The organism is Aeromonas sp. TECH754, assembly GCF_056279295.1.
Genome location: NZ_JBWBRA010000001.1, coordinates 2,969,155 through 3,084,497, shown reverse-complemented (window position 1 = coordinate 3,084,497; position 115,343 = coordinate 2,969,155). Strand labels below are relative to the sequence as shown.

Genomic DNA, 115,343 nt, shown 5'->3' with positions numbered 1-115,343 from the left:
TGGGCCAGGCGACGGTTGTCCTGGTGAAAGTGCGTAGGCGGTATCTCTAGGCAAATCCGGAGATACAACGCTGAGACACGAGACGAAGCCACTACGGTGGTGAAGCCATTGATGCCCTGCTTCCAGGAAAAGCCTCTAAGCTTCAGATTACAAGTCATCGTACCCCAAACCGACACAGGTGGTCGGGTAGAGAATACCAAGGCGCTTGAGAGAACTCGGGTGAAGGAACTAGGCAAAATAGAACCGTAACTTCGGGAGAAGGTTCGCTCTTGACAGTGAAGTCCCTTGCGGATGGAGCAGTTGGGAGTCGCAGTGACCAGATGGCTGGGACTGTTTATCAAAAACACAGCACTCTGCAAACACGAAAGTGGACGTATAGGGTGTGACACCTGCCCGGTGCCGGAAGGTTAATTGATGGGGTTAGCGCAAGCGAAGCTCTTGATCGAAGCCCCGGTAAACGGCGGCCGTAACTATAACGGTCCTAAGGTAGCGAAATTCCTTGTCGGGTAAGTTCCGACCTGCACGAATGGTGTAACCATGGCCATGCTGTCTCCACCCGAGACTCAGTGAAATCGAATTCGCCGTGAAGATGCGGTGTACCCGCGGCTAGACGGAAAGACCCCGTGAACCTTTACTACAGCTTGGCACTGAACATTGAACCTACATGTGTAGGATAGGTGGGAGGCTTTGAAGGCGTGACGCTAGTTGCGCTGGAGCCGTCCTTGAAATACCACCCTTGTATGTTTGATGTTCTAACGCAGGGCCCTGAATCGGGCTCGCGGACAGTGCCTGGTGGGTAGTTTGACTGGGGCGGTCTCCTCCCAAAGAGTAACGGAGGAGCACGAAGGTTGGCTAATCCTGGTCGGACATCAGGAGGTTAGTGCAATGGCATAAGCCAGCTTAACTGCGAGACGGACAGGTCGAGCAGGTACGAAAGTAGGTCATAGTGATCCGGTGGTTCTGAATGGAAGGGCCATCGCTCAACGGATAAAAGGTACTCCGGGGATAACAGGCTGATACCGCCCAAGAGTTCATATCGACGGCGGTGTTTGGCACCTCGATGTCGGCTCATCACATCCTGGGGCTGAAGTCGGTCCCAAGGGTATGGCTGTTCGCCATTTAAAGTGGTACGCGAGCTGGGTTCAGAACGTCGTGAGACAGTTCGGTCCCTATCTGCCGTGGGCGTTGGATGATTGAAGGGAGTTGCTCCTAGTACGAGAGGACCGGAGTGAACGAACCTCTGGTGTTCGGGTTGTCACGCCAGTGGCACTGCCCGGTAGCTAAGTTCGGAATCGATAACCGCTGAAAGCATCTAAGCGGGAAGCGAGCCCTGAGATGAGTCATCCCTGACCCCTTGAGGGTCCTAAAGGGCCGTTGGAGACCACAACGTTGATAGGTGGGGTGTGTAAGCGCGGCGACGTGTTGAGCTAACCCATACTAATTACCCGTGAGGCTTAACCATACAACACCCAAGAAGTGTTCTGGGCCTTGTAGCAAGTGAACGAACTACTTATCTAATTCAGTGATAGTGACAAGGCAAACGCCTAAGTCGTTATTCACGTCAGCTTTCCAGATGAAGTTTTTTGCCTGGCGGCCATAGCGCCGTGGAACCACCTGATCCCATGCCGAACTCAGAAGTGAAACGCGGTAGCGCCGATGGTAGTGTGGCATTCGCCATGCGAGAGTAGGACACTGCCAGGCACCCAATTAGAAGAAGCCCGCTCAATCGAGCGGGCTTTTTTGTTGCCTGAAATTCGTGATTCAATCATTCTCTCTCCGTTATTTATGACTGCTTTATTAGCTTAATACTCCGTTAAATAAGATATTTCTGGTCATAATAGCTGCCTTATATCCTCCATATTTTCAGCCTCCTGCCCCGTTGTTGCCGTCTTTTGCCGCTTTTCGAGCGGCTATGCCTTCCGTTGATGTTCACTATTGCCCGAAACGGGAGTGACAAGACGGGCTGGATCCATAGACTGTGAGTTTCATCGACAAGGGAGTTGTGTATGTTGGGGATCCACGATTTGGCGTTGTTTATCGTCTCGGGGCTGTTGTTGAATATGATGCCGGGGCCGGACTCTCTGCTCATCATGCTGCGCAGCGGCTCACAGGGCTGGCGGGCAGGCTCGGTGGCGGCGCTGGGGATAGGGGCGGGTACCATGGTGCATGTGCTGGCGGCAGCCCTGGGACTGTCTGCCCTGCTGAGTGCCTCGGTCGAGTTGTTCGCCGTCATCAAGCTGATGGGGGCACTCTACCTGGTCTATCTGGGCATCTCGTTGCTCAGACAGGGGGCTAGCGCCTCCACAGTCCCCGAGCTCGCCGTGACGCTGCCTGCGCTCTCCTATGGCCGCATCTTCCGGCAGGGACTGCTGACCAATGTGCTCAATCCCAAGGTGGCGCTGTTCTTCCTCGCCTTCGTGCCCCAGTTTATCGCCCCCGATGCGCCCCAGAAGGCACTGGCCTTCATCGTGCTGGGCTGCATCTTCAACTTCAATGGCATGATCTGGTGTCATCTGCTGGCCTTCTCGACCGCCTATGCGAGCCGCAAGGTCCGTCTGCCTGTCTGGGCGGCATGCTGGCTCAATCGGCTGATGGGTGGGCTCTTTGTCGGGCTGGGGATCAAGTTGGCCGCGGAGTGACGCCCGAGCATGGTGAACGTCGGCCATAGAAAAAGGCGTACCCCATCGCTGGGATACGCCTTCGTCTGCACTGCCGCAGGATGACTGAAATCAGTTCATGCCGTAGCGTTTGAGCTTTTTACGCAGGGTACCACGGTTGATGCCCATCATCACGGCGGCGCGAGTCTGGTTACCACGGGTGTACTGCATGATCACGTCCAGCATGGGGGCTTCGACTTCGGAGAGAACCATATCGTACAGATCAATCACTTCCTGACCGTTCAACTGGGCCAGGTAGTTACGCAAGGCCTGTTGCACAGAGTCACGCAGGGGGCGCTGGGTCGGCTCGGCAGCGTGATTGTGAGTAGTTGTTACCAATGCATCAGAAGTCAGGGTTTGTTCGAACATATTCGGTCGGCTCTTTAGTTATGCGAGTTATGCGTTAACCTAATCCATCGAAATACACTTCAAGTGCTTCCAGTTGTGCATCTGCACAATCCAGAGCATTGAAATGTTTACGGAATTCTCGGCCCGTCTCTTCTTCATCCAGATACCAGCCCACGTGTTTACGGGCAATGCGCGCTCCCAGATATGCACCATAAAACTGGTGCAGGTTGGTAACATGCTCGTTCATCAGGGTGCGAACCTCTTCCCTGTCGGGAGGCGGCAGCTTGGTGCCCGTCTCAAGAAAATGACGGATTTCCCGGAAAATCCAGGGTCGTCCTTGCGCAGCACGGCCGATCATCACGGCGTCGACGCCGGTATAGTCGAGGACATACCGGGCCTTCTCCGGGCTGTCTATGTCGCCATTGGCGACCACAGGAATCGATACGGCCTGCTTAATCGCCCTGATAGTGTCGTACTCCGCTTCCCCCCGATAGAGGTCGGTGCGGGTACGACCATGCACGGCAAGGGCCGCGATACCGCAATCTTCGGCGATTCGGGCGATCTCCTCGCCATTGCGGTTATCCGGATCCCATCCTGTGCGGATCTTCAAGGTGACAGGCACCTCCACTGCATTCACCACGGCCTGGCAGATAGTTCTGACCAGCTCGGGTTGACGCAGCAGGGCAGAGCCCGCCAACTTCTTATTCACTTTTTTTGCAGGACAACCCATGTTGATGTCGACGATCTGAGCGCCCTGCTGCACGTTGTAGCGGGCGGCAAACGCCATCATCTCCGGGTCGGCTCCGGCAATCTGGACCGATCGCAATCCGCTTTCGGCAGAGTGATCCATTCTCATCCTGGTTTTCTGGGTATCCCAGACATCCGGGTTGGCCAGCAGCATCTCTGAAACGGCCATGCCTGCTCCCAAACGTAAACAAAGTTCACGAAATGGTCGGTCTGTTACACCGGCCATGGGGGCCACGATCAAGGGAGTTTCAAGCGTGTGGGGACCTATCTGCATTCCACGGTTACCATCGGCTTAGGGCGGCGTATATTACGCATTTTTTAGTCAGGAGAAAAGGTTAGTATTTGAGCGTCAGCCAATTTTTTCTGAAAAAAACGTCGCGCCAAGGCTTGCAAATTCAGGAGTGCTTGAAAATCAGGCATATTGTCTGAGACCATGATCGGGGTCAAATGAGTGAGGTACTCAGTGATTTGTCAGTCTCCCTCCGCCGCGGGTTTACGTTATGATAGCGAGCCTGAATCGAGCAAAGGCTCCACACAATTTTATTACAAACAGAAGTTGGGGATGTATGACGTCAAGGTTCATCAAATCGCTCTGGCCGTGCCTGTTGGGAGCCATGCTGGGCTCTGCCCAGGCGCAGACGGTGAGCTTCACCGAGGCCTGGAGCCGGGTCATCCAGCAGGATGATGGATTGGCGGCGGAGCAGGCCGGGGTGGCGCGGGCAGAGCAGCTGCGCGAGGCGGCCAAGGCCATGTACCTGCCCAAGGTGGATGTCGGGGCCAGTTATACTCACCTCGATCAGCCGATGGAACTCGACATGCTGGATCTCAACCCCATCGCCAATCACCCGGAGTTTGGCAAGGTGCTGGGGCCCGTCATGCAGGCGCTCAACCTCAGCCCCAGCGACTTCGTCACCCCCCTGACCAAGCAGAACGTGGTCACCAGCTCGGTCAAGATGCTGTGGCCGCTGTTCGTGGGCGGCCGTATCGATGCGGCGCAGGATATCCGCCAGGCCCAGGTGAGCGAGGCGCAGCAGTTGCTGGTGCTCAAGCAGCAAGCCACCTTCGAGAGCCTCTCCCAAACCTATTTCGGGGTGGTGCTGGCAGCTCAGGTGGTGCAGACCAAGCAGGAGATCGAGCAGGGGCTGGCCCATCATCTGGATCATGCCCGGAAGCTGGAGGCGCAGGGTCAGATCGCCAAGGTCGAGCGACTCTCCGCCCAGTCGGCCTATGACAGGGCGCGCATCGATACCCAGAAGGCGCGGCGCAGCCTGGAGATCGCCCAGCTGGCCCTCGGCCATCTGCTCAAACTCAAGCAGGCCGAGCCTAATACCCGGCTCTTCATCAACCAGGGGATGCCAGAGCTCGATCCCTTCGTGCAGGAGACCCTGGCGGTGCATCCCGGCCTCAAGCTGCTGGCGGCCAAGAAGGAGCAGGCGCAGGGGATGATCAAGCTGGAGAAGGGCAAATATGCTCCCGAGCTGTTCCTGTTCGGCAACTACAACCTCTATGAGGATGACTCCATCGTCTCCAAGACCACGCCGGACTGGCTGGTCGGGGTGGGCGTCAGCATGCCGCTGGTGAGCCGCGATGGCCGCTCCGAGACGGTGCAGGCCGCCAAGAGTGCCGAGTTGCAGGTCAACCTGCTGCAGGCCAAGACCCGCCAGGATCTGGAGTTGCTGGTCGAGAAGACGTGGCGCGAGGCGGCACAGGGGCTGGAGGAGTATCAATCCCTCTCCTCGACCCAGGCGCTGGCCGAGGAGAACGTGCGACTGCGGGACAAGGCGTTCGGCCAGGGGCTCTCCACCTCGCTGGATGTGGTGGATGCGCGCAACCAGCTGGCGGGGGTCAAGACCCAGCGCGCCGCCGCCGCCTATCAATATGTGATCTCCCTGGCTCGCCTGTTGGCGCTCTCCGGCCAGATGACCAGCTTCAATCAATATCAGCATGGGCAGGCGATCGAGGTGAACTCATGATCGCCGCCTTGTCTGCCCCTCTTTCCATGTCTGTTTCGACCGCCAAGGGTCGCCCGTTTGTCGAGGTGAATGCATGAGTCATCCCCCCATCAAGAAGAAGATGAGCCAGGGCAAGCCATTGCTGCTGCCACTGGCGTTGATCGTGCTGGTCATCTGGCTGGGCTGGCGTTTCTGGCTGGCTTACCAGCCGGAGCCGGTACGGTTGCAGGGCCAGATCGAGGCGCAGCAGTATTCGGTCTCCTCCAAGGTGGCGGGGCGCATTGCCGAGGTGTTGGTGAAGAAGGGCGATCAGCTGGCCAAGGGTCAGCTGGCATTCACTCTGGCGAGCCCCGAGATCGAGGCCAAGCTGAGCCAGGCCAAGGCGGGGCAGGCGGCGGCCGGCGCCCTGGCACAGGAGGCGGAGAAGGGGGCGCGGGCCCAGCAGATCGCGGCGGCCAAGGATCAGTGGCAACAGGCCAAGACGGCGGCCCAGCTCCATGGCAAGACCTATGAGCGCATCGCCAACCTGCACCGGGAGGGGGTGATGCCGCTGCAAAAGCGCGATGAGGCCTGGACCGCCTGGCAGGCGGCCAGATACAGCGAAGGCATGGCCTGGCAGCAGTATCAAATGACCCTGGAAGGGGCGCGGGAAGAGACCAAGGTCGCGGCCCGTGAGCAGGCCAAGATGGCGGCGGGCTCGGTGGCCGAGGTGGAGGCCTATCTGGCCGATACCCGCATCGTCACGCCCCATGCCGGTGAGGTGGCACAGGTGCTGCTGCGCAGCGGTGAGCTGGCGCCGCAAGGTTTCCCGGTGGTGACCCTGCTTGACATGGAGGATGCCTGGGCCCAGTTCCATGTGCGCGAAGATCTGTTGCCCCGCTTCCCGATCGGCACCGAGTTCGATGCCACCATTCCGGGCCTGGGCGACCAAACGGTCCGCTTCAAGGTCACCCACGTGGCGGTGATGGGGGACTATGCCACCTGGCGTGCCACCGACAGCCGACAGGGGTTCGACATGAAGAGCTTCCAGCTGGAGGCGCGCCCCTTGCAGCCGGTTGAAGGCTTGCGGGTTGGCATGAGCGTGCTGGTCGAACTCTGATGGCACGTGAATGGCGGCTGCTGTGGCAGGACCCGTTCAACCGGGCGCTGGTGAGCTGGATCCCGCTGCTGCTGATCGGGATCCTGTGCTGGGTCTTCTCGGCCGGGCTGGCGCGGGATCTCAAGATCGGCCTGGTGGACCTGGATCGCAGCGCGCTCTCCCGCCAGCTGGCATTCTCGCTGGATGGCTCAAGCGGGCTCAAGCTGAGCAATCAGTTTGATGCCATCGACGAGGGCGCACGCGCCCTGCGCGGCGGCGACATCTACGCCCTGGTGGTGATCCCCGCCCATCTGGAGCGGGATGCCCGCGAGGGTACCCAGCCCAAGATCACCGTGTTCAACAACGGCCAGTTCATTCTGATCGCCAAGCTGGTCAACTCGGCGCTGGCCCAGGTGGTCGGTACCCTCAACGGCCAGGTCGGCGTGCTGGCGGCCATGGCCGATGGCAAGGCGCTGCCCGGTGCCCTGGGGCAGTCGGTGCCCATCGCCAATCAGGTGACGGCGCTCTACAACATCAACTCCAGCTATGCCCAGTTTCTGCTGAGTGCCCTGCTGCCCGCGGTCTGGCAGATCCTGGTGGTGCTCTACGGTCTCAATGCGTTGGCTCGAACCGACAGACTCGGACTGGACTGGACCACCAGAGGGGTCTGGTTCGGCCTCTGGCGCACGCTGATGCCGCATGTGCTCATCGGGTGGGGTTGGGGGCTGGGATGGAGCCTGCTGCTGTTCAAGGCGCTTGGCTACCCCATGCAGGGCAGCTGGCTGATATTGATCCTGGGGTTGGGACTTGCCTCGGCCGCCTGCGTCAGCATGGGGGCTTTCTTTTACGCTGTCATCCGGGATCCGGCCCGTGCCTTGTCGCTGGCGGGGGCTTATACGGCGCCGGGCTTCGCCTTCATGGGGGTGACCTTCCCGGTCAGTGCCATGGGGGACTTCGCCCAGTTCTGGCGCAGCCTGTTGCCCATCTCCCACTACGTCGAGCTGCAGATAGGGCAGACCAACTACGGTCTGCCGCTCGGTGCGGCGCTACCCCAGTTTGGAGCCTTGCTGTTGTTCCTGTTGCCCCTGTTGGTGGTGATGCGCCGCTATCAACCGCAGGCGCAAGCCGCCCGCGAGCTGGTCAGCAAGGAGCCGGAATCATGATGGGTTTCTGGGATCTGGTGCGGCTCGAGCTGCGTACCCTGCTGGCGGACAGGGCCATCATGCTGACCCTGTTTGGCGGCGTCTTCTTCTACTCCTTCCTCTACCCGCAGCCCTATCTGCACCAGTTGCCACGGGAAGAGGCGGTGGTGGTGGTCAACGACGACGGCAGTCAGTTCTCCCGCCAGCTGGAGTTCATGGCCGATGCGACGTCCCAGGTAAAACTGGTGGCGCGAGTCGGCAGCCTGGAGGAGGCGCGTGAATGGTTGCTGAGCGGCAAGGCGAGCGGCATTTTGCATATTCCCCGCCACTTCTACCGGGATCTGATGTTGGGCAGGAGCGTGACCCTGAGCTATGCCGGTGACGCCTCCTATTTCCTGGTCTATGGCACCATCGCCGAGGGGCTTGCCCAGGCGGGCGGCACCCTGGCGGCTCAGGTCAAGGTGGCGCGCCTGCTCAGCCAGGGCGAGGCGTTGCCTCAGGCGGCCATGGGCTGGAGCGCGGTGGGGCTCAACGTGCTGCCGGTGTTCAATCCCAGCATGGGCTATGTGAACTACGTGGTGCCGGCGGTGTTCGTGCTGATCCTGCATCAGGTGTTGCTGATGGGGGCCGGCATCCTGGGGGCAACCCAGAACCAGCGCAGCGGGCGTGGCGAGCAGGGTTACTGGCAGAAGGTGCCGGTACTGCCCCTGCTGCTGGCGCGCACCCTGGTACTGGGCGGGCTCTTCGTGCTGCCGGTCACCTACTTCTTCGGCTTCTGTTTCGACCATTACGACATAGCGCGCAGCGCACAGCCTGCCGAGTTGTGGCTGTTCACCCTGCCGTTCCTGCTGGCGACCACCTGGCTTGGCATAGTGCTGGGTGCGCTCTTTACCCGACGGGATCTGCCCACTCAGGTGGTGCTGGTTTCGTCACTGCCGCTGGTCTTTCTCGCCGGCTTCATCTGGCCGCTGGAGCTCATTCCGGCGCCCCTCAACTGGCTGGCCCAGTGGGTGCCAAGCACCCCGGCCATCGAGGGCTTCCTGCGGCTGAACCAGATGGGGGCCGACTTTACTCAAGTGTCCCGCTACTGGTGGCAGCTGTGGGGCTTGGCGCTGCTCAATGGCACGCTCGCCTGCTGGCTGCTGGGGTGGCGCCAGCGGCAGTTGCCGGAGCCAGCAATGAAAACGGTCAGCCCAGGCTGACCGTTGTTTGGTGGCTGGATCAGCCGCGCTGCAGATCCGGATCGCCGATGGCGTAGATATGGCCGAGGGCCTGCTCGTTGGTGAGCAGTTGCAAACCCTGCATGGCCACGTCCTGGCGACGTACCAGGCCATGTACCTCTTCCCCCTGACTCAATACCGCCCGGCCGGTGGCCTCGCCATCCTGCAAGCCGGCTGGCCGCAAGATGGTCCAGGCCAGCGTGCTGCTCTGCAACCAACTCTCCGCCAGGCTCTTGAGCCGCACCTCGTGACCGAATGCTTCCCGTGCCCGTACGGGCAGATATTGCCAGCTGTCACCGCAGCCGAGGGAGGTCACCAGCAGCAGGCGCTTGAGCCCGGCCTGCTCCATGGCGTCTATCACATGGCGGTTGCCCTGGTAATCCACCGGCTGCGGCTGGCGAAAGCTCCCCAAGGTGGAAACAACCTGGGCTTCGCTGCCCGCCAGCAGGCAAGCCTGCGCGACTGCGGCCCCGTCCAGAGCATCCCCCTGGACGACCTCCACCCCCAATGCGTGCAGTTCGGCCGCCATTTCTGGGCTGCGGACCAGGGCCAGGACCCTGTGGCCCTGGCGCAGGGCCTGTTCGGTGAAGGCGCGGCCCAGCCCGCGGCTGGCTCCGAAGATGAGTGTGGTTGGCATGAGAGGCTCCCTTGAACAAAAAGGCTAGCCTAGGGGCTTGCTGATGCTATGTAAATGAGAGTTGTTTTTATTTGCGAGGGGAGAAGAAACAAAGGGCCAGCCGCTGATGACGCTGGCCCGGGTGATCAGCCGTTGTAGTGGCCGATGCTGGGGCGACGGCTGGGGCCGCTCAGGTGGATATCCACCGGGTTGAACGCCTTGATCGCCTCGAAACTGAAGTCACCGATGGCCTGATGCAGGCTCTGGGGGCTGTGGTTGGTGATGATGATGACGCTCTTGGAGAGGTTGCGACGGCGGCGCAGCAGGTGGCCGAGGAAGCTGGACTGGCTCTCCGCCATCTTGGCGCGGTTGGCCGCCACCTCGTCGATGATCAGCAGATCCACCTCTTCCAGGGCGCGGCGGTACTGATTGCGCTCTTCCTGATCCTGGATGACGTTGAAGAACAGCCGATCCACCACCGAGGCCCACTGCTGGAAGATCACCGATTTCTGATGCAGCTCGATCAGCTCGTGGGCCACGGCGCCCGCCAGGGTCGACTTGCCGGTGCCGTAGTCGCCGTAGATGAGCATGCAGCCGCCGCCACTCTTCTCCCAGTGCTCGAAGCCGCTGATGAAGTAACGGGCGGTTTCGATAGGGTATTGCAGCACGGGATCGGTGGCATCCATCTTCTCGAATACCCAGTCCGAATTGAGGTCGGCCTGAGCGATCAGCTTCTGGATCCGCTCCTGACGGGCGGCCTTCTGCAGCTCGCGCACCTCGGCGTTGGCCTTGGCGTCATACTCCTTGCGCAGGGTCTCGTAGTCGTACTGGCCACCGCCGGTCTGGGCTTGCAGGCGACGAATGCGCTCAAGCAGGCCACCCACGTGCTGGCTCAGTTCGGGATCGTGAATGCGGTGATCTTGTTTGGCTTTGGCGATCTTCCGGCGCTTGGCCTCGATCTCCTCCAGCTCCTGGCGCAGTGGATCGTGCGGGTCTGTCATGGAATGCTCCTTCTGCTGGGGCCGAGATGGCAAGGGCCTAGTCGTGGAGATACGAACAATGCTGCTAATAGTGCCTGCTGCGAAGCGTGGGGATCAATCATTATCCGGCCCCTGAGTCAGGCGTTTGGCCGTTTCGATCATCTCCTGTGCCCGTTTGCTCGGCCCTGCGTCGGCGGGGGCGGGGGTGACCTGCTGGTAACCCGTCACCACCGTCGGCTGGCGACGGGCATAGCGGCGGCTCTTGAGGGTACGGATAAACTTGAGCATCCACTGGTGCTGGGAGTCGAATACTTCGGGGCGGCCGAGCCAGTAAGCAATGAACTCCCCGAGATCCTCTTCGTTGTAGCTGGCATCGATCACCCCGCACAGACGGGCGAGGGCGGGCAACTCCTCATCCGGTCGCCACTGCAGGTGCATCTGGAACGGCCGCTCCGGCAGCGGGCTACGCACCCGCTGACTCAGCAGCGGCAACTGGAACGAGCACTGATGGTAGTGCTCACTGTCAGGCAGCGCCTCCACCTGCAACAATTCTGCTTCCATCAACTCATCGAGCAGTTCGGTCAGCTGACGGGCGTTGACCTGATAGCAGAAGCCGCTGGGATCGCCGGGATCCACCACCGCCAGGGCCCGTCCCAGCTCGGGATAATTGAGCCTGGCTTGCCGATTTTCCAGCACCAGCCTGCGCAACTGCAGGGTATAGAGGCTGCGAGCCGGATGGGACAATCTGGGATGAGCGAGGGCGCTGTATTCGGCTGGGGTCATGGTGTTCTTCAGGATCTGGAATGGGGGCATTATCCCTCATGGCGGGGTCTCATACAATTCACGGCTCACACACAAGCCAACGCGGCGATGGCTGGGCTCTCGCCAGCCGGATATGCCCGGTCGTGTACTGAGTCACCGGCTGGCCAGAAAATCTCGATAAAATAATCCGCCCATTTCAAATGGTTGGGCGCGGTCATGACAGTTTTAAGAGGGGGGGCGACAATATTGAGTGGCGAGATAGACCCCACATGTTCTAGGCTTAATACTCAAATAACCGTTTGACTAATAAGAGTTTTATTAAGATGTCAATGGCTGGACTACGGATCCTGGTGGTAGAAGATGAAGCAGTTTTTCGCCACTCGCTGGTAACTTATCTCGAGCATGATGGGGCCTGTGTGTTTCAGGCCGAAGACGGCATAGAAGGACTCTCCGCTGCGGCCCTCTATCACCCCGATATCGTGTTATGTGACCTCAACATGCCGAACATGGATGGGCATGAGGTCATCGCCTGCCTCGCGGCCCGCTACCCCGAGGTGCCGGTCATCGTCATCTCGGGCCAGGACAAGATGGCCTCGGTCGAGCGGGCGCTGCGGGCCGGGGCCAGGGACTTCTTCATCAAGCCGGTGTCGGACTACAGCCAGATCCGGCGCAGCATCGATCAGTGTCTGGCGGGCGGCGTGCAGCAGACCCAGCAGCTGGAGCTGATGGATCACATCGATTTTTTTCGGGGACACGACAGAGCCTCCAGTCGCCTGCTGGCCTGGCTGACGCCGCCTGGCTTGCAGGAGTGGGGCCCCTGGCAGGTGACCTTCGCCGGTATGGGCAATCTGTTTATCCCCGATACCTTCAAGCTGGGGGACAAGTTGCTGGTGTTGGTGATGGAGCTGCCCATCCTCGGCATGGATGCCGCCTTCTGCGGCGCGCTGGTGCGATCGCTGATGAATGGGCCCTACCGCCAGTATCAACAGCAGGAGAGCCTGCTGTTGAGCCAGCCCCACCGGCTGCTCGACTACTTGAATCTGCAATTGCTCGAATCGGGTCTGCGCCATTCATTTGCCATGGCGGCGCTGCTGTTCGATCAGGAGGACGGTCTGGTATTTGCCAATGCGGGCCTCACCTCGCCACGCTGGTTGATGCGCTCGGGCGGATTGCCCCTTGGATTGATGCGCAGCACCCGCTATACCTTGCACAAGCGCAGCTGGCACGAGCCGTTCGAGCTGCAATTTCGCAGCGACAGTGGCAGTGCACTGCGGATGCAGGTTCGCCACCACTGAATGGATGAACATAAAAAAACAGGGCGCCCAATGGGCGCCCTGTTTTTGTTTAGCATCCGTACCGATTAGACGGCGGCAGACTGCAGTGTCTTGTCGTGCTCGTCAGACTCTTTGGCCGGACCTTCGGCACCGTGCATCCAGTAGACCAGGCGATTGGCCATGGTCAGCAGGATCAGGGCACTGATCACGGCCGCGATTGCGATACCGCCGAAGATGGCGATGGCACCGGACTCACCGACGAAGGAACCCACGAAACCGGCGATGTAGTTGGCCAGGGCGACGAAGCCGAACCAGGCACCCATCATCAGGGAGGCCAGGCGCAGCGGAGCCAGCTTGGTCACCATGGAGAGACCGATCGGGGAGAGGCAGAGCTCACCCAGGGTGTGGAACAGGTAAGCACCGACCAGCCAGAACATGGAGGTCTTGACGGCCTGATCGCCACCTTGCTCCAGCACGGCACCGATCATGAACAGGAAACCGATGGCTAGGAAGAACAGACCCATGGCGAACTTCACCGGGGAGTTCGGCTCTTTATTGCCGAGCTTGATCCAGATAGCCGCCACAATCGGAGCCAAGGTGATGATGAAGAAAGGGTTCAGGGACTGGAACCAGGCGGTCGGCACTTCGAAGCTGCCGATCATGCGGTCGGTATATTCCTGCGCGTACAGGTTCATCAGACCACCGGCCTGCTCGAAGCCTGCCCAGAAGATGATGGTGAACAGACCCAGCACCAGAATGACCTTGATGCGATCAACTTCTTGTTTGGTCAGCGGGGCTTTTTGCTCTTTGGAGCGTTGCTCGGCGGCGCGTTGGGCGGCCGGTACGCGACCGATGTCACCCAGGAAGCGCTGTGCCATGGTGGCTTGCACTACCAGGGAGAGCAGCATGCCGATACCGGCGCTGACGAAGGCAGCCTGCCAGCCGTAGGCTGTGGCGGCGGCGCCGCAGATCACGCCTGCCAGCAGGGAGCCCAGGTTGATCCCCATGTAGAAGATGGTGAAGGCCCCGTCACGACGGTGATCGCCGGTCTCATAGAGGTCGCCCACCATGGTGGAGATGTTCGGTTTGAACAGGCCGTTGCCCAGGATCAGCAGGGCGAGGCCCGCATAGAAGAGGCTGTTGACCATGTCCGGGAACATGCTGTGGGGCAGGGCCAGGGTGAACTGACCCGCGGCCATGAAGATGGCACCAATCAGGATCGCGCGACGCTGACCCAGGAAGGTGTCTGCCAGCCAGCCGCCGATGATCGGGGTGATGTAAACCAGACCGGTATAGATGCCGTACAGCTTGAGGGCATCGGCCTGGGTCCAGCCCATGCCGCCGTTGGCGGTCATGTCGGTCAGATAGAGGACGAGGACGGCGCGCATGCCGTAATAGGAGAATCTCTCCCACAGTTCGGTACTAAAGAGCAAAAAAAGCCCTTTAGGGTGACCTAAAAAGGTCCCTTTAGACGGGTTATTCATGGAACTTCCACCTGTGTCTTATATTTTTTTAGGAATTTTATGCAAGGGCTAGAAACAAGCCATATTCCTTATAAAACATGCTGGATCGAATTACAATGAGATGATTTGACGATATTTTATCTATCAACGGTTGAATTTTTGTTTATAAAATGAAAAAAGGCATCGAATGATGCCCAGATTTTTATTCTGTGTATTGCGCAAATATTCAGCGATTACAACTGTTTGACAAACTGTTTCAGCCAGGCGGTGAATTCACCGTCCAGTTCCCGATGGCGCACGCCATATTCCACGTTGGCTTTCATATAACCCAGCTTGCTGCCGCAATCGTGGCTGCGACCCTTCATGAAGTAGGCATTGACCTGCTCGTGCTCCATCAACATGGCGATGGCATCGGTCAGCTGGATCTCGTCCCCGGCACCGGCGGGGGTCTTCTCCAGCAGCGGCCAGATGTTGGCAGAGAGTACGTAGCGGCCGACCACGGCGAGGTTGGAGGGGGCTTCGTCACGGGGCGGCTTCTCGACGATGGCTTTCATCGGCAGCGACATGCCGGCGCTCAGCGACTCGCCCTTGATGTCGGCGATGCCATACTTGTCCACTTCACTCTCGGGCACGGCTTCTACCATGATCTGGCTGATATGCTCGTCCTCGAACAGATGCACCATCTCCGCCAGGTTGTCATGCTTGAGATCGCTGGCGACCTCGTCGATCAGCACGTCCGGCAGCAACACGGCGAAGGGCTGATCCCCGATCAGCGGGCGGGCACAGAGCACCGCATGACCCAGCCCCTTGGCCTCGCCCTGGCGCACATGCATGATGGTGACGTCTTTCGGACAGATCTGTTGCACCTCTTCCAGCAGCTGACGCTTGACCCGCTTCTCCAGAGTCGCTTCCAGCTCGAAGCTCTTGTCGAAGTGGTTCTCGATGGAGTTCTTACTGGAGTGCGTCACCAGGATGATCTCCTTGATGCCGGCGGCGATGGCTTCACGCACCACATACTGGATCAGCGGCTTGTCGACCACTGGCAGCATCTCTTTCGGGATGGCCTTGGTGGCGGGCAGCATACGGGTGCCCAGGCCGGCGACGGGAAGAACGGCCTTGCGAACAACGAGCGGGGTCTTTTTCATGGAAATGAGTCCGAAGATACGAAGTGGGTTCATGATACCCGAAGAAAAATAGGGCAGCCACAGGCTGCCCTCAGGATGACAGGGGGTAAACCGGTTACTTGACGATAATCATGTCCCGATTTGCATCCAGGGTGGCGGGTCCGATGCCGCTCACGTCGGCCAGCTGATCCACCGAGGTGAACTTGCCCTGCTTCTCCCGATAGTCGACGATGGCCTGCGCCTTCTTCTCGCCAATGCCTTTGAGTGCCGCGAGTTCAATGGCGCTGGCGGTGTTCAGGTTGATCTTGCCGACCTCCTTGGCGCTGGCAACGGTGGCGGCGGGCTTGGCTGCCGGCTTGTCGGCGGCCAGTACCGGCTGGCTCAACAGGGGCAGGCAGCCCAGCAACAGGGCGGCGATCAGGGTCTTTTTATTCATGGTTTCACATCCTTGTTAGGTGCCATGTGGCTATAGAAAACTAGTCGAGCTGCGCCACTTTCTGTCTGTCAGAAGTCACAAGGAATAACTCAGTTAAATCGGCTATAAGCTGAACCTGTCTCTTCGGGTACACTGGCTAACCACTTGAGCGAGATACCTTTTCCATGTACCTACCCGCCATTTCCGAGCTGGAGCCCATCGCCCGTGCCGCCGGTGAGGCCATCATGGCCATCTATAGCAAACCCTTCGCGGTGGAGTACAAGCAGGACGAGAGCCCGCTGACCGCCGCCGACAAGGGGGCCCATGAGGTGATAGTGCGAGCGCTGGCCACCTTGACGCCGGACATCCCCGTATTGTCGGAGGAGTCTGGCTCCGAGGTCATGGCCGAGCGGCTCGGCTGGTCCCGCTACTGGCTGGTGGATCCGCTGGATGGCACCAAGGAGTTTGTCTCCCGCAACGGTGAGTTCACGGTGAACATCGCGCTGATCGACGCTGGCAAGCCGCTCTGGGGGCTGGTCTATGCACCGGTGCTGGACAAGCTCTGGTTCGGCGGCAAGGGGCTGGGGGCCTGGCGGATTGACGAGAGTGGCACTGTCGCGATCCAGACTCAGGCTCATACAGAGGGGCTGGCCTGGCGGGTGGTGGGCAGTCGCAATCATCTGTCCCAGGCGACCCTGGACTATCTGGCGCCGCTCGGGGAGATCAAGCTGGTGGCGATGGGCAGCTCGCTGAAGTTCTGCATCATCGCCGAAGGGGGCGCCGAGCTCTACCCGCGGCTGGCCCCGACCTGTGAGTGGGATACCGCAGCGGCGCAGGCGGTGCTGGAAGGGGCGGGTGGCAGCGTGACCCAGCTCGATGGCTCACCCCTGGCCTACAACAAGCCGGATATTCTCAATCCCTGGTTTGTGGCGCGGGCCTGATACCCACCGTCGCCAGCTGTGTGCGGCGCAGCAACGAAAAGGCCGGACAGTGTCCGGCCTTTTGCATTCCGATTCTTAACGATCACCGCCGCCTCAGAATACCTTCTTGTAGGGCTTGATGGTGACGCGAGCGTAGACGCCCGCCGCCACATAGGGATCGGCGTCAGCCCAGGCCTTGGCGTCGGCCTGGCTACCGAACTCGGCGATCACCGTGCTGCCGGTGAAGCCGGCATCGGCGGGATCCTCGGCATCGATGGCCGGGTTGGGACCTGCGGTCAGCAGTCGCCCCTCATCTTGCAACGCTTGCAGGCGGGCCAGGTGGGCGGGACGGGCCAATTTACGCTGAGGCAGGCTGCCTGCCACGTCTTCGGAGTAGATCAGATACCACATGAGAGAATCCTTTTCTGGTAGCGGTTATTTTTTCTGTTCTGCTTTCTGCTCGGCGGGCAGATGGCGATAGAGGTAGACGCCGCTGAGCAGGGTGAACACCAGCGTCATGCCCAGCAGGCCGAAGACCTTGAAGTTGACCCACATCTCCTGCGACAGGTTGAAGGCCACATAGAGGTTGAGCAGACCACAGAGGGCAAAGAATGCGACCCAGCCCAGGTTGACGTGATCCCAGATGCGATCCGGTGCCTGCAGCTCCTTGGCCAGCATCTGCTTGATGAGGTTTTTGCCAAAACCGTAGCGGCTGATCAGCAGCGCGAGAGCAAACAGCACGTTGATGACGGTGACCTTCCACTTGATGAAGGTATCGTCGTGAAAGAACACGGTGAGGCCACCGAAGAACCCGACCAGCAGGAAGGTGAACAGCTGCATCTTCTCGACCTTGCGATAGCGGATCCAGCTGTAGGCGAGTTGCAGGCCGGTGACCACCACCAGGGCGCCGGTGGCGGTGTAGATGTCGTAAAACTTGTAGACCGCGAAGAAGACGATCAGGGGAATAAATTCAATAAACTGCTTCATGCTGGGCTCATCAACCTCAAAATTTGACTCAGTGTACCTGCCCGTTAGGCAACGGCAAATGAATAAGACCCGCCGGATGGCCGCCGGCTCCCGTTATTTTCCGGTCACTCCCTGGGGCTGGTTGCCTCAAACAGCTCCAGGGCGATGGTCTCGCCGAGCCGCAACTGATCCGCCAGCAGCTCGCGGATGTGGCGCTCCTCGATCAACGGATTGAGCAACACGGCGCGCAGCAGGGTGAGTGGTTGCACACCGTAACGCCCTACCGCCCGCTGGGTGCGGGAGACGAAGCTGTGACCCTCGGCCCGTTGCGCCTTCTGCAGCGTCACGTTGAACTGGTTGATCTGCTCGTTGGCTGCTTCATCCAGCGTCTTGCCCTGCAGATGGGGTGGGATGCAGCGGTAGGAGAGCAGGTTCATCACCGGCGCCGACATCAGCTCGAAGGCGGGGCTCGCCTCGATCAGGCTGGCCATCAGCCGTGCCCTGTCGTAATTGGCTTCGATGAGCTCGGCATAACCCTGCTGGCCCAGCAGTTGGAAGGCCGCATCCAGGTAGAGCGCATTGGCCGGGCGGGTGCCCTCCAGGGTGAAACGCCCCTGATCGAAGGAGCTGGCACGAATGGCGTAGGGAGCTTCCCGCTTGACGGCCATCATCATATCCGGCTGGCGGCAGAGCAGCATGCCGGTACCGAGCGGTACCAACAGCTGCTTGTGGCCATCCAGGGTCACCGTATCGGCCTGCTCAATCCCGGCCAGCAGCCCCTGATAGCGAGGGGAGTAGAGCGTCGGGCCGCCCCAGGCGGCATCCACATGCAGGTGGATCTGTTCGCGCCGGGCGATGGTGGCGAGTTCGGGCAAGGGATCGATGGAGCCAAAGTCCGTGCTGCCGGCGACCCCGATCAGTGCCAATACCTTGAGCTTCTGCGCCTTGCACTGTATTAGCGCCGCTTCCAGCGCCGGGATGCTGAGCCGGTTGTCGGCGTCGGTGTCGAGCCGCCACACGTTCGATGCTCCCAGCCCCAGCAGATCCATGCCCTTGTCGAAGGAGTAGTGCATCAACCGTGAGCCCAGCACCACGGCGCCGCGATAGCCCTGCTCATAAAGTGCGAACAGGTTGTCGCCACAGGCCCGGTTGCGAGCCAGCCAGAGGGCGGTGACGTTGGCGATGGTGCCACCGCTGGTCATGACGCCGAGCGCCGCGTCCTTGGCGTGCATCTGTGCCTGATAAAAATCGTCGCCCTCGCGATAGATGAGGCGGTGCAGCTTGGCCAGCACCTCCCGCTCCAGGAAGCTGAGCAGGCGGGAGGATTCCATCTTCATCGGATTCTGGTTGAGCATCACCAAGAGACGCGACAACTCGGCGGTGAAGGCCGGCAGTGGCGCCGTCATGTGCCCCATGTAGCGCGGGGAGGTGAGATGGGAGGCGCCGGGCACCAGGGTGGCGAGCCGAGTGAGGTACTCTGTCGTGCTGATGCCGGTGGCGGGCATGCGGGACTGATCGAGCTGATGAACGAAGTGATCGCGCTGGTAGGGAGCCTGGCTGTCATCCGAGTGATGAAAGGTCTCCAGCAGGGTGGTCATGGCCTGGCCGAAGGCCGGATCCGGTTGTGTAAAGAGTTCAGTCAGCTTCATCAGGTTCTCCAGACCAGCGTGTCGGGCAGAAAATAGCGGGCAGAAAGCGTGCCGCCAGACATGGCCATCAGCACGGGCGGCTGGTGGCGTCGGCCGCAGAGCATACACCAAAGGCCCCTGGGGAACAGCCATCTCCTGGCGCTCTGGCGCCCGGGGTAGTTGCCTCAATATTTTTGAGCTAACACTTGTAGCCTGAAATCAGGGCCGTTAGAGTGAGCCAGAGTTTGGGCAGGGAGTATGCGATGAGTGATGTGACGGGGTATTCCCCGAAAGAGGAGTGGGCCAATCGCCTCAGCCATGGGGTGGGGCTATTGCTCGGAATAGTTGGGCTGATCCTGCTGCTGCACAAGGGCTGGAACGAGGGGCCACAGGTGCTGCTGAGCTATGGTCTCTACGGCGCCAGCCTGGTGTTGCTCTACCTCGCCTCGACGCTGTATCACAGCATGGCGTCGGAGGCGGCCAGACGCAGGTGCAAGGTGTTCGACCACTGCGCCATCTACCTGCTCATCGCGGGTACCTATACCCCCTTCCTGCTGGTGGCGCTCGACACGCCGCTGGCGCAGGGACTGATGGTGGTGATCTGGGGGCTGGCGCTGGCGGGAGTAGTGTTCAAGTTGCTGTTTATCAACCGTTTCAAGCGGTTGTCGCTGTTTACCTACCTGATGCTGGGCTGGCTGTCGCTGGTGGTGGTTTATCAGCTTTATCTGCATCTGGCGGGAGAGGGCTTGCTGCTGCTGGGAGTCGGCGGCCTCATCTACAGCCTGGGGGTGATCTTCTATGTGGCGAAGCGGATCCCCTATAACCACGCCATCTGGCACCTGTTCGTGCTGGGGGGCAGCCTGTGTCACTTCGTGGCCATCTATGGTTACATCTAAAACTAACCCTTAGTTGGTATTTAAGAGCCCATGAAAGGCTGAATTCGTGCGGCACCCCACAGTTGCCCCTTTCGTTTGCTGACAAGCTAGGCGCAGTTCAGCTTGGAAAGGATGCACACGATGAGTGAGATCGCGCTTTCCATCAGCATGTTGTCGCTGGTGGCGGTGCTGGGACTCTGGCTGGGAAACTGGCGGGTCTATGGCGTTGGGTTGGGAATTGGCGGGGTGCTGTTCGGTGGCATCATAGTGGGTCACTTCGCCGGTCTGTCCGGTTTGCAGTTAAATGAGCAAACACTTCATTTTATTCAAGAATTTGGCCTGATCCTGTTCGTCTATACCATCGGCATCCAGGTTGGCCCCGGCTTCTTCTCCTCCCTGCGCAGCTCGGGTCTCAAGCTCAACGGTTTCGCGGCCCTGCTGGTGCTGCTCGGCTGCGTGGTGGCGGCGGCCTTGCATCAGCTGTTCGACGTACCGCTGCCGGTGATCCTCGGGGTCTTCTCCGGCGCGGTGACCAACACCCCCTCCCTCGGGGCGGGACAGCAGATCCTGGCGGAGCTCGGTGCCAATCCTGGCACCACAGGCTTGATGGGGATGGGCTATGCGGTGGCCTATCCGTTCGGGATCTGCGGCATCCTGCTCACCATGTGGCTCATTCGACTGTTCTTTCGCATCAAGATCGAGGAAGAAGCGGCCGAGTTCGAGCAACAGGCTGGCAAGACCAAGGAGAGCCTGCAGACCATCAACATCGCGGTGCGCAACCCCAACATGCACGGTCTGATGCTCGGCGAGATCCCGAGCCTGGACGAGGCCGACGTCATCTGCTCCCGGCTCAAGCGGGGCGACGAGCTGATGGTGCCCAGGCCGGATTCGCGCATCGAGCTCGGCGATCTGCTGCACCTGGTGGGTGAGCGGCACGCCCTGCACAAGGTGCTGCTGGTGCTGGGGGAGGAGGTGGATACCTCCCTCTCCACCCGGGGCACGGATCTGCGGGTCGAGCGGGTGGTGGTCACCAACGAGCAGGTGCTCGGCAAGCGGATCCGCGACCTCGACATCAAGCAGAAATACGATGTGGTCATCTCGCGCCTCAATCGGGCCGGCATCGAGCTGGTGCCGACCAGTCAGACCAGCCTGCAGTTTGGCGACATCCTCAACCTGGTGGGGCGGCTCGAGGCCATCGAGGCCGTGACCAGCGTGGTGGGCAACGTGCAGCAGAAGCTGCAGCAGGTACAGATGCTGCCGGTCTTCATCGGCATCGGCCTCGGCGTGTTGCTGGGCTCCATCCCCTTCTACCTGCCGGGCTTCCCGGCGGCGCTGAAACTGGGGCTGGCAGGGGGGCCACTGGTGGTCGCGCTGATCCTGTCGCGCATCGGCAGCATCGGCAAGCTCTACTGGTTCATGCCGCCGAGTGCCAACCTGGCGCTGCGGGAGATCGGCATAGTGCTGTTCCTGGCCGTGGTGGGGTTCAAGTCCGGTGCCGGTTTCATCGACACCCTGATCAACGGTGATGGCCCGGCCTGGATGATGTATGGCATGGCGATCACCCTGATCCCGCTGCTGGTGGTCGGGGTGCTGGCGCGCCACTATGGCAAGCTCAACTACCTCACTCTCTGTGGTTTGCTGGCGGGCTCCATGACTGATCCTCCCGCCCTGGCATTCGCCAACGGCATGCACCCTACCAGCGGGGCCAGTGCCCTCTCTTACGCGACCGTCTATCCGCTGGTGATGTTCCTGCGGATCATCTCCCCTCAACTGCTGGCCATCCTGCTCTGGGCCGGCGCCTGATCTAGCGCAATACGGGAGCCCACCGGGGCTCCCGTGTTCAAACTTTCATAATCGATATTATTGATTTAACTAATCTTATTACCTTTCACCCACCCTTCGTTTTCAGCCCATAACCAGGCTTCATATTGGTCTGTTCGTTCGATTTTTCTCACTGGTTTCTAGCCTGGTTAACGGGCACATTAGACACTGGAAAAACATGCCCATTGATATTTCAGGAGAAACCATGAGCAGCCATAACATCGTATTGGATCAGGATGTCGTCGTTACCCAATTGCAAGGCAAAATCTATCTGGTTGCCGCTGACGGGAGCCAAACACTTCTGACCGAAGGCGATGTGCTGCCCAAGGATGCGGTATTGCTGGCTCCCGAAGGTGCCAGTTTCCAGGGCGGAGACACCACCTTCACCCTGAGCCCGACCAAAGAACCTGTGGCGGATGAAGCCCCGCTGCTGGCGCAGAATGTACCAGCGGGAACGCCAGACGACGTTGCTGCCCTGCAAAAAGCCATTCTGGCGGGCACCGACCCGACCCAGGCCTTTGAAGCGCCGGCGGCCGGTGGGGCACCCGCAGCGGGCAATATCGGTGGTGTCGCGGGCGCCAGCGGCAACGGCGGCTTTGTCACCATCGACAGAACCGGTGATGCCACCATCTCCGCCGCCGGCTTTGACACGGGCAATCTGGCCAAACCCGCGCCGATCGTCGAGGCACGGGATGGAGAGGATGAGCTTACTGACTTCAACGTCCCCGTCATCGCGGGTGATGACCTCGGCGCGGTGACCGAGGATGCGACTAACCCGACCCTGACTGACAGCGGCGTGCTCACCGTGGATGACGCGGATGCGGGCCAGTCCACCTTCGTGGCGGGCAGCGGCACCCCGAGCAATGGTGCGCTGGGGAGCCTCTCCATCACCACTGGCGGCGCCTGGACCTATGAGGTCGATAACAGCAAGGTGCAGTACCTGGCCGAGGGCGAGACCAAGGTCGAGACCTTCACCGTGCACAGTAGCGATGGCACTGCCCACATGGTGACCATCACCATCACCGGCACCGACGATCTGCCGGTCATCTCCGCCGACACCGGCGCGGCCACCGAGGGGGATCTGACCCCGGTGACCGGCACCCTGACCGCGAGCGATGCGGACAACCCGGGCCTGACCTTCGTGGCGGGCAGCGAGAGCCGTGCTTACGGCAGCTTCCAGGTGGGTACCGATGGCAAGTGGAGCTTCGTGCTGGCGGACAACGCCACCGTCGATGCCCTGGCGGCCGGTCAGCAGCACACCGAGCAGTTCACCGTTAGCTTGAGCGATGGCTCGACCACCACGGTCACCATCACCATCACCGGCACCGACGATCTGCCGGTCATCTCCGCCGACACCGGCGCGGCCACCGAGGGGGATCTGACCCCGGTGACCGGCACCCTGACCGCGAGCGATGCGGACAGCCCGGGCCTGACCTTCGTGGCGGGCAGCGAGAGCCGTGCTTACGGCAGCTTCCAGGTGGGTACCGATGGCAAGTGGAGCTTCGTGCTGGCGGACAACGCCACCGTCGATGCCCTGGCGGCCGGTCAGCAGCACACCGAGCAGTTCACCGTTAGCTTGAGCGATGGCTCGACCACCACGGTCACCATCACCATCACCGGCACCGACGATCTGCCGGTCATCTCCGCCGACACCGGCGTGGCCACCGAGGGGGATCTGACCCCGGTGACCGGCACCCTGACCGCGAGCGATGCGGACAACCCGGGCCTGACCTTCGTGGCGGGCAGCGAGAGCCGTGCTTACGGCAGCTTCCAGGTGGGTACCGATGGCAAGTGGAGCTTCGTGCTGGCGGACAACGCCACCGTCGATGCCCTGGCGGCCGGTCAGCAGCACACCGAGCAGTTCACCGTGCACCTCAATGATGGCTCGACCACCACGGTCACCATCACCATCACCGGCACCGACGATCTGCCGGTCATCTCCGCCGACACCGGCGCGGCCACCGAGGGGGATCTGACCCCGGTGACCGGCACCCTGACCGCGAGCGATGCGGACAACCCGGGTCTGACCTTCGTGGCGGGCAGCGAGAGCCGTGCTTACGGCAGCTTCCAGGTGGGTACCGATGGCAAGTGGAGCTTCGTGCTGGCGGACAACGCCACCGTCGATGCCCTGGCGGCCGGTCAGCAGCACACCGAGCAGTTCACCGTGCACCTCAATGATGGCTCGACCACCACGGTCACCATCACCATCACCGGCACCGACGATCTGCCGGTCATCTCCGCCGACACCGGCGCGGCCACCGAGGGGGATCTGACCCCGGTGACCGGCACCCTGACCGCGAGCGATGCGGACAACCCGGGCCTGACCTTCGTGGCGGGCAGCGAGAGCCGTGCGTACGGCAGCTTCCAGGTGGGTACCGATGGCAAGTGGAGCTTCGTGCTGGCGGACAACGCCACCGTCGATGCCCTGGCGGCCGGTCAGCAGCACACCGAGCAGTTCACCGTTAGCTTGAGCGATGGCTCGACCACCACGGTCACCATCACCATCACCGGCACCGACGATCTGCCGGTCATCTCCGCCGACACCGGCGTGGCCACCGAGGGGGATCTGACCCCGGTGACCGGCACCCTGACCGCGAGCGATGCGGACAACCCGGGCCTGACCTTCGTGGCGGGCAGCGAGAGCCGTGCGTACGGCAGCTTCCAGGTGGGTACCGATGGCAAGTGGAGCTTCGTGCTGGCGGACAACGCCACCGTCGATGCCCTGGCGGCCGGTCAGCAGCACACCGAGCAGTTCACCGTGCACCTCAATGATGGCTCGACCACCACGGTCACCATCACCATCACCGGCACCGACGATCTGCCGGTCATCTCCGCCGACACCGGCGCGGCCACCGAGGGGGATCTGACCCCGGTGACCGGCACCCTGACCGCGAGCGATGCGGACAACCCGGGTCTGACCTTCGTGGCGGGCAGCGAGAGCCGTGCTTACGGCAGCTTCCAGGTGGGTACCGATGGCAAGTGGAGCTTCGTGCTGGCGGACAACGCCACCGTCGATGCCCTGGCGGCCGGTCAGCAGCACACCGAGCAGTTCACCGTGCACCTCAATGATGGCTCGACCACCACGGTCACCATCACCATCACCGGCACCGACGATCTGCCGGTCATCTCCGCCGACACCGGCGTGGCCACCGAGGGGGATCTGACCCCGGTGACCGGCACCCTGACCGCGAGCGATGCGGACAACCCGGGCCTGACCTTCGTGGCGGGCAGCGAGAGCCGTGCGTACGGCAGCTTCCAGGTGGGTACCGATGGCAAGTGGAGCTTCGTGCTGGCGGACAACGCCACCGTCGATGCCCTGGCGGCCGGTCAGCAGCACACCGAGCAGTTCACCGTGCACCTCAATGATGGCTCGACCACCACGGTCACCATCACCATCACCGGCACCGACGATCTGCCGGTCATCTCCGCCGACACCGGCGTGGCCACCGAGGGGGATCTGACCCCGGTGACCGGCACCCTGACCGCGAGCGATGCGGACAACCCGGGCCTGACCTTCGTGGCGGGCAACGAGAGCCGTGCGTACGGCAGCTTCCAGGTGGGTACCGATGGCAAGTGGAGCTTTGTGCTGGCGGACAACGCCACCGTCGATGCCCTGGCGGCCGGTCAGCAGCACACCGAGCAGTTCACCGTGCACCTCAATGATGGCTCGACCACCACGGTCACCATCACCATCACCGGCACCGACGATCTGCCGGTCATCTCCGCCGACACCGGCGTGGCCACCGAGGGGGATCTGACCCCGGTGACCGGCACCCTGACCGCGAGCGATGCGGACAACCCGGGCCTGACCTTCGTGGCGGGCAACGAGAGCCGTGCTTACGGCAGCTTCCAGGTGGGTACCGATGGCAAGTGGAGCTTCGTGCTGGCGGACAACGCCACCGTCGATGCCCTGGCGGCCGGTCAGCAGCACACCGAGCAGTTCACCGTTAGCTTGAGCGATGGCTCGACCACCACGGTCACCATCACCATCACCGGCACCGACGATCTGCCGGTCATCTCCGCCGACACCGGCGCGGCCACCGAGGGGGATCTGACCCCGGTGACCGGCACCCTGACCGCGAGCGATGCGGACAACCCGGGCCTGACCTTCGTGGCGGGCAGCGAGAGCCGTGCGTACGGCAGCTTCCAGGTGGGTACCGATGGCAAGTGGAGCTTCGTGCTGGCGGACAACGCCACCGTCGATGCCCTGGCGGCCGGTCAGCAGCACACCGAGCAGTTCACCGTTAGCTTGAGCGATGGCTCGACCACCACAGTCACCATCACCATCACCGGCACCGACGATCTGCCGGTCATCTCCGCCGACACCGGCGTGGCCACCGAGGGGGATCTGACCCCGGTGACCGGCACCCTGACCGCGAGCGATGCGGACAACCCGGGCCTGACCTTCGTGGCGGGCAGCGAGAGCCGTGCGTACGGCAGCTTCCAGGTGGGTACCGATGGCAAGTGGAGCTTCGTGCTGGCGGACAACGCCACCGTCGATGCCCTGGCGGCCGGTCAGCAGCACACCGAGCAGTTCACCGTGCACCTCAATGATGGCTCGACCACCACGGTCACCATCACCATCACCGGCACCGACGATCTGCCGGTCATCTCCGCCGACACCGGCGCGGCCACCGAGGGGGATCTGACCCCGGTGACCGGCACCCTGACCGCGAGCGATGCGGACAACCCGGGCCTGACCTTCGTGGCGGGCAACGAGAGCCGTGCGTACGGCAGCTTCCAGGTGGGTACCGATGGCAAGTGGAGCTTCGTGCTGGCGGACAACGCCACCGTCGATGCCCTGGCGGCCGGTCAGCAGCACACCGAGCAGTTCACCGTGCACCTCAATGATGGCTCGACCACCACGGTCACCATCACCATCACCGGCACCGACGATCTGCCGGTCATCTCCGCCGACACCGGCGCGGCCACCGAGGGGGATCTGACCCCGGTGACCGGCACCCTGACCGCGAGCGATGCGGACAACCCGGGCCTGACCTTCGTGGCGGGCAACGAGAGCCGTGCGTACGGCAGCTTCCAGGTGGGTACCGATGGCAAGTGGAGCTTCGTGCTGGCGGACAACGCCACCGTCGATGCCCTGGCGGCCGGTCAGCAGCACACCGAGCAGTTCACCGTGCACCTCAATGATGGCTCGACCACCACGGTCACCATCACCATCACCGGCACCGACGATCTGCCGGTCATCTCCGCCGACACCGGCGTGGCCACCGAGGGGGATCTGACCCCGGTGACCGGCACCCTGACCGCGAGCGATGCGGACAACCCGGGCCTGACCTTCGTGGCGGGCAGCGAGAGCCGTGCGTACGGCAGCTTCCAGGTGGGTACCGATGGCAAGTGGAGCTTCGTGCTGGCGGACAACGCCACCGTCGATGCCCTGGCGGCCGGTCAGCAGCACACCGAGCAGTTCACCGTTAGCTTGAGCGATGGCTCGACCACCACGGTCACCATCACCATCACCGGCACCGACGATCTGCCGGTCATCTCCGCCGACACCGGCGCGGCCACCGAGGGGGATCTGACCCCGGTGACCGGCACCCTGACCGCGAGCGATGCGGACAACCCGGGCCTGACCTTCGTGGCGGGCAGCGAGAGCCGTGCGTACGGCAGCTTCCAGGTGGGTACCGATGGCAAGTGGAGCTTCGTGCTGGCGGACAACGCCACCGTCGATGCCCTGGCGGCCGGTCAGCAGCACACCGAGCAGTTCACCGTTAGCTTGAGCGATGGCTCGACCACCACGGTCACCATCACCATCACCGGCACCGACGATCTGCCGGTCATCTCCGCCGACACCGGCGCGGCCACCGAGGGGGATCTGACCCCGGTGACCGGCACCCTGACCGCGAGCGATGCGGACAACCCGGGCCTGACCTTCGTGGCGGGCAACGAGAGCCGTGCGTACGGCAGCTTCCAGGTGGGTACCGATGGCAAGTGGAGCTTCGTGCTGGCGGACAACGCCACCGTCGATGCCCTGGCGGCCGGTCAGCAGCACACCGAGCAGTTCACCGTGCACCTCAATGATGGCTCGACCACCACGGTCACCATCACCATCACCGGCACCGACGATCTGCCGGTCATCTCCGCCGACACCGGCGCGGCCACCGAGGGGGATCTGACCCCGGTGACCGGCACCCTGACCGCGAGCGATGCGGACAACCCGGGCCTGACCTTCGTGGCGGGCAGCGAGAGCCGTGCGTACGGCAGCTTCCAGGTGGGTACCGATGGCAAGTGGAGCTTCGTGCTGGCGGACAACGCCACCGTCGATGCCCTGGCGGCCGGTCAGCAGCACACCGAGCAGTTCACCGTGCACCTCAATGATGGCTCGACCACCACGGTCACCATCACCATCACCGGCACCGACGATCTGCCGGTCATCTCCGCCGACACCGGCGCGGCCACCGAGGGGGATCTGACCCCGGTGACCGGCACCCTGACCGCGAGCGATGCGGACAACCCGGGCCTGACCTTCGTGGCGGGCAACGAGAGCCGTGCGTACGGCAGCTTCCAGGTGGGTACCGATGGCAAGTGGAGCTTCGTGCTGGCGGACAACGCCACCGTCGATGCCCTGGCGGCCGGTCAGCAGCACACCGAGCAGTTCACCGTGCACCTCAATGATGGCTCGACCACCACGGTCACCATCACCATCACCGGCACCGACGATCTGCCGGTCATCTCCGCCGACACCGGCGCGGCCACCGAGGGGGATCTGACCCCGGTGACCGGCACCCTGACCGCGAGCGATGCGGACAACCCGGGCCTGACCTTCGTGGCGGGCAACGAGAGCCGTGCGTACGGCAGCTTCCAGGTGGGTACCGATGGCAAGTGGAGCTTCGTGCTGGCGGACAACGCCACCGTCGATGCCCTGGCGGCCGGTCAGCAGCACACCGAGCAGTTCACCGTGCACCTCAATGATGGCTCGACCACCACGGTCACCATCACCATCACCGGCACCGACGATCTGCCGGTCATCTCCGCCGACACCGGCGTGGCCACCGAGGGGGATCTGACCCCGGTGACCGGCACCCTGACCGCGAGCGATGCGGACAACCCGGGCCTGACCTTCGTGGCGGGCAGCGAGAGCCGTGCGTACGGCAGCTTCCAGGTGGGTACCGATGGCAAGTGGAGCTTCGTGCTGGCGGACAACGCCACCGTCGATGCCCTGGCGGCCGGTCAGCAGCACACCGAGCAGTTCACCGTGCACCTCAATGATGGCTCGACCACCACGGTCACCATCACCATCACCGGCACCGACGATCTGCCGGTCATCTCCGCCGACACCGGCGTGGCCACCGAGGGGGATCTGACCCCGGTGACCGGCACCCTGACCGCGAGCGATGCGGACAACCCGGGCCTGACCTTCGTGGCGGGCAGCGAGAGCCGTGCTTACGGCAGCTTCCAGGTGGGTACCGATGGCAAGTGGAGCTTCGTGCTGGCGGACAACGCCACCGTCGATGCCCTGGCGGCCGGTCAGCAGCACACCGAGCAGTTCACCGTTAGCTTGAGCGATGGCTCGACCACCACGGTCACCATCACCATCACCGGCACCGACGATCTGCCGGTCATCTCCGCCGACACCGGCGCGGCCACCGAGGGGGATCTGACCCCGGTGACCGGCACCCTGACCGCGAGCGATGCGGACAACCCGGGCCTGACCTTCGTGGCGGGCAGCGAGAGCCGTGCTTACGGCAGCTTCCAGGTGGGTACCGATGGCAAGTGGAGCTTCGTGCTGGCGGACAACGCCACCGTCGATGCCCTGGCGGCCGGTCAGCAGCACACCGAGCAGTTCACCGTTAGCTTGAGCGATGGCTCGACCACCACGGTCACCATCACCATCACCGGCACCGACGATCTGCCGGTCATCTCCGCCGACACCGGCGCGGCCACCGAGGGGGATCTGACCCCGGTGACCGGCACCCTGACCGCGAGCGATGCGGACAACCCGGGCCTGACCTTCGTGGCGGGCAACGAGAGCCGTGCGTACGGCAGCTTCCAGGTGGGTACCGATGGCAAGTGGAGCTTCGTGCTGGCGGACAACGCCACCGTCGATGCCCTGGCGGCCGGTCAGCAGCACACCGAGCAGTTCACCGTGCACCTCAATGATGGCTCGACCACCACGGTCACCATCACCATCACCGGCACCGACGATCTGCCGGTCATCTCCGCCGACACCGGCGCGGCCACCGAGGGGGATCTGACCCCGGTGACCGGCACCCTGACCGCGAGCGATGCGGACAACCCGGGCCTGACCTTCGTGGCGGGCAGCGAGAGCCGTGCGTACGGCAGCTTCCAGGTGGGTACCGATGGCAAGTGGAGCTTCGTGCTGGCGGACAACGCCACCGTCGATGCCCTGGCGGCCGGTCAGCAGCACACCGAGCAGTTCACCGTGCACCTCAATGATGGCTCGACCACCACGGTCACCATCACCATCACCGGCACCGACGATCTGCCGGTCATCTCCGCCGACACCGGCGCGGCCACCGAGGGGGATCTGACCCCGGTGACCGGCACCCTGACCGCGAGCGATGCGGACAACCCGGGCCTGACCTTCGTGGCTGGCAACGAGAGCCGTGCGTACGGCAGCTTCCAGGTGGGTACCGATGGCAAGTGGAGCTTTGTGCTGGCGGACAACGCCACCGTCGATGCCCTGGCGGCCGGTCAGCAGCACACCGAGCAGTTCACCGTGCACCTCAATGATGGCTCGACCACCACGGTCACCATCACCATCACCGGCACCGACGATCTGCCGGTCATCTCCGCCGACACCGGCGCGGCCACCGAGGGGGATCTGACCCCGGTGACCGGCACCCTGACCGCGAGCGATGCGGACAACCCGGGCCTGACCTTCGTGGCGGGCAGCGAGAGCCGTGCTTACGGCAGCTTCCAGGTGGGTACCGATGGCAAGTGGAGCTTCGTGCTGGCGGACAACGCCACCGTCGATGCCCTGGCGGCCGGTCAGCAGCACACCGAGCAGTTCACCGTTAGCTTGAGCGATGGCTCGACCACCACGGTCACCATCACCATCACCGGCACCGACGATCTGCCGGTCATCTCCGCCGACACCGGCGCGGCCACCGAGGGGGATCTGACCCCGGTGACCGGCACCCTGACCGCGAGCGATGCGGACAACCCGGGCCTGACCTTCGTGGCGGGCAACGAGAGCCGTGCGTACGGCAGCTTCCAGGTGGGTACCGATGGCAAGTGGAGCTTCGTGCTGGCGGACAACGCCACCGTCGATGCCCTGGCGGCCGGTCAGCAGCACACCGAGCAGTTCACCGTGCACCTCAATGATGGCTCGACCACCACGGTCACCATCACCATCACCGGCACCGACGATCTGCCGGTCATCTCCGCCGACACCGGCGTGGCCACCGAGGGGGATCTGACCCCGGTGACCGGCACCCTGACCGCGAGCGATGCGGACAACCCGGGCCTGACCTTCGTGGCGGGCAGCGAGAGCCGTGCGTACGGCAGCTTCCAGGTGGGTACCGATGGCAAGTGGAGCTTCGTGCTGGCGGACAACGCCACCGTCGATGCCCTGGCGGCCGGTCAGCAGCACACCGAGCAGTTCACCGTGCACCTCAATGATGGCTCGACCACCACGGTCACCATCACCATCACCGGCACCGACGATCTGCCGGTCATCTCCGCCGACACCGGCGCGGCCACCGAGGGGGATCTGACCCCGGTGACCGGCACCCTGACCGCGAGCGATGCGGACAACCCGGGCCTGACCTTCGTGGCGGGCAACGAGAGCCGTGCGTACGGCAGCTTCCAGGTGGGTACCGATGGCAAGTGGAGCTTCGTGCTGGCGGACAACGCCACCGTCGATGCCCTGGCGGCCGGTCAGCAGCACACCGAGCAGTTCACCGTGCACCTCAATGATGGCTCGACCACCACGGTCACCATCACCATCACCGGCACCGACGATCTGCCGGTCATCTCCGCCGACACCGGCGCGGCCACCGAGGGGGATCTGACCCCGGTGACCGGCACCCTGACCGCGAGCGATGCGGACAACCCGGGCCTGACCTTCGTGGCGGGCAACGAGAGCCGTGCGTACGGCAGCTTCCAGGTGGGTACCGATGGCAAGTGGAGCTTCGTGCTGGCGGACAACGCCACCGTCGATGCCCTGGCGGCCGGTCAGCAGCACACCGAGCAGTTCACCGTTAGCTTGAGCGATGGCTCGACCACCACGGTCACCATCACCATCACCGGCACCGACGATCTGCCGGTCATCTCCGCCGACACCGGCGTGGCCACCGAGGGGGATCTGACCCCGGTGACCGGCACCCTGACCGCGAGCGATGCGGACAACCCGGGCCTGACCTTCGTGGCGGGCAACGAGAGCCGTGCGTACGGCAGCTTCCAGGTGGGTACCGATGGCAAGTGGAGCTTTGTGCTGGCGGACAACGCCACCGTCGATGCCCTGGCGGCCGGTCAGCAGCACACCGAGCAGTTCACCGTTAGCTTGAGCGATGGCTCGACCACCACGGTCACCATCACCATCACCGGCACCGACGATCTGCCGGTCATCTCCGCCGACACCGGCGCGGCCACCGAGGGGGATCTGACCCCGGTGACCGGCACCCTGACCGCGAGCGATGCGGACAACCCGGGCCTGACCTTCGTGGCGGGCAGCGAGAGCCGTGCGTACGGCAGCTTCCAGGTGGGTACCGATGGCAAGTGGAGCTTCGTGCTGGCGGACAACGCCACCGTCGATGCCCTGGCGGCCGGTCAGCAGCACACCGAGCAGTTCACCGTTAGCTTGAGCGATGGCTCGACCACCACGGTCACCATCACCATCACCGGCACCGACGATCTGCCGGTCATCTCCGCCGACACCGGCGCGGCCACCGAGGGGGATCTGACCCCGGTGACCGGCACCCTGACCGCGAGCGATGCGGACAACCCGGGCCTGACCTTCGTGGCGGGCAACGAGAGCCGTGCGTACGGCAGCTTCCAGGTGGGTACCGATGGCAAGTGGAGCTTCGTGCTGGCGGACAACGCCACCGTCGATGCCCTGGCGGCCGGTCAGCAGCACACCGAGCAGTTCACCGTGCACCTCAATGATGGCTCGACCACCACGGTCACCATCACCATCACCGGCACCGACGATCTGCCGGTCATCTCCGCCGACACCGGCGCGGCCACCGAGGGGGATCTGACCCCGGTGACCGGCACCCTGACCGCGAGCGATGCGGACAACCCGGGCCTGACCTTCGTGGCGGGCAACGAGAGCCGTGCGTACGGCAGCTTCCAGGTGGGTACCGATGGCAAGTGGAGCTTCGTGCTGGCGGACAACGCCACCGTCGATGCCCTGGCGGCCGGTCAGCAGCACACCGAGCAGTTCACCGTGCACCTCAATGATGGCTCGACCACCACGGTCACCATCACCATCACCGGCACCGACGATCTGCCGGTCATCTCCGCCGACACCGGCGCGGCCACCGAGGGGGATCTGACCCCGGTGACCGGCACCCTGACCGCGAGCGATGCGGACAACCCGGGCCTGACCTTCGTGGCGGGCAACGAGAGCCGTGCGTACGGCAGCTTCCAGGTGGGTACCGATGGCAAGTGGAGCTTCGTGCTGGCGGACAACGCCACCGTCGATGCCCTGGCGGCCGGTCAGCAGCACACCGAGCAGTTCACCGTGCACCTCAATGATGGCTCGACCACCACGGTCACCATCACCATCACCGGCACCGACGATCTGCCGGTCATCTCCGCCGACACCGGCGTGGCCACCGAGGGGGATCTGACCCCGGTGACCGGCACCCTGACCGCGAGCGATGCGGACAACCCGGGCCTGACCTTCGTGGCGGGCAGCGAGAGCCGTGCTTACGGCAGCTTCCAGGTGGGTACCGATGGCAAGTGGAGCTTCGTGCTGGCGGACAACGCCACCGTCGATGCCCTGGCGGCCGGTCAGCAGCACACCGAGCAGTTCACCGTGCACCTCAATGATGGCTCGACCACCACGGTCACCATCACCATCACCGGCACCGACGATCTGCCGGTCATCTCCGCCGACACCGGCGCGGCCACCGAGGGGGATCTGACCCCGGTGACCGGCACCCTGACCGCGAGCGATGCGGACAACCCGGGCCTGACCTTCGTGGCGGGCAGCGAGAGCCGTGCTTACGGCAGCTTCCAGGTGGGTACCGATGGCAAGTGGAGCTTCGTGCTGGCGGACAACGCCACCGTCGATGCCCTGGCGGCCGGTCAGCAGCACACCGAGCAGTTCACCGTGCACCTCAATGATGGCTCGACCACCACGGTCACCATCACCATCACCGGCACCGACGATCTGCCGGTCATCTCCGCCGACACCGGCGTGGCCACCGAGGGGGATCTGACCCCGGTGACCGGCACCCTGACCGCGAGCGATGCGGACAACCCGGGCCTGACCTTCGTGGCGGGCAGCGAGAGCCGTGCTTACGGCAGCTTCCAGGTGGGTACCGATGGCAAGTGGAGCTTCGTGCTGGCGGACAACGCCACCGTCGATGCCCTGGCGGCCGGTCAGCAGCACACCGAGCAGTTCACCGTGCACCTCAATGATGGCTCGACCACCACGGTCACCATCACCATCACCGGCACCGACGATCTGCCGGTCATCTCCGCCGACACCGGCGCGGCCACCGAGGGGGATCTGACCCCGGTGACCGGCACCCTGACCGCGAGCGATGCGGACAACCCGGGCCTGACCTTCGTGGCGGGCAACGAGAGCCGTGCGTACGGCAGCTTCCAGGTGGGTACCGATGGCAAGTGGAGCTTCGTGCTGGCGGACAACGCCACCGTCGATGCCCTGGCGGCCGGTCAGCAGCACACCGAGCAGTTCACCGTGCACCTCAATGATGGCTCGACCACCACGGTCACCATCACCATCACCGGCACCGACGATCTGCCGGTCATCTCCGCCGACACCGGCGCGGCCACCGAGGGGGATCTGACCCCGGTGACCGGCACCCTGACCGCGAGCGATGCGGACAACCCGGGCCTGACCTTCGTGGCGGGCAACGAGAGCCGTGCGTACGGCAGCTTCCAGGTGGGTACCGATGGCAAGTGGAGCTTCGTGCTGGCGGACAACGCCACCGTCGATGCCCTGGCGGCCGGTCAGCAGCACACCGAGCAGTTCACCGTGCACCTCAATGATGGCTCGACCACCACGGTCACCATCACCATCACCGGCACCGACGATCTGCCGGTCATCTCCGCCGACACCGGCGTGGCCACCGAGGGGGATCTGACCCCGGTGACCGGCACCCTGACCGCGAGCGATGCGGACAACCCGGGTCTGACCTTCGTGGCGGGCAGCGAGAGCCGTGCTTACGGCAGCTTCCAGGTGGGTACCGATGGCAAGTGGAGCTTCGTGCTGGCGGACAACGCCACCGTCGATGCCCTGGCGGCCGGTCAGCAGCACACCGAGCAGTTCACCGTGCACCTCAATGATGGCTCGACCACCACGGTCACCATCACCATCACCGGCACCGACGATCTGCCGGTCATCTCCGCCGACACCGGCGCGGCCACCGAGGGGGATCTGACCCCGGTGACCGGCACCCTGACCGCGAGCGATGCGGACAACCCGGGCCTGACCTTCGTGGCGGGCAGCGAGAGCCGTGCGTACGGCAGCTTCCAGGTGGGTACCGATGGCAAGTGGAGCTTCGTGCTGGCGGACAACGCCACCGTCGATGCCCTGGCGGCCGGTCAGCAGCACACCGAGCAGTTCACCGTGCACCTCAATGATGGCTCGACCACCACGGTCACCATCACCATCACCGGCACCGACGATCTGCCGGTCATCTCCGCCGACACCGGCGTGGCCACCGAGGGGGATCTGACCCCGGTGACCGGCACCCTGACCGCGAGCGATGCGGACAACCCGGGCCTGACCTTCGTGGCGGGCAACGAGAGCCGTGCGTACGGCAGCTTCCAGGTGGGTACCGATGGCAAGTGGAGCTTCGTGCTGGCGGACAACGCCACCGTCGATGCCCTGGCGGCCGGTCAGCAGCACACCGAGCAGTTCACCGTGCACCTCAATGATGGCTCGACCACCACGGTCACCATCACCATCACCGGCACCGACGATCTGCCGGTCATCTCCGCCGACACCGGCGTGGCCACCGAGGGGGATCTGACCCCGGTGACCGGCACCCTGACCGCGAGCGATGCGGACAACCCGGGTCTGACCTTCGTGGCGGGCAGCGAGAGCCGTGCTTACGGCAGCTTCCAGGTGGGTACCGATGGCAAGTGGAGCTTCGTGCTGGCGGACAACGCCACCGTCGATGCCCTGGCGGCCGGTCAGCAGCACACCGAGCAGTTCACCGTGCACCTCAATGATGGCTCGACCACCACGGTCACCATCACCATCACCGGCACCGACGATCTGCCGGTCATCTCCGCCGACACCGGCGCGGCCACCGAGGGGGATCTGACCCCGGTGACCGGCACCCTGACCGCGAGCGATGCGGACAACCCGGGCCTGACCTTCGTGGCGGGCAGCGAGAGCCGTGCTTACGGCAGCTTCCAGGTGGGTACCGATGGCAAGTGGAGCTTCGTGCTGGCGGACAACGCCACCGTCGATGCCCTGGCGGCCGGTCAGCAGCACACCGAGCAGTTCACCGTTAGCTTGAGCGATGGCTCGACCACCACGGTCACCATCACCATCACCGGCACCGACGATCTGCCGGTCATCTCCGCCGACACCGGCGCGGCCACCGAGGGGGATCTGACCCCGGTGACCGGCACCCTGACCGCGAGCGATGCGGACAACCCGGGCCTGACCTTCGTGGCGGGCAACGAGAGCCGTGCGTACGGCAGCTTCCAGGTGGGTACCGATGGCAAGTGGAGCTTCGTGCTGGCGGACAACGCCACCGTCGATGCCCTGGCGGCCGGTCAGCAGCACACCGAGCAGTTCACCGTGCACCTCAATGATGGCTCGACCACCACGGTCACCATCACCATCACCGGCACCGACGATCTGCCGGTCATCTCCGCCGACACCGGCGTGGCCACCGAGGGGGATCTGACCCCGGTGACCGGCACCCTGACCGCGAGCGATGCAGACAACCCGGGCCTGACCTTCGTGGCGGGCAACGAGAGCCGTGCGTACGGCAGCTTCCAGGTGGGTACCGATGGCAAGTGGAGCTTCGTGCTGGCGGACAACGCCACCGTCGATGCCCTGGCGGCCGGTCAGCAGCACACCGAGCAGTTCACCGTGCACCTCAATGATGGCTCGACCACCACGGTCACCATCACCATCACCGGCACCGACGATCTGCCGGTCATCTCCGCCGACACCGGCGCGGCCACCGAGGGGGATCTGACCCCGGTGACCGGCACCCTGACCGCGAGCGATGCGGACAACCCGGGCCTGACCTTCGTGGCGGGCAACGAGAGCCGTGCGTACGGCAGCTTCCAGGTGGGTACCGATGGCAAGTGGAGCTTTGTGCTGGCGGACAACGCCACCGTCGATGCCCTGGCGGCCGGTCAGCAGCACACCGAGCAGTTCACCGTGCACCTCAATGATGGCTCGACCACCACGGTCACCATCACCATCACCGGCACCGACGATCTGCCGGTCATCTCCGCCGACACCGGCGCGGCCACCGAGGGGGATCTGACCCCGGTGACCGGCACCCTGACCGCGAGCGATGCGGACAACCCGGGCCTGACCTTCGTGGCGGGCAGCGAGAGCCGTGCTTACGGCAGCTTCCAGGTGGGTACCGATGGCAAGTGGAGCTTCGTGCTGGCGGACAACGCCACCGTCGATGCCCTGGCGGCCGGTCAGCAGCACACCGAGCAGTTCACCGTTAGCTTGAGCGATGGCTCGACCACCACGGTCACCATCACCATCACCGGCACCGACGATCTGCCGGTCATCTCCGCCGACACCGGCGCGGCCACCGAGGGGGATCTGACCCCGGTGACCGGCACCCTGACCGCGAGCGATGCGGACAACCCGGGCCTGACCTTCGTGGCGGGCAACGAGAGCCGTGCTTACGGCAGCTTCCAGGTGGGTACCGATGGCAAGTGGAGCTTCGTGCTGGCGGACAACGCCACCGTCGATGCCCTGGCGGCCGGTCAGCAGCACACCGAGCAGTTCACCGTGCACCTCAATGATGGCTCGACCACCACGGTCACCATCACCATCACCGGCACCGACGATCTGCCGGTCATCTCCGCCGACACCGGCGCGGCCACCGAGGGGGATCTGACCCCGGTGACCGGCACCCTGACCGCGAGCGATGCGGACAACCCGGGCCTGACCTTCGTGGCGGGCAGCGAGAGCCGTGCTTACGGCAGCTTCCAGGTGGGTACCGATGGCAAGTGGAGCTTCGTGCTGGCGGACAACGCCACCGTCGATGCCCTGGCGGCCGGTCAGCAGCACACCGAGCAGTTCACCGTGCACCTCAATGATGGCTCGACCACCACGGTCACCATCACCATCACCGGCACCAACGATGCACCGGTGCTGCAAGCCGATGTGGGGGCGGTGAACGAAGACGCCATCCTGACCATGAATGCGGCCAGCGGCGTGCTGGCCAACGACAGCGATGTGGACGGCAACATCCTGAAGGTGACCGGCATCCTGAACGGCACCACGGGCTCGGCCACTGCGGTCAATGCCAGCGGTGACACCGTACTGACCAACAGCTATGGCACCCTGACCATCCGTGCCGATGGCAGCTACAGCTTCAACGCCAACGGGGCGGATGCGCAGAAACTGGCGGCGGGCCAGACTGCGGGCGTGGTGTTTACCTACACCGCGACCGACGGCACCGTGAGCCAGACCAGCACGCTGACCATCACCATCACCGGCACCAACGATGCACCGACACTGAGCATCGACAAGGGGGCCGTAGTATCCGAAGAGGGCCTTGCTGGCGGTATCGCCGATACGGCAGGCAACAGCGACACCACGGATAGCGTGGCTGCCAGCGGCAAGATCACGGTCGGTGACCTGGATAGCCAGGATAGCCTGACCATCAGCCTGAGTGGGCCGGCCGGTCTGACTTCCGGCGGTACTGCGGTGCAGTGGAGCTGGAATGCTGCCACCAAGGTGTTGACCGGCTATACCGGTACGGCGGGGGGGGCGGACTACAAGGCCGTCATCGACGTCAAGCTGACAGCGCCGACAGGCGGCAAGGGGGATTGGGGCTACGATGTGACCCTCAAGGCACCGCTTGACCACCCGGTCAAGGGGAGTGAGGACGTGCTCAACTTCCAGATCGGTGTGACTGTGTCGGATGGCAAGACCACCACCACTGGCAGCCTGCCCATCTCGGTCGAGGATGACTCCCCGATCGCAGGCGATGCGGCGGCCGTGTCCGTCACCAAGACGGATATTCCGGCTGCTCTTACCGGTCTGTTCGATCTGACCCAATACAGCGGCAACAAGCTGTCCCTCGGCATGGCAGGTTTCACCATCACGGCCCTGGGCTTCACGTCTGCGACCAATTCGACACTGATCGCGGCGAATGTGAACGGCTCCAGCTCCGGGTTGGGGGTGTCCAGTGTGGCAGCCCCTTACCACAACATCGCCAACGAGATCGATTTCCGTCACTTCGCCAACGGCACCTCGGCCTCCGAACAGCTGATCATCAAGCTGGATGCGGGCAAGGTCGCCTATGGCGCCAACATCAAGTTCAGTCAGATGTTTGGCGGTGAGCTGGAGAGCGGCGTGGTCGAGTTTTATCGCGGTGGCGTGCTGATCGGTACCCAGACCTTCAGCTCCAATGTTGCGGGCGGTGACTATGCCGGCAACTTCCAGGTGCAGCAGGGCGGCTTCGACACCATGGTGATCAAGGCCACCAACAACGGTAACACCAACACTTCCGACAACAGCGACTTCACCGTGAAGAGCATCGAGTTCCTCGGTACCAGCACGGCGCAGGCCATTGCCTACGGTTCGGGCACCGTCACCCCGCAGTGGGGTGCGGATGGCAAGGGCTATATGCAGCTCATCGGTTCGTCCGAGACAGGGCTGACCACGGCTAGCGGCAAGGCGATCACTACCACTCTGGAGTCGGCCAATACCCTGGTCGGCAAGGCCAGCGATGGCTCTCTGGTGTTCCGTCTGGAGTTCACTCCGGCCACCGGCAAGTGGGAGTTCTTCCAGTATCAGAACATGTCCAAGCCGCTGGGCGACGGGGACATCGACTTCCAGATCAAGGCGGTGGATGGGGACGGCGACTCCAGTCTGGGATCGTTCGCTACCAAGCCGCTGTTCACCCCCACAGTGGAGGGTGTCTCCAGCGGGAGCGTGACTGAAGGCGGCAGTCTGAGCCACGGCGTGACCCTGTCCGACGCGACTCAGGAAGCGACCGAGTATGACTTCGCCATCAGGGGCAGCGGCACCAATCCGGCCTCCAGCCTGGACTGGGGCACCGCCCAGTTCAGCAACGGGGTGACTTATAACAGCACGACCGGCAAGATCACCGTGCCGGCCGGGGTATCTGGCTTCACCGTGACCATTCCGACCCTGGACGATCGTCTGGTCGAGGCGAACGAGACCCTGTCGGTGACCATAGGTGGTCAGACCGGCACCGGCACCATAGTGGACAACGATCGTGCGCCGACCGCGGCGGGTGGCTACAGCACTGGGCTGGAAGATCAGCCGCAGGTGCTGAAGTGGGCCCAGTTCGGTGCCAGCGACGATCAGGCGGCAACCGATCTGAGCGTGCAGATCGGCACCTTGCCTCTCAACGGCAAGCTGGAGTACCTCAACGCGGCCGGTCAGTGGGTCGCCGTGAAGGTGGGGGATCTTATCTCCTACGGTGACATAGATACTGGTCACCTGCGCTTCGTGCCTGGTCTGAACGAGTCGAGCACCAACGCCAGCAACGGCAGTGGTGCCGTTACCGGCAACATGAAGATCGACTACGCCAGCTTCGGTTATCAGATCAGCGACGGCGCCAACCTCAGCAACAGCGGCAAGCTGGTGCTCGATGTGGTAGCGGTGGCCGACAAACCGACGGTCAACGTGATCCTGTCCGGCAACGGCATACCGCTCTACAGCCAGAGCTTCCCGAGCGCAGGCATCACCACCAGCCAGTTCCAGTCCGGCAACTTCAACAAGACGGCCTTCGGGATCACCAGCAATCTGACGGACACGACAGCCGGCCAGGATGCAATCACCGGCACCAGCGGCAACGACTACATAGTGAGCCAGAAGGGTGGCGGCGATAACTTTACCGGTGGCCTGGGCAATGACGTTCTGGTAGGCGGCAATTCAGTCTCGGGTGATACCCTCGACGGCGGTGTGGGCAACGACATACTGGTGTCAGGCCTCGGCAATGACGGACTCTACGGTGGTGCGGGCACAGACGTTGCCGTACTGACCGGCAACCGTGCCGACTACGTGATCCAGAAGGGCAGCGGGTATTCGACCAATGATCGCTGGTTCAACTTCTATGTGACGGAGAACGGTGCGGCCACCACCAAGGCGCTGCACGACATCGAGTATGTCCAGTTCGCCGACGGCATCTACCAGATCAATCAGGAGACGGGCGGGCTGACCCTGGTGCAGCCGACCGTGGTCGATTATCCGGTGGAACTGAACGCCTCACTGAGCGATAGAGATGGCAGCGAGCAGTTCGACAGCCTGGTGCTGAGCGGCATGCCACAGGGCACGCTGCTCTATAACGGCAGCCAGCTGCTGGGTGCCGCCGGAGCCGACGGCAAGATCACCCTCACCTCCGGCAGCGGTCTGTGGAGCGCGAGCGCGCTGGATGTGAAGCTGACCGGGCTGACCCTGCGCGTACCGGGCGGCAGCGCCGGCCAGGTGGATCTCAAGGTCGAGGCCATCGCCAAGGAGGTGGGTACCGATCAGACCAGCTCCGCCACCGACGATGACAGCATCCGCCTGAGCTACTTCAATGCCACCGAAGGGGAGCCGGGCGACCAGAACCGGACCTACGGCAGTGAGCACAACATAGTGGTGGGGGATCTGGATGGCAGCGTGGTGTTGCCGGGTCAGAACTACAACATCGCCTTCATGGTCGACAGCTCCGGCAGTATCGGCACCAGCGCCATGGACACCATCAAGCTCCAGCTGGCCCAGGTGTTTACCAGCCTCAAGAACAGCGCTGGCTCGGATGGTGCGGGCAAGGTCAATATCTTCCTGGTGGACTTCGACACCCTGGCCAACAAGTCGGTGAGCGTGAACCTCAAGGACACGAATGCCCTGAGCCAGTTGCAGGCGATTCTCGATGGCATGGATGGCAGCAAAAACAGCGGTGGTGGCACCAACTACGAGGACGTGTTCAAAGCCACGGCCAACTGGTTCAACAGTGCAGCCGCGTTGGGTAACAGCAATGCCAAGAACCTGACCTACTTCATCACAGATGGCAAGCCGACTTACTACCTGGACGATGAAGGCAGCAACCCGATCCTTCGTGATCGCGGCGGCTCATCCAACGATGTTTATCTGAACAGTGTCATCGGTACTACTTATGTCTATGGGCAGACCTATGCGGTGAGTGGCAGGACGGTGATCACTGCAAGCGGCGTTGTATACAACTACAACGGCAGCCAGATCGGCTATATGCGTGCGGATGGCAAGGGTGGTTATACCTACTCGACTCTGGGTGGGAATGGTCAGGATTCGACCAGTACCACCATCAGCAACTCGGTGGCCGGCTTCGGGCTGCTGACCGGGATGGGGGTGACCGTCGAGGCGATCGGGCTGGGGGCGAATATCTCCTATGACGATCTGAAATCCTACGACTCCGATGGGGTGATCAAGACCGGGGTCAATGCCTCGGATCTGGCCAGTGCCATCCTGGGTACCTCGGTCAACAACCTGCCGGGGGCCGACCGGATCGACGGCGGGGCGGGCGATGACATCCTGTTCGGCGATGCGCTGCACTTCGCCGGTATTGCCGGGGAAGGCTATGCGGCGGTCAAAAGCTATGTGGCTGGCCAGCTGGGCCGCGACGTGCTGGATGCCGACGTGCACCGCTATATCCAGGAGCATGCCGCCGATTTCGATCAGTCTGCCAACAATGACAAGGCGGATGTGCTGCTCGGCGGGGAGGGCAATGACATCCTGTTTGGTCAGGGTGGTGACGACTTCCTGTACGGCGGTGCCGGCAACGACATCCTGTTTGGTGGCAGCGGCAACGACTCTCTGTTTGGTGAGGCCGGTAATGACACCCTCTATGGCGGGACCGGCAACGACACCCTCTATGGCGGTGCCGGCAACGACATCCTGAGTGGCGGGCTGGGCAACGACATCCTGGTCGGGGGGTTGGGCAACGACATCCTGACTGGCGGTACGGGTGCCGATATCTTCAGCTGGCAGAAGGGGGATACTGTCGCTGGCACGGTCGCCAAGGACTATGTCGTCGACTTCTCCAAGGCCGAGGGGGACAAGCTGGATCTGAAGGATCTGCTGGACAGCGATGGCAGCAAGACGGAGAGCTCGTTGAAGAGCCTGCTCTCGGTCTTCCAGGACAACGAAGGGGTGCACCTGCAGGTCAAGGAGAGCAGCACGGCGCCGGTGACTCAGGAGATAGTGCTGATGAACCACACCTTCGATACCCTGACCGGCGGCGCTGGCTCCACGGCCAACCAGGTCATCGACTTCATGTTGCAAAACAACATGCTGAGTATCGACAAATAACCTGACGCCAGGTTGAGCAACAAGCGGCAGAGCAATCTGCCGCTTTTTTTATGGGTGTCTGGCGTCGATATCTTGCCCGATGCCGGCATTGCCAGGGGCGTGAGACGGGAGGGGCGACATGATGAGGGTGCGAAAGTGCGCCATAAAAACAGGGCGCCGGATCCGGGGAACGGGCGCCCTGCCAGGGATGATCAGCAGACCGGGGGATCCCTCAGCCGGGATCAGGCATTGACGTGAGACAGGCGGGAATCGCGCTGGAAACAGTTCACCAGCAGCAGCAAGGTGACGACCCCGACGGTCCCCAGCACCAGCCAGGGCAGCCAGGGTTGTCCCTGGGCATTGGCGTAGTCGTGCAGGGCGCCACCACCGACATAACCCGTCATGCCGCCCAGCGCCAGCCCCAGCCGGCTGAACCCCATGTAACTGCCACGGGCACCCGGTTGCGCCAGCTTGGTCATGAGGGTCTCCCGCGCAGGCTCGGCGATGACGATGCCGAGATAGAAGCAGGCCAGCAGCATGAAGACGGCGGGCAGGGTGGTGGCAAAGGCCACCAGTCCGATGCCGGCGGTCATCAGCAGCACCCCCGCCATCAGCCGGCTCTCCAGCTTGAAGTGGCGCTCGCCGTAACGGGCCAGCGGGTAGAGCAGGGCCAGTGAGATGGCCGTCTCCAGGGTATACATCCAGCCCACCGCCGTGGTACTGCCCGCCATCTGCTTGACCAGGATGGGGAAGATCAGCATCACCTGCACCCAGAGTGCGTAGTAGCCGCTCAGGATCAGCACCAGTCGGCAGAAGGCCTTGTCCGCCAGCACCTGGCCGAGGCCTGCCCGGATCGGGGTAGGCCGCACGGAGAGCTTGTAGGGGGGCAGGATCAGCAGGTTGCACAGGGCCGCGCAGACGAACAGGCCGGCCCCCAGCAGGCAGACATACTCGAAGTCAAAGTTGAGCAGCCAACTGCCGAGCAGGGCGCCCACCACGGCACCGGCGCTCTCCAGCATCATCAGCAGGGAGATGTAACGGCCACGTTCACGGGGGCGGGTGAACTTGATTACCAGAGCAGCGCGGGGAGGGTCGAACAGACAGCCGCCGAGCCCCGAGATGATGCAGGAGATGATGAGCTCCAGCCCGGTCTGGGCGTAGGCCAGACTGGCGAAACCCAGCGCTCGCAGCAACATGCCGCAGACGATGAGGGGACGGGCCCCGAATTTATCGGCCAGCGAGCCACCGAAGACACCCAGCCCCTGCTGGGTCAGCTGACGCAACCCCAGCGCCAATCCGACAACCCCGGCGGCCCAGCCGAGTTGATCCACGAATCGCAGGCTTATCATGGGCATGACCACGAAGAATCCCAGGATCACCAAGAGGGAATCCAATGCCAAAAACCACCGCCCCAACCGCCTCGCCCGCTCTACCATGACTCTTAAACCCCTGCTTGCATCGATGACATTATCTGTTGTGTGTCCATTGCCCGAACGGCGGAGTCACCAAACAGAGCCAAGGGCGAAGATAAGTCCCTGACTCGGCGGCGTTATGCCAATTTCATGACGATTGATACTGCTATTCTGGGAGGGGGGCAGATATAGTGGTAGCCGACAACTGGCTATATTTCATATTGGATTCTGTTATGGCTATGACCCTCGATGACCTGCAATTGCTGCTGGATGTGGCCAACCGTGGCAGCTTCAGCAAGGTAGCCGCCATTCGCGGCTGGTCCCAACCCATGGTCAGTCAGCGGATCGCCGTGCTGGAACAGGAGCTGGGGCAACCCCTGTTTCGCCGTCATCGTCGTGGTGCCACCCCCACACCGGCCTGTGAACAGTTCCTGCCCGCCGCGAGTGCGGCCCTGAGTGCGCTGGAGGGGGGCCGGCTGGCGATGCAGGGCGCTCCCGCCCTGCCACGGATCCGGCTCGCCTGTCTTCCTTCCCTGACCACAGTCGTCTTCGGTCCGCTGTTGCTGGCCCTGGTGGACGAGGCGTTCGAGATCCGCTGCAACACGGATCACTCCGGCATCATCATGCAGGAGCTGCTGACCGGAGAGACCGACGTCGGCTTCATCTTGAAATGCCCCGCCATCGCGGGCATCCAGCTCGAACTGCTCTATCGCTCCCCCATCATCGCCGTGGCCAGCGCCGCCCATCCGCTGGCGGGCAGGCAGGGGCTGACTCTACAGGATATCGCCAACGAGCGGCTGGCCCCCCAACAGTGGGGCACCGGCTGTGACGAGCTGATCCTGCAGTTGCGGCTGCTGCGCCAGGTGGCGAGCCCGCTGCACGCCATCCAGCCTGCCAGCGCGGCGCGGGAGCTGGCGCTCGAGCACGGTTTCATCACCCTGATGCCGGCGCTCGCCATCAGCCGGGATCTGGAGTTTGGTCGCCTGGTGCAGCTGGATGTGGTGGACTTGCCGCCGGATCACTGGGACGTGATGATGGCCTGGCGCAGCGGCAAGCGACCGAATCGCGAGAAGGAGCGGGTGTTGGAGGCGGCGAGGACCCTGGCCAAGCGCTGGGCGGGTCGCTGAGCCGCCACCTGATATGAAAAAAGCGCCGGACAAGTCCGGCGCCTGGCTCACGCTGCGCGCTGGCGCAGGATCAATAGCTGGCTTTCAGGGTCACCCCCGAGAAGGCGCTGAAGGCGCTGAGTTGCACATGCCAGGTCCCCGCCTTGGGAGAGTTCAGGGTGCAGGTCTCGGCATTGCCGCTCTTGTAGGGACGGCAGTCATAGCTGGTGCCGGTCGGCACGGCGCCGAACTTCACGTAGAGATCCGCATCTCCGCTGCCGCCACTGCTGGCGATCACCAGCTTGCTCTTGCCGGCGGGCATGTCGATGGTGAAGCCGAGCTTGCCACCCTTGGTGGCGGAGAGACCGGTCACCGGTATGCCGTTTTGCAGCACAGTGCCGGTCGGTGGCGTGATGCCGCAGGAGGGGGTGACGCCGACCGCGGTGAAGGCCGCGGCCACATCGGTCAGGCTGTAACCCAGATCGGTGGTTGCCTTGGTCACGCCGCAGGCGCCCTGATCGTAAGTGGTGTTGGCGCCCCAGTAGAGGCGGTTGGCCAGCACGAACACCTCGAATGCCTTGCGGGTGTTCCAGCCGCTGGTGTTGGCCAGCAGATAGAAGGCACGGTTGTAGACCCCCGAGCTGTGGTGCACGTCGATGCCGTCATGGTAATCGCTGGCATGGCCGATGGACTTGCCATCCCGGGTCGGATCCTCGAAGTAGCGCAGCGAGCCGTTGCCCTTGAAGATCTGGGCCCCCACCAGCCAGTCGTTGCTGCCCTTCATGTAGTTCTCGGCCGCTTCCCCGGCCATGTCGGAGAAGGCCTCGTTGATGCCGCCGGACTGATCGGAGTAGACCAGCCCCGAGTTCTGCTCGGTGAAGCCGTGGCTCACCTCGTGGGCGGCCACGTCCAGGCTCACCAGCGGATAGAAGGTGGTGGCGCCATCGCCAAAGGTCATCTGGCTGCCATCCCAGAAGGCGTTTTCGTAGTTGTTGCCGTAGTGCACCCGCATCTTCAGCTTGAAGCTCAGCGGTGCCGTGTTGTACCAGTTGCGGTACATGTCGAACACCACGTTGCCGAAGTAGTGGGCGTCGTTGAGCGGCGAGTAGGCGCCGTTGATCTCCTTGACCCTGTTCTCCGGACAGGTGAACTGGTGCACGGCCCCGCCCGAGGTGGCGTGGTTGAGGTTGATGGTATCGACGTTCGCGCTGCTCATGCGGCAGTTGTCATCCACCTGCAGCGGGCCGAAGTCCGCGCCGTAGAAGTATTTGCCGGTCTTGAGGTTGCCGCCGGGGCCGGTGGCGTCCTGGTGATTGATCCCCTCCCAGCGCTTGAGTTCACTGCCGTCCTGGGCATCGACCATCACGAAGGGTCGGCTCGGTTGTTCGCTCGCCGCGAGCCAGGAGACCAGATAGACCAGCCGCGCCTGACCGCTCTCGTCTTGCATCACGAACAACTTGACCTGCTCGTTGCTGCCCTTGGCGCCGGCGCGGGCCTTGAGGGCGGCATCGGCGGGGGAGAGCGCCGCCGTGGGGCTGGCGACGTCGGCGCCGATCTGGCGCAGCACCCGGCCAGAAACCTGATTCACCTGGCCCGCGGGGGATTGCTCAGCCACCACCACCTGACCCCAGACCGGGATCCCTTGCCAGGTCTGCTCGTAACGCACCCGCTGCTGGCCGTTGGGCAGCTTGACGACCCGTACCTGGCGAAACTCGCCATCACCGGCCTGGGCACTGATCCCGACGGCGTTCGGTGATCCCAAGAGACCCGCCATTCCCCCCGCCTGATTCACTTCCACCTGTTCTGCCGCCATGGCGGCGCTTCCCCAGCAGGCCAATGCCACGGCCAAATAGACTTTGTTCATCTCGTCTTTCCTTAAGTCGATGAAGATCATGCGCCGGGTTCGTTGCCCGGCGTTCCTACACTAGTGAGCGGGAAAGAAATTGCTGCCTGTTATATGTGACAGGGCAGTGCAAGTGGGTAGCAGGTTCGACTGTTGTGATCCGAAATCACTGCTTTATCTATGAAGTGTGGTGGTTTATGCCAAGCCTTCGCGAGAATGAGTAAATGCTCAAAATGGTTCCCATATGGGTTCCTCCATATGGGGGTTGCCAGCCGGATAAGCATGTAAAAATGCCTTGGCAGACAAGGGGTTGATTGACTACATTGGCTTGCATGATGGCTCATGCCGAGCAAGGGAGGAGAAGGACGCATGTTTTCATGGCAACTGGATGACGAGCTGGCGCTGTTGTTCCTGCAGCCCGACATGGCCAGCGAGCTCTTTGGCCTGTGCCAGCGCAATCGCGACTACCTTGCCCAGTGGCTGCCCTGGGTGCCCTACATCCAGCAGCCGGGGGACAGCGCCACCTTCATCCGCCATGCCATCGAGAAGTTCGCCAGGGGCGAGGGCCTGACCACGGCCATCGAGTATCAGGGCGAGGTAGTCGGTGTCATCGGCTACAACCAGATCGATCAGGCGCTCGCCAAGGTCAGCATCGGCTACTGGCTGGCCGAGCGCTGGCAGGGCAACGGCATCATCACCCGGGCCTGTCAGGCGCTGATCCACCACGCCTTCGAGGAGATGGGCATGGAGAAGGTGGAGATCAGCGCGGCGCAGGAGAATGACGGCAGCCGGGCGGTGTGCGAGCGGCTCGGCATGCAGCAGGAGGGGATCACCCGGCGGGCGGAGCGACTGGCGGACAGGGTGGTGGATCACGTCCACTACGGCTTGCTGCGCGACGAGTGGCTGCGGCTGAGGGATCACTGATGGTATTGCCGCACCTCACCACGGCCCGCACTCCAATTCGGCGAGACGACTGGCTACAGAAAAGGGATCACTGATGGTATTGCCACACCTCACCACGGCCCGCACCCGGCTGACCGTCTTGTCGCCGGACAGAGCTGGCCTGATGCTGGATTTCTACCTGCGCAACCGGGCTCACCTCAGCCCCTGGGAGCCCAGACGTGACGAGAGCTTCTATACCCTGAGCCATTGGCACGATCGGCTGCGTGACGGCTACAGCCAGTTTTTCGACGGCAGCGCCGTCCAATTGGTGGCACTGGATCCACAGGGCGAACGGGTGCTCGCCACCTGCAACTTCACCCACATCATGATGGGCATGTTCAAGGCCTGTCACCTGGGTTATGCGGTCGACAGGGAGCATCAGGGGCAGGGGTTGATGCAGGAGGTGGCGGCGGCGGGCATCGAGTATCTGTTTCACGAGCGCGGCCTGCACCGCATTATGGCGAGTTATATGCCGGCGAATCACCGCAGCGGCGCCCTGCTGGAGCGGCTCGGCTTCGAGCGGGAGGGCCGGGCTCGGGATTATCTGATGATCAACGGCCGTTGGGAGGACCATATTCTCACCGCGCTCATCAATCCTGTCGTTCAGGATTGATGAGCGGGCTCATCTGGTCACACCAGATGTGATTGGGGCGGCTTTTTCGCGATAAGATTGCACTATAGGTGCGCATCTCATACCCCTGATCCCAAAAGCGTGTAAAATTGCGCCCTGAATTTTCCCGGCCAGCAGCAGCTGGCCGCGACTCCATACATGCAAGGCTGACATTGTGACAGAAGTAGATAGATTCGCGGACATTCGCCCCTATCGCGATGACGAAGTGCCGGCAGCCATCGAACGGCTGATCCAGGATGATGAGTTTATCGGCGCCATCGCCAAATACCGTTTTGGCTCCCTGATGAGCTGGCTGGGCTGGGCCATCCGCCCGCTGATCCGCCAGTTCCTGCGCCACAAGTGGTCCAAGGTCACCACGGTGCGCCAGGTGCAGCTGGGGGTAACCCGCTACATGAGCCGGATGATCGCCACCTCCACTCAGGGCGTGACCTTCTCCGGCCTCGAGCATCTGAAGAAAGAGCAGGGCTATCTGTTTGTCTCCAATCACAGGGACATCGCCATGGATCCCGCCTTCGTCAACTGGGGGCTGCATACCCACGGCTTCGATACGGTGCGTATCGCCATCGGTGACAACCTGCTGCGCAAGCCTTGCGCCACCGAGTTGATGAAGCTCAACAAGAGTTTCATCGTCAAGCGCTCCGCCAAGGGGCCGCGGGAGATGATGAAGGTACTCGGCGAGCTGTCGGCCTACATCGGCCAGTCGGTGCACGAGGGGCATTCCATCTGGATCGCCCAGAAGGAAGGGCGCGCCAAGAACGGTGATGACAAGACGGATCCGGCCATCCTCAAAATGTTCTATGTGGACGGCAAGAAGCAGAAGATCCCGTTCGTCGACTACATGCGCAGCCTCAACATAGTGCCGGTCAGCATCAGCTACGAGGTGGATCCCACCGACAAGGCCAAAGCGCGGGAGCTGTACGAGAAGTCGGTCAACGGCAGCTACGAGAAGGGAGAGTTCGAGGACATCGAGAGCATAGTCGCCGGCATCGTCGGCCAGAAGGGGCGAGTTCATGTCTCCTTTGGTGCCCCCATCACCGAGGGCTTCAGTGATCCGGACGAGCTGGCGGCGTTGATCGACCAGGCCATCTGGAGCAGCTATCGCCTGTTCCCCGGCAACTATCTGGCGGCGGATGTGCCTGGAAAGGCCAGTACCATCGAGCAGACCGCCTTCCTGACCCGCCAGTCAGAAGTGCCGGAAGAACACAAGGCGATCTGGCGCGCCATGTATGCCAAACCGGTGGAGAACGCCAAGAAGGCTTGAATGAAGCCGGTTGCAACAAAAAAACGGGAGCTGATGCTCCCGTTTTTGCGTCTGGTCAAAGTTGCTGGCAATAGGGTAGTGAATAATATTGTTTCAGCTGGTACGATCATCTGGTGAATGAGCGGGTATCTCTTGGCAAGACGCGGACGACTGTGCAACAGTGACCAGGCGCCGACGAGATGACCTATGCTCTTCTTCGGTCTGCATGGATGGCAGACGGCGCTAGACAAGGACCTTTGACGGGTCCTTTTTCATTGGCAGACAAAGATAGACGACAGATATACCTAAGGATGCGCATCTCATGATCACCGGCAGTCTGGACACCTTGCAACGCACCCCCTTGCCCGCGCCACTGGCCCGCATCATGGCCGAGGTGGTGAAGGCCGTCGCCCACTGGCGCGACGCGCCGCTCGGCAAGACCGAGATCGATGGCATGCGCCTGTTCTGCCTGGTGAGCGAGGAGCTGACCGAGCCTGCGGCGGATCGCCGTGGCGAGTTTCATGAGCAGTACCTGGATATCCAGCTGCTGCTGCGTGGTGAGGAGTGGATAGGCGTAGGGCCTCATGCTTATGTCAATGACGGCGCCGATCATCCCCATCCCGACCTCTGGTTCGTCGATGACGAACAGACCAGTTATCTGGCGTTGCAGCCCGGCGACTTCGCCATCTTCTGGCCGGGAGAACTGCATCGCCCTCTCTGTACCCTGACCACCCCCGCCAAGGTTAAAAAGTTGGTAGTCAAGGTCCATAAAGCGCTGCTGGCCGAACGCTGAGCAGCTGCGCCGGGCCCAACCCCTGCCCGGGACAAGGCTGCTTCCGATGAAGGCGGGCTTGTCTGGAATCGATAATTCGATGAGTGTGCCGCGCGCCCTTGAGGCCGGCACCGACCAAATTGAAAAATTGGGCGCACTTTCCTGCGACCATAAGCCCCCGACAGGGGAATCCCATCCATTGCTGGATGACACGACACTGTCGGCATAAAGCCGAAGCACAGGAAGATGTAGAACATGAGCAAGTTGGTATTGATCCTTAACTGCGGTAGCTCTTCCCTGAAATTTGCGGTCATGGATGCGCAAACCGGCGAGGACATGCTGTCCGGCCTGGCCGAATGCTTCAATCTGGATGATGCCCGTATCAAATGGAAACTCCACGGCGTCAAGGGTGAAGCCATGCTGGGGGCGGGTGCCGCTCACCAGGCCGCCCTCGACCACATCGTGGGCCATATCCTGCCCCAGGATCCCACCCTGGCCGAGCAGCTCGTGGCCATCGGTCACCGCATCGTGCACGGTGGCGAGCAGTTCTCCCGCTCGGTGCGCATCGATGACAGCGTGATCGCCGGCATCGAAGCCGCCATTCCGTTCGCGCCCCTGCACAACCCGGCCCACCTCATCGGCATTCGCGCCGCCTTGAAGGTGTTCCCGGCCCTGGCCGAGAAGAACGTCGCCGTGTTCGACACCGCCTTCCACCAGACCCTGCCGCAAGAGGCCTACCTCTACGCGCTGCCCTACAAGCTCTATGAGGAGCACGGCATCCGTCGCTACGGCGCTCACGGCACCTCTCACCGTTTTATCGCCGAAGAGGCCGCCAAGGCGCTTGGCAAGCCGCTCGAAGAGCTCAACATCATCAACTGCCACCTGGGCAACGGTGCCTCCATCTGCGCCATCAAGAACGGTGAGTCCGTCGATACCTCCATGGGGCTGACCCCGCTGGAAGGGCTGGCGATGGGCACCCGCAGCGGCGACATCGATCCCGCCATCGTGTTCTTCATGCACGATAACCTCGGTTACAGCGTGGATCAGATCAACCACTGCCTCACCCGTGAATCCGGCCTGCTGGGCATGACGGAGGCGAGCAGCGACTGCCGCTATGTCACCACCAACTACGCGACCGACGCCGGTGCCAAGCGTGCGCTGGATGTCTTCACCTACCGGGTGGCCAAGTATGTCGGCGCCTATGCCGCCGCCATGGACGGTCGTCTCGACGCCCTGGTGTTCACCGGTGGCATCGGCGAGAACGCCGCCATGGTGCGCGAGATGGTGCTGGAGCGACTGGCGCTGTTTGGCTTCAAGGTCGACAAAGCGGCGAACGATGCCGCCGTGCTGGGGGGCGAAGGCCGTATCACCACCGCAGACAGCCGTCTGGCGCTGGTGATGCCCACCAACGAAGAGCTGGTCATCGCCCGCGATGCCCTGAGCCTGGTGGGCTAACCCCCGCGGCTCCAATCCAACGCCCGGCCCTTGCCGGGCGTTGTCATTTCTGACGGGGTGTTATTTGACATGACGGACCAGATACGTACCCTGACGGCAGTTTCACGTAGCGGAGGTAAGGATGAAGGAGACATTTTTTCACTGGCTGACAGACATGGGCGTGGAGGTCAACAATCTGATGGCCCTGGTGATCGCCCTGGGCTTCATCGTTCTTACCGCGCTGGTGTTGCACCTGGTATTGCACCGGGTGCTGCTGGTACGCCTGGTCGGGCTGCTCGGCAAGACCAAGCAGATGTGGCTGCCGCCTCAGTTGCAGCAGCGGCTGTTCTATCGGCTCGCCTTCGTGCTGCAGGGGGCCGTGCTGCTCGGGCAGGCCGAGCTCTGGCTGCCGCGTAAATCCGACAGCCTGCAGCTTATCGAGCTGCTGGCCCAGCTCTGGATCCTGCTGTTCCTGCTGCTGGCAATGTTTGCCCTGCTCGACTGCCTGCTCTCCCTGAGCCGTCACACCCGGCTGTGGCGGGATCTGCCCCTGCGCGGCATCTTCCAGGGAGTGAAACTGGTGGGCAGCATCCTGGTCGGCATCCTGATGATCGCCCTGCTGCTCGGCAAGTCACCGCTGTTCCTGTTCAGCGGCCTGGGTGCCATGACGGCGGTGCTGATGTTGGTGTTCAAGGATCCCATTCTTGGCCTGGTGGCGGGGATCCAGCTCTCCGCCAACCGCATGCTGAGCGTCGGTGACTGGCTGCAGATGGACAAGTACGGCGCCGACGGCGAGGTGATCGACATCGGCCTCACCACGGTCAAGGTGTCGAACTGGGACAAGACCATCACCACCATCCCTACCTATGCGCTGATCTCCGACTCCTTCAAGAACTGGCAGGGCATGACCGAATCCGGTGGCCGCCGCATCAAGCGCAGCATCAACATCGACATGACCAGCGTGCGCTTCCTGACCGCAGACGAACAGCTGACCCTCAAGCAGGCCCAGTTGCTGGCTCCCTATCTGAGCCGCAAGCAGCAGGAGCTGAGCGCCTACAACCAGCAGCTCAGCGATGCGATCAGCTGCCCCATCAACGGTCGCCACCTGACCAACCTGGGGACACTGCGCGCCTATCTGGATGCCTATCTGCGGGCCCACCCCAGCATTCGCAAGGACATGACGCTGATGGTGCGCCAGCTGGCACCGACCAGCGAGGGGATACCGCTGGAGATTTATTGCTTCACCGCGACCACCGCCTGGGCCGACTACGAGGGGATACAGGCCGATATTTTCGACCATATATTTGCCATTATTGGGCAATTTCATCTGCGGTTACATCAATCTCCCACAGGTTACGATATGCGCGCCTGGCAAAGGGGGACGGTCAGCAACGGCTGAGGCCAGGGGCGATAGGTCAGGGCTTAATATCCTTGTCCCTGTCGCCCCATTTGCCAGTTGAATTTTGGCCAAGAGAGGAGAAAAATGTCGCCCTTCTCTGTGCGCCCCGGCCTCATGCCGGCAGACGTTGAGCCCAGAGACATTCATCTAGTCACCATCATGGAAAAGATATGAAGCTCCTTCGCAATACCGTGGCGACCCTGTGCTGCAGCCTGTTGTTGTCTGCCGCGCCCGCGTTCGCCATCGAATATGCACTGCCTGCGGCCAACAGCCGACTGGTGGGTGAAAATCTGGAATACGTGGTACCGGCAGAGGAAGCCGGCCAGCCGCTGGAGGCCGCCGCCGCCAAGTTCCAGCTGGGATTGACCAACATGCTGGAAGCCAACCCCAAGGCGGATCCGTTGCTGTTGCAGGCTGGCGAGAAGCTGGTCGTGCCGCACCAGCTGATCCTGCCGGATGCCCCGCGCGAGGGGATAGTGCTGAACGTGGCCGAGATGCGCCTCTACTACTACCCCAAGGGCAAGAACGTGGTGGAAGTGCTGCCCATCGGCATCGGCCAGCTTGGCACCGACACCCCGGAAAACTGGGTGACCAGCGTGCAGCGCAAGAAGGCGGGCCCGACCTGGACCCCGACTGCCAAGATGCACGCCGAGTACGCGGCTCGTGGCGAGCCGCTGCCTGCGGTCTGGCCGGCCGGCCCTGACAACCCCATGGGGTTGTTCGCGCTCTACATCGGCAAGATGTACGCCATCCACGGCACCAATGCCCAGTTCGGCATCGGCCTGCGGGTGAGCCACGGCTGCGTGCGGCTGCGTAACGACGACATCGAGTATCTGTTCAAGCAGGTGCCGGTCGGTACTCGCGTCCAGTTCGTGAACCAGCCGATCAAGGCCTCGGTCGAGCCGGATGGCAACCGCTATCTGGAAGTGCACCAGCCCCTGTCCCGCAGCCAGGAGGAGTTCAACTCCAGCCTGCCGGCGCCCCTCTCCATGAGCCCGGCGGTGACCCGCTTCCTCGCCCATGCGGACAGCGATTCCCAGCTGGTCAAGCAGGCGCTGGAACAGCGCAGCGGCATGCCGATCGCGATCAATCGCTGATCTCTGCCTGCTCCCATGTGACAGCCCCGGCCCCAGGCCGGGGCTTTTTTATGTCGTGGGACCAGGGACTGCGGGATAAGTCGTTGCTGCAATGGCATAATATTCGGCTAATTCATCCCTGAGTAGTTTCCTGGTTGGTTAGTAAACGGTTTCAGCTTGTTTTTTATTTGTTAAAAACAGTTGAGCTTCTGGGATCTGCTGATTACTCTAGGGCGGTTTTTTAAGGATGAACCCGTCGTCAGAACGGGTACAGACGTCACATAACGGAGTTTTGAATGACAGCTAGCACCCCAATGCTCATCACCTTCCTGGTGTATATCCTGGGTATGGTCCTGATCGGCTTCGTCGCCTATCGCGCCACCCGCAACTTTGATGACTACATTCTCGGCGGCCGCCGCATGGGGAGCTGGGTCACCGCCCTCTCCGCCGGCGCCTCCGACATGAGTGGCTGGCTGCTGATGGGCCTGCCGGGCGCCGTCTTCATCGGCGGTATCTCCGAGAGCTGGATCGCCATCGGTCTGGTCATCGGAGCCTACTTCAACTGGCGCTGGGTCGCCGGTCGGCTGCGGGTTCACACCGAGAAGAACCGCAATGCCCTGACCCTGCCGGACTACTTCACCTACCGCTTCGAGGACAAGAGCCGGGTGCTGCGCATCCTCTCCGCCCTGGTGATCCTGCTGTTCTTCACCATCTACTGCGCCTCCGGCGTGGTGGCCGGTGCCCGTCTGTTCGAGAGTACCTTCGGCATGGACTACAACACCGCCCTCTGGGTCGGCGCCGCGGCCACCATCAGCTACACCTTCTTCGGCGGCTTCCTCGCGGTGAGCTGGACCGATACGGTGCAGGCCACCCTGATGATCTTCGCCCTGATCCTGACCCCGGTGTTCGTCATCATCGCCGTCGGCGGTATCGACACCGCCATGGTGCAGGTGGCGGCGCAGAACGCCAGCAACCTCGACATGTTCAAGAATCTGGACTTCATCGCCATCATCTCGCTGATGGCCTGGGGTCTCGGCTACTTCGGTCAGCCCCACATCCTGGCACGCTTCATGGCGGCGGACTCTCACCACTCCATGGCCAGCGCCCGTCGCATCAGCATGACCTGGATGGTGCTCTGCCTCGGCGGCGCCGTGGCCATCGGCTTCTTCGGTCTCTCCTACTTCTCCACCTTCACCGAGCAGGCTGCCGGCGTGACCGCCAACCCGGAGCGGGTCTTCATCGAGCTGTCCAAGATCCTGTTCAATCCCTGGATCGCCGGTGTGCTGCTCTCCGCCATTCTGGCGGCGGTGATGAGTACCCTCAGTTGCCAGCTGCTGGTCTGCTCCAGCGCCATCACCGAGGATCTCTACAAGCCGTTCCTGCGCAAGAACGCCTCCCAGAAAGAGCTGGTGTGGGTCGGCCGTGCCATGGTGCTGGTCATCTCCCTCATCGCCATCGCCGTGGCGGTGAACCCGGAGAACCGGGTGCTGGGGCTGGTGAGCTACGCCTGGGCAGGCTTCGGTGCCGCCTTCGGCCCCGTGGTGCTGCTCTCGGTGCTCTGGTCGCGCATGACCCGCAACGGCGCCCTGGCGGGTATGCTGGTCGGTGCCCTGACCGTCATCGTCTGGAAGCAGTTCGGCTGGCTGGGGCTCTATGAGATCATCCCAGGCTTCCTGCTCTCCGCGCTGGCCATCCTGGTATTCAGCCTGCTGGACAAGGCCCCCTCCAAGGCCATGCTGGACCGCTTCAACGAAGCCGAGCGCGAGTTCCAGACTCCGCCGGATGCACTGGGTCAGCCGGTTGCCGTGAACTGAGTTGGATGGTTTACATAACAAAAAGCCCCGCACTGCGGGGCTTTTTCGTTTCAGAAACCGATGACCAGGTTTATTCGTTGCTGCCCTTGTCCGTCTGTTGGCAGTTCAGGTTGGATTGGCCGTAACGCTCCAGCATCGCTTCCTTGCCCTTGGTCCAGAGGCTGAGGTTTTGCCCTTCATAACGGGCGCCGTTGGCGCTGGACGCTTCATAGGCGAGCACCTGTCGCTGGCTATCGTCCTCGCTCAGGTTGATCACGGCGGCGGGCAGCTTGCCGTCGTTGTAGAAGTAGGCGGTGAGGGCAAGCTCCTTGCCGCACTGGTAGAGCACGGGGGAGGGCACCACCAGCTGGCCGCCTTTTATCTGCAGCTCGGTGATGCGGGTCTGGTAGCTCGACTCGATGCATTTGCCGGGGTCTGTATCCTTCCAGCACTCGTTGCGACCCTTGATCCAGCCGCGTTGCATGGCCTTCTCCGTTTTGAGCTGTTCGGGGGAGAGGTTGGCGAGTGCCTTGGGATAGAGGGTGGCCAGCTCGTTATCCAGGGCGGCCAGTCCGGCGTCCTTGCAGATCAGCTGCTCGGCGCTGCTGTGGGCCTTGCCACAGTCAAAGGAAGGGGTGGCGGCGTTGGCCAGCAACGGCATCAGGGAGAGGGTGCCAAGCAATAGCTTGTTCATCGGAAAGACTCCAGCAAAAAGGTGGTATATCCGGCAACTACAGCACAATGAGGTGGGGCCACCGAGGTTTTTTTGTACCCGCTGGCCCGTTTGGCTAAATGGGTTTATGCCAGCGCCAGTGGCTGACGGGCGCGCCACAGCCGCTCATGGAAGAAGAAGACCACGGTGTTGACGGCGGGTTCCAACATGGCCATGACACCACCGGTGAGCAGCTCGCCGCTCAGCAGGAAGGCGACACCGAAGGCCACCGAGAAGTGCACCAGGGCGAAGCTGCTGGTCTTGGCCTGCAGGCTGTGGCTGGGCTTGAATTTGTGCCAGGCAAGGTCGTGGAAGTAGAAGGCGACCGTGTTGACGGCGGGCTCAATGAGGGCGATCAGGCTGGCGGTGAGCAGTTCACCGGTCAGCAGGTAAGCCACGGTAAAGGCCACGATGAAGTGCAGGATGGCGAAGCTGATGGTCTTTTTCATGATGGTGGCTCCCTCTGGTGATGAGAAGAGTATGCCTTGGAAGATCACCAAATGAAAATAATTCTCATTTATGATTCTAATAGGGTGAGCCTATCAGGTATGTTCCTTGAGTGCCGGGTCGCATCGCTGTGAAGGGCTGATGGCATGGAGACAACAAAAAGCCCCTCGCGGGACTTTGAGAAAAGAATATAAGCTGATGAAACAAAAGGAATTGTTTCGGTCAATGTCCACACGATGACCACATCGAGAGAAAACTTCCAAGCCCTGCTCTGTCAGGGCTTGGATCTATTGTCCACGTGCTCTTGCCTGTGATACTGCCGCGCTACGCTTGCCACCTAGCGGGCCAATCAAGATGGAAAGCACTATCTTGCTTATCCCACTAGGTCACTATTATTCACTACGCCGAGTATCCGAATTAATTCAGTTTATCCCCCCCGATTATCTATGTTATGTTCCGTGCGGAATTAATAAGAATATTATCAGCCACAAGATGGAGGAATACATGACCGAGTTTCTGAAAACACTGCTGAACATCCGTAGCCTTCGCGTAGCCTTGCGTGACTTGTCATTTGAGCAGTTGGAAGAAGTCAAAGGAAAGTTCGACCAAGTATATGCAGAGCTTTATGCAGCCACCGAAAAAGAACGTGCAACACAAGCGGAACATCAACGCAAGTTGGTAGAGTTCTCTGAAATGTTGAAGGTCGCGGGGATAGACCCTTGTGATTTAGTAAATAGCGCTGCTCCAGCTACCAACTCGGGGAAAGGTAAGAGTAAACGAGCCCCACGCCCGGCAAAGTACAAGTATCAGGAAGACGGCCAAGAGAAAACTTGGACAGGTCAGGGACGTATGCCAAAGGCGATAGCTGAACAGATAGCGCAGGGTAAAAGTCTGGAACAGTTTGAAATTTGACTCCAATTAGATTGGAAATTAAAACCGCCAATTGGCGGCTTTTATTTTTATAGCATTTATAACTTTTTAGCAAAAAAACAATTAGCTGCAACCGATATGACCAAGCTGATGGGGGCCATGATATATCCAATTACTTTAACTACTTCATGGAATACTTCATCACCTGTGTAGAATGACCCAAGTATATTCTGGGCATATAAAAAATAGAGCGGCTTGGCAAACAAAGATAAAAATAAAAGTAGCGAGATAAACAAGCCGATGGTAGAAAATGTTAACACTATCTTTCTAATCATAATATCTCCCAGAACAAGACCTTTGAGGAACGACGCAAATCTGATATACCAAACAGTTCCGCCACCCATGGGAATGTCAGTCTGCCTTGGGTCTCTAGATATCCTACGCTAGCGAGTTTATTATTGTTCCAAAGGTCAACATGGTCACCAGTTCGAGACCTTTCACCAGCTCTCTGCCAATAGTCCTGAAAAAATACAATCCCTGTACGGTTCTTAATTTTTTCTTCAAAATCATTTCCACTCATAGGCTCCGGCTTAGGACACCCTGCGAATGGTTGTTTTTGCAAGTAAGTAGCAAGTTCTTGTGCCCTTATTGCATGTATCCCCTTTCCATTTTGACCTGGTGTAGGACATTGCCAGCATCTGGTGCCAGAGAAGGATTTCATCAATATCCCACAGCTATATAACGCTTGGCTAACGTTTATTGCACAATGGTCGCTAAATATATCCTTTCCGGTACTAGGATCTTTATGAATCACAGTGCTACTAGGATATGCTGCCCATAGTTTTGCAAAGGTAACAGCGGGATGCTCAATGACTTTTACTGAACCAACTTTATTATTGGTTTTTATTTTTTCTGCAGCATTAGGCATGAATCATCCCCTCCATTAAGGCTAAAGCTTCATCACCCCAATAAATATCAAACTCACCCTGTTGCTGTGATTTAATTCTTTTCGTTAGGCCTGCGCTATTTGTTCTACCGGATATAATTTCTCTTGTGTCATTAATTGCATAGTATGGGTAATCTGAAACTGCTTTACCTGAGGCCATAACCTGGATTTGTTCATCAAAGTCTAATGAAGGAACAAGTGCAGTCGGGGGCTGACTTTTACTTGAACTAAAGGTTGTTCCTACGATTACAGAACTATTGCCAATAATAACGCCACCGCAATCAATAGCACCACCAGTCATAGCAATGGGCTTACCATTGATCAGTATATTTGGTATCCCAGAGGCGATACTGCGGGGATGAGGTGGGTTATTTGGCTTGTCATGTGGTTCTAAAGAATCGCCGACACGAGCAACAGGCATCCCATCAATCATTACATCAGACGAACCTGCTGTTATCTTCGTGGGTTTGAACCCATCATGGTCAGTACCGATGTTCCCTACTATGGCTGCTTTCACAATGAGTTCCGTTTGAGGTGTTGTGACTCGATAGTATCCTCATCAACAGACTCATTCAATTTTTCATTTTTACAGTTTTTAATCGCGTCGAAAATTACATAACCAATTGATTGTAAAAGAAAAACAATCATTACCTTAAGGATGGGTTCAACAGCTTCCCCCGCCGAAATGTACACGGAAAAGCATAAAACTCATTACATAACAATCAGTTAGTATTTTTTCTGCCATGGTGTTTGGCCTACAAAAACTGTAAAACAATGAAAAAATTTTCACTCTATTCAGTTCTTGTTTAGCTCAGGAACCCTAGATATGGCGCGCTCCGGATGAACGTTTTGCAGCAATCTATTTTTGCAAAAATTTATGTCCATGCGGCTCGCAGGCGGGAGCGGAAGAGCGCGGTTTCTGTGATGTGCAAATTTACGTGACTATTGAGGTTGCAGGCTCACTACAGCACCCCTGGTAAATCTATAGGAGGGCACTGGAAGCGTGTAGGTTCGCTGGTATACCTAGGCTTGAGATTTTTGGCCAGAATGTTAGCAGACAGTCATGCTTACTTATGGAAAGTCGCGTTCGGTCAGCTACTTGTAAAGTATCGGCATTTCTTTACAGAAATAAGTAAAGGGGATGAATTTCACCCTCTTTACTCTTTGAGTAGAGCTCTTATAGTTTTTTGAAAAAATCTACAATAGATTTCATTTTATTTTTTGATTCATCTTTTTCAGAGGCGCCAATGTTTTTATTAACCTTTTCGTAGCATTCGAAATCAAACCAAGATGCAACCTCAATTGAGGCCACATCTAAAACCGTACTTGTACTCTCTGTTGTGAAATTGGCATAATCATTAGTAAATATAACACTAAGAGTATCTTTATCTCTATATCCAGACATAAGTGGCAGTATCACAATTTCTTGATTTAGCCCATTAGATTCGTTGGGTTCGCCTGTGGCTATTACTATACCAACATAAGCTTTTCTACTGCTAAGTGAAATTAAAACTGGCTTTTTTCTTATAAGAGATTCAAAGAAAATATTATCCATAGGACTGTCTTTGAAAATTTTTTGCATTAAATAAAGCTGGTGTATATTTTTATTTGAATAGTTTTCATCTATCTTGGACAAGATAAAATTAGCGAACCGGCTATAATTATTTTTTATTTTTGAACACAGATAAGCACTCAGTATCGATAAGAAAGATATGCAAATTAGCCAAGCATATTCAAGGTTCTTAGCCTTTGAATCATTGGCCAGAGCACTATCTCTAGTTGGAGATATAGTATTTATATTTTCAGATAGGATCGTTGCAATAGCTGGGTCGAACGTAGAGTATACAACACAGTTATTGTATTCTATTTTCAGTAAAGGAGTGTCAATGAAAGTTGTGCTAGCAGCATCCAAGCTACCACATGCTAAGTCAGGCAGGTGATTACTAACATTAAATGTAGCATCTTTCATGAAAAGGCTAAGGAGAATAGCAAAAAAGAAATGCTTCAGGCCTTTTTGAGCAGCTTTCAGATACAGGTACTGGCCATCATAACGATGAAGACGCCAATACTCTTCTTTTTGTATCGTAAGACACAAAAAGCCACTAACTAGAATAGGGAGGATTAGAAGTGCGTACATTGGGGGTATTTATCCGATTTAAACACCCCCAGGATTGTAAGCGTACTCTACAGTACGCGTCTAGACTGGAGCCACTTGATTTTGTTCAGTGCGTGCTCTAACAATCTTTATCGCAGAGTCTTTTAGCTTCTGAAACTCGTCAGAAGAAGCGATCACCTTGCCATCAACGACAATCGTACCGCGTCCAATGACTTCGGCACCGTTGATATTAGAAGTTACTAATGCATCGCCAAGATCACGCATCTCTTTGTTAACAACCAGTTTTCCTAAGAGCTTGTACAAAGACATGATTGATTCTCCACAGTTCATCGTCATCCATGATGTAACATCAATATAGGCATGATTAGCCATCAAAATCCATTCTAATGTGCGTTTATTTAACACCCATCACAATCTATCCTGTGCTAAAGGCGCCATATAGTACTCTGGTTTGTTGAAAGATTCAACACCAAGTCTATCCCTCTCTTGTGGCTGTATACATGAACAGTTGTTATGCACTGTTCATGCATACAGTTCAAACTTGTTCGACCTGATGCTGCAATGTAAACTATCAATGTTACAAATTGGGTTTGATTCCAACATGAATGATGAGGGGCTTGATGAACAAAAATCCTGAGTTACCTGTGAAAGACGCGCTGACGACAACCTCCTCGACCTCATCAGATGGCGAAGAAGCAGATCCTATTTCAGACGGTGTAAAAGCCGTAGAGCAAGTTGAAGATATCGCCGCTCAGGAGCCCAGCGAGTTCCTTGATTGTGACGTGATCAGCTATTATGGATTGATTGATAAAGCAGGTTACATAACTTTATCAAAAATCATTGAGGGAAAAATCCTTTCTGATAAAAAATCTAAGGATGTAATCCTTGTGCTGGTTACTCCTGGTGGAGATCCTGACGCAGGGTTTCGAATTGGCAGGGCGCTCAATCATCACTATGAGAAAGTGACTATTTTGATTCCTGATATTTGCAAGAGCGCAGGAACCCTTATCGCTGTTGCCGCAAATGAGCTTATCATCGGGGATCTAGGTGAATTGGGGCCTCTTGATATTCAACTTAGAAAGACTGATGAAATCGGTGAGTTAACCTCCACATTAGATATATTTAAGTCAATTGCTGAACTTCAGGACAGAACCTTAGACTGTTTTAGACTTTATCTTACGGACATAAAGTATGGCAGTGGGATAGGGACTAAATTAGCATCAGAGATAGCATCAAATCTCACTAAGACAGTGATTAGCCCTATCTCTGCCCAAATAGATCCAATAAAAATAGGCGAGCATCACAGGGCTCTTCAGATTGCAAAGCAGTACGCGTATAGGCTTAATGAACGTGCGGATAACTTACAACCTAATGCTCTAAAAAGGTTGGTGGAAGGATATCCTTGCCATAGTTTTGTAATTGATCGGAGCGAGGCAAGGAAGATTTTCAAGCGAGTAAGAGGTACTTTAACTTCTGAATCGGAGGCACTGTATCGCTTAGCTCGACATTATCTTAATAAAAAACTTGATGAGTCCCATTTCTATCTTAATGAACGCAATGACGTTCAGGATTTTACGACAGTCGCGTTAAGTCTCTTCCCGAATAGCCCCGCTGACTCATCGGCGGTACCGCTCGAAGCGACGGTCCCCGCTTCGGATTAAATCACGGCAAATAAACATGAGGTCAGCAAGTGTGTGAACTCATGTTTATTAGGTTTTTTGTATTGGCGTACAGTTATTGCCAGAGCTCCAAGGAGCGCAGCTGGCGCTGCTTAACGGCACCTCGCTACGCTCGCCAACCCCTGCTTCGCTGCGCTCGCTCAATCCCTCCTCGGTGAGCCCAGTGGCCTTCTCTGCCGCCTTGCGGCGCAGCACCCAGCAATCCAAGCGGGTCGCCTTGATGGTGTCGCCAGCGGCCACCCCCACGAGACGGATCACGTCCTCCCCGTACTTGTTCTTGGCGGGATCTATCAGGTGGTGCAGCCTGACCGGACGCGATTCCCGTGGACACACCGGGCCGCCCATGGAATAGGTGAACTCCTTCCAGTTCGCCGCGTCTGCATAGCGGCGGCACTCCTCCATGATTTCACTCTTGAGTGGGGCCACCGTGCGCCCCTCCTCCTCTTGCTTGCGCCCCGGCAGGCGGCGCAGCTCCCGCCACACGCTCACCGATGGCCCGCCCAGTTGCTGAAACTGGCGCAGGCCCCAGAGTGAGGCCCAGGCCCTGACCCGTCTCGCCCCTTCGCTGGCGGTGGTCTCGGCCTCCAAATCGCCCTCATCGCCTATCTGGTAGCCGTCGATGTTCTTGGCGATGTATTTGACGATGTAGCCCACGGCGCCGCCTTTGGCCGGGTCCATCACCTTCCAGTCAAAACGTGGGGTGATGTCGCTATAGGGGCGTTTGCTCACCGGGTGGCGCTTGCGCTCAAGGTCGCCTTGGTCGTGGCTGAGGGCATAGCGCTGCATGGTGCTGATCAGTTCATGCTGCTGGGCGGGGTGCACGAACAGCAGCAGGTGCCAGTGGGGCGTGCCGTCGTGATGGGGCTCGACCACCCGAAAGCCAAAATACTCGATACCCCGGCGCGCCAGGGCAGCGCGGCAGCGCTTCCAGAGGGTGCCAAGGTAGTTGTTGGTGTCGCGGGGTGTGTGGCCCAGATACTTGGGGTTTTCGGTGGTGCGGGCGGGTTGGCCATGTCCCTGCGGGGTGGTTTTCCACGGGTGGTACTGGCTCGGGGCTGTCCAGGTGAAGAACAGGCCGCTATAACCCATCTCGTCGGCGGCGTCCGAGAAGCCCCGCGCCCTCACCACCAGTTCATCCCGGCGGTTGGCCGGGTTGGCGATGGAGCTGGCCACGGCATCGGCCAGCGAGATCGTCACGTCGTGCTCTTCGTTGTGGGCCTCCATGCTTTTGAGCCACAGCTCGGCGGCTTGCAGGCGTTCATTGAAAGCCCGTAGGGCGTAGCTGGAGACGTAGGGCGAGACGCCCCGGCGCACCTTGCCAAGCAGGATGGCGCAGTGTTCCCGGTACTGCTCCCAGAGCTTGCGCAGTTTACGCACCCACCATTGCGGGTCGAGCCAGCGGATAAGGTGAGCGGCAATGAAGGTATCGCGCCGCTCGGCGTTCTTGAAGGCGGGGAGAATGGGCAGGAAGCCCCACGGCTTGAGGGGTTGGCCGCAGACCCGCCAGAGGTAGGTGGCGGGAACGGTGTTGGCGTAGCCATTGGTGGCGGCATCCAGCAGGCGCTGCACCCGCTCCACATAGTTCATGGCCAACCGCTCGCGATGCTCTTTACGCTGCAAGAGCTCCAATGGTTCGGGCAGGTCGATTTGTACCTGCCGGAACACCTTTACCTTGTCGGATAACCAGAGATTGGCATCCTTGCAGGTGACCCCTTTTAGGATGGCGGGCACCCGGCGCACACAGTAGCCGCAAAACAGCTCGCCGATAAGCTCATCGGGCAGCTGTACCGCCCCGCCTTTGCCGCGCTTGACCGAGAACATCAGCAGGTCGAGCGCCCAATCCAAGTCGTAGGCGCCGGGGATGCCGATGAAGTAGGTGCGGATGGTCTCTTCGGTTGCGGGGAGCTGGGTATCGCGCTGGCGCGGGGGCTTGCGGGCGTCGTCGAGCGGGTAGAACGGCAGGCGGTTCAGGCGCAGGATTTGGGCCATGCGAGTGACGTTGGCCCGCAGGGTGGCGGCGGTGGGCTTGCGGCGGGGTTGGCCCTTATCCTTGAAGGCGCTGGTGAGTGGCTTCATACCCGGCCCCCGGCGCTTGCCCGCAGTGCCCTAGTGTGGGCGGTGGCGTTGGTACGGGCTTGGTGCAGGGTAGCGCGGGCCAGTCGGCATTGACGCAGCAGCGCCCTAACCTGACCCTTGTCGTAGAGCCCCCTGACTCGCCGCCGGATACGCAACACGGCGAGACGCGATTGCAGGCGGTAAAGGCGTTGGTGGTCGTGGCGCAGGGACTCGGCCCAGAATGCGGGCAAAACGAATCCCTCCGCTTGCTGGGCGGCATTGAATTTGATACTGTTCATGGGTCTTCTCTATCGATGCAGATTGGTTGACACTGAGGGAACCCTGGCCGGTTCCCTTCTTCATTTCTGGCGTTTGCCAACGGCGGTTTCGTCTCTCTCGCTCTCTCCTAATTTCTCCCTTCTTCCTGTTATCTGTCCTCGCCGCGCGCCCTTAGGGCTTGTTCATCTCATGCTTCAAGGCGCAGCGTTTGCCGTGGGTATCGCACAACCTGAGCAGGTCAAAGGCGCGGGGGCGGGTCTGGGTCGCCAGCACCTCGCGAGCGGCGGGCTTGTCATCCGGTAGCGCCACGCGGTGCCCGTTCATCGCTTCCTTCAATGCCTGATTCAGTTCAGCTTGGGCCCAGCGCAGTGCCCCCTCTTGCCCCAGAATGCAGACCTTGGCGTGAGCCAGCGCCGCCAGCTCGCCCAGTTGCTTCTTGAGTGGCTTGAGGATGGCCGGGGCCACCCGGTGGTCGAGGTAGCTTTCGTAGCACCCGGCAACCATGCTCAGGGCGCTGCTTGTGGCCATGTGCGCGTCATAGAGTGGCATGGCCAAGCGCCGCTCTTGTTTCTCGGACAGGGTCACGGCCTCCTCGGCATCTTCCAGTAACTCGCCCAGCTCGCGGTATTCGCGCGCCGCCTCAAGACAGACATTGCCGCCCATCAGCTGGTTAATCCGCCCCTGGCGCAGCTCTTCGCGCCGGGTCTTGGCCGGGGGGATACTGGTTTGCAGGGTGCGGCGCTGCGAGCGCAGGGCCTGCACCTCGTTATCGAGCTCCGTCAACTTGGCGTGTTCACGTTGGAACAGGGCGATACGCTCATCCAGCAGACTGGCCTTGGTGGCGGGAGACGGGTTCGTGATGGCTGTCAGGGTGTGCTGTTCCATGGTGTTACTCCGAGGCGGGTAGGGTGATGGTGTCAAAGGCGGCGTAGGCGGTCGGGTCGCCGAGGGCATAGGACTGGATGCGGTTGTAGCGGACACCCCAGCTGTTGCTGTTGCCAATCTCGCCAGCATGCAGGCGATGGGAGTGGCGCAGGGTCAGCACCTGCAAGTTGGTGGGGATGGTCACTGCCAAGTAGTGACCGGCCATGTGTTGGTGCGAAATCACCGGCAGGTCGGCAATCTTCAAATGCTGCTCCTTGCCGCGCACCTGACCGGGCTTGAGGTACGCCTGCTTATGGACGCGCAGCAGGTCGCCACCGACCCACACCCGCAGGCGCGGGTCGTTGCGGTAGTCCGTCGGCAACAGGTTGATAAGGTGGTACGCCATGGCGTCAAGGTCGGCATAGTCCCCGGCGCCGCTCGGGTCGAACACCGCAGGAGTGCGCAGCACCCGCAGCCCGGTAGGGTCGGCGGCACGGGCCAGCACAGGCCAGCCCGCGATAACGTCCTCCCCCTGGGGATAGGTCGCCGGGTCGGTGTTGACCTCCGCGAACTCACCCCGGAAGCCCACCCGCAAGATGTCGTCGGCAAAGGCGGCCACCGCCAGCGCCTCAAGGGTCTGGTTGGCCTCTTCCTGATTCATGCCGCCTATCAGGCTGGCCAACTGCTGCCACGTCCACACGGCGCTGCTGTCCAAGTCCTCATAGACATGGGTCTGCGAGGCCGGGTCGGCAGGGACGAGAAAGCGGCCGCCCTGCTTGCGCCCCGTGCGCAAGGTCGCCTTGATGGGGTCGGCAAGCGGCGCGGTGCTGTCGTCCACGTTCACGATAGAGCACTGAGCCAGCAGGGGGGCAGCTTGAACGATGGCCGCCCACAAGGCGCTGCTGGCGGTGGGGTTGAGGTTGCCATACCCCGGCGCGGTGAGCGGGGCGAAGCTCAGGCGCAGGTTGTTCAGTAGTTGATGGATATCCATGAGGCGCGGGGCTCCTTAGGTCAGGTGATAGAGAGGGGGAGTCGAGGGGCCGCGCTCATGGGCGAGTCCCTCCAACACTTTGCTGAGGGCGTCGATACGCCGGTCGAGCAGTTCGAGCGAGCGGGCCATGTCGTCCGCCTGCTTGAAGGTGGGGACGGCGGACGCAGGCTTGGCCGGGGTCAGTTTCCCCGTGGGCGCAGGGTGACGCTGCGCGGGCGGCTTCACGCTAAACTGCATCCGGGTCAACCCGGTCAGAGTCGGCGAGTCGGTGACCGTGACCCCGCCCAGATACCACTTGCCCGACTGGGCGAAATTCTCATGGGGCTCAATGGTGCAAAAGCCATGGGTGCCGCTCAGGTTGAGGTCTATCAACTCCAGGGTGGGGCTAAGAATCGCGAACAGCTTGAGCTGGCCGCCCTCCTCCTGCACCTTGACCGCCTCCACGTGCCCCAACGGGCGAGTGCGGTTCCCCTCTGGCCACAGGTTGGCGCTGTAGAAATAGGGGTCGTAGGTCTCGGCCAGCTGGCGCAGGCACTCCGGCGTCACCTCTCGCCCGTCTTGAGTCGGGCCTGATGTGGCAATGCAGACCCAGCCGGTTTTGACCTGGCTATCGCTTTTCGTCATACAGCCCTCCGGGTGACCACCGGCTTGCCGCGCTCTTGGGCGGCCAGCACATCCAGCTGTTTCTGATGCTCGTTCATGCTGTCAAACAGCGCCCCGTGCGCCGACGGTGACAGGCCCCGCGCCAAGCTCACCGCCATGGCGCTGCTCTGCTTGGCGGAAGGGGTCAGGGTGTGGCTGTAGGCCAGGGTGGATACCCAGGTGTGGCCACACTCAGGGTCGGTGCATTGGCAATAGAGGTGAGCCACCCCGGCGGTCAGCCGGTTGGTCTTGGTGATGCGGCCCAGTTGGCCGCACTCGGTGCACATCACGCGCATAGGTTCCCCCGAAGTGAATGGACGGGTTTGGGCAGGCGCTGCCAGAGCGCACCCCATGCCAGGGCATTGGGTTGCTCGATGGCGGCGAGGTAGTTGGGCAGGTGGATGAAGCGCTGACAGGCAGGGCTGGCCAGCTTGCGGCATTGCAGCCGCAGGTTGCGCAAGGCGCAGGGGATAGATAAGATGCTCATCAAATCAAGCCCTCGAAAGCTGATTTGGAAACCCCGCTTGGTGTGACAGCACCGTTAAGCGGGGTTTTTCTTTGGGCGCAATTCAGGGATTGCAGCACCGCCAGCTTGCGCGACAGGCATTGCGCCCCCTTGTCATGGGCCGCCTGTTGCTGATGACCGTTCACCTGCTCCACGGTTTCCCGCAACAGCATCGCCCCGGCCATGTTCAGGGCGGCTTGCTCGGTCCATGTCTGGCTCATACCGGGCTCCCCAGTCCGAGCCAGGACAACCAGCCGTCGCGGATCTCGCGGGGGCGACTCTCAAAGGCCAGCTTCATGCCCTCGTTCCATGCCGGCAGATAGATCCAGTATTCGGCGGGAGCGGAAGGGCTCAGAGGGTTACGCATCGGCACCACCGGCACCTTGCCCTTTTCAATCATCCCCCGCACCGCACTTCGGGTTTTGCCAATCATCTTGGCAAACACCTCGACCGGCACAGCATCGGAGGCGTTGATTATGGGTTCGAGCACCAACGGGATGCGTGGGTCGGTCTCGTTCGGACTTTGTTTTTTGGCTTCTATCGTCATCTGGTATTCTCCCTCGCTGGCCCTAATGGGCCTTAGTGCACCATAATGTGCGACAGACTATCACTCGATGGTCTGCAATCTACATCTAGATAATATGCTATGGAGATCTAATCATCGTGTCAACGAGCATTAGCGAGAAACTTGTATTGATCAGAAAGTCTGAATACATGACGAGAAAGCAATTTGCAGACGCGACAGGGGTTCCCCTTGGGACTCTCAACTATTACGAAACGGGTAGGTCTACCCCTCCAACTGATGTCTCAATGAAGATCTTGAACATCCCCCAATTCACCAAATACACACTCTGGTTTATGACAGATAAGATCGCGCCGGAGGCCGGTCAGATAGCACCGGCTCTCGCACACTTTGGGCAAGACGAAACGGGCTATTCAGCCTCAGGCCAGCAAACTGGTTAACCCTGCATGAGGCGTTTCTCGACGCCATAGAATTATCGGGATTGAGTTACATCGGAGGGCTTCGTTATGTCGATTAAGAAGCTCGATGATGGTCGTTATGAAGTGGACGTTAGACCGACGGGGCGTTACGGAAAACGCATCCGGCGGAAGTTTGCCAAGAAGCATGAAGCAACCGCCTTTGAGCGGTATGTACTGGCTAACCAGCATGACAAAGCGTGGATAGAGAAACCGAAGGATGCCCGACCATTGTCGGAACTCATCCGGATTTGGTGGCTCTATCACGGACAGAACATGAAGTGGGGGACAACCGCACTTAAAACCCTGGAGCTGGTTGAACGACTGATGGGTAATCCCTGTGCTTTTCAGATTGATGACCGGGCTATCGCGGTGTTTCGATCTCAATTGCTTACTCAGGGTATCAAGGCTTCAACGGTGAATCGGCGTCTTATCACCCTGGGCGGCATGTTCAGTTTTCTCATTGATGCCGGGATGTATCACGCCCCCCATCCATTGCGGGAAATGAAGAAGCTCAAAGAGGCCCCCACCGCCATGAGTTATTTATCTCAAAGCGAAATCACGGGGCTGCTCGGCCGACTAGAAGGCGATAACCGCAATTTGGCCGTGTTGTGCTTGAGCACTGGTGCGAGGTGGGGAGAGGCCGTGGCACTCAGGGCCGAACATGTCATCAATCAGCGAGTGATGTTTGTGGCCACCAAGAACGGCAAAAGACGCGTGGTGCCAATCTCGGCCGATGTATCGGCACAGGTGGTCGATGGACGGTCGGGGCGATTATTCCCGAACGTGGATTACCTGACGGTGCGGCAGGTACTACGAGAGGTGAAGCCAGACTTGCCACAGGGGCAGGCGTCCCATGTGCTGCGGCACACCTTCGCGACCCATTTCATGGCCAACGGCGGGAACATCATCACGCTACAACGGATCCTGGGTCATGCGAATATCCAGCAGACAATGACCTATGCGCACTTTGCGCCGGACTATCTGCAGGACGCCATCACCTTCAATCCACTACGGGGAGGGGTAGGCATAGGGTGACCACACGGTGTCCACGAGAAGAGACATTTTGCCCTGCGATATAGAGACATAATGGTAACTAAGTGATTGATTCCCCGTGTAGCAGCCCGCAGCACGGGGTATATAAAAGCCCCTCGCGGGGCTTTTTGAATCGGAAGAGGGGAGGGTCACCCCTCGGCCTTGTTGAGCCACTCGACCCTGTACTGGGCGCCGGCTCCCTGAGCCAGCTTGGCGCACAGGGGCTTGAGGAAGGCCTCGATCTGCTCGGCCAGCATCCAGGGGGGGCTGACGATCAGCATGCCTGAGCCGTTCATGCCCCAATCTGCGGTCTGGCCGGCCACTTCCAGCTCGGCGACCAGCACGTCGCCGAAGTTCTCCCGCTTGATCGCTTTCAGCATGTCGCGGGACTTGTCCGCCTCCTGGCCGAGGATCGGATACCAGAGGGCATAGATGCCGGTGGCCCAGCGCTTCTGCGCTTTTTTCAGGGTATCGACCACGGCGAAGTAGTCTTCCTTCAGCTCGTAGGGCGGGTCGATCAGCACCAGACCGCGGCGCGGAGTCGGCGGCAGCAGGGCGACCAGCCCTTCGAAGCCGTCGCGGTGGTGAACGGCGACACGGGGGTCATAGCCCATGTTGGCGCGCAGGTCTTCCACCTCGTTGTTGTGCAGTTCCATCAGCGCCAGCTTGTCCTGCTCGCGCAGCAGGCGGCGCGACAGCTCGGGGGAGCCGGGATAATAGTGCAGTTCGCCGTTCTGATTCATCTCCTCGATGACCCCAAGATAGGGCGCCATGGTGGTCCACTGGGCCCGCTCACCCCACAGCCGGCCTATGCCGTCGGCATACTCTGCCTTCTTCTGGGACCAGTCGCCGCGCAAGTCGTAGAGACCGCCGCCGGCATGGGTATCCAGCACGATGAAGGGCTTCTCCTTCTTCTTGAGGGACTCGATGATCAGGGCCTGAACGGCATGTTTGAGCACGTCGGCGTGGTTGCCGGCGTGAAAGGCGTGGCGATAACTCAGCATATTAGGTCTCTGAGGGATCCCTGAAGGGCTCCCAATAACGATAAATAGTTCGACAAGTTGTGGCTGTTGCCCCGCGCCAGACTGAGGCTGCGCAGGGCCTGCAGCAGGACGCCCTGCTGCAATCGTTCCAGCTCCAGCTCGTGAGCCAGCATGGACTGATATTCAGCCTCATCGAGCCGCGCCTTGGCGTTCTGGCGCAAGGTGCGCCAAGGGATCAGCACGGCTTCGGTCTGTGCCAGCGCCGGTTGCAGGGCGGCGAGTTCGACCAGGATGCCATCCTGATCCAGCCGATGCAGCAGCAGCGCCAGGTTGACGTTGCCGCCGAGGGTCTGCACCTCGAGCCAGTCCTGGCTACGCTCGGCATAGCGTTTGCTGCTCCAGTGCCAGAAATCGACCGGGCTGGGCAGCTCATGGCTGGCCACCCGCTCGGTGGTCATCGAGAGTTCGTCACGCAAAGAAGGCCTGCTCCCGGGTTTCCAGCTCCTCGCTGAGGCTCATCCACTCCAGCTCCACCCCTTCCAGTTCTTCCTTTATAGGGCCCTGGGATCTGAGCAGTTCGGAGAGCTTGGTTTTAGCGCTCTCCTCGTAGATGGCAGGGTCGGCCAGTTGTTCTTCCACCGCCGCCAACTTGCCCTGCAGCTTCTCCATGCTGGCTTCGAGCTTCTCGAGCTTCTGGCGCAGGGGCCGGGTCGCTTGCCGGAACTCCGCCTCGCGCCGCTTCTGATCCTTGCGCGCTACCGCCGAATTGGCGGACGCCGGGCCGTCGCTCGGCTTGGCGTTCGCCTCTTTCTCCTGCTCACCGAGCCACTTGTGGTAGTCGTCGAGATCCCCGTCGAACGGCTCGACCCGGCCACCGTGCACCAGATAGAAGTCGTCGGTGGTGGTGCGCAGCAGATGACGGTCGTGGGAGACCACCACCATGGCGCCTTCGAAGCCTTGCAGCGCCATGGTCAGGGCGTGGCGCATCTCCAGGTCCAGGTGGTTGGTCGGTTCATCCAGCAGCAGCAGGTTCGGTTTTTGCCAGGTGACGAGGGCCAGCACCAGCCGCGCCTTCTCGCCGCCGGAGAAGGGGGCGACCTTGTCCAGCGCCTTGTCGCCGTGGAAGCCAAAGCTGCCGAGGTAGTTGCGCAGCTCCTGCTCGGTCTTGTCCGGCGCGAGGCGGGCCAGGTGATCGAGCGGGGTGTCGTCGAGGCGCAGGGTCTCGAGCTGGTGCTGGGCGAAGTAGCCGATGCTGACCCCGGCGCTCACCTCCAGCTTGCCCGACAGCGGCGGGTTGGAGCCCGACAGCATCTTGATGAAGGTGGACTTGCCGGCGCCGTTGCGCCCCAGCAGGCCGATGCGCGAGCCCGGTACCAGGTTGAGTTTGATCTTCTCCAGGATCACCTTGTCACCGTAACCGGCGCTGAGGTTCTCCATGGCAATGAGCGGGGTCGGCAGGGCCGACGGCTCGCGAAACTCGAAGCTGAACTCGGAGTCGGCATGGGCCGGCAGTATCTTCTCCATCCGCTCCATGGCCTTGAGGCGGCTCTGGGCCTGGCGGGCCTTGGAGGCTTTGTACCGGAAACGGTCAACATAGGCCTGCATGTGGGACATCTCCCGCTGCTGCTTCTCGTACATGGACTGCTGCTGGGCGAGCTGTTCGGCCCGCTGCAGTTCGAAGTCGGAGTAGCCGCCGGTGTATTCGTTGAGCTTGCCGTTCTCGATATGGATGATGCGGTTGATGACCGAGTCGAGGAAATCGCGATCGTGGGAGATAAGGACGAGGGTGCCCTGATAGCCCTTGAGCCATTTCTCCAGCCAGATGACGGCGTCCAAATCCAGGTGGTTGGTCGGTTCATCCAGCAGCAGCAGGTCGGAGCGGCACAGCAGCGCCTGGGCCAGGTTCAGGCGCATGCGCCAGCCACCGGAGAAACTGCGTACCGGCGAGGAGAGCTGATCGTCACTAAAGCCCAGACCGTGCAGCAGTTCGGCGGCGCGGGCGCGGATGCTGTAGGCGCCTATGGTGTCGAGCCTGCCGTGCAGCTCGGCGACCAGCAGACCATTGTCATCCTGCTCGGCCTTGGCGAGCTGGGCCTCCAGGATGCGGAACTCCTTGTCGCCGTCGATCACGTAGTCGAGCGCCGAGCAATCCAGCGCCGGGGTCTCCTGGGCGACACCGGCGATTTGCCAGCCGGCGGGTAGACTGAAGCTGCCGTTGTCGATGGCCAACTCGCCCCGCACCAGCGCAAAGAAGGTGGACTTGCCACAGCCGTTCTTGCCCACCAGACCCACCTTGTGGCCGGGATGGATGGTGCAGGAGGCGTTGTCCAGCAGCGTGCGGCCGCCGCGGATCAGTTCGATTTGACTGGCAACTATCATGGATGGATCTGCTTGGCTCGATTGAAGGAGAGAAACTGGCGCGGATCTTACGTGAAATGACACGGATTTGCACTTGAGGCGGGGGGAGATGGCTGGTTGCGGCAAGAAAAACGTGCCATAACAGAGACATCTGTCAGGGGAAGGAGGCTGCCATGTTGATTAAAGAGATCATGACGACCCGGGTCGCGACCGTTTCCATGGATGACCGGCTCGGCGTCATCAAGGAGATCTTCGAGCAGGCCCACTTTCGCCACCTGCTGGTGCTGGAAGAGGAGGTGCTGGTGGGAGTCATCTCGGATCGGGATCTGCTGCGCGCTCTCAGCCCCTATCTCGACACCGATGCCGAGATGAACCGCGATACCGAGACCCTCAACCGGCGTGCCCACCAGATCATGAGCCGCCAGCCCGTCACCATAGCCCCGGACCGTCCGCTGCAAGAGGCGGCCAGCATCATGCTGGCGCAGCATGTCTCCTGCCTGCCGGTGCTGGAAAACGGCGCCCTAGTCGGCATCCTCAGCTGGAAGGACTTGCTGCGAGTCATGCTCGATTGGCAACCAGCCTGAACGCCGCCTACGGCGGCTGCCACCCCCATGTGCCAGCGACCGGATCGGTCGGCTGGCCAGCTTTATTCCCCCCGTTAATGCCTCGCTATATATAGCTAACATCTTGTTCTGCTTATCCTTGTTTCTTCCCACATCAGGCCGTCCGACGATGCGCTCATGAAGACAGCTGTGGTCACCAGCGACGACATTTAGTGTCGGGCTGCGCGGTTTTTCGCCAGATTTCAAAAATTAATCGTCATCCGCTTCAGTTCCCATCAAGGTTCGCAGATCTACCCTAGGCCATCGGAACATAGACCCGATCATAACGACCGAGCACAGGTCTGCAGGTCTGCTTAGTGTTTACACCAGAGGAACGAACAATGAAAAAGACAGCATTGACTATGGCCATCTCCAGCCTGCTGCTGGCAGGTGCTGCCCAGGCTTCTACCGTATACAACCAAGACGGTACCAAGCTGGACATCGGTGGCCGTGTTCAAGGTATGTACTACGGTAGCGACAACGACAGCGAAAACGGTGATCAGAGCTACCTGCGTCTGAACATCGCTGGCGAAACCCGTATCAACAACGAAACCGTTGCTAACGGCTTTGTTCAGTACAACGTGCCGACCAACAGCTCCGACAACGAACTGCGTTACGCCTATGTTGGCGTTAAGAACGATCGTTTCGGTGCCTTCAGCTACGGTCGTCAGGATGGCTTGATTGCCAAGGCTGTTAACGATTACACCGACGTCCTGCCAGAGTGGGGCGGCGATGGCCTGGGCAAGGGTACCGAGATCTTCGGTACCGGTCGTACCAATGGCCTGGCTCAGTACATCTACACCTTCGACGGTCTGGTACTGGGTGCCCAGTTCACCGGCGAGAACGAAGCTCAGAACGAGAGCGCTACCAGCTGGACCAAGGGTTCCAACGAAGGTTACGCCCTGTCTGCCAACTACAACTTCGACATGGGCATCAGCCTGGGTCTGGCCTATAACCAGGCTGGCAAGACCACCGATCAGATTGAAAACGCCAACTTCGGTGCTCAAGATGCGAAGCTGACTGCTGTCGGTATCAAGTACGCTGCCAACAACCTGTACGCAGCCGCTACCTATGCCTACGGTGAAGACCACGTCTACGTTAACAACGCCGGCAACAACGGTTATGTTAGCGAGAGCAACGGCTACGAAGCCGTAGTTCAGTACACCTGGGGCCAGTGGAAGCCGTCCCTGGCGTACAACCGCCTGGACGTGAAAGACGCTGACCAGAACATTGACGATACCCTGACCGAGTACGTTTCTATCGGTGCCTGGTACAACATCAACGAAAACTTCGACGTTTACGTTGATTACAAGGCCAACCTGCTGAGCGGTGGCAACAACGACGGCTACAACGAGTTCGGCCAGAACACCGACGACGTTGTTGGCGTGGCCATGCAGTACCACTTCTAAGTCATTCCCTGACTGCCTACTGTATTTTTGGACCGGCCGCATTGCGGCCGGTTTTTTTATGGGCGCCGTTTAGCCCGAGCATTGATCGTCGCGATCCGTTGTTCAGCATTGCTCAGGCTGGCCGATAACCTCTTGTCGGGCCGATGGCGATCGATTTTCCATGTCAATGATGTGGCCGTGGGGCGAGGATCACGCCCTGTGGCCAAGATCCTATCTTTCCTCGACCCTTTTCATTATTTCTATATGAGCCTGTCGCTCCGGTAAGGAGGGCAGGGACTGGCATCTTGGCGCTCCATACCGGGGCGGCGGCGGGGAAACGGACGTAAGGGCGTTATATGGCGAGCATATTGGATTCGGTGGATCAACGTACCCAGCTGGTGGGGGAGAATCGCCTGGAGTTGCTGATGTTCCGTTTGGGATCCCGGCAGTTGTTTGCGATCAACGTATTCAAGGTGCGGGAGGTGGTGAAGCTGCCCCATCTCAACAAGATGCCGGGGGCTCACCACAACATCAGCGGCGTGGCGAACATTCGCGGGGTCTCCATCCCGGTGATCAACCTGCGTGGCGCTATCGGCATGAGGCCTATGCCCATCGACACTGAATCCAACCTCATCATCACCGAGTACAACCGCACCATTCAGGGCTTCCTGGTGGGGCAGGTGGCCCACATCGTCAACATGACCTGGAAGGACATACTGCCGCCACCGCGCTCGGCCGGCCGCTCCAACTACCTGACCGCCATCACCCGCGTCCCCGAGGGGGGCGTCGATCAGATCGTCGAGATCATCGATGTGGAGAAGGTGCTTGCCGAGATCATCACCTATGACATCCGCATCTCGGCCGAGGTGCTGGACAAGGACATTCTGCCCCAGATGCAGGGCCGCCGGGTGCTGATCGTCGACGACTCCAGCACGGCCCGCAACCAGGTGCGGGAGACGCTCGCCCAGCTCGGGCTCGAGGTGATCGAGTGCCAGGACGGTCTGCAGGCGCTCAAGCTGCTCAAGGGGTGGTGCGATGCGGGCAAGAAGGTGACCGACGAGATCATGCTGATGATCACCGATGCGGAGATGCCGGAGATGGATGGCTATCGGCTCACCCACGAGGTGCGCAGCGATCCGCGCATGTCCGATCTCTTCATCACCCTCAACACCTCCTTAAGCGGCAACTTCAACGAGGCCATGGTCAAGAAGGTCGGCTGCGATCGCTTCATCTCCAAGTTCCAGCCTGATCTGCTGGTGGGGGTCACCCAGGAGCGGATGCGCCAGATCCTCGGGAGTTGAGCTTTATTCAACGACGTCAGGAGGAGCGAGGTATTGCCCAATTCCAGTCTGCTTCGCTGGTGGGAGTAGCCCAGGAGCGGATGCACCAGATCCTGGGGGCTTGACGTTAACGCCGGCTGATCAAAAAACACCCGCCTTGGCGGGTGTTTTGTTTGGGACCGTTCTGCAGCTTCACTGGGTCAGCAGCGGCTCGATAAAGCTGGCCACCCTGTCGCGGATCTGCGGCTGGGCCGCGGCCGTCGGATGGAGCCCATCGTTCATCATGAGTTCAGGGCGCAGCGCAATATCATCCAGAAAGAACGGCATCAGTGGCAGGTCGTTGGCCTGTGCCAGCTCCGGGAAGATCTGCTCGAACTGCTGCAAGTAGCGAGCGCCATAGTTGCGGGGCAGCTGGATCTGGGTCAGCACCGTTTTCGCCTTGCTGGCCTTGGTCAGCGCCAGCATCTTGGCCAGATTGGCCCGGGTAATGGCGGGGGCGAAGCCGCGCAGACCATCGTTGGCTCCGAGTTCGATCAACACCCAGTCCGGTTTGTGCTCCTCGAGCAGGGTGGGCAGGCGAGCCAGTCCGCCCTGGGTCGTCTCACCGCTGATGCTGGCGTTGATGAGCCTGTGGGTGCCCCCCTGTTGCTGCCACTTTTGATCGAGCAGGGCAGGCCAGCTCTGCTCGGCCTGCATCTGATAACCGGCACTCAGGCTGTCACCCAGCACCAGCAGGGTCTGGGCCTGCACCGACGAGATCCAGCAACACAAACAGCTCAAGGCGAACAGAAAACGCGCCATGGATTCAACTCCCATCATTAATTGTCAGTAAGGCCTGGGTAACCAGGAAACATTATGTATTGTCATTTAGGGCCAAGGGAAACAGGAAACGCATCATGAGTTCGACCCCCATCATCACCGTCAGAGGGCTTGGCAAAACCGTTCGCCTCGGCCAGGAAAGCCTCACCATCCTTGAAGGGATAAACCTGCAAGTCAATACCGGCGAGACGCTGGCGCTGGTCGGAGCCTCCGGTTCCGGCAAGTCTACCCTGCTTGGCCTCTTGGCCGGGCTGGATTTGCCGAGCAGCGGCGACATCGAGATCCTCGGTCAGTCGCTGACCCGGCTGGACGAGGAGGGCCGCGCCAGGCTGCGGGCCGAACAGGTGGGCTTCGTGTTCCAGTCCTTCCTGTTGTTGCCGACCCTGAGTGCGCTGGAGAACGTCATGCTGCCGGCCGAGCTGCGTGGCGAGACCGATTGTGAGCCCAGAGCCCGCGAACTGCTGGCGGAGGTGGGGCTGGCCGAGCGGCTGCACCATCTGCCGCCGCGGCTGTCCGGTGGCGAGCAGCAGCGGGTCGCCATCGCCCGCGCCTTCATGACTCGCCCCAGTCTGCTGCTGGCGGATGAGCCGACCGGCAACCTCGACAGCAAGACCGGAGAGACGGTGATCGAACTGCTGTTTCGCTTGAACAGAGAACATAACACTACCCTGGTAGTGGTAACCCATGATCATGAACTGGCCCAGCGCTGCCAGCGGCAAGTGGTGATGGCGGCGGGACGGCTGGAGGCGGACGCGCCGGTAGCCGACGCCGCCTTGGCCTCCCGCGTCAGGGAGCTGCCATGAGTCAGTGGAGACGGGGGATCAAGTTAATGCGTGGGGAAGGCGTCAATGACAAGTGGCTGCCCGGACTGGCACAGGTGAGGGACAAGTCATGAGTCAGTGGAGACTGGGATTCAAGCTGCTGCGCCGGGAAGGCTTCAACGGTGAACTGCGCTGGTTTGTGCTGGCGCTGGCGCTGAGCGTGGCTTGCGTGCTGAGCGTGGCGTTGGTGGCGGACAGGCTGGATGCGGGGCTCAAGGCCTCGGGTCGTGACTTTATCGGCGCCGATCGGGTGCTGCGCTCCGGGGTGCCGGCACCGGAGGCCTGGCTCAAGCAGGCGGCGGAGGCGGGGCTCGCGGTCCAGACCACGGTCAGCTTCAACAGCATGCTGTTTCATGGCGATGGATTGCAGCTGGCCTCCATCCGGGCCGTGCCGAGTGACTTTCCCTTCTATGGCAAGCTGGAGCTTAACCCGCAGCGGGCCCCGGCCCCCGGCGAGATCTGGCTCTCCGCCAGGGTGATGCAACTGCTCGGCGCCAAGCTGGGGGATGAGCTGGAGGTGGGCAACACCAAGTTGACCGTGGCGGGCGAGCTGGGTCAGGAGCCGGATCAGGGCTTCAGCCCCTTCCAGATGGCGCCGCGGGCCCTGATCCACAGCGCCGATATCGAGGCAACCGGTGCCCTGCTGCCGGGCAGCCGCCAGCAGTGGCGCTACCTGCTCAAGGGCTCCCGCGAACAGGTCGCCGACTACGAGCGTTGGCTCAAGCCCAAGCTGAAGGCCGGGCAGAAGCTGCTCAAGCCGGACGATCAGGGTTCCCAGGTGGGCAAGTCCCTGGCCAATGCCGAGCGCTTCTTCCGCCTCGCCTCCCTGGCCGGCGTGCTGCTCGGGGCCCTGGCCATGGGCATAGCGGTGCGTCACTTCGCCGAGCGGCAGACCAACATGGTGGCGCTGCTGAAAACCCTTGGCGCCTCCCGCCGCACTCTCTGGGAGTTGATGGGCACTTTACTCGCCTCCCTGACCCTGATCGGCGCGTTGATCGGCCTGGTGGCGGGGAGCCTGATGCAGTGGCTGACGCTGCATCTGCTGGGAGATCTGCTGCCTGCGGATCTGCCCCCCCCCTCCTGGCGGCCATTCGCGCTGGGGTTGGCGATGGCCTTCTTCATCACCCTGTTGCTGGCCTTCGTGCCCTTCCTGCGCCTGCTCAGAGTGCCGCCGCTGCGGGTGCTGCGCCGGGAGCTGGAGGCCGGGGTGCCGCCCTGGCTGGCGCTGCCGGTCGGCCTGCTCGGTCTGTTCGGTCTGGTGTGGGGCTTCACCGCCGATGCCAGGCTGGCGCTGGGGCTCATCGGCGGCATGGGGCTGTTGATGGCGCTGTTGGCGCTGCTCGCCTCCGGGTTGCTGCGCCTCGGCAGCCGGCTCAAGGGGCCCCATGCCCTGCGCCTCGCCATCAGCCACCTTTCCCGCGAGCGCGGCAGCGGTCTGTTCCAGCTGGCGGGCTTCGCGCTGGCGCTGATGCTGTTCGGCCTGCTGTGGGCGGCACGGGTCGACTTGCTCGATGACTTCTCCGCCCGCCTGCCGGCGGACGCCCCCAATCGCTTCCTGGTCAACGTGGCCGACGACGAACGAGAGGGGATCCTGGCCGATCTGCAGCAGGCGGGTGCCATTACCTCGGACTTCTACCCCATGGTACGGGGACGCCTGACCCAGATAGCCGGTCAGGCTGTGGGTGAGGATGCGGCGCGGGAGGGAGTGAACCGGGAGCTCAACTTCACCACCACGGCCGCGTTGCCCCCCGACAACAAGCTGACTGCTGGGCAATGGTTCAGTGGCAAGGGGGAGGTCTCCGTCGACGAGGTGCTGGCGAGCCAGCTGGGCATCGCCCTGGGCGACGCACTGAGCTTCACCATAGAGGGGCGCAGCTTCGAGGCCAGGGTGAGCAGCCTGAGATCCATCAAGTGGGACAACATGAGGCCGAACTTCTACATGATCTTCTCCGCCGACGTGCTGGCCCCCTTCGCTCAGACCTGGCTCGGCAGCTATCGCCTGCCGCAGGAGGGGCGCAGCGCCGAAGTGGAGCTGATCCGCCGCCACCCCACGGTGAGCCTCATCGACGTGGAGGATCTGATAGCCAGGCTCACCGTGGTTTCCGATCAGGTGAGTCGGGCGCTGGGGCTGATGCTGGGGCTGGTGACGGTCGCCGCCCTGCTGGTGTTGCTGACCCAGACCCAGGCCAGCATGGCCGCCCGGCGCCGGGAGCTGCTGCTGATGCGCACCCTGGGGGCCGGCAGCGCCCTGCTCGAGAAGATGCTGCGCTGGGAGCTGGTGGCCAGCGGCCTGTTGGCGGGGCTCTGTGCCGCCATGGTGGTGGAGCTCTGCTCGTTCGGTCTGCAGTGGTGGTGGTTCGAGGGGCAGTGGCAGTTCCACTGGGCAATCTGGACCGGTCTGCCGCTGCTGGGGGCCCTGCTGGTGACGCTGGCTGGCCAGGGCATGCGCCGCCAGCTGTTGGCGGGGACCCTCAGCGACAGGCTCAGAGGGCTGGGGCAGGGGCTGCTGTAGGTTCGATTAGCCACGCAGTGGCGTAATCGGACGAACAGGGAAGGGGGCGGATGCGGGGCTGCCAGCGACGTGAACGCCCGATGACACCCGTCTGCAAAAAGAAAAAATCCCGGCCTTGGCCGGGATTTTCTATGGGCGCTCAGCGCGGGGCGTGCAGCAGGTTGTCCAGAGCCTGGGGCAACTCGGGATAGGTGAAGTGGAAGCCCGCCTGCTGCAGGCGAGCGGGCAGCACATGCTGGCCGGTGAGCAGCAGATCCGCCGACTCTCCCATCAGCAGGCGCAGCGCCCCGGCCGGTACGCAGAGCAGGTGGGGCCGACGCAGGCTGTGGGCCAGGCTCTGGCTGAAGGTGCGGTTGTCGACCGGTTGAGGCGCCGTGCCGTTGAAGATGCCGTCGCACTCGTCGTGCTCGAGCAGGAACAGCATGGCGCGCACCAGATCCTGAATGTGGATCCAGCTCATCACCTGGCGACCCGAGCCCATGGGACCGCCGAGGCCGAGGCGATAGGGGGGCAGCAGCTTGGGCAGGGCGCCGCCATCGGGGCCGAGCACCAGCCCGATGCGCAGGATGCAGACCCGGGTTTGCGGGCTCCTGGCCTGCAGCGCCAACTGCTCCCACTGCTGGCAGAGCCGGTGGGTAAACTCGTCATTGGGCTGGCTGCAATCCTCGTCCAGCGGCTCATCGCCCTGGTGGCCGTACCAGCCGATGGCGGAGGCGTTGAGCAACAGCCTAGGAGGCCGGTTGGAGAGCTTGATAAGGTCGACCAGCTGTTCGGTCAGCAGCCAGCGGCTGTTGCACAGCAACTGCTTGCGTGACTCGCTCCAGCGCCCGGCGGCGATAGGCTCGCCAGCCAGATTGATGACGATGTCCACGTCGTTGAGGTCGTCCAGTCGATCCAGGTTGTCCAGCAGCTTGACGTCGTGGCCGAGCAGATCGTAGGCACGGCTGCCCTGGCGGGTCAGTACCACCACCTCGTGCTGTACCTTGAGATGGGCCACCAGACGGCGACCGATAAATCCGGTCCCCCCCGTGATCAGTATCTTCATATTTTGCCTCCCTGACGCTGTTCGTCCTACTCTAGAGGCTGGGGGCTGGATGGACAAGCAACTGTTTTTATGGGCATTATGGCTCTCGATATCGCAGAGTGTGAGGCCGGTCACGTTGCCCAGACCTGGCTGTTGCGCGCGGCCAATGTGCCCTGAGTGGGAGTGTGTCGGGTGGTGTAAGCTGCTCGGATGGATCCCGATGTTCGCCATCATCTCTTGCAAAGCGGGCGAGCGTGCATAAAATCGTCGGCCTTTTCGCCGTTACCATGAGGATGGTTATGCCGTTTCATCGTCTGAAGGCGCGCCAATACCAACGCCGCCTGGTTTTCTCCCTGCTGGCAGGCCTGCTGCCCATGGTGCTTGGTATTATTGTCACCATTTGGCAGACCATGACCGGGGTGAGGCAGGATGCGGAGCAGCATTTGCTGCATGCGAAATACATGTTTGAGCGTACCCTGGACAATGCCGAGATGGCCGCCTCGGCGGTGATGGGGAGCGTCGGCAAGCCCTGTCTCGAGGTGGTGCAGGGGCTGCGGGATCAGGTAGCGACGGTGCCGGACGTGCGCAGCGTCAGCCTGACCAAGGGGGAGCGCATCTACTGCACCTCCCTCTATGGGCCCTACAAGGGGAACATCAAGCTGGATGACTACACCCAGGGCCGGCTCGATCTGCGCAGAGGCAATCCGGTCACGCCGGATAGACCGCTCATCGTCTATCGCCAGGAGGCGGGAGAGTACAGCGTGCTGGTGGGCGTCGATGGCTACTATCTGCTCAATATCCTCGACATGCTGAGCCGTGACTCACCGCTCGGGCTGGTGGTGGGGTCGCAGATGCTGCTGCGTGACAGCAAACTCACGGATCAACTGCTCTCCTCCACGGATCCCGGTTATCTTGAGCAAGCGTCGGAAAAATACCCTTTCAAGGTGGTGACCACCCTCTCCGCGAATGAATATGGCGTCCATATCTGGGACTACGCCAAGGTCAGCCTCATCCTCTATCCCTTGCTGAGCCTGTTGTTCGGGGGCGGCGCCTTCTGGCTGACGGGGCGTTCCACCTCCCCGGTGCAGGAACTGAGGCGGGCGCTGGATCAGCAGGAGTTCATCCCCTATCTGCAACCCGTAGTGGCGGGGGAGGACGCCCACTGGAGCGGTTGCGAGGTGCTGATGCGCTGGCAACATCCCCATCAGGGCATGATCTCGCCGGATCGCTTCATTCCGCTGGCGGAGGACAGTGGTCTCATCGTGCCGATGACCCGTCTGTTGCTGAAACAGGTGCGAGAGCACTTCGCCGGCCGGGTGCATAGCCTGCCCAAAGGTTTCCACTTTCGGCGTCAACATCAGCGCCAGCCACTGCAAAGACCTGAGCCTGGTAGCGGATTGCCGCGACTTCATCGAGGCCTTCAGGGAGAACCCCATCAAGCTGGTGCTGGAACTGACCGAGCGGGAGCTGATAGTCGCGGACGAGGTGACGGATCAACTGTTTGCCGAGCTGCATGAGCTGGGGGTCTTCATCGCCATCGACGATTTTGGCACCGGCCACTCCAGCCTCGCCTATCTGCAGGCCTTCCAGGTCGATTTTCTCAAGATAGACAAGAGCTTCGTCGGCATGATCGGCTCGGATGCGCTCTCCAGCCACATCGTCGAGAACGTCATCGATCTGGCGACCCGCCTCGGTCTGCAGTTGGTGGCGGAAGGGGTGGAGACAGAGGTGCAGGCCGATTACCTGAGGGCGCGCAATGTGGCCTACCAGCAAGGCTACCTCTATGGCAGGCCAGTGCCGATGGCGGAATTTACCAGGCAACCCAAGAGCTGAGCACCTTCCCCACGGCACCATAAACAAACGGCACCATAAAAAAAACCAGCGACCGGGTCGCTGGTTTTTTTCGCTCAAGGAGCGTCAGAGCATGCGGGCGAGGGCGCGGCAGAGGCGTTTGATGCCCTCTTCTGTAGTGGCTTCATCTACACAAGAGAAGCTCAGGCGCAGGGTATTCTGTATTTCTGGCCTGACGTAGAAGGGTGCACCGGGGACGAAGGCAACCTTCTCCTTGATCGCCTCGTCGAACAGTGCCATGGCGCTGACGCTCGAAGGCAGAGTCAGCCAGAGGAACATGCCCCCTTGTGGCCGGGTGTAGCTGACGCCGGGCGGGCAGTGACGGCTGAGAGCGGCTTCCATGGCGGCGCGCTGGCGACCATAGACTTCCTTGATCTTCTCCAGATGGGCATCCAGCGAGTTGTCTGTCAGGAAGCGGTGCAGCACCTGCTGGCTGAAGGCGTTGCTGTGCAAGTCAGTGGCCTGCTTGGCGATGGTGACCTTCTTGCGCAGCCAATCCGGCACCAGCATCCAGCCGAGGCGGAAGGCGGGCACCACCGTCTTGGAGAAGGAACCGAGCAGCACGGTATTGTTCGGCGCCAGCTTGGCGATGGGGGGCAGGTGCTCCCCCTCGAAACGCAGCTCGCCATAGGGGTCATCTTCGACCATCAGCAGCTCGTGGCGCACCAGTCGCTCGGCCAGCGCTTCGCGGTTGGCACGGCTGTAGGAGACGCCGCTCGGGTTCTGGAAATTCGGCACCCCGTACAGCAGCTTGGCGTTCGAGCCCTGCTCCAGCAGCGCATCCAGCGCGGCCAGATCCAGACCCTGTTCCCCCAGAGTGATGGGCCTGAAATTCGGCTGATAGACGGAGAACGCCTGGATGGCACCGAGATAGCCCGGCTCTTCGATGATGAGATCCTGTCCCTCATCGACCAGCACCTTGCCCAGCAGATCCAGCGCCTGCTGGGAGCCGCTGGTGATCAGGATGTTGTCCGGGTTGACCTGCATGCCGTGGCGCGCCAGATAGCGATCGGCGATGTATTGGCGCAGCGGGGCGAAGCCCTCGGTGGTGGCGTATTGCAAGGCCGCGGCACCCTGTTCGCGCAGCACGTCCTGGCAGGCCTGGTCGATGGCCTTGACCGGGAACAGATGGGGATTGGGCAGGCCGCCGGCGAAGGAGATGATCTCCGGATTGGTGGCGACTTTCAGGATTTCACGGATAAAGGAAGGCTCGACCTTCTCGAAGCGCTGGGCAAAAAACGGCTGCATAGGGTTCTCTCTGACTAAGGTGGCGGTCGCTCCATTCAACCGCCAGGTTATCCGTTTGTATCAGATTTAAAAAATGAGGCAATGGCTGTAACAAAAATCCATAAAAAAGGGCAGGTTTGGCGCCTGCCCGCATTTTATGGCTTCCCGTGGCGAAAAGGGCGTCAATCCCTCTGACAGGCCCGGTGGCCGCCGTTATCCCCGGTTCAGAGTCCCGCTGCTTTCAGCCAGCGGGTCATCGGCGCGATATTCAGAGTCCGGGTTCTTTCAGGAAGCTGATCATCAGCTCGGTGTTGGCGCCAAGTTGCTGCTGCACCCGACCCGGGAACAGCTCGGCCATCTTGTCGAGGCGGTCGTACTGGGTGTGCCAGATCTTGCCCCACTGGGTCTCGCTGTCCCGATCACAGGCGCTCTTGCTGGCCTCGTCGTAGCAATCCCACAGCGCCGGGTTGGTGCTCTGGGAGTAGCCGTCATAGCCATCCTCGCCGTTGATGGTGAAGTTGGTCGCTTCCACATAGGCGACCGGCACCCCCAGGCAGGCGAAGGGAGCGTGATCGGACCAATTGCCGGTCTCACCCTCGGGATAGCCGGGGTAGCTCGGGTGGATGGCGAAGGGAGTGGCACCCTGCTTGGAGATGGCCAGCAGGCGGTCGCGCACCTTGGGATCGAAGCTGTAGCGGCTCGGCTCGGCGCAGCTGTACTCGGCCACATCCGAATGGGCGGAGTGAACATAGACGATGTCGCCACCGGCGATGGTGTCGTAGTTCACCATGGCCAGCAGCTGGGCGACGGCGGCGCTGTCCAGCCCGGCCACATAGGCCTTGGAGCCGTTGAGGCCGTTCTCTTCCGCGCCGAAGAAGGCGAAGCGCACCGTGTAGGGCAGGGTCTGATCCTTCAGCGCCTCGGCGACCGCCAGCAGGGCGGCGACCCCGGCGCCGTTGTCGGTGGCCCCTTCCGATCCCTTCTTGTCACCGGTGCTGTCGTAGTGGGCGCCGATGAGGATCACCTTGTCGCTCTTGCCCTTGAGCTCGGTGACGATGTTCTGGGAGTGTTTGCTGGCGCCGCTGCGGGTATAGGTGAAGGGCTGGTTCTGCACCTCATAGCCCCAACCGGTCAGATGATCCTGGATCCAGGCGGCGGTGCGGGTCTCGGCCTCGGTGCCCGTGGGTCTGGCACCTATGCCTTCGGCGCTGGAGCTCAGTTGCACCAGATACTCGTAGGCCTGGGTGGCGGGAGCGGGCGGTTGCGAATCGTTGTCCGAGGGGTTGCACCCGACCAGCAGGGTCGCGATGGCCAGGGTCAAAATTGTTTTTTTCATACTGCAATCCTTTGTTGTGTATGGCTTTATTATTCGGAGTCAGGATGCACCTGACGCCTGGCAGATTCTGTGAAGGGGGTGGCATTTGTCAACCATGCAGGCGGAATTGGTCGGAGACGGGGATTTGTTGCGCGAAACACTTGCGCCCTGAGCCTATCTTGGGATAATTCGCTCCCCGGTTTTTGCCGACTGATGAAATGACGCACGATTCAGGCGTCGTCGATGACCCGGGTTGATGAAGTAACGAGCAATTCATCTATGTCGCCTGCAACCCAGTGCGATGAGATAACGAGCAATCCATTTATGTCGTCTGTGACCCAGACGGATGCAATAACGAGCAATTTGATTATGCCAGTGACCCAAGATGTATTTAACGAAGACGGCAAGTTCATGCGCAAGATCCGCAGCTTTGTCCGTCGCGAAGGCCGCCTGACCAAAGGACAGGAGAAGGCCCTGGAAGATCTCTGGCCGGTCATGGGCATCGATTTCGCACCGGAGCCGCTCGACATGGTGGCGCTGTTTGGCCGTGAGGCCCCGGTGGTGCTGGAAATCGGCTTCGGCATGGGCGCCTCCCTGGTGGAGATGGCCAAGAACGCCCCCGACAAGAATTTCATCGGCATCGAGGTCCATTCCCCGGGGGTGGGTGCCTGCCTTGCCACCGCACAAGAGGCCGGCGTCACCAATCTGCGGGTCATCTGCCACGACGCGGTGGAAGTGCTGGAGCACATGATCCCGGACGGCTCCCTTGCCTGTCTGCAGCTGTTCTTCCCGGATCCCTGGCACAAGAGCCGCCACCACAAGCGTCGCATCGTGCAACCCGCCTTCGCTCAGGACATTCGCCAGAAGCTGGCCATCGGTGGCGTGTTCCACATGGCCACCGACTGGGAAAACTATGCCGAGCACATGCTGGAAGTGATGAGTGCCGCCGAAGGCTATGAGAATACCGCCGAGAGCGGCAACTGGGTGCCCCGTCCAGAGTGGCGCCCGCTGACCAAATTCGAACAACGTGGCCACCGCCTGGGGCACGGGGTTTGGGACCTGATTTTCAAACGCGTTAGCTAATAACCCGTCAATTAACCAAAGGAGCTATCATGGCCAACCGTAGTCGCCGTCTGCGTAAGAAACTGCGCGTCGATGAATTCCAGGAAATGGGATTCGACATCAGTTTCAACTTCCCGGTCGGCACCGCCGAAGAGACCATCGATGCCACCGTCGATGCGTTGATCGATGAAGTGATCGAACCGCGCAAGCTGGCCTTCGCCGGCTCGGGTCACCTGGCCTGGGAAGGCATGATCTGCACCCAGCAACTGGGCAAGTGCACCGAGGAAGACCGCGCCGTCATCAAATCCTGGCTGGAAGGCAAGGGGATGGAAGCCGTGGTGGTCACCGAGCTGTTCGACCTCTGGTACGGCGAACCCGCCTGATGCCAAGTGCCCGCAAGGGCAGAGAAAATCCCGCCGCTGGCGGGATTTTTGTCGGTGGGGCCGGACCTCACCCCGTCTCATCTCATGGAATAGCCAATGGTGTTGTCATCCGAATTACTGGCCAGCATTCTTGAGCAGGTGCGCCCGCTGCTGGGACAAGGCAAGGTGGCCGATTACATTCCCGCGCTGGCCCAGGTGCCGGCCGACCGGCTCGGCATCGCGGTCTGCACCGTGGAGGGGGAGCTGTTCACCGCCGGTGACGCCTTCGAGCCCTTCTCCATCCAGAGCATCTCCAAGGCCCTGAGCCTCACGCTGGCGCTGACCCTCTATCGGGAAGAGGAGATCTGGGCCAGGGTCGGCAAGGAGCCGTCCGGTCAGCCGTTCAACTCCCTCGTGCAACTGGAATTCGAGCAGGGGATACCCCGCAACCCTTTCATCAACGCCGGCGCCCTGGTGGTGAGCGATCTGCTGGAGACCCGCCTCACCGCCCCGCGCCAGCGTACCCTGGAGCTGGTACGCCGGCTCTCCGGCAATCCGGCCATAGTGGCGGATCAGGTGGTGGCACGCTCCGAGTATCAGCACGCCGCCCGCAACGCGGCCATCGCCTACCTGATGAAGGCCTACGGCAACTTCGAAAACGAGGTGGACAAGGTGCTGCAAAGCTACTTCAATGCCTGTGCCATCCGCATGAGTTGTGTCGATCTGGCCCGCACCTTCCTCTATCTGGCCAACCGCGGGGTGCCGCTTGGCGAGAGTGCACCGCTGCTGCCGGCCCGCACCACCAAGCAGGTCAATGCCCTGCTGGCCACCTGTGGCCTCTACGACGAAGCCGGTGATTTTGCCTACCGGGTCGGCATGCCGGGCAAGTCCGGGGTCGGCGGCGGCATCATGGCGCTGATCCCCGGCGAATTGTGTGTCTGTGTCTGGTCGCCCGAGCTCAACAAGGCCGGCAACTCCCTGGCCGGTACGGCCGCGCTGGAGCTGCTGGCGGAGCGCCTGGGCCGCTCTATTTTTTAACCTTGTCACTCTGAATCGAGACATCATCATGAAACGAATAATGAGCCTGTTACGGGCCACCCTGGCGACCTTGCTGCTCTGGTGTGCCCTGCCCACCTTTGCCGCCGAACTGCCGCCGCTCAGCCTGGTGGATGCCAAGGCCAAAGAGGCGGTCATCCTGGATACCCGTCCCAGCTATTTCTACCAGGGCTGGCCCATGGCAGATGAGAAGCAGGGCGGTCACGTGACCGGGGCCGAGAACCTCTCCGCCGAGTGGAAATACAGTGACGAAGAGTGGCCCAAGGCACTCAAGGAGAAGGGGCTGAGCCCGGACAAGCCCGTGGCGCTCTATGGCGAACCGCGCGCCGTGGCCGAGGTGGCCCGTCTGCTGCGCCAGCAGGGCATCAAGCAGCTGTTCGAGCTGCAGGGCTGGAAGGATGCGCCGCGCGAGTATCTGGCACGCTGGCAGCAGCTGGTCTACCCGCTCTGGCTGGCGGACTTGCAGGCCGGCAAGCCGGTCGTCGCCGCGCCGAAAGGGGACTGGAAGCTGTTTGAAGTTGATTGGGGTTCACCCAAGGCCTATCTGCTGAGCCACATTCCGGGCGCCGGGTACATCGACACCAACAGCCTGGAAGAGGAGCCGCTGTGGAACAAGGTCTCCGATGAGGCGCTCAAGAAGCTGCTGCTGGAAAACGGCATCCGTCACGACACCACCGTCATCCTCTATGGCCGCAACACCATGGCGGCGGCCCGCGCCGCGCACCTGATGATGTATGCCGGGGTCGAAGACGTACGGCTGCTGGATGGCGGCCTGGATGCCTGGTTCGTGCAGCACCTGCGCACCGAGACCGGTCTGGCCAATAAGTTCAAGCCCGTCGAGGAGTTCGGCGTCAGCATACCGGCGCACCCCGAGTACTACACCACCCTGAGCCAGGCCAAGGCGCTGCTCAAGCAGCCCGATAGCGCCCTGGTCAGCGTGCGCACCTGGGACGAGTTCGTCGGCAACACCTCCGGCTACAGCTACATCAAGCCCAAGGGCGATATTCCGGGCGCCAAGTGGGGTCGGGGCGGCGTGGATGCCAACAGCATGAGCGACTTCCACAACCCGGACGGCACCATGAAACCGGCCCGCGAGATCCTCAGCATGTGGGACGAGTGGAACATAGAGCCGACCCAGCAGGCCGCCTTCTACTGCGGTACCGGCTGGCGCGCCTCCGAGGCGTTCTTCTACGCCTGGCTGATGGACTGGAAGCGGATCAGCGTCTACGACGGCGGCTGGTACGAGTGGAGTGCAGACCCCAAGAACCCCACCGTGACTGGTGAGCGTCAGCCCGCCAAGTCATAAGCAGACCGAGATACAAAAGGCCGGACCTATGTCCGGCCTTTTTCATATGGACATCTTTTATCTGTGGTGAACTGGCTATTTTGTAGCGGGTTATATTGGTGGATCTTATTTTTATGCGACGCTTATTCGGCTGGATGGGGCTGCACTAGTCTTCAAGACACATCCTCGCCGTGAGGATGACTGAGGGAGAAGGGGCCGGCGATGAAACGATTGATGATGATCCTGGTGTGCGTCCTGGGGCTGGTGGCGTGCAGCTCCCAATACATCATGAGTACCAAGGACGGGCGCATGATTGCCACCGACAGCAAGCCCAAGCTGGACGACAGCACCGGCATGTACCGTTATTACGATGAAGAGGGGAGGGAGATGCTGATCAAGAAGGACGACGTGACCCAGATCATGGAGCGTTAGGTGGGGGAAGGATGACGACGAAGGGCTGCCATGGGCAGCCCTTCGTCGTTGTGCCTCAGGCCGCGGGCATCAGCCTTCGATCTCCGCCAGCTGCCGGTTGACCTGGCCGACGAACAGCTGGTGGAAACGGGAGCCCGGGTTGGCCAGCAGGCTGACCGGCGAGCCTTGCTCCACTACTGTGCCCGCCTCCATCACCACCACCTTGTCCACCGACAGCAGCGGCTCCAGATGGTGGGCTATCACCAGGTAGCTTGCCTCTGGCCGGTAGCGATAGAGCAGCTCCGCCATCTTGCGCATGCCGCCGTGATCGAGATCCGAGGTGGCCTCGTCCAGCACGATCAGCGGGCGGCGCGACAGCAGGATGCGGGCGATGACCAGCAACTGGGTCTCGCCGGCCGAGAGCTGCAGCTTGTCGAGATCCTCGTCCAGCCGACCGGCACAGCGCTCGGCCAGACCGACTCGGGCCAGCGCCTGCTCCAGCGCGGCGTCATCTTGCTCGGTCAGGGGGGCGAGGTTCGCCCGCAGGGTGCCAAAGAAGGTGAGCGGTGTCTGGGAGACGGTGTCGTACAGGTTGCGCACCGCCTCCGGTGCCAGCGCCGACAGCGGCTGCTCGTCGTAGTAGATCTCCCCCTGGGAGCTCGGGTACATGGCCTGCAGCACTCCGAGCAGGGAGCTCTTGCCCGCCCCGGTGCGGCCACAGACGCCGACCTTCTCGCCGGGAGCCAGTTCGAAGCTGACCTTGTGCAGCGCCCACTGGCTCGCCTCGGGGTAACGCAGCCCCAGGTTGTCAAAACGCACCCTGGGATGGGGGGAGGCCAGCGACTCGCCGGTCTGGCGCTCGCTCTCGATCTCGCTGTATTCCCGCACCCGCTCCACCGCATTCATCACCTGCTCCACTTCGGCGAAGGTGCGGATCAGGGAGTTGAGCATGGCCGAGGCGGTGAAGGCGTAGGTGATGGCCACGGCCCCCAGCAGCGAGCTGTTGCTGAAGGCCACCATCAGCGCCACGGCCCCCACCAGGGCGGCGGAGAGCAGGGTCTGGTACATGCCGAGCCAGCGGTTGATGGAGGTGGTGGTGTACCAGCTGCGCAGGTTGTTGTCATAGTGATGCAGCACCTGGTCCAGCGCGAAACGCTCGGCCCCGGCCAGACGCAGAGCGGGGGCGCCGCGAATGGTCTCGCTGATGCTGATGTAGAGCGGCGAGCGCAGCACCGAGGATTGGCGCCGCAGCTTGAGCTGCACCGCCCGGTAGCGGCGCTGCAGCACATAGAGTGCCCAGCCCACCAGCGGCGCGATGAGCAGCAGCAGCGGCATGTTGACGCCGATCACCACCACCTGCAGCAGCACCGAGATCAGCATGGCGAACAGCCCCATCAGCATGGACAGCAGGATTTCCTGCGCCTCCCCCAGATCCCGGTCGAAGCGGTTGAGGATACGCCCCTGGGGCACCTTGTCGAAGAACGCCATGGGGGCGCGGCTGATGCGACCCAGCATGCCGTCGAACAGGGTCCAGGCCAGCTTGAGACCGAGTTTGTAGTTGATGACCCGCACCACCATGATGCAGACGAGGGAGCCCGCCCCCAGCAGCACATAGATGCCGAGCAGGGTCCGCACATCCGCCACCTCGGCCTTGCCACCGAGCCAGAGATCCGAGGCGATGCGCAGCCCCTCCTGACCCAGGGTGAGCACCAGGGCGATCAGGATGGCGCCAGGGGCGGCCAGACGCTGCCACATGAAGCCGAACAGCCCCCAATCGACCTTGCCCTCGACCACCTTCTCCTCGTTGAACTGCTCCGCCTCCTGCGGGGCCACCATGGGCGCCGGTTGCGGATGCTGGATAAGATCCGCCAGCTGGTGGGCATCGAGCTCCCGCAACTGGCCCTGCTCGATGCGGACCACCCGATCGCAGTGGGCCAGCACGTCCGGATCGTGGCTCACCAGCAGCCGGGTGGGTCCCGGCTTGAAGGCGAGCCCCTGCGCCAGCACCTGGGCCGAGACGATGGGATCCAGCGCCGAGAGCGGGTTGTCCAGCAGCAGGATGTCGGCCTCGGCGTAGAGCGCCCGGGCCAGCGCGACCCGTTGCTGCTGGCCGCCGGACAACCGGGTGCCGAGCTCGCCCACCAGGGTCTGATCGCCGTGGCTGAGCAGACCCAAGTCGGCGCCGAGGGCGCAGGCGCCCAGCACCCAGTGGTAGCGTTCCTCATGCCAGGGCTGGCCGAACAGGATGTTGTTGCGGATGGTGTCGTTCATCAGCCAGGGCTTGTGGCCGAGGTGGGCGACTCGGCCGTGGCGGCGAATGCTGCCCGTGAAGTCATTGTCAAAGCCGGCGACCAGGTGCAGCAGACAGCTCTTGCCCGCCCCGGTGGCGCCGGTGATGCCGACCAGTTCCCCTGGCCGGATGGCGAGGCTGATCCCGTTCAGCACGGGTTTCTGTTGGTGCAGGGCGGTGACGTCCTGGATCCGCAGGCTGCCCAGCGGCAGGCTGGGATCATTGAGATCCCTGTGCTGCTCCGGGCTGTTGAGAAACTCGCACAGTCGGTTGAAGCCGGTGTTGAAGTTGATCAGGGTGCGGATGAGGTAGGGCAGCCGCATCATGGGGATCCGCAGCACGGCGAACAGGGCTATGGTGGTGAACACTTGGGGCAGGGTCAGGCTCTGGCCCGATGCCAGATAAGTAGTGAAGGTGGCGAGGGTCACCAGCAGCGGGGTGCTGAGCATCAGGAAGCTGTTGATGGCATCGAGCTTGAGCACCCGTCCGAGCACGCCGAGCTCCTGCTGACGCTTGGCGTTGGCCGCTCCGGTGAAGAAGGCTCCCAGTCCGTTCTGGCGTACCAGCCGCAGCTTCTTGATGTATTCCGCCAGGATGCCGTTGCGCTCGTCCTGTTGGCGCTTGAGCTGCTGCTCCTGCTGGTTCATGCGGCGCACCACCCGGGTGGAGACCAGCAGCAGCAAGGTGAGCACGGCGAAGCCCACCAGACCGGCGCTGCCCACCTGCCACACCAGCAGGGCTATGGTGCCGGCCAGTTGCAGCGCCATGGTGAGCGGCATGGCCGGATCCGCCAATATCCAAGTGATGTCCCAGACGTCCCGGTTGATGAGGTTCTGCACCCGGCCACCGGCCCTGTCATCGAAGCTCTTGCCGCCGAGTTTCATCACCTTGGCGAGCAGGGATTCCGCCAGCAGCCGACGAATGGGGACGTGCATCTTGAGTGCCAGTTGCAGCGAGTGCTCCGCCAGCATGCCGGCGGCCAGCACAGAGGCAAACAGGGCGAAGGCCAGCAGCAGCTTGTGGCCGGTGGCGGCCCCCGCGCCGAGCTGGGTCATGCTGTGATTGAGCAACCAGGGGCTGGCCAGAGTTGCCAGCATGCCGAGCAGCTGCAGCAGGGTGAGCAGGCCGATGCGGCCCCGATAGTGGCGCCAGATGAAGGCCATGATGGGCCAGGGGCGTACCGGTGGGGTGGCCGTCAGCGCGAGGAAGGCGTCGGCCCGCTCATCGCGTCTGTCTTCCGGCAACAGGGGGTAGAGATCGTCGAGGCTGACCTGGGGCTCGCTCAGTCCCTTGCGCAGCAGCGGGCCCGTCCAGTGATAGAAGAGACGGCTCAGCCAGCCGGCCGAGGTTTCCGGGTGATCCAATGGGTGATCCTTATTATCGTGTGCTGCTTCCGACAGGGGGGGCGGCTCATGGGCCGCCCTCGGTCTTATTGTTGGGTGCCCGGGCTGGCCGGGATCAGCGATCCCGGTTCAGGCGGATGAGCCGGTCCAGGATCTGCTCACCGTCGACCCGCAGGCCGTTGTGTTCGTATTCGTTGGTGATCCAGGCGCGGCTGTTGGCCAGTCCCTTGAGGGTCTCGCGGCTGTAGTCGAACTCGACGTACATGTCCTCGGCATAGACGGCGCAGGCCACCGGCACCCGGTTGCGGGCGAGCTGGGCGGGATCGTAGAGCCGGCCCCAGTCCTTCTTGCTGGCCAGCTGATGAGCGGCTTCTTTCAAGGGGGCGAGCTCGCGGAACTGCTCGAACATCCAGGGGAAGATCATCTCGCCGGTGAAGGCGAAGTCCTTGCCCGGTGCCCAGGCCAGGGCCGGATACTCGCCCCTGACTCGCTCGGCCGCCCAGTTGCTGGCCGCCCCTTCGCAATAGATGAGCTCGTGCAAGATGGCGAACACCGGGTTGGTGTTGAACGGCTGCATGGCCTGCACCTGGTAGAGGAAGGCGGGGTTGAGCCGTTCGCCGATGAAGGCATCCTCCAGCAGGTAGTAGAGCTCCTCGAAGGCGCCGCTGGCGCCGAGATCCAGCCCCTGCTGCTGCAACTGCTCCACCGTCAGGCGCTGGCCGTTCGGCAGGCGCACGTCGTGGCGATGCAGGTGAGTCGCCAGCCGGTTGGCGATGGCCTGGGCGTGGGGGAAGCGGGTGAAGAAGGCGCGGTTCTTGTCCGCCACCCGCTGGTAGGTGGCGCGATAGACCTCGTCCGCGCTGCGGCCGATGGGGGCCACCCCGCCGGTGAGGTAGACCTCGTGCAGGCTGTCCGGGAACAGGGAGAGGTAGGTCAGGCTGCAGAATCCACCGAAGCTCTGGCCGAGCAGGCTCCAGGGACTGTCCGGACTCAGCTGCTCGCGGATGAGCTCGGCGTCCCGCACTATGCTGTCGGCGCGAAAATGGCTGAGGTAGTCCGCCTGCTGGTGCGGGTCGAGATGGGCAAGAGCCTCGGCGTGGATGGGGCTGGAGTGGCCGGTACCGCGCTGATCGAGCAGCAGTATCCGAAACTCCTGCAGGGCCCGCTTGATCCAGCCGCTGTTGGCGCTCGGGCGCGGGGCGCCAAAGCCGGGGCCGCCTTGCAGATAGAGCAGCCAGGGCAGGTCGTCATCCAGCTTGTCCTGGCGACAGAGAGTGCGGCCAAACAGGGTGAGGGTCTCCTCATCGTCCGGTTGCTGGTGGTCGAGGGGCACGCTGAAGAAATGTGGCTCGCAATGGATACCATCCAACACGTAATGCAAGGGGCTGCTCATCCGGGGTCTCCCTGGGGTCGGAAATCGTCGGCCTCATGATAGCCCTGGCACGCAAACGGGTCACGCCGGTTTTCCAGATTGTTAACACCTTGATAGCGAGCTCTCTCTTCGGAGCTTTGGTGCGGCGCGCGAGGATATTTATTGTGCCGGGGTGATTGACGAAGGGGGGCGTGCGGACAAAGATGAGCGGCCTGCCGAGGAGGGCAGGGGCGCTGACTCACAATAGGATGAGGTGGGCTCGATGAAGCCTAAATGGATAAGGTTCAGGAAGAAAAGGAAGCAGACAGATCCGGAGGGAGTGCTGCAGGCGGGGTTGCTGGTATTCAGCGCCACCTGCGGGGCCACCCTGCTGCTGGCGGCCTGTAACGGCGGTTAGCAAGAGTGCAAAAGGCCCGCTCACTCGAGTGGGCCTTTTGCATGGGCATTGCTCGGGGAAAAGTCGCTCGGCCGGCACGGTAGGACTAGGCTGGGGCCCTTTGCTGGTGCGGGTTTGCGGTAGCCGGACACCTGCTGCTATGGTCAATTCACGACTCGATTCAACGAGGGAGGCGATCATGAATAGTCGTGAAAAAGTTCTGGCCCATTTGGCCACCGATCACCGGATGGCAGGGTTGACTGCCGGCGAGGCACTGGCCGGGATCAGCCACTCGATGAGTGCGTTCCTGCTGCAGCAGGATCAGCATTTCTTCCGCAGTCATGCCGATGATCCCTGTCATGAGGTCGCACGGGCTTGTCATGCGGGGCATGTCTGGCATGGAGACGAGAATCGCTACTGAGGATGAGGGCGAGAGAAAGGCAGATGCAGAAAGGCCCGCTCAGATGAGCGGGCCTTTCGAATTTGGCTCCTCCTACTGGACTTGAACCAGTGACATACGGATTAACAGTCCGCCGTTCTACCGACTGAACTAAGGAGGAATTATTGGTGCCCAGAGACGGAATCGAACCGCCGACACGGGGATTTTCAATCCCCTGCTCTACCGACTGAGCTATCTGGGCAACGGCGCGCATTAAACCCTTTCTGGGCGAAGGTGTCAACCGCAGGACGAAGATAGTCGTATCGTTCGCTCGATATCCGAACAATGTGACCGCTTGTTGCCCGTATTCGTCCGTCGCTTGTTCATTGCCTTCACTCACCCGTGAATATGCCTGCGCTGCCCGGCGGTTATCTTGGTTCCTCGCATTGAGCCGGATGCGCTCTGCGGGTATGCTTTGCCGCAACCATGCCCCTGGCGGCCAACCCGCGCGGATCTGCCGCAGCGTGCCGCCAGCCGGGTGTCGACATCCATCCAATACCGTCTGGGGTTTATATGAGTATCAACATGCAAGAGTGGCGCGAAGAGACCACTGCCATCGTCAACGAGCTGCTGGCCGACGGCAGCAATGCGGATATGGATTACGAGATTGAGCACCACTTTGCCTGTCAGGATTTCGATCTGCTGGAGAAGGCTGCCGTCGACCTGTTCAAGGCCGGTTTCGAAGTGACCGATGCCGAGGAGATGGAGCTGGATGATGGCGCGCCCATCTTCTGCTTTGACGCCACCCTGGTACGCAAGCTGGATATCGAGACCATAGTCGCCGATATCGAAAAAATGCTGCCGATCCTCGAAAAATACGGCGTGGATTACGACGGTTGGGGCACCTACTTCCAGGAATAAACCGGTTCGCTCCGGCCACCTGCATCGAGAAGATGCTGACCGTTATCCCTCAAAAAATACGGTGTGGATTACGACGGTTGGGGCACCTACTTCCAGGAATAAATCGGTTCGCTCCGGCCACCAGCATCGAGAAGATGCTGACCGTTATCCCTCGAAAAATACGGCGTGGATTACGACGGTTGGGGCACCTACTTCCAGGTTCGCTCCGGCCACCAGCATCGAGAAGATGCTGACCGTCATCCCTCAAAAAATACGGTGTGGATTACGACGGTTGGGGCACCTACTTCCAGGAATAACAATCCCTCACTCCGGCTCTCTCCTGGAGGGAGGTATAAAAAAGGCCACTCGATGTGGCCTTTTTGCTGTGTGTGCCTCAGAGGACGGCGAGTAGCCGGTAGTCGCGGGCAAACTGCTCGGGGGGCAGCGGGCGGCTGAACAGGTAGCCTTGCAGTCGATCGCACCCCGCCTGAGCCAGCCATTCTTGCTGCTCCTGGGTCTCCACCCCTTCGGCGGTGATCTTGATGCCGAGTTCGTGACCTAGGCCGATGACGGAGCGGACGATGGCGGTGGTGGCCTGGTTGGTCGCCAGCCCCTGGGTGAAGCTCCTGTCCAGCTTGAGGGTCGCTACCTGCAACCGTGGCAGATATGCCAGCGAGCAGTAACCGGTACCAAAGTCATCGATGGCGAGATGGAAACCGGCCTCGATCAGGCTGGCGAGGTTGCTCTCTATCTCGTCGGCATTCTCCATCAACACCCCTTCGGTGATCTCCAGCTCCAGCTGCCAGGGGGCGAGCCCGTGGCGCTCGATGCAGGCGAAGATCTGCTGGCACAGATCGGGATCACGGAACTGCAGCGGCGACAGGTTGATAGAGAGCACCAGATCCGGCGCCACCAGTTGCCAGCGTGCCAGCTGGGCGCAACCCAGCTCCAGCATCAGCTGACCGAGCTGGCCGATGAGGCCGAGCTCCTCCGCCAGGGGAATGAACTCGTCGGGGGAGATCATGCCAAATTCGGGGTGGGGCCAGCGGCACAGCAGCTCGGCACCGTGCAACTGGTTGCCGTGGGTGCAGATGATCGGCTGATAGACCGCGGTCAGCTCGGCAGACTTGATGGCCAGCGGCAGCTGGGCGGCGATGAGCTGGCGGCGTTTGAGCCTGGCATCGAGCTCGGGATCGAACAGGGTACAGTGCTGCTGCTGGCGCTTGCCCTGTGCCAGCGCAGCCTCGGCGTGGCTCAGCAGGCGTTCGGCATCCTTGGCCTGGCCGTGGGCGATGCCGAGGAAGACCGGGATCTGGATCCTGTGCTCCTCGACCTGATAGGGGGTCATCAGCTCATGCTGCAGGTTGCGGCTCCAGTCACTCAGGGAGAGGGGGAGCTCCGGCAGCAGCAGGGCGAAGTCGTCCGCCGCGACCCGGCACAGCAGGGACTGGGGCGGTGCCAGCCGTTGCAGACGGCGAGCGACCTGGCTGAGCAGGCGATCGGCGATCCGGATGCCGAAGCGATCGTTGATTTCGCGAAAATGCTGCAGATCGACCAGCAGCAGGCTGGCCTTGCGGGCACCGAGGTGGCGGCTGGTCTGCAGGAAGTGGGAGAGCTTGAGCAGGCCGGTGAGGCTGTCGTAATGTTGCTCCTGCTGCAGCTGGGCCTGGGTGGTGCGCAGCCCGGTGATGTCGCGGCTCAGGGTGAGAATGCCGAGGGAGTTGCCCTCGTCGTCCGGCACCTCGACCCGGATTATCTCCAGGTGACGGCCCTGACCGTGAGCATCCATCAGGCAGTATTCACCCCGTCCCAGTGCCTGCTCGATGGGCAGGCGGGGGGCAACGCGATGGCCGATCGCCTCGCTCGCCGTCAGCCCCATGAAGTCGAGAAAGGCCTGATTGCAGTCGATGAGCACGCCCTGGTGATCTTCCAGCCGGATGGGGTCGGGGATGGCATCGAGCAGCCGGCGCTGCAACAGCTGTTGCTGGCGAAAGGTCTGCTCCAGCTCCTTGCGCTTGTCTATCGCGCTGATCATGGCGAACAGGGCGAGCGGCTTCCCTTGCTCGTCATAGAGCGGCACCTTGTGGATCTCCATCCAGCCGGTGGCGTCGCCACTGTGGCAGTGCAGTTGTTGATGGAGCAGGGGGTTGCCTTCGGCCAGCAGGCGCTGATCTTCTTCCCTGAATGCGTCGCCCCAGGGCATCTCGGCATCCAGTTTGCCGACGAGTTCGTGGGGGTGCTGCAGCCCGGCCTCCCTTGCGAAGACTTTATTGGCGAACAGGTACCGTCCGTGTGTATCCCGGCAGAAGATATTCATGGGTAACTGGTCGATGATCTGCTGCAGCAGCGCCAGGGAGAGCAAAGAATTCACGTGAGCACTCACGGGGGAGACTTCGAGCAAATCTATGATAACAGGCCAGTTTTGTAAAGCGTGGGTTAAGAGTCCGCCATTTATGTGGATCCCTGCTGACAGTCCGTGTTGCGGACGCCATAATAGCCGCCGGTTGGCCGATGGCCTTATGGACGAGAGAAGCAGCATGAAGAAGATAATGGGGGGCGCCCTGGCCCTGCTGATGGTAGGTTGTGCCAGTGACAACAATGGCGGCGAGCAGTATCGCTATACCCCGCCGGTTGCCAAGGCGACCAACAACACCCAGGAGATGCAGATCCCGGTCGATCTGGTGTGGGCCCGCGCTGAGAAGTGGTTTGGCGATCACGGCCTGAACATCGAGAACAGCCAGCGTGGCTCCGGTCTGATGACCGCCAACGTCGAGAACTCGGCCGATGGCCTGGAGTGGCTGGATTGCGGCACCATGGGTGCCAAAGTGGCGCTGGGCAACCCGAATCTGCAGATCAACCTGATCATCACCCAGAGCGGCAACAACAGCGTGGCCACCGTCAACGTCAAGGGCAACACCCAGCTCTACTTCGTCGAGTCCTCCGGCGAGCGCGTGCAGGCCCCCTCCATCACGCCGGTCTGCGTCTCCCGCGGCAGCCTGGAGCAGAGCCTGTTTGCCACCCTCGGCAACTGATCCTGCCCCGCCGCCGGCACGTCTGGCGACCGGTACGAAAAACCCCGTTGCCTGCAACGGGGTTTTTGTTTTTGGACTCTCCGGTGGTAAGAGGTGGCCGTCCACTCCTCCACGTCACTTAAGCCGGTACGCGGATGGTGCCGCCGCCCATAAACAAAAGCCCCCGGCAGGGCCGAGGGCTTTGTGGGAAGGCTAGCTGGCCATCAGAGCGCGCTGTCACCGTGAAACAGCGCCTGCTCACCGGATTTGAGTACATAGCCCTTCCAGGGGAAGAGCTGGTAGTCGCCCCCCTGCCAGGACCAGTCGCCCTCGTCCCCATGGCGAACGAGCCTGATTTGCTTGCCGCTCGGCAGGGTCAGTTCGGCCTGGCTCTGATCGGCGTTGAACAGCACGAAGGCGCTGCCGGTCTCGCTGGCCTCGAGGGATTGCAGGCGCACCGCCTGTTCGAACAGCCGCACGCACTGGTTGGTCAGGGCAGACCATTGATAGCCGGCGCTGGCACGGCAGCCGTGGGCATCCTGATCGTTGCCGACCAGGTGTTGTGTCGGTGTGCTGCAGGCCGCCAGCAGCAGGGAGGCAGCCATCAGGGTCAGGGTGCGCATATTACTCCTGGCCATCCCGTTCGATGACGATGTTGGAGAAGCCCAACTCCTTGAAGTAGTTCTCCCGGTAATCCTTCACGCTCTTCTTGTCGCGGCGGCAGACCTGGGCCAGCTGGGCTTCCATGGCGTGGAAGCTGGCCAGATTGATCCCTTCGGCGGCGGCAATGGCATCGTAGATGCTGTTGAACTTGTCGTTGGCGTAGCCGATCTCTTTGGTTTTTTTGCCGTAGGTGTAGGTAATTTTAAACGCCATGAGGGTCTTCCTTCTGCTTGGCCTGTTTACGCTGGACGTAGAGATAAAGGCTCTCGACCTTCTCCCGCGCCCAGGGGGTCTTGCGCAAGAATTTCAGGCTGGACTTGATGCTGGGATCCTTGGTGAAGCACAGGATGTTGATCTCCTGCCCCAGTTTCTCCCAACCGTAGTGGGCGACCAGTGCGGTGACGATCGCCTCCAGGGTCAGCCCGTGCAGCGGATTCTTCTTTTGTGCCGGGATGGGTTGCTCGCTCATGCGTCAACCGCCAGTTTGGCAAATGGCTGGCCCATACGGGTGGTCACGCCCGTGGTCAGATGGGGCTCGAAATTGGCCAACATACCCGGGCCAAACAGGCAGACGACGGTGCTGCCGAGCTTGAACAGGCCCATCTCAGCCCCTTTTTGCAGGGTGATCGCCTCATCGCCTGTGTAGTCCCAGCGCACCACTTCCTTGTGCTTGGTCGGCGCTATGTTGCCGGCCCAGATGGTCTCGATGCTGGCGACGATAGTGGCACCGACCAGCACCAGCGCCATGGGGCCATGGGGAGTGCGGAAGGTGGCCACCACCCGCTCGTTGCGGGCGAACAGGTTCGGCACGTTCTCGGCGGTGAGCGGGTTGACGGAGAACAGATCGCCGGGCACGAACACCATGCTCTCCAGCACGCCGTCCAGCGGCATGTGGATGCGGTGATAATCCTTGGGGGCCAAGTAGATGGTGGCAAAGTCACCATCCTTGAACGGCGCCACCAGGTCGTCATAACCACCCAGCAGCTCGCGGGCGCTGTAGTCGTGGCCCTTGGCCTGGATGATGCGGCCCTGATGGATGGGGCCGAGCTGGCTGACGGTGCCATCCACCGGCAGCGCCAGGGTCATGGCATCGTCCACCACCGGGCGGATCCCCGGCTTGAGCTCACGGGTGAAGAAGGCGTTGAAGCTCTTGTAAAACGCCGGCGCCTCATGGAGCGCTTCGCTCATGTCGACCTGGTATTGTTTGATAAAAGCTTCGATTACCTTGGTGGTGAGGTTGCCAGCTTCGGCGGCCGCGAGCTTGCCCACCAGACGGGAGAGCGCGTGTTTGGGCAGGCAGTATTGACCGGCAATTTTCAGGTTGTCAGTGATGCTCATGATCTTCATCTACAGAATTCGTTGAATGGGTCACAGCCGGGCTTGTTGCCGACCGTGGCGGGCTTCCTGCATGGTTTCCAGGATGCGGTGATAGTTGTGGAAGCGATCCGCGCTGATGGCGCCGCTGTCGACCGCCGCCCGCAGGGCGCAGCCGGGATCGTTCTTGTGGGTGCAGTCACGGAATCGGCAGCCACCCAGGTAGTCACGAAACTCGACGAAGCACCAGGTGATGCGATCCGCTTCCAGATGCCAGAGTGCGAACTCGCGGATCCCGGGAGAATCGATCAGATCGCCGCCGCTCGGGAAGTGATAGAGCCGCGCCGTGGTGGTGGTGTGGGTACCGAGTCCCGAATTTTCGGAGATCTCGCCGGTGAGTACATCCAGCCCCGGCATCAGGGCGTTGGTGAGCGACGACTTGCCGACCCCGGACTGGCCGACGAAGATGCTGATCTTGCCTTCAAACTGGGCTTTGAGCTCATCGAGCCCTTCGCCGCTCTCGCAGCTCACCAGGATCACCTGATAGCCGAGCTTGCGGTAGGGGGCGAGCTGGCCCTCGATGCGCAGGCGAGCCGCGTCATCGAGCATGTCGACCTTGTTCAGCACGATGAGCGGCTGGATCTCCACGTCCTCGGCGGCCACCAGATAGCGGTCGACGATGTTGGTGGAGAATTCCGGCATCACCGCCGAGACGATGATGATCTGGTCGATGTTGGCGGCGATGGGTTTGACCCCGTCGTAGAAGTCCGGCCGGGTCAGCACCGAGTGGCGCGGATGCACCGCCTCGATGACGCCGGCGGTGGCGGCATTGAGACCGGGACGCCAGACCACCTTGTCACCGCACACCAGGCTGCTGATGCTGCTGCGGCGCAGGTTGCTGCGGTGGATGGTGCCATCGACGGCCTCGACGTCCGCATGCTGACCGAAGCGGCTGATCACCACCCCCTCGATGGCCGGGCCAAACAGGGTGTCATCGACCACGGTACTGTGATCTTTTTGCAGCCGCCGTTCGCGGTTGGCCTGGACACGCCTTTGTTGACCCAGATTGAGTTTTGCTTTCTTTGCCACTCGATTCGCCAGTTTATGAACAGATCCAAAGCCAGTATGATACATGCAAATTGGCAAAATTCCGCCATTCCTCCCACTAGAGAGAGCAATCATGACAGTCAGCGAGCAGAACCTGGTATGGATCGACATGGAGATGACGGGTCTGGACCCCGAAGAGAACGTGGTACTGGAGATCGCCACCATCGTCACCGACAAGGATCTGAACGTGCTGGCACAGGGGCCCGTCATCGCCATCCACCAGAGCGACGACGAGCTTGCCAAGATGGATGACTGGAACGTCAACACCCACACCAAGAGCGGTCTGGTGGCCAGGGTCAAGGCGAGTGAATACGACGAGGCGCGCGCCGTTGCCGAGACGCTGGCGTTCATTCAGGAGTGGGTGCCGGAGCGCACCAGCCCCCTGTGTGGCAACAGCATCGGCCAGGATCGCCGCTTCATGGTCAGGCACATGGCGGAGCTGGAAGCCTTCTTCCACTACCGCAACGTCGACGTCAGCACCATCAAGGAGCTGGTCCGTCGCTGGCAGCCAGAACTGCTGGATCAGTTCACCAAGAGTGGCTCCCACCAGGCCCTTGACGACATCCGTGAATCCATCGCCGAGCTGCAGTTCTACCGCAGCCACGTGTTCAAAATCTGAGTTGCCGGCAAGGGCTTGGCATCCCCCGGTTGCTAAAATCGGCAGTTCGGACAGCTTTTGAGCGAACGGCTGCACAGTGACAAAAAAGCCCTTGCAATTGGAATGACTGCTCTTATAATTCGGCTCCCGTACAGTAGCGCAAGCAACCAAATGCTGTACGGCCGTTTTAAGGTAGTTGCGGGAATAGCTCAGTTGGTAGAGCACGACCTTGCCAAGGTCGGGGTCGCGAGTTCGAGTCTCGTTTCCCGCTCCAAAAAATTTGCCGATGATGTTCCGATGCGGGAATAGCTCAGTTGGTAGAGCACGACCTTGCCAAGGTCGGGGTCGCGAGTTCGAGTCTCGTTTCCCGCTCCAATCATCAGCAAGCACCTCAAGACAACCTATGTTGCGGGAATAGCTCAGTTGGTAGAGCACGACCTTGCCAAGGTCGGGGTCGCGAGTTCGAGTCTCGTTTCCCGCTCCAATGCTTTTAGTACGATTTTGCAGATGATATTTCGTTGCGGGAATAGCTCAGTTGGTAGAGCACGACCTTGCCAAGGTCGGGGTCGCGAGTTCGAGTCTCGTTTCCCGCTCCAATCATGTGCAGATGACATCCTGTTGCGGGAATAGCTCAGTTGGTAGAGCACGACCTTGCCAAGGTCGGGGTCGCGAGTTCGAGTCTCGTTTCCCGCTCCAATACGTATTAGTAAGCTGCAGATGATATTCCGATGCGGGAATAGCTCAGTTGGTAGAGCACGACCTTGCCAAGGTCGGGGTCGCGAGTTCGAGTCTCGTTTCCCGCTCCAATCATGTGCAGATGACATCCTGTTGCGGGAATAGCTCAGTTGGTAGAGCACGACCTTGCCAAGGTCGGGGTCGCGAGTTCGAGTCTCGTTTCCCGCTCCAATCTCTCTTCGTAGTATCACCAGTCTTTTTATCCCCTTGAATTGATTCCGTATCGCGCCGCGATGCTTCGTCGTATCCGCTTGTCAGCACCTATGCCGGTTTCCGGCCAGCATGCTCGGGCCATCGGCCAGCGCGGCGGGCATTGGGTCGTGATCCCGCTTGGTGGCTTGGGAAGGGGGGGAGGTGCGGCGAATGGCTCACCTGAGGCAGGGCGCGGAATGACGGGCAAAAAAATAGGAGGAGCAGTCTCCTCCTACTGGTTCACTGGCGCGGCTTAGAGCAGGGTCACGTTCTCAGCCTGAGGGCCTTTCTTGCCCTGGGTCACGGTGAACTGGACTTTTTGACCTTCAGCCAGGGTCTTGAAACCCGTGCTCTGGATGGAGGAGAAGTGAACGAAAACGTCCGGTCCCTGGGATTGCTCGATGAAGCCAAAACCCTTGGTTTCGTTGAACCATTTTACTTGGCCGGTGCGAATGTCAGACATGTGGTAAGTCCTATCTATAACAAAATGAAACTAACGCCTTGGTGGGCAGCATTTGCCTAGAATCCAGGGGTCTACCCATGACTGACCACGTCAATTTGTCCCAGTCGCATGCAGTACAATCCCTGTCTAAAGCACAATCGATTGTACTGAAGCCCGATCCCTTGTCAATTTGGCACTTTTCATTTTTTGAGCGAGCTAAAACTATTGCGAAGTCAGCGGCTTGTTTCAGGCTGCGGCTCAAAAAAACGGGAGGCACCAGGCCTCCCGTTTCAGTGCGTTATGCCTCGCGGTTTCACTCCTTGAGTGCGAACCCTTCACCCTGGCGGTCGTAGCGATAGTTCACCTGACCCAGGGCGCGGATCTCGACCCGCTGGATGCGGCGACCCGCGTCCACCAGCACGAACACCGACTTGCCTGACTGCAACCGGGTCAGCGGACGATCCGGTCCCTCGATGGCGATCAGCCGGCTGAGCTCGGCGCCGGGCAGCTCGAACTTGCGGAAGATGGAGTAGAGGGTCTCGCCAGCCTGCACATCGTGCTGCAGCCAGGTACCGTCCACCTTCTCCTCGACCGGCTTGGCGGCAACCGGCGCACTGCCGGTGTTGCCATTGCCGACGGTCAGCGCCTGGGCCGGCACTGCCAGCGGCACGGCGAGCGAACCGGACGGCGCCACGCCGGGGGCGGAGGGCGCCGGCTCCCAGATCAGCACCAGCAACCAGAGCGGGACCAATACCAGCAGGCCAATGGTGTTCTTGCGCGGCAGCGGGCTGGCCAGCTTGAATGAGGCCGTCCTGGCCTCCTTGTTACGCAGGCCACTCATGCCTTGCCCGAGGCGCTGACGCAGGGGCAGGGTAGCGGCATTGATACGATGGAGCAGGGTTCCTTGTGATTCGTCTTGGCGACGCTGCTGGGCTCGTCTGTTATGGCCACGTGGGCGACGGTCCGGGGTGGGCACGGCATTTACCTCTCACTACATTGCCTGCCATCAGGCAAATATGCCGCCTATGGTAAACGGACTCGCCCCCGAGGGGGAGAGCCCTGATGATGAAAATTATCAGCTGAGACGAAATTGTCCGAGCAATTGCTGTAAACGCTCGGCCGCCTGGCGCAAGGCCTGGCTGGCTTTGGCCGTATTGGTCGCATCTTCGGCGATGTCGTTGGCCAGTGCGTTGGTTTTTGACAGATTGCCGGAGACGGTCTCGGAAACCGAGCTCTGCTCCTCGGCGGCGGAGGCTATCTGGTAGGTCATGTCGTTGATGGTGGCGATGGCCTTGAAGATGCTGCCGAGCGCCGCCTCCGCCAGATCCGCCTCGCCCACCGCCTGATGGGTCAGCTGCTGGCTCTGCTGGATGGCGCTGACCGCGTTGGCCGAACTGTGGCGGATCTTCTCGATCAGCTCCTGGGTGTTTTGCACCGCCTGCTGGGTATTGCCCGCCAGCTTGCGCACCTCGTCCGCCACCACCGCGAAGCCGCGGCCCTGCTCACCGGCCCGGGCCGCCTCGATGGCGGCGTTGAGCGCCAGCAGGTTGGTTTGATCGGCGATGCCCTGGATCACCGTGAGGATGCTGGTGATCTGCTCGCTGTCGTAGGCCAGCCCTTCCACCACCTCGGCGCCCTTGCCTGCTTCGGCAGCGACCCTGTGCATGGACTGGATCACCCGCTGGAAGCGCTCCTTGCCCTGATCCGCCGCGCCCTGAGCCTGCTTGGCGGAGTCGGCGGTGTTGTTGGCGTGGGTGGCGACCTCCTGGCTGACGTAGGACATCTCCTGCACCGCAGTCAGCATCTGCTCCATCTCCGCCTGGTGATGCTGCAGGTTGGTGTCGGTCTGGCCGGCGATGCGGTCGGTGTCACCGGCGTGGCGATGGACTTCGCTCGCGGTCTTCTGCACATCCCCCAGCAGCACCTGCAGCTTGTCGATGAAGCGGTTGATGCCGCGGGCCAGGGCCCCCAGCTCGTCCTGGGACTGGGTCTTGAGGCGCTTGGTGAGATCCCCCTCGCCGTCGGCGATGTCATCCACCAGGCTCACCATCTGGCGGATGGGGCCCGTGATGCTGCGGGCGATCACCAGCATGGTGGCGAGGGCCAGCACCAGCACCAGCAGGGCACCGATCAGTTGCTGGGTCATGGCGGCCCGGTTCATGTCGGCGAGCTGCTCCGCCAGCTGATCGGCGCCAGCCAGCACCACCTTGTAGGGCAGGGTGACGATGATGGCCCAATTGCGACTCATGCCCGGCACCGCGATGGGCACCGAGATGCGGAACGCATCGGTGAGCTCCTGGCGCTGCACCTCCGGCTTGAGGTATTGCTGCCAGCCAGCACCGAGCAGCTTGTCGGCGCGGCTGCCGAGCAGGCTGGCATCGCCGCTGGTACCGGTGATGACGCCGGCGGCGCTGACGATCAGGGTCTCGCCTTTGCCGTCATAGATGTTGCTGTTGAGGGACTGGGCTTGACGGCTGATGGAGTCCACCGCCAGATCCAGCGCGGCGACGCCCTTGAACTGGCCGTCCACCAGTATGGGGGTGGTGATGGTGCTCACCAGCACCTGCTGGCCGTTGATGTCCACCTTGAAGGGGTCGATGAGGCAGGAGCGGCCCTCCCGTTTCGGGCAGGCGTAATAGTCGTTGGCCGGATTGCCAAACTCGTCCGCGTCGCTCTTCTCGATGGAGAGCAGCAGATCGCTGCCGATGCTCCCCTTGTCACGGTAGAAGTAGGGCACGAAACGGCCCTGGCTGTCGCTGCCAAGGGCCGTCTGACCGGCGAAGGTGGCGTCCTGGCCATCGAAGCCATTGGGCTCGAAGCCCGCGAAGGCGCCATACAGCTGGGGTTCGAGTGCGAGCTGCGCCTTGAGCAGATCGGTGGCCTGTTGGCGATCCAGCGGCAGCTTGCCCCCTTGCTGCTGGGCGAAGACGCTGGCCATCTGCTGGGTGTAAGAGAGCCCCTTCTGCAGCAGCTGGGTGATGGTGGCGGCCTCGGCACGGGCATTGGCACTCACCTTCTGCCAGGCCTCCTGTTGCAGGGCGGCGCGACTGGAGCTGATGGTCAGCTGCTGGGTCTGTTTGCCGGAATATTGGTTCAGCAGGATCAGGATGACCAGGGCCGTGGTCATGGCGATCCCCGCCATCACCAGGATGCGATTCTGGATAGAACGAAACTGCATCTTGCGTTCCTTGTAACGTAGAAAGTTGTTTGAATTATCGGCAGGGCGGGAGATCTCTCCAGCAATCTTGTCTAGCTAAGCGGAAAAAGAGGGAAACTTTTGCGATCCCATTCAAAAATAGTGGTCTTTACCGGATCCAGGCCTATTTTAGGCTCCGCGGTACCATGGTTTTCCCATCCGGGTTGCTCGGTGCTAAAATGCGACGGTTTTTTTAATGAATTGGCCCAAGGCCCTCTACACAAGGCTTAAAGATGAAAGTCAAAACCCGTTTTGCTCCCAGCCCGACCGGCTTCTTGCATGTTGGCGGTGCCCGTACCGCACTCTATTCCTGGTTGTTTGCGAAGAGCCAGGGCGGTGAGTTCGTGCTGCGTATCGAGGATACCGATCTGGAACGTTCCACTCAGGAGGCGATCGACGCCATCATTGAGGGCATGGAATGGCTGGAGCTGAACTGGGATGAGGGCCCCTACTACCAGACCAAGCGTTTCGATCGCTACAACGGCATCATCGACGAGATGCTGGCCGACGGCCGTGCCTACAAGTGCTTCTGTTCCAAGGAGCGCCTCGAATCTCTGCGCGAAGGTCAGATGGCCAACGGCGAGAAGCCGCGCTATGACGGCAAGTGCCGTGACGCGGCCCACGCTCACCCGGCCGATGCGCCCCACGTCATTCGCTTCCGCAACCCGACCGAAGGCTCTGTGGTGTTCGACGACCACGTCCGTGGCCGCATCGAGTTTGCCAACACCGAGCTCGACGATCTCATCATCCGCCGCACCGACGGCGCCCCCACCTACAACTTCTGCGTGGTGGTGGACGACTGGGACATGGAGATCACCCACGTGGTGCGCGGTGAAGACCACATCAACAACACCCCGCGTCAGATCAATATCTACAAGGCCCTGAACGCGCCTGTGCCGGAGTTTGCCCACGTCTCCATGATCCTGGGTGACGACGGCGCCAAGCTGTCCAAGCGCCACGGCGCTGTCTCCGTGATGCAGTACCGCGACGACGGCTACCTGCCGGAAGCGCTGCTGAACTACCTGGTGCGTCTGGGCTGGTCCCACGGCGATCAGGAGATCTTCAGCCTGGACGAGATGATCAAGCTGTTCAGCCTGGATGCCATCTCCAAGTCCGCCTCCGCCTTCAACACCGACAAGCTGCTGTGGCTCAACAACCACTACATGCGCAGCCAGGATCCGGCGCACGTCGCCAAGTACCTGGAGTGGCATATGGCCGCCCAGCACATCGACACCAGCACGGGCCCGTCCCTGGCTCAGGTGGTGACCCTGCTGGCCGAGCGTTGCAACACCCTGGTGGAGATGGCCGCCCAGAGCCGCTACCTGTTCGAGGAGTACGAGGCACTCGACGAAGCCGCCGCCAAGAAGCACCTGCGCGGTGTGGCTGCCGAGCCGCTGATCCTGGCCAAAGCCAAGCTGGCCGCCCTGGAGACCTGGACCACCGAAGCGCTGCACGAGCTGATCGAAGCCACTGCCGCCGAGCTGGGTCAGGGCATGGGCAAGGTCGGCATGCCGCTGCGCGTCGCCGTCACCGGGCTGGGTCAATCTCCGGCCATCGACGCCGTGATGGCGCTGGTGGGCAAGGAGCGGGTGCTTGCCCGCATCGATCGCGCCCTGGCGTACATCGAAGCGCGCATGGCTGCCGAGTAATACCGGTCTGGGCCAGCTCCCCCTGCCATCGACGCCGTGATGGCGCTGGTGGGCAAGGAGCGCGTTCTCGCTCGCATCGATCGCGCGCTGGCGTACATCGAAGCGCGCATGGCGGCCGAGTAATCTCGCTGCCGGTCAGTCTCTCAAGGCTGGCGAACAAGCCGCTGTGAATGACCTTAAAGGGCTCCCGAACGGGGGCCCTTCGTTTTTGAGCCTCAGTCGGATTTGTGACATAAAACAGTGAGATAGCCCTCTGGCTGCTGGTAAAAACAGCGAACTGTTTGAATTTTGACTAAACGCGCAAAGCGGTGGTATTTTAGGGTTGACAGCAAAGCGGGTGATGCCTATCATGCGCCTCCGTTGCCAGAGATAACTTTGGTAGCACCGAGGTGAGTTGGGGTTATAGCTCAGCTGGGAGAGCGCTTGCATGGCATGCAAGAGGTCCGCGGTTCGATCCCGCGTAGCTCCACCAAATTTTCCTCGAACAATCTGGAATCCAAGGGGTTATAGCTCAGCTGGGAGAGCGCTTGCATGGCATGCAAGAGGTCCGCGGTTCGATCCCGCGTAGCTCCACCAGGTTCCAAATTGAAATGCAGTACCCAGGGCAGTGCGGTGTGTATCACCCAGGCCGACCTTTGTGGGGTTATAGCTCAGCTGGGAGAGCGCTTGCATGGCATGCAAGAGGTCCGCGGTTCGATCCCGCGTAGCTCCACCACTATTTCGAAGTAAGACAAACGGACACCAGAACCGATTGTCTAAAGAGTAAAGATTTCGGGGTTATAGCTCAGCTGGGAGAGCGCTTGCATGGCATGCAAGAGGTCCGCGGTTCGATCCCGCGTAGCTCCACCACTATTTAGCAATGAGGCAGCCGGCCGCCAGAACTGGTTGTTTAAAAAGAAGAATTTGGGGTTATAGCTCAGCTGGGAGAGCGCTTGCATGGCATGCAAGAGGTCCGCGGTTCGATCCCGCGTAGCTCCACCAAACACTTAAGGCCACCGTTATCGCGGTGGCCTTTTTGTTTGTTCAGGCATTTGTTTTTTTCATGGCTAACGCCTCTTCATTTACAAATCAAATGGCCAAAATGAGAAAGCCCGCGACTGTCGCGGGCTTTTTTCGTTATTCAGAGCGAGTTATGAGGTGTGTCGGCGGCGCCAGGCCAGCGGCAACAGCGCCAGCAGCAGGGCACCCATGGCACCACCACCGCCGCCCTTGCTCTCCTCCTGCAACTTGAGATCGACGATGATGGGATCGTGATCCGAGGCGCTGAACGGGTTGTCAGACTTGATCATGTCGCCGGTGAAGCCACGGCCGTACTCGAACAGGTTGCTCTCGTAGGAGTTGATGTGCCAGTCGGCGACCGCGATCACCCGCTTGGCCAGCGCCGGGTTGGCGAGGGCGTAGTCCAGGGTACCGAGTTCGGCCTCATAGCTGTAGGAGATGGCCTTCTCCTGATTGAATTTGACGTTCAAGTCCACCAGGCCATAGCTCTTGCTCACCTCCTGACCGATACGCTCGTAGGACTGCTCGCCGAGGAAGGTGTGGGAGGCGGCGCGGATCTTGCGATCACTGCTGGCCGGCGCGTAGTCGGTCAGCACCCGGATCGGGTCTTCCTTGGCGTAGGAGTTGAAGTCCCCCACCAGCAGCACCTGGCCCGGCAGCTTGTTTACCGCCTCGCCCAGTACCTTGGCGGCACTGACCCGGAACTCGGTGCACTTGCCCTGCAGATCGGCGGGTTCGGTCTTGCCATCCCCGTTTTCAAAGCAGCCGGAGCCCTTGGATTTCAGGTGGTTGACCACCAGGGTGAGCGGCTCGTTGCCACCTGTCACGGTGAAGCTCTGCACCAGAGAGTCACGCTGGCTGGCGGTCTTGGCGACGCCACCGGTGATGTAGCGCTGCTCCGGTAGCGGGATCACGCTGGCATCCCCGCTCGGGGTCAGCTTGGCCGGACGGTAGATCATGGCCACCATGATGGCGTCGCCACCGAAGAAGCGCTCCTGACCGAGCAGGGCCTTGGGCAGGCTGACGAAGGCGTAGTGCTGGCTGACGTCTTTTTGCTGGGCGTTGAGACTCGCGACCAGATCGCTGATGGCGGAGTGTTCGTCGAAGCCGTTGTTCTCCATCTCCATCAGGCCGAGGAGGTCTGCGTCCATCTCGGTGATGGCGTTCACTATCTTGGTACGCTGCTGCTGGAAGTCAGTCAGATCCTTGGCGCCGCGGTTGCAGCCCTTGGCGCTGTCCGCATCCGCCTGATCCACGCAGAGCACGTTGAGGGCGCCGCCCACGCTGGAGTGGCTGGTGAAGTAGTTGAGCACGTTGAAGCTGCCGATGCGCAAGTCGGTGCCGGCGGTGCGGGCCGGTGCGCGCTGGCGATCGTTCTCGTCGGTACGCAGCAGATCGCCGACCGTGATGGTCTGCTCCTTCGGCACGATCAGCCGGTATTCGTCATAGCTGTAACCTACCAGGGCATCCAGGTTGACCGGCGCATCGCCGACGCGCAGATAGCCCTGCTCCGGCTCCCAGGCTGGCAGCCAGGGCAGCTTGCCGTCGGCGGCCTTGAAGTCGGATTCGAGGAACACCCGGTTGCCGGCATTGGCCTGTGCCAGTGCCTTGGCTTGCTCGCTGCCCGCCACATGCAGCTGGGTCGGCTTCATCAGCGGTGCCTGGTGGGAGAGCACCAGGTTGTTGCGCCTGGCGGCGTAGTCGTAGCTGAAGTTGCGGCTGATCTTGAGGCCGCTGCTTTCATCGAGCCGTACCCGCATCCCCTCGTGGCGCTCCAGCGCCCGGGCCAGGGTTTCTCCCTCCAGCACCCGCAGCGGTACGGCGGCAGGGGCCGCGCCCTGTGCCAGCACCTGCAGACGCGCAGCGCTGCCGTCGAAGACGGGTTTGAGCTGGGTGTAGCCGTAATACTCCGCCACCTTGGCTTCCAGACAGACTACGGTGCCCGGCTTGAGGTCCGGGTACTTGGTCGCGAAGTTCTTGTCGCTGAGGAAGACGAAGATGCCGTCCGAGGTCTGGGGGTTGCCATCTCCCTGCACATCCTGCAGGTAGAAGCCCTTGTTCAGGCTCTCGCCGAGGGCGCTGACCACCGCCTTGACCGAGACCGTCTGGGTGCTTTCGAACAGATCGTCCGGGATGAGCGGGCTCTTGTCGCCACTGCCTTGAATGGCGGGGATGGGGGTGAGGGCATTGTCGGCCGGACAGCTGAAGCCGGCGGCGTAGACAGAGGGGGACGCAAGGGCGAGCCCCACGGCCAGCGACAGCAGGGTAGGTGTTCCTTTCATGGGTAATCCTTTTTTATTTTTGCCAGTGTTTCCATAGCCTTGGCGCCTTGACCAAGGGCGCGCATTGTCACATTTCTGGCAGTTCATACCAGTGAGCCAACGCACATTATTGGGAGACAAAGGAGGCCTATTTCATTTATTTGATCTGGCTAACAAGTTGAAATTAATGACTAATTTGTCATTTGTTGCGAGTCGAAATACTGTGATCCCGCTGGCGTTTACATATTTCTCTTCGAGAACAAAGATTGAGCATCTGCGACTTGCTTCCTATACTCGCCCTGTTCCTCACGGAACCCAGGTAAAGGGCAAACCGGCAATGATGCCGGGACGCAAAGCCTCCGATCTGCCCCGCAGGGACAGATAGCGGGGTTTCCCCGGGTGACATGAGGGTATGTGGCCCGTCCATGGCCTGTTGTCGACCCTTTCTCGCCTGTTGCTGCCGCCTTTTGCCCGGTTTTAAAAGCCAAGACAAAACAAGGAAGATAAAACAATGCAACAGACCTTCAGGCCCAGCAGGCTCGCCATGCTGGTTGCCCTCGCGGCCATGCCCGCCTGGGCGCAAGCCGCTTATCCCGCCTATCAGGCTGGCACCGCCTACCAGGCTGGCGATGTCGTCAGCAACGTTGGCAACCTCTACGAATGCAAGGAATTCCCCTATTCCGGCTGGTGTGGCGCCTCGCCCTACCACTATGCTCCCGGCGTGGGCGCAGTCTGGGCCGATGCCTGGAAACCCTTCAGCGACGGTGGCACCGCGCCAGCCCT

86 protein-coding genes, 14 tRNA genes, 2 rRNA genes, 2 pseudogenes and 1 riboswitch (2 of these 105 only partly in view) are annotated in these 115,343 nt (G+C 61.4%); of the genes and pseudogenes, 55 read left to right on the top strand and 49 right to left on the bottom strand.

The features are described 5' to 3' along the window. The 3 genes from ACZ9IL_RS13830 to ACZ9IL_RS13820 form a co-directional block, all read left to right on the top strand. Positions 1 to 1,462, top strand: a 23S ribosomal RNA gene (locus ACZ9IL_RS13830); it begins 1,428 nt to the left of the window's first position. Between the two features lie 124 nt (positions 1,463 to 1,586). Beyond that, a 5S ribosomal RNA gene (gene rrf, locus ACZ9IL_RS13825) occupies positions 1,587 to 1,701 on the top strand. Positions 1,702 to 2,006: 305 nt separating this feature from the next. Beyond that, positions 2,007 to 2,639 (top strand): LysE family translocator, encoded by a 633-nt coding sequence (locus ACZ9IL_RS13820; protein WP_476004021.1) that lies wholly within the window; start codon positions 2,007 to 2,009, stop codon positions 2,637 to 2,639. Between the two features lie 90 nt (positions 2,640 to 2,729). Here the strand turns inward: ACZ9IL_RS13820 and fis are convergent, their stop codons facing one another. Both fis and dusB read right to left on the bottom strand, forming a co-directional pair. Beyond that, the gene (gene fis, locus ACZ9IL_RS13815) at positions 2,730 to 3,026 is read right to left on the bottom strand and encodes a DNA-binding transcriptional regulator Fis (RefSeq protein WP_005309538.1); all 297 of its coding nucleotides are present in this window, start codon (positions 3,024 to 3,026) and stop codon (positions 2,730 to 2,732) included. A 34-nt stretch (positions 3,027 to 3,060) separates the two neighbouring features. Beyond that, the gene (gene dusB / locus ACZ9IL_RS13810) at positions 3,061 to 4,026 is read right to left on the bottom strand and encodes a tRNA dihydrouridine synthase DusB (RefSeq protein ID WP_476004020.1); all 966 of its coding nucleotides are present in this window, start codon (positions 4,024 to 4,026) and stop codon (positions 3,061 to 3,063) included. A gap of 292 nt (positions 4,027 to 4,318) precedes the next feature. Between dusB and ACZ9IL_RS13805 the strand changes: the two genes are divergently transcribed. The 4 genes from ACZ9IL_RS13805 to ACZ9IL_RS13790 all read left to right on the top strand — a co-directional run bounded on the left by ACZ9IL_RS13805 (position 4,319) and on the right by ACZ9IL_RS13790 (position 9,126). Next, positions 4,319 to 5,725, top strand: coding sequence for a TolC family protein (locus ACZ9IL_RS13805; protein ID WP_476004019.1), 1,407 nt, complete (start codon positions 4,319 to 4,321; stop codon positions 5,723 to 5,725). Between the two features lie 73 nt (positions 5,726 to 5,798). Further along, positions 5,799 to 6,803, top strand: a complete 1,005-nt coding sequence (locus ACZ9IL_RS13800; protein ID WP_476004018.1) for an HlyD family secretion protein — start codon at positions 5,799 to 5,801, stop codon at positions 6,801 to 6,803. Next, complete coding sequence (locus tag ACZ9IL_RS13795; protein ID WP_476004017.1) at positions 6,803 to 7,945, top strand: ABC transporter permease; 1,143 nt, start codon at positions 6,803 to 6,805, stop codon at positions 7,943 to 7,945. Before ACZ9IL_RS13800 ends, ACZ9IL_RS13795 begins: the two co-directional genes overlap by 1 nt. Then, a complete protein-coding gene (locus tag ACZ9IL_RS13790; RefSeq protein WP_476004016.1) occupies positions 7,942 to 9,126 on the top strand; it encodes an ABC transporter permease in 1,185 nt (394 codons plus the stop codon). Before ACZ9IL_RS13795 ends, ACZ9IL_RS13790 begins: the two co-directional genes overlap by 4 nt. Positions 9,127 to 9,145: 19 nt before the next feature. On the opposite strand, the gene ACZ9IL_RS13785 is transcribed toward ACZ9IL_RS13790, so the two are convergent. The 3 genes from ACZ9IL_RS13785 to ACZ9IL_RS13775 form a co-directional block, all read right to left on the bottom strand. Further along, positions 9,146 to 9,781, bottom strand: coding sequence for an NAD(P)-dependent oxidoreductase (locus tag ACZ9IL_RS13785; protein ID WP_476004015.1), 636 nt, complete (start codon positions 9,779 to 9,781; stop codon positions 9,146 to 9,148). 125 nt (positions 9,782 to 9,906) lie between these two features. Beyond that, positions 9,907 to 10,761: a DnaA ATPase domain-containing protein gene (locus tag ACZ9IL_RS13780; RefSeq protein ID WP_476004014.1), complete on the bottom strand. Its 855-nt coding sequence runs from the start codon at positions 10,759 to 10,761 to the stop codon at positions 9,907 to 9,909. A 93-nt stretch (positions 10,762 to 10,854) separates the two neighbouring features. Continuing rightward, positions 10,855 to 11,523, bottom strand: coding sequence for a DnaT-like ssDNA-binding domain-containing protein (locus ACZ9IL_RS13775; RefSeq protein WP_476005355.1), 669 nt, complete (start codon positions 11,521 to 11,523; stop codon positions 10,855 to 10,857). A gap of 302 nt (positions 11,524 to 11,825) precedes the next feature. Between ACZ9IL_RS13775 and ACZ9IL_RS13770 the strand changes: the two genes are divergently transcribed. Beyond that, positions 11,826 to 12,797 carry a response regulator gene (locus ACZ9IL_RS13770; RefSeq protein ID WP_476004013.1) on the top strand — a complete coding sequence of 324 codons (972 nt, stop codon included), beginning with the start codon at positions 11,826 to 11,828 and terminating at the stop codon, positions 12,795 to 12,797. Positions 12,798 to 12,862: 65 nt separating this feature from the next. Here the strand turns inward: ACZ9IL_RS13770 and ACZ9IL_RS13765 are convergent, their stop codons facing one another. From ACZ9IL_RS13765 to ACZ9IL_RS13755, 3 genes are all read right to left on the bottom strand, one after another. Then, positions 12,863 to 14,260, bottom strand: a complete 1,398-nt coding sequence (locus ACZ9IL_RS13765) for a peptide MFS transporter (protein WP_476004012.1) — start codon at positions 14,258 to 14,260, stop codon at positions 12,863 to 12,865. A 212-nt stretch (positions 14,261 to 14,472) separates the two neighbouring features. Then, on the bottom strand, positions 14,473 to 15,384 hold the full coding sequence (gene galU / locus ACZ9IL_RS13760; protein ID WP_476004011.1) for a UTP--glucose-1-phosphate uridylyltransferase GalU: 912 nt from the start codon (positions 15,382 to 15,384) through the stop codon (positions 14,473 to 14,475). A 94-nt stretch (positions 15,385 to 15,478) separates the two neighbouring features. Further along, positions 15,479 to 15,799: a ComEA family DNA-binding protein gene (locus ACZ9IL_RS13755; protein WP_476004010.1), complete on the bottom strand. Its 321-nt coding sequence runs from the start codon at positions 15,797 to 15,799 to the stop codon at positions 15,479 to 15,481. Positions 15,800 to 15,963: 164 nt separating this feature from the next. On the opposite strand from ACZ9IL_RS13755, the gene cysQ reads away from it, so the two are divergent. Then, on the top strand, positions 15,964 to 16,719 hold the full coding sequence (gene cysQ / locus ACZ9IL_RS13750; protein ID WP_476004009.1) for a 3'(2'),5'-bisphosphate nucleotidase CysQ: 756 nt from the start codon (positions 15,964 to 15,966) through the stop codon (positions 16,717 to 16,719). Positions 16,720 to 16,812: 93 nt separating this feature from the next. Here cysQ and ACZ9IL_RS13745 read toward each other — a convergent pair whose 3' ends face one another. The 3 genes from ACZ9IL_RS13745 to ACZ9IL_RS13735 all read right to left on the bottom strand — a co-directional run bounded on the left by ACZ9IL_RS13745 (position 16,813) and on the right by ACZ9IL_RS13735 (position 19,313). Continuing rightward, positions 16,813 to 17,109 carry a YciI family protein gene (locus tag ACZ9IL_RS13745; protein WP_476004008.1) on the bottom strand — a complete coding sequence of 99 codons (297 nt, stop codon included), beginning with the start codon at positions 17,107 to 17,109 and terminating at the stop codon, positions 16,813 to 16,815. 24 nt (positions 17,110 to 17,133) lie between these two features. Next, complete coding sequence (locus ACZ9IL_RS13740; RefSeq protein WP_476004007.1) at positions 17,134 to 17,685, bottom strand: septation protein A; 552 nt, start codon at positions 17,683 to 17,685, stop codon at positions 17,134 to 17,136. A 104-nt stretch (positions 17,686 to 17,789) separates the two neighbouring features. Next, the gene (locus tag ACZ9IL_RS13735; protein ID WP_476004006.1) at positions 17,790 to 19,313 is read right to left on the bottom strand and encodes an aminotransferase class V-fold PLP-dependent enzyme; all 1,524 of its coding nucleotides are present in this window, start codon (positions 19,311 to 19,313) and stop codon (positions 17,790 to 17,792) included. Positions 19,314 to 19,555: 242 nt separating this feature from the next. Between ACZ9IL_RS13735 and trhA the strand changes: the two genes are divergently transcribed. The 3 genes from trhA to ACZ9IL_RS13720 all read left to right on the top strand — a co-directional run bounded on the left by trhA (position 19,556) and on the right by ACZ9IL_RS13720 (position 43,631). Next, positions 19,556 to 20,188 carry a PAQR family membrane homeostasis protein TrhA gene (gene trhA, locus ACZ9IL_RS13730; protein WP_476004005.1) on the top strand — a complete coding sequence of 211 codons (633 nt, stop codon included), beginning with the start codon at positions 19,556 to 19,558 and terminating at the stop codon, positions 20,186 to 20,188. A gap of 120 nt (positions 20,189 to 20,308) precedes the next feature. Continuing rightward, positions 20,309 to 21,970 (top strand): putative transporter, encoded by a 1,662-nt coding sequence (locus ACZ9IL_RS13725; protein WP_476004004.1) that lies wholly within the window; start codon positions 20,309 to 20,311, stop codon positions 21,968 to 21,970. A gap of 223 nt (positions 21,971 to 22,193) precedes the next feature. Then, the gene (locus ACZ9IL_RS13720) at positions 22,194 to 43,631 is read left to right on the top strand and encodes a VCBS domain-containing protein (protein WP_476004003.1); all 21,438 of its coding nucleotides are present in this window, start codon (positions 22,194 to 22,196) and stop codon (positions 43,629 to 43,631) included. A 221-nt stretch (positions 43,632 to 43,852) separates the two neighbouring features. On the opposite strand, the gene mdtH is transcribed toward ACZ9IL_RS13720, so the two are convergent. Continuing rightward, on the bottom strand, positions 43,853 to 45,046 hold the full coding sequence (gene mdtH, locus ACZ9IL_RS13715; RefSeq protein ID WP_476004002.1) for a multidrug efflux MFS transporter MdtH: 1,194 nt from the start codon (positions 45,044 to 45,046) through the stop codon (positions 43,853 to 43,855). 209 nt (positions 45,047 to 45,255) lie between these two features. Between mdtH and ACZ9IL_RS13710 the strand changes: the two genes are divergently transcribed. Then, positions 45,256 to 46,149: a LysR family transcriptional regulator gene (locus ACZ9IL_RS13710; protein WP_476004001.1), complete on the top strand. Its 894-nt coding sequence runs from the start codon at positions 45,256 to 45,258 to the stop codon at positions 46,147 to 46,149. A 70-nt stretch (positions 46,150 to 46,219) separates the two neighbouring features. Here ACZ9IL_RS13710 and ACZ9IL_RS13705 read toward each other — a convergent pair whose 3' ends face one another. Continuing rightward, a complete protein-coding gene (locus tag ACZ9IL_RS13705) occupies positions 46,220 to 47,992 on the bottom strand; it encodes a M4 family metallopeptidase (protein ID WP_476004000.1) in 1,773 nt (590 codons plus the stop codon). A 348-nt stretch (positions 47,993 to 48,340) separates the two neighbouring features. Between ACZ9IL_RS13705 and ACZ9IL_RS13700 the strand changes: the two genes are divergently transcribed. From ACZ9IL_RS13700 to putP, 8 genes are all read left to right on the top strand, one after another. Further along, the gene (locus ACZ9IL_RS13700; RefSeq protein WP_476003999.1) at positions 48,341 to 48,895 is read left to right on the top strand and encodes a GNAT family N-acetyltransferase; all 555 of its coding nucleotides are present in this window, start codon (positions 48,341 to 48,343) and stop codon (positions 48,893 to 48,895) included. A 73-nt stretch (positions 48,896 to 48,968) separates the two neighbouring features. Then, positions 48,969 to 49,526 (top strand): GNAT family N-acetyltransferase, encoded by a 558-nt coding sequence (locus ACZ9IL_RS13695; protein WP_476003998.1) that lies wholly within the window; start codon positions 48,969 to 48,971, stop codon positions 49,524 to 49,526. A 172-nt stretch (positions 49,527 to 49,698) separates the two neighbouring features. Beyond that, positions 49,699 to 50,805: a 1-acyl-sn-glycerol-3-phosphate acyltransferase gene (locus tag ACZ9IL_RS13690; RefSeq protein WP_476003997.1), complete on the top strand. Its 1,107-nt coding sequence runs from the start codon at positions 49,699 to 49,701 to the stop codon at positions 50,803 to 50,805. Between the two features lie 301 nt (positions 50,806 to 51,106). Next, complete coding sequence (locus tag ACZ9IL_RS13685) at positions 51,107 to 51,577, top strand: NanQ anomerase/TabA/YiaL family protein (protein WP_476003996.1); 471 nt, start codon at positions 51,107 to 51,109, stop codon at positions 51,575 to 51,577. 234 nt (positions 51,578 to 51,811) lie between these two features. Continuing rightward, a complete protein-coding gene (locus ACZ9IL_RS13680) occupies positions 51,812 to 53,011 on the top strand; it encodes an acetate kinase (RefSeq protein ID WP_476003995.1) in 1,200 nt (399 codons plus the stop codon). A gap of 121 nt (positions 53,012 to 53,132) precedes the next feature. After that, positions 53,133 to 54,389 (top strand): mechanosensitive ion channel family protein, encoded by a 1,257-nt coding sequence (locus ACZ9IL_RS13675; protein ID WP_476003994.1) that lies wholly within the window; start codon positions 53,133 to 53,135, stop codon positions 54,387 to 54,389. Positions 54,390 to 54,559: 170 nt separating this feature from the next. After that, positions 54,560 to 55,486 (top strand): L,D-transpeptidase family protein, encoded by a 927-nt coding sequence (locus ACZ9IL_RS13670; protein WP_476003993.1) that lies wholly within the window; start codon positions 54,560 to 54,562, stop codon positions 55,484 to 55,486. Between the two features lie 275 nt (positions 55,487 to 55,761). Then, positions 55,762 to 57,279: a sodium/proline symporter PutP gene (gene putP, locus ACZ9IL_RS13665; RefSeq protein ID WP_476003992.1), complete on the top strand. Its 1,518-nt coding sequence runs from the start codon at positions 55,762 to 55,764 to the stop codon at positions 57,277 to 57,279. Between the two features lie 70 nt (positions 57,280 to 57,349). On the opposite strand, the gene ACZ9IL_RS13660 is transcribed toward putP, so the two are convergent. Beyond that, positions 57,350 to 57,952, bottom strand: a complete 603-nt coding sequence (locus tag ACZ9IL_RS13660; RefSeq protein ID WP_476003991.1) for an MliC family protein — start codon at positions 57,950 to 57,952, stop codon at positions 57,350 to 57,352. Positions 57,953 to 58,056: 104 nt separating this feature from the next. Beyond that, entirely contained in the window at positions 58,057 to 58,419 is a 363-nt protein-coding gene (locus ACZ9IL_RS13655) for a DUF2061 domain-containing protein (protein ID WP_476003990.1), read from the bottom strand. A gap of 502 nt (positions 58,420 to 58,921) precedes the next feature. Between ACZ9IL_RS13655 and ACZ9IL_RS13650 the strand changes: the two genes are divergently transcribed. Then, positions 58,922 to 59,329 carry an H-NS family histone-like protein gene (locus ACZ9IL_RS13650; RefSeq protein WP_476003989.1) on the top strand — a complete coding sequence of 136 codons (408 nt, stop codon included), beginning with the start codon at positions 58,922 to 58,924 and terminating at the stop codon, positions 59,327 to 59,329. A 289-nt stretch (positions 59,330 to 59,618) separates the two neighbouring features. Here ACZ9IL_RS13650 and ACZ9IL_RS13645 read toward each other — a convergent pair whose 3' ends face one another. From ACZ9IL_RS13645 to ACZ9IL_RS13630, 4 genes are all read right to left on the bottom strand, one after another. Continuing rightward, on the bottom strand, positions 59,619 to 60,215 hold the full coding sequence (locus tag ACZ9IL_RS13645; RefSeq protein ID WP_476003988.1) for a type VI secretion system amidase effector protein Tae4: 597 nt from the start codon (positions 60,213 to 60,215) through the stop codon (positions 59,619 to 59,621). Beyond that, a complete protein-coding gene (locus ACZ9IL_RS13640; RefSeq protein ID WP_476003987.1) occupies positions 60,208 to 60,750 on the bottom strand; it encodes a type VI secretion system PAAR protein in 543 nt (180 codons plus the stop codon). The genes ACZ9IL_RS13645 and ACZ9IL_RS13640 overlap by 8 nt, the downstream gene beginning before the upstream one ends. A gap of 660 nt (positions 60,751 to 61,410) precedes the next feature. Then, complete coding sequence (locus ACZ9IL_RS13635) at positions 61,411 to 62,370, bottom strand: hypothetical protein (RefSeq protein WP_476003986.1); 960 nt, start codon at positions 62,368 to 62,370, stop codon at positions 61,411 to 61,413. 60 nt (positions 62,371 to 62,430) lie between these two features. Continuing rightward, positions 62,431 to 62,721: a hypothetical protein gene (locus tag ACZ9IL_RS13630; RefSeq protein WP_476003985.1), complete on the bottom strand. Its 291-nt coding sequence runs from the start codon at positions 62,719 to 62,721 to the stop codon at positions 62,431 to 62,433. A gap of 248 nt (positions 62,722 to 62,969) precedes the next feature. Between ACZ9IL_RS13630 and ACZ9IL_RS13625 the strand changes: the two genes are divergently transcribed. Continuing rightward, positions 62,970 to 64,010, top strand: a complete 1,041-nt coding sequence (locus ACZ9IL_RS13625; RefSeq protein WP_476003984.1) for an SDH family Clp fold serine proteinase — start codon at positions 62,970 to 62,972, stop codon at positions 64,008 to 64,010. A 48-nt stretch (positions 64,011 to 64,058) separates the two neighbouring features. Here the strand turns inward: ACZ9IL_RS13625 and ACZ9IL_RS13620 are convergent, their stop codons facing one another. The 9 genes and pseudogenes from ACZ9IL_RS13620 to ACZ9IL_RS13580 all read right to left on the bottom strand — a co-directional run bounded on the left by ACZ9IL_RS13620 (position 64,059) and on the right by ACZ9IL_RS13580 (position 69,911). Continuing rightward, positions 64,059 to 66,104 carry a replication endonuclease gene (locus ACZ9IL_RS13620; RefSeq protein ID WP_476003983.1) on the bottom strand — a complete coding sequence of 682 codons (2,046 nt, stop codon included), beginning with the start codon at positions 66,102 to 66,104 and terminating at the stop codon, positions 64,059 to 64,061. Further along, positions 66,101 to 66,382 carry a hypothetical protein gene (locus ACZ9IL_RS13615; protein ID WP_476003982.1) on the bottom strand — a complete coding sequence of 94 codons (282 nt, stop codon included), beginning with the start codon at positions 66,380 to 66,382 and terminating at the stop codon, positions 66,101 to 66,103. The genes ACZ9IL_RS13620 and ACZ9IL_RS13615 overlap by 4 nt, the downstream gene beginning before the upstream one ends. Positions 66,383 to 66,533: 151 nt before the next feature. After that, positions 66,534 to 67,247, bottom strand: a complete 714-nt coding sequence (locus ACZ9IL_RS13610; RefSeq protein WP_476003981.1) for a hypothetical protein — start codon at positions 67,245 to 67,247, stop codon at positions 66,534 to 66,536. Between the two features lie 4 nt (positions 67,248 to 67,251). Beyond that, on the bottom strand, positions 67,252 to 68,217 hold the full coding sequence (locus ACZ9IL_RS13605) for a P2 family phage major capsid protein (protein ID WP_476003980.1): 966 nt from the start codon (positions 68,215 to 68,217) through the stop codon (positions 67,252 to 67,254). Between the two features lie 15 nt (positions 68,218 to 68,232). Next, positions 68,233 to 68,841 (bottom strand): GPO family capsid scaffolding protein, encoded by a 609-nt coding sequence (locus ACZ9IL_RS13600; RefSeq protein WP_476003979.1) that lies wholly within the window; start codon positions 68,839 to 68,841, stop codon positions 68,233 to 68,235. A 104-nt stretch (positions 68,842 to 68,945) separates the two neighbouring features. Continuing rightward, positions 68,946 to 69,155: pseudogene (locus ACZ9IL_RS13595) on the bottom strand (ogr/Delta-like zinc finger family protein); the annotation flags it as partial. Continuing rightward, a complete protein-coding gene (locus ACZ9IL_RS13590) occupies positions 69,146 to 69,346 on the bottom strand; it encodes a hypothetical protein (RefSeq protein WP_476003978.1) in 201 nt (66 codons plus the stop codon). The pseudogene ACZ9IL_RS13595 and the gene ACZ9IL_RS13590, both read right to left, overlap by 10 nt. Continuing rightward, positions 69,346 to 69,585, bottom strand: coding sequence for a hypothetical protein (locus tag ACZ9IL_RS13585; RefSeq protein ID WP_476003977.1), 240 nt, complete (start codon positions 69,583 to 69,585; stop codon positions 69,346 to 69,348). The genes ACZ9IL_RS13590 and ACZ9IL_RS13585 overlap by 1 nt, the downstream gene beginning before the upstream one ends. Further along, positions 69,582 to 69,911, bottom strand: a complete 330-nt coding sequence (locus tag ACZ9IL_RS13580) for a Cox family DNA-binding protein (RefSeq protein WP_476003976.1) — start codon at positions 69,909 to 69,911, stop codon at positions 69,582 to 69,584. Before ACZ9IL_RS13580 ends, ACZ9IL_RS13585 begins: the two co-directional genes overlap by 4 nt. A 116-nt stretch (positions 69,912 to 70,027) precedes the next feature. Here ACZ9IL_RS13580 and ACZ9IL_RS13575 point away from each other — a divergent pair, with 116 nt between their 5' ends. After that, entirely contained in the window at positions 70,028 to 70,327 is a 300-nt protein-coding gene (locus ACZ9IL_RS13575; protein WP_476003975.1) for a helix-turn-helix transcriptional regulator, read from the top strand. Positions 70,328 to 70,393: 66 nt separating this feature from the next. Then, positions 70,394 to 71,380, top strand: a complete 987-nt coding sequence (locus ACZ9IL_RS13570) for a phage integrase (RefSeq protein WP_476003974.1) — start codon at positions 70,394 to 70,396, stop codon at positions 71,378 to 71,380. Between the two features lie 146 nt (positions 71,381 to 71,526). On the opposite strand, the gene ACZ9IL_RS13565 is transcribed toward ACZ9IL_RS13570, so the two are convergent. From ACZ9IL_RS13565 to ACZ9IL_RS13555, 3 genes are read right to left on the bottom strand one after another with little or no spacing between them, the layout of a single operon-like run. Then, on the bottom strand, positions 71,527 to 72,381 hold the full coding sequence (locus tag ACZ9IL_RS13565; protein WP_476003973.1) for a 23S rRNA (adenine(2030)-N(6))-methyltransferase RlmJ: 855 nt from the start codon (positions 72,379 to 72,381) through the stop codon (positions 71,527 to 71,529). Further along, positions 72,375 to 72,836, bottom strand: a complete 462-nt coding sequence (locus ACZ9IL_RS13560; protein ID WP_476003972.1) for a DUF2390 domain-containing protein — start codon at positions 72,834 to 72,836, stop codon at positions 72,375 to 72,377. The genes ACZ9IL_RS13565 and ACZ9IL_RS13560 overlap by 7 nt, the downstream gene beginning before the upstream one ends. After that, a complete protein-coding gene (locus ACZ9IL_RS13555) occupies positions 72,829 to 74,739 on the bottom strand; it encodes an ABC transporter ATP-binding protein (RefSeq protein ID WP_476003971.1) in 1,911 nt (636 codons plus the stop codon). The genes ACZ9IL_RS13560 and ACZ9IL_RS13555 overlap by 8 nt, the downstream gene beginning before the upstream one ends. A 152-nt stretch (positions 74,740 to 74,891) precedes the next feature. Between ACZ9IL_RS13555 and ACZ9IL_RS13550 the strand changes: the two genes are divergently transcribed. From ACZ9IL_RS13550 to ACZ9IL_RS13540, 3 genes are all read left to right on the top strand, one after another. Beyond that, on the top strand, positions 74,892 to 75,302 hold the full coding sequence (locus ACZ9IL_RS13550; protein WP_476003970.1) for a CBS domain-containing protein: 411 nt from the start codon (positions 74,892 to 74,894) through the stop codon (positions 75,300 to 75,302). 359 nt (positions 75,303 to 75,661) lie between these two features. Beyond that, on the top strand, positions 75,662 to 76,729 hold the full coding sequence (locus ACZ9IL_RS13545) for a porin (RefSeq protein ID WP_476003969.1): 1,068 nt from the start codon (positions 75,662 to 75,664) through the stop codon (positions 76,727 to 76,729). Between the two features lie 335 nt (positions 76,730 to 77,064). Beyond that, positions 77,065 to 78,009 carry a chemotaxis protein CheV gene (locus tag ACZ9IL_RS13540; protein WP_476003968.1) on the top strand — a complete coding sequence of 315 codons (945 nt, stop codon included), beginning with the start codon at positions 77,065 to 77,067 and terminating at the stop codon, positions 78,007 to 78,009. A 171-nt stretch (positions 78,010 to 78,180) separates the two neighbouring features. Here the strand turns inward: ACZ9IL_RS13540 and ACZ9IL_RS13535 are convergent, their stop codons facing one another. After that, the gene (locus tag ACZ9IL_RS13535) at positions 78,181 to 78,789 is read right to left on the bottom strand and encodes an arylesterase (protein ID WP_476003967.1); all 609 of its coding nucleotides are present in this window, start codon (positions 78,787 to 78,789) and stop codon (positions 78,181 to 78,183) included. A gap of 95 nt (positions 78,790 to 78,884) precedes the next feature. On the opposite strand from ACZ9IL_RS13535, the gene ACZ9IL_RS13530 reads away from it, so the two are divergent. After that, positions 78,885 to 79,610, top strand: coding sequence for an ABC transporter ATP-binding protein (locus ACZ9IL_RS13530; RefSeq protein WP_476003966.1), 726 nt, complete (start codon positions 78,885 to 78,887; stop codon positions 79,608 to 79,610). Between the two features lie 88 nt (positions 79,611 to 79,698). After that, on the top strand, positions 79,699 to 82,140 hold the full coding sequence (locus tag ACZ9IL_RS13525; protein ID WP_476003965.1) for an ABC transporter permease: 2,442 nt from the start codon (positions 79,699 to 79,701) through the stop codon (positions 82,138 to 82,140). A gap of 139 nt (positions 82,141 to 82,279) precedes the next feature. Here ACZ9IL_RS13525 and ACZ9IL_RS13520 read toward each other — a convergent pair whose 3' ends face one another. Further along, positions 82,280 to 83,185 (bottom strand): TIGR01777 family oxidoreductase, encoded by a 906-nt coding sequence (locus tag ACZ9IL_RS13520; RefSeq protein ID WP_476003964.1) that lies wholly within the window; start codon positions 83,183 to 83,185, stop codon positions 82,280 to 82,282. Between the two features lie 278 nt (positions 83,186 to 83,463). On the opposite strand from ACZ9IL_RS13520, the pseudogene ACZ9IL_RS13515 reads away from it, so the two are divergent. Beyond that, positions 83,464 to 84,997, top strand: a pseudogene (locus ACZ9IL_RS13515) (EAL domain-containing protein). A gap of 84 nt (positions 84,998 to 85,081) precedes the next feature. On the opposite strand, the gene ACZ9IL_RS13510 reads toward ACZ9IL_RS13515, so the two are convergent. Beyond that, a complete protein-coding gene (locus ACZ9IL_RS13510) occupies positions 85,082 to 86,263 on the bottom strand; it encodes an aminotransferase-like domain-containing protein (RefSeq protein ID WP_476003963.1) in 1,182 nt (393 codons plus the stop codon). Positions 86,264 to 86,510: 247 nt separating this feature from the next. Beyond that, positions 86,511 to 87,578: a M28 family metallopeptidase gene (locus tag ACZ9IL_RS13505; RefSeq protein WP_476003962.1), complete on the bottom strand. Its 1,068-nt coding sequence runs from the start codon at positions 87,576 to 87,578 to the stop codon at positions 86,511 to 86,513. Positions 87,579 to 87,926: 348 nt separating this feature from the next. Here ACZ9IL_RS13505 and trmB point away from each other — a divergent pair, with 348 nt between their 5' ends. The 5 genes from trmB to ACZ9IL_RS13480 all read left to right on the top strand — a co-directional run bounded on the left by trmB (position 87,927) and on the right by ACZ9IL_RS13480 (position 91,754). Continuing rightward, positions 87,927 to 88,640: a tRNA (guanosine(46)-N7)-methyltransferase TrmB gene (gene trmB / locus ACZ9IL_RS13500; RefSeq protein ID WP_476003961.1), complete on the top strand. Its 714-nt coding sequence runs from the start codon at positions 87,927 to 87,929 to the stop codon at positions 88,638 to 88,640. A 29-nt stretch (positions 88,641 to 88,669) separates the two neighbouring features. Then, on the top strand, positions 88,670 to 89,002 hold the full coding sequence (locus tag ACZ9IL_RS13495; protein WP_476003960.1) for a YggL family protein: 333 nt from the start codon (positions 88,670 to 88,672) through the stop codon (positions 89,000 to 89,002). Positions 89,003 to 89,098: 96 nt separating this feature from the next. Continuing rightward, the gene (glsB, locus tag ACZ9IL_RS13490; RefSeq protein WP_476003959.1) at positions 89,099 to 90,019 is read left to right on the top strand and encodes a glutaminase B; all 921 of its coding nucleotides are present in this window, start codon (positions 89,099 to 89,101) and stop codon (positions 90,017 to 90,019) included. Between the two features lie 28 nt (positions 90,020 to 90,047). Then, positions 90,048 to 91,343 (top strand): rhodanese-like domain-containing protein, encoded by a 1,296-nt coding sequence (locus tag ACZ9IL_RS13485; RefSeq protein WP_476003958.1) that lies wholly within the window; start codon positions 90,048 to 90,050, stop codon positions 91,341 to 91,343. Positions 91,344 to 91,544: 201 nt separating this feature from the next. Beyond that, entirely contained in the window at positions 91,545 to 91,754 is a 210-nt protein-coding gene (locus tag ACZ9IL_RS13480; RefSeq protein WP_476003957.1) for a YgdI/YgdR family lipoprotein, read from the top strand. 69 nt (positions 91,755 to 91,823) lie between these two features. Here the strand turns inward: ACZ9IL_RS13480 and ACZ9IL_RS13475 are convergent, their stop codons facing one another. Both ACZ9IL_RS13475 and ACZ9IL_RS13470 read right to left on the bottom strand, forming a co-directional pair. Continuing rightward, positions 91,824 to 95,387: an ATP-binding cassette domain-containing protein gene (locus tag ACZ9IL_RS13475; protein WP_476003956.1), complete on the bottom strand. Its 3,564-nt coding sequence runs from the start codon at positions 95,385 to 95,387 to the stop codon at positions 91,824 to 91,826. A gap of 94 nt (positions 95,388 to 95,481) precedes the next feature. Next, positions 95,482 to 96,759, bottom strand: a complete 1,278-nt coding sequence (locus tag ACZ9IL_RS13470; RefSeq protein ID WP_476003955.1) for an alpha/beta hydrolase — start codon at positions 96,757 to 96,759, stop codon at positions 95,482 to 95,484. 241 nt (positions 96,760 to 97,000) lie between these two features. Here ACZ9IL_RS13470 and ACZ9IL_RS13465 point away from each other — a divergent pair, with 241 nt between their 5' ends. Further along, complete coding sequence (locus ACZ9IL_RS13465) at positions 97,001 to 97,135, top strand: hypothetical protein (RefSeq protein WP_152599024.1); 135 nt, start codon at positions 97,001 to 97,003, stop codon at positions 97,133 to 97,135. 178 nt (positions 97,136 to 97,313) lie between these two features. Further along, the gene (locus ACZ9IL_RS13460; RefSeq protein ID WP_033129567.1) at positions 97,314 to 97,535 is read left to right on the top strand and encodes a hypothetical protein; all 222 of its coding nucleotides are present in this window, start codon (positions 97,314 to 97,316) and stop codon (positions 97,533 to 97,535) included. Positions 97,536 to 97,598: 63 nt separating this feature from the next. On the opposite strand, the gene ACZ9IL_RS13455 is transcribed toward ACZ9IL_RS13460, so the two are convergent. Both ACZ9IL_RS13455 and ACZ9IL_RS13450 read right to left on the bottom strand, forming a co-directional pair. After that, positions 97,599 to 97,674 (bottom strand) — tRNA-Asn (locus tag ACZ9IL_RS13455). A gap of 5 nt (positions 97,675 to 97,679) precedes the next feature. Beyond that, positions 97,680 to 97,755 (bottom strand) — tRNA-Phe (locus ACZ9IL_RS13450). Between the two features lie 323 nt (positions 97,756 to 98,078). Between ACZ9IL_RS13450 and rraB the strand changes: the two genes are divergently transcribed. Continuing rightward, positions 98,079 to 98,414 (top strand): ribonuclease E inhibitor RraB, encoded by a 336-nt coding sequence (gene rraB / locus ACZ9IL_RS13445; protein WP_476005354.1) that lies wholly within the window; start codon positions 98,079 to 98,081, stop codon positions 98,412 to 98,414. A 373-nt stretch (positions 98,415 to 98,787) separates the two neighbouring features. On the opposite strand, the gene ACZ9IL_RS13440 is transcribed toward rraB, so the two are convergent. Next, positions 98,788 to 100,764, bottom strand: a complete 1,977-nt coding sequence (locus tag ACZ9IL_RS13440) for a putative bifunctional diguanylate cyclase/phosphodiesterase (protein WP_476003954.1) — start codon at positions 100,762 to 100,764, stop codon at positions 98,788 to 98,790. Positions 100,765 to 100,930: 166 nt separating this feature from the next. On the opposite strand from ACZ9IL_RS13440, the gene ACZ9IL_RS13435 reads away from it, so the two are divergent. After that, entirely contained in the window at positions 100,931 to 101,425 is a 495-nt protein-coding gene (locus tag ACZ9IL_RS13435; protein WP_476003953.1) for a hypothetical protein, read from the top strand. A gap of 203 nt (positions 101,426 to 101,628) precedes the next feature. On the opposite strand, the gene ACZ9IL_RS13430 is transcribed toward ACZ9IL_RS13435, so the two are convergent. From ACZ9IL_RS13430 to rsgA, 5 genes are read right to left on the bottom strand one after another with little or no spacing between them, the layout of a single operon-like run. After that, positions 101,629 to 102,027 (bottom strand): hypothetical protein, encoded by a 399-nt coding sequence (locus ACZ9IL_RS13430; RefSeq protein WP_476003952.1) that lies wholly within the window; start codon positions 102,025 to 102,027, stop codon positions 101,629 to 101,631. Position 102,028: 1 nt separating this feature from the next. Beyond that, positions 102,029 to 102,280, bottom strand: a complete 252-nt coding sequence (locus ACZ9IL_RS13425) for a DUF2960 domain-containing protein (protein WP_033129570.1) — start codon at positions 102,278 to 102,280, stop codon at positions 102,029 to 102,031. Further along, the gene (locus tag ACZ9IL_RS13420; protein ID WP_476003951.1) at positions 102,270 to 102,536 is read right to left on the bottom strand and encodes a VF530 family protein; all 267 of its coding nucleotides are present in this window, start codon (positions 102,534 to 102,536) and stop codon (positions 102,270 to 102,272) included. Before ACZ9IL_RS13420 ends, ACZ9IL_RS13425 begins: the two co-directional genes overlap by 11 nt. Then, the gene (asd, locus tag ACZ9IL_RS13415) at positions 102,533 to 103,405 is read right to left on the bottom strand and encodes an archaetidylserine decarboxylase (RefSeq protein WP_476005353.1); all 873 of its coding nucleotides are present in this window, start codon (positions 103,403 to 103,405) and stop codon (positions 102,533 to 102,535) included. Before asd ends, ACZ9IL_RS13420 begins: the two co-directional genes overlap by 4 nt. Before the next feature lie 30 nt (positions 103,406 to 103,435). Next, complete coding sequence (rsgA, locus tag ACZ9IL_RS13410; protein ID WP_476003950.1) at positions 103,436 to 104,470, bottom strand: small ribosomal subunit biogenesis GTPase RsgA; 1,035 nt, start codon at positions 104,468 to 104,470, stop codon at positions 103,436 to 103,438. A 91-nt stretch (positions 104,471 to 104,561) separates the two neighbouring features. Between rsgA and orn the strand changes: the two genes are divergently transcribed. The 8 genes from orn to ACZ9IL_RS13370 all read left to right on the top strand — a co-directional run bounded on the left by orn (position 104,562) and on the right by ACZ9IL_RS13370 (position 105,992). Then, a complete protein-coding gene (gene orn / locus ACZ9IL_RS13405) occupies positions 104,562 to 105,107 on the top strand; it encodes an oligoribonuclease (RefSeq protein ID WP_476003949.1) in 546 nt (181 codons plus the stop codon). 177 nt (positions 105,108 to 105,284) lie between these two features. Then, positions 105,285 to 105,360 (top strand) — tRNA-Gly (locus ACZ9IL_RS13400). 25 nt (positions 105,361 to 105,385) lie between these two features. Beyond that, a tRNA-Gly gene (locus ACZ9IL_RS13395) sits at positions 105,386 to 105,461 on the top strand. Positions 105,462 to 105,494: 33 nt separating this feature from the next. Continuing rightward, positions 105,495 to 105,570: transfer RNA gene (locus ACZ9IL_RS13390), tRNA-Gly, on the top strand. A gap of 36 nt (positions 105,571 to 105,606) precedes the next feature. Next, a tRNA-Gly gene (locus tag ACZ9IL_RS13385) sits at positions 105,607 to 105,682 on the top strand. Between the two features lie 24 nt (positions 105,683 to 105,706). Next, positions 105,707 to 105,782: transfer RNA gene (locus ACZ9IL_RS13380), tRNA-Gly, on the top strand. A 34-nt stretch (positions 105,783 to 105,816) separates the two neighbouring features. Then, positions 105,817 to 105,892: transfer RNA gene (locus ACZ9IL_RS13375), tRNA-Gly, on the top strand. Between the two features lie 24 nt (positions 105,893 to 105,916). After that, positions 105,917 to 105,992, top strand: a tRNA-Gly gene (locus tag ACZ9IL_RS13370). A 274-nt stretch (positions 105,993 to 106,266) separates the two neighbouring features. On the opposite strand, the gene ACZ9IL_RS13365 is transcribed toward ACZ9IL_RS13370, so the two are convergent. From ACZ9IL_RS13365 to ACZ9IL_RS13355, 3 genes are all read right to left on the bottom strand, one after another. Then, positions 106,267 to 106,476: a cold-shock protein gene (locus ACZ9IL_RS13365; RefSeq protein ID WP_005327092.1), complete on the bottom strand. Its 210-nt coding sequence runs from the start codon at positions 106,474 to 106,476 to the stop codon at positions 106,267 to 106,269. A 292-nt stretch (positions 106,477 to 106,768) separates the two neighbouring features. Continuing rightward, positions 106,769 to 107,431 carry a LysM-like peptidoglycan-binding domain-containing protein gene (locus ACZ9IL_RS13360; protein WP_476003948.1) on the bottom strand — a complete coding sequence of 221 codons (663 nt, stop codon included), beginning with the start codon at positions 107,429 to 107,431 and terminating at the stop codon, positions 106,769 to 106,771. A gap of 99 nt (positions 107,432 to 107,530) precedes the next feature. Next, positions 107,531 to 109,633, bottom strand: coding sequence for a methyl-accepting chemotaxis protein (locus ACZ9IL_RS13355; RefSeq protein ID WP_476003947.1), 2,103 nt, complete (start codon positions 109,631 to 109,633; stop codon positions 107,531 to 107,533). 251 nt (positions 109,634 to 109,884) lie between these two features. Here ACZ9IL_RS13355 and gltX point away from each other — a divergent pair, with 251 nt between their 5' ends. The 6 genes from gltX (at position 109,885) to ACZ9IL_RS13325 (ending at position 112,281) form a co-directional block, all read left to right on the top strand. Beyond that, a complete protein-coding gene (gltX, locus tag ACZ9IL_RS13350) occupies positions 109,885 to 111,300 on the top strand; it encodes a glutamate--tRNA ligase (protein ID WP_476003946.1) in 1,416 nt (471 codons plus the stop codon). A gap of 396 nt (positions 111,301 to 111,696) precedes the next feature. Next, positions 111,697 to 111,772: transfer RNA gene (locus tag ACZ9IL_RS13345), tRNA-Ala, on the top strand. A 28-nt stretch (positions 111,773 to 111,800) separates the two neighbouring features. Next, positions 111,801 to 111,876 (top strand) — tRNA-Ala (locus ACZ9IL_RS13340). A 63-nt stretch (positions 111,877 to 111,939) separates the two neighbouring features. Continuing rightward, a tRNA-Ala gene (locus ACZ9IL_RS13335) sits at positions 111,940 to 112,015 on the top strand. Between the two features lie 58 nt (positions 112,016 to 112,073). Continuing rightward, a tRNA-Ala gene (locus ACZ9IL_RS13330) sits at positions 112,074 to 112,149 on the top strand. A gap of 56 nt (positions 112,150 to 112,205) precedes the next feature. After that, positions 112,206 to 112,281 (top strand) — tRNA-Ala (locus ACZ9IL_RS13325). Positions 112,282 to 112,430: 149 nt separating this feature from the next. Here the strand turns inward: ACZ9IL_RS13325 and ACZ9IL_RS13320 are convergent. Further along, entirely contained in the window at positions 112,431 to 114,581 is a 2,151-nt protein-coding gene (locus tag ACZ9IL_RS13320; protein WP_476003945.1) for an ExeM/NucH family extracellular endonuclease, read from the bottom strand. A 294-nt stretch (positions 114,582 to 114,875) separates the two neighbouring features. Beyond that, a riboswitch (cyclic di-GMP riboswitch) is annotated at positions 114,876 to 114,958 on the top strand. A gap of 113 nt (positions 114,959 to 115,071) precedes the next feature. Here ACZ9IL_RS13320 and ACZ9IL_RS13315 point away from each other — a divergent pair. Next, positions 115,072 to 115,343, top strand: partial view of a glycosyl hydrolase family 18 protein gene (locus ACZ9IL_RS13315; protein ID WP_476003944.1) — the start only. The gene runs 2,764 nt beyond the window's last position; only the first 272 of its 3,036 coding nucleotides appear in the window; its start codon is at positions 115,072 to 115,074; its stop codon lies beyond the right edge, outside the window.

Coding starts and splice junctions, on each gene's coding strand:
- ACZ9IL_RS13590 (WP_476003978.1), bottom strand. CDS start 69,346: ATGAGCATCTTATCTATCCCCTGCGCCTTGCGCAACCTGCGGCTGCAA.
- galU (WP_476004011.1), bottom strand. CDS start 15,384: ATGAAAAAGACCCCGCTCGTTGTTCGCAAGGCCGTTCTTCCCGTCGCC.
- ACZ9IL_RS13600 (WP_476003979.1), bottom strand. CDS start 68,841: ATGACGAAAAGCGATAGCCAGGTCAAAACCGGCTGGGTCTGCATTGCC.
- ACZ9IL_RS13570 (WP_476003974.1), top strand. CDS start 70,394: ATGTCGATTAAGAAGCTCGATGATGGTCGTTATGAAGTGGACGTTAGA.
- ACZ9IL_RS13620 (WP_476003983.1), bottom strand. CDS start 66,104: ATGAAGCCACTCACCAGCGCCTTCAAGGATAAGGGCCAACCCCGCCGC.
- ACZ9IL_RS13625 (WP_476003984.1), top strand. CDS start 62,970: ATGAACAAAAATCCTGAGTTACCTGTGAAAGACGCGCTGACGACAACC.
- ACZ9IL_RS13700 (WP_476003999.1), top strand. CDS start 48,341: ATGTTTTCATGGCAACTGGATGACGAGCTGGCGCTGTTGTTCCTGCAG.
- ACZ9IL_RS13355 (WP_476003947.1), bottom strand. CDS start 109,633: ATGCAGTTTCGTTCTATCCAGAATCGCATCCTGGTGATGGCGGGGATC.
- ACZ9IL_RS13585 (WP_476003977.1), bottom strand. CDS start 69,585: ATGAGCCAGACATGGACCGAGCAAGCCGCCCTGAACATGGCCGGGGCG.
- ACZ9IL_RS13650 (WP_476003989.1), top strand. CDS start 58,922: ATGACCGAGTTTCTGAAAACACTGCTGAACATCCGTAGCCTTCGCGTA.
- ACZ9IL_RS13645 (WP_476003988.1), bottom strand. CDS start 60,215: ATGCCTAATGCTGCAGAAAAAATAAAAACCAATAATAAAGTTGGTTCA.
- ACZ9IL_RS13790 (WP_476004016.1), top strand. CDS start 7,942: ATGATGGGTTTCTGGGATCTGGTGCGGCTCGAGCTGCGTACCCTGCTG.
- ACZ9IL_RS13485 (WP_476003958.1), top strand. CDS start 90,048: ATGAAACGAATAATGAGCCTGTTACGGGCCACCCTGGCGACCTTGCTG.
- ACZ9IL_RS13525 (WP_476003965.1), top strand. CDS start 79,699: ATGAGTCAGTGGAGACTGGGATTCAAGCTGCTGCGCCGGGAAGGCTTC.
- asd (WP_476005353.1), bottom strand. CDS start 103,405: ATGAGCATCACTGACAACCTGAAAATTGCCGGTCAATACTGCCTGCCC.
- glsB (WP_476003959.1), top strand. CDS start 89,099: ATGGTGTTGTCATCCGAATTACTGGCCAGCATTCTTGAGCAGGTGCGC.
- rraB (WP_476005354.1), top strand. CDS start 98,079: ATGCAAGAGTGGCGCGAAGAGACCACTGCCATCGTCAACGAGCTGCTG.
- gltX (WP_476003946.1), top strand. CDS start 109,885: ATGAAAGTCAAAACCCGTTTTGCTCCCAGCCCGACCGGCTTCTTGCAT.
- ACZ9IL_RS13465 (WP_152599024.1), top strand. CDS start 97,001: ATGAAGCCTAAATGGATAAGGTTCAGGAAGAAAAGGAAGCAGACAGAT.
- ACZ9IL_RS13680 (WP_476003995.1), top strand. CDS start 51,812: ATGAGCAAGTTGGTATTGATCCTTAACTGCGGTAGCTCTTCCCTGAAA.
- ACZ9IL_RS13735 (WP_476004006.1), bottom strand. CDS start 19,313: ATGAAGCTGACTGAACTCTTTACACAACCGGATCCGGCCTTCGGCCAG.
- ACZ9IL_RS13605 (WP_476003980.1), bottom strand. CDS start 68,217: ATGGATATCCATCAACTACTGAACAACCTGCGCCTGAGCTTCGCCCCG.
- ACZ9IL_RS13545 (WP_476003969.1), top strand. CDS start 75,662: ATGAAAAAGACAGCATTGACTATGGCCATCTCCAGCCTGCTGCTGGCA.
- ACZ9IL_RS13775 (WP_476005355.1), bottom strand. CDS start 11,523: ATGACCCCAGCCGAATACAGCGCCCTCGCTCATCCCAGATTGTCCCAT.
- ACZ9IL_RS13770 (WP_476004013.1), top strand. CDS start 11,826: ATGTCAATGGCTGGACTACGGATCCTGGTGGTAGAAGATGAAGCAGTT.
- ACZ9IL_RS13695 (WP_476003998.1), top strand. CDS start 48,969: ATGGTATTGCCACACCTCACCACGGCCCGCACCCGGCTGACCGTCTTG.
- ACZ9IL_RS13785 (WP_476004015.1), bottom strand. CDS start 9,781: ATGCCAACCACACTCATCTTCGGAGCCAGCCGCGGGCTGGGCCGCGCC.
- ACZ9IL_RS13820 (WP_476004021.1), top strand. CDS start 2,007: ATGTTGGGGATCCACGATTTGGCGTTGTTTATCGTCTCGGGGCTGTTG.
- ACZ9IL_RS13540 (WP_476003968.1), top strand. CDS start 77,065: ATGGCGAGCATATTGGATTCGGTGGATCAACGTACCCAGCTGGTGGGG.
- ACZ9IL_RS13670 (WP_476003993.1), top strand. CDS start 54,560: ATGAAGCTCCTTCGCAATACCGTGGCGACCCTGTGCTGCAGCCTGTTG.
- trhA (WP_476004005.1), top strand. CDS start 19,556: ATGAGTGATGTGACGGGGTATTCCCCGAAAGAGGAGTGGGCCAATCGC.
- ACZ9IL_RS13745 (WP_476004008.1), bottom strand. CDS start 17,109: ATGTGGTATCTGATCTACTCCGAAGACGTGGCAGGCAGCCTGCCTCAG.
- ACZ9IL_RS13435 (WP_476003953.1), top strand. CDS start 100,931: ATGAAGAAGATAATGGGGGGCGCCCTGGCCCTGCTGATGGTAGGTTGT.
- ACZ9IL_RS13460 (WP_033129567.1), top strand. CDS start 97,314: ATGAATAGTCGTGAAAAAGTTCTGGCCCATTTGGCCACCGATCACCGG.
- ACZ9IL_RS13505 (WP_476003962.1), bottom strand. CDS start 87,578: ATGAAAAAAACAATTTTGACCCTGGCCATCGCGACCCTGCTGGTCGGG.
- ACZ9IL_RS13800 (WP_476004018.1), top strand. CDS start 5,799: ATGAGTCATCCCCCCATCAAGAAGAAGATGAGCCAGGGCAAGCCATTG.
- ACZ9IL_RS13530 (WP_476003966.1), top strand. CDS start 78,885: ATGAGTTCGACCCCCATCATCACCGTCAGAGGGCTTGGCAAAACCGTT.
- ACZ9IL_RS13430 (WP_476003952.1), bottom strand. CDS start 102,027: ATGCGCACCCTGACCCTGATGGCTGCCTCCCTGCTGCTGGCGGCCTGC.
- ACZ9IL_RS13365 (WP_005327092.1), bottom strand. CDS start 106,476: ATGTCTGACATTCGCACCGGCCAAGTAAAATGGTTCAACGAAACCAAG.
- ACZ9IL_RS13565 (WP_476003973.1), bottom strand. CDS start 72,381: ATGCTGAGTTATCGCCACGCCTTTCACGCCGGCAACCACGCCGACGTG.
- putP (WP_476003992.1), top strand. CDS start 55,762: ATGACAGCTAGCACCCCAATGCTCATCACCTTCCTGGTGTATATCCTG.
- ACZ9IL_RS13320 (WP_476003945.1), bottom strand. CDS start 114,581: ATGAAAGGAACACCTACCCTGCTGTCGCTGGCCGTGGGGCTCGCCCTT.
- orn (WP_476003949.1), top strand. CDS start 104,562: ATGACAGTCAGCGAGCAGAACCTGGTATGGATCGACATGGAGATGACG.
- ACZ9IL_RS13740 (WP_476004007.1), bottom strand. CDS start 17,685: ATGAAGCAGTTTATTGAATTTATTCCCCTGATCGTCTTCTTCGCGGTC.
- ACZ9IL_RS13635 (WP_476003986.1), bottom strand. CDS start 62,370: ATGTACGCACTTCTAATCCTCCCTATTCTAGTTAGTGGCTTTTTGTGT.
- ACZ9IL_RS13480 (WP_476003957.1), top strand. CDS start 91,545: ATGAAACGATTGATGATGATCCTGGTGTGCGTCCTGGGGCTGGTGGCG.
- ACZ9IL_RS13470 (WP_476003955.1), bottom strand. CDS start 96,759: ATGAGCAGCCCCTTGCATTACGTGTTGGATGGTATCCATTGCGAGCCA.
- ACZ9IL_RS13535 (WP_476003967.1), bottom strand. CDS start 78,789: ATGGCGCGTTTTCTGTTCGCCTTGAGCTGTTTGTGTTGCTGGATCTCG.
- ACZ9IL_RS13550 (WP_476003970.1), top strand. CDS start 74,892: ATGTTGATTAAAGAGATCATGACGACCCGGGTCGCGACCGTTTCCATG.
- ACZ9IL_RS13795 (WP_476004017.1), top strand. CDS start 6,803: ATGGCACGTGAATGGCGGCTGCTGTGGCAGGACCCGTTCAACCGGGCG.
- ACZ9IL_RS13660 (WP_476003991.1), bottom strand. CDS start 57,952: ATGAACAAGCTATTGCTTGGCACCCTCTCCCTGATGCCGTTGCTGGCC.
- ACZ9IL_RS13510 (WP_476003963.1), bottom strand. CDS start 86,263: ATGCAGCCGTTTTTTGCCCAGCGCTTCGAGAAGGTCGAGCCTTCCTTT.
- ACZ9IL_RS13610 (WP_476003981.1), bottom strand. CDS start 67,247: ATGGAACAGCACACCCTGACAGCCATCACGAACCCGTCTCCCGCCACC.
- ACZ9IL_RS13805 (WP_476004019.1), top strand. CDS start 4,319: ATGACGTCAAGGTTCATCAAATCGCTCTGGCCGTGCCTGTTGGGAGCC.
- ACZ9IL_RS13710 (WP_476004001.1), top strand. CDS start 45,256: ATGGCTATGACCCTCGATGACCTGCAATTGCTGCTGGATGTGGCCAAC.
- ACZ9IL_RS13420 (WP_476003951.1), bottom strand. CDS start 102,536: ATGAGCGAGCAACCCATCCCGGCACAAAAGAAGAATCCGCTGCACGGG.
- ACZ9IL_RS13520 (WP_476003964.1), bottom strand. CDS start 83,185: ATGAAGATACTGATCACGGGGGGGACCGGATTTATCGGTCGCCGTCTG.
- ACZ9IL_RS13780 (WP_476004014.1), bottom strand. CDS start 10,761: ATGACAGACCCGCACGATCCACTGCGCCAGGAGCTGGAGGAGATCGAG.
- cysQ (WP_476004009.1), top strand. CDS start 15,964: ATGTACCTACCCGCCATTTCCGAGCTGGAGCCCATCGCCCGTGCCGCC.
- ACZ9IL_RS13720 (WP_476004003.1), top strand. CDS start 22,194: ATGAGCAGCCATAACATCGTATTGGATCAGGATGTCGTCGTTACCCAA.
- ACZ9IL_RS13755 (WP_476004010.1), bottom strand. CDS start 15,799: ATGAATAAAAAGACCCTGATCGCCGCCCTGTTGCTGGGCTGCCTGCCC.
- ACZ9IL_RS13495 (WP_476003960.1), top strand. CDS start 88,670: ATGGCCAACCGTAGTCGCCGTCTGCGTAAGAAACTGCGCGTCGATGAA.
- ACZ9IL_RS13725 (WP_476004004.1), top strand. CDS start 20,309: ATGAGTGAGATCGCGCTTTCCATCAGCATGTTGTCGCTGGTGGCGGTG.
- ACZ9IL_RS13555 (WP_476003971.1), bottom strand. CDS start 74,739: ATGATAGTTGCCAGTCAAATCGAACTGATCCGCGGCGGCCGCACGCTG.
- ACZ9IL_RS13630 (WP_476003985.1), bottom strand. CDS start 62,721: ATGGCTAATCATGCCTATATTGATGTTACATCATGGATGACGATGAAC.
- mdtH (WP_476004002.1), bottom strand. CDS start 45,046: ATGGTAGAGCGGGCGAGGCGGTTGGGGCGGTGGTTTTTGGCATTGGAT.
- ACZ9IL_RS13655 (WP_476003990.1), bottom strand. CDS start 58,419: ATGAAAAAGACCATCAGCTTCGCCATCCTGCACTTCATCGTGGCCTTT.
- ACZ9IL_RS13765 (WP_476004012.1), bottom strand. CDS start 14,260: ATGAATAACCCGTCTAAAGGGACCTTTTTAGGTCACCCTAAAGGGCTT.
- fis (WP_005309538.1), bottom strand. CDS start 3,026: ATGTTCGAACAAACCCTGACTTCTGATGCATTGGTAACAACTACTCAC.
- dusB (WP_476004020.1), bottom strand. CDS start 4,026: ATGCAGATAGGTCCCCACACGCTTGAAACTCCCTTGATCGTGGCCCCC.
- ACZ9IL_RS13425 (WP_033129570.1), bottom strand. CDS start 102,280: ATGGCGTTTAAAATTACCTACACCTACGGCAAAAAAACCAAAGAGATC.
- ACZ9IL_RS13685 (WP_476003996.1), top strand. CDS start 51,107: ATGATCACCGGCAGTCTGGACACCTTGCAACGCACCCCCTTGCCCGCG.
- ACZ9IL_RS13615 (WP_476003982.1), bottom strand. CDS start 66,382: ATGAACAGTATCAAATTCAATGCCGCCCAGCAAGCGGAGGGATTCGTT.
- ACZ9IL_RS13675 (WP_476003994.1), top strand. CDS start 53,133: ATGAAGGAGACATTTTTTCACTGGCTGACAGACATGGGCGTGGAGGTC.
- trmB (WP_476003961.1), top strand. CDS start 87,927: ATGCCAGTGACCCAAGATGTATTTAACGAAGACGGCAAGTTCATGCGC.
- ACZ9IL_RS13705 (WP_476004000.1), bottom strand. CDS start 47,992: ATGAACAAAGTCTATTTGGCCGTGGCATTGGCCTGCTGGGGAAGCGCC.
- ACZ9IL_RS13580 (WP_476003976.1), bottom strand. CDS start 69,911: ATGACGATAGAAGCCAAAAAACAAAGTCCGAACGAGACCGACCCACGC.